This window comes from Olsenella sp. An188, from assembly GCF_002160255.1.
In the GTDB taxonomy this organism is placed as follows: domain Bacteria; phylum Actinomycetota; class Coriobacteriia; order Coriobacteriales; family Atopobiaceae; genus Thermophilibacter; species Thermophilibacter avistercoris.
In genome coordinates this window covers 1-111,565 of sequence record NZ_NFKF01000007.1, presented here as the reverse complement: position 1 = coordinate 111,565, position 111,565 = coordinate 1, and the positions used below count along the sequence as shown (strand labels likewise).

Genomic DNA, 111,565 nt, shown 5'->3' with positions numbered 1-111,565 from the left:
GGCGTCCGGCATGGGCCACGAGCCGAAGGCCGCAGCGACCGCGCCGCGCCATCCGTGACCGGACGCGGCCGCCCCGGACGGGCCGAAGCTCCTGTAGGCGAGCAGGCACTCGGCGAACCTCCCCGACATGCTCGCCGCCTCGCCGCTCTCGTCGTCGGAGTACTTGACCTTCTCTACGAGCCCGACCTCCGGCCGGTCGCCGCGCACCAGCAGGTACCTCCCCGGCCAGGGGACCGGCACGTCCCCGACCAGCTGGACGGAGAAGCTGCCGCACGTGGACAGCTTCCTCGTCCACTGCAGGTTCGAGTACGGCAAGTTGGCAACCATGAGCGAGATCTCGCCCGAGCTTGTCACGCGGTAGATGCTGATGACCGCCATGGCCTCGTCGATCATATTCCCGTGTACCTTTCCCTAATCGACGGCACGACCTGCATGGATGCGTCGCCCGACTCTGCGGACCACTCGACGTCGTACCTGCCCACGCCGATGCTCGCGGCGAGGGTCGAGCCCGGCTTCACGAGGTGGCTCACGTTCTCCCCGTTCAGCGTGATGGACGTCGGCCGGCTCTCGAAGTCGAGGACGAGCTCGTCGCCGTCCTGCATGCTGACGAGCACGGTCACGTCGAGCACGGCCGCCCCGGAACCGTCGAGCACCCTGACGGAGGGGTTCCTGACCTCACCGCTCGCCGATATGGTGAAGCGAGGGTAGGTCGGGACGTGCCCGCCGTTCACGAGCCTCGTGGCGTGGCTGACTATTCCGACGATGAAGCCCGCGACGTGGCTCGGCCCCGCGACGCGCGACTCCGGCTCCGGCGCCACGCGGTCCACGAGCGACACGAACGGGAACCCCCGGCGCCTCTGGGCCTCGGCTAGGTCGTAGCCGTGCTCGTCCTCTGAGAGCCAGAACGGCTGCGTGCACAGGCAGGTCCACGTGACCCTCGTCGGGAGGGCGAGGCTGCCCAGCTCGACCTTGAGCGCGTACTGGCGGCCGGTGAAGTGCCTCGTCCTTCCGAGCAGCGAGCACCGCACGACGTACTCCCTGTGCGGGATGAAGAACGCCATGGCCTCGTCGCGCGCCTCCGCTCGGTCGAAGCGCGCGGCGAGCACCATGGTCCGGTCCTGCTCCGGCGTCCGCTCCCTCATCGGAAGGGAGCCCTCGTACTGTGCGTACGCCTGCGTGGCGACCTCGTACGTGACCCCGCCGAAGTTCTCAAGGCCGCCGACCTCGACGCGCCAGCGCGTGCCGTCGGCGAGCAGCCTCGGGTTCTCCTCCCCGAGCCCGTCGTCGCGCTCGATCTCTATCACGAGTGGTGATTTGCTCATGTCTCAGCCGCCAATCCGTATCTCTCGCTCAAGCGCACGGCGCGGGCGACCTCGTCGGGCGACTTGATGGGCTGGTAGAAGTTGAAGTTCTGCGTGACGCCGCCGCGACCCTCGCGCGACCCTCCAAGCGCGGACACGATGCCCTCGGCCACCGCCTCCGCGAAGGGCCTGACCCTGCTCCCGGATAGCGGGACGACCGCCTCGGGCCCCGCCTCGCCGACGCCGATGACGCTGGGGCCGTTGAACACGCCGCCCTTCGCGTACCACTCGATGCTCAGGCTCGGGATGACGCCGCGCAGCAGGTCGCCGATCTGCCATCCGGACGGGCTGACGCCGAAGTGCGGCATGGGGATGTGCGGCCAGGAGATGCGGAAGTTGAAGAAGCCCTTGATGGCCTCGATGGCGCCGCCCACCACGTCGCGCGCCCCGTTGATTGGCCCCTCTATCGCGCTCTTGATGCCGTTGAAGATGCCCTGCACGACGGACAGCGCGAGGTTGAGCCCGTTCTGGATGGTCGAGGTTATGAAGTTGATGGCGCCCGTCACCACGGCTCCGGCCGCGTCGAGCGCGCCGCCGATGACGGTCTTGATGCCCTGCATAATGGCGTCCACGCCGGCCTGCATCTGCGAGAAGTCGCCCGTCACGAGCCCGACTATGAAGCCGACGACGGTCTGGAAGATGCCCTGGATTATCTGCCACGCGCCATTGATGATCTGCGTGACCCCGTTCATCACGCCCGTGATGGTCTCCAGTATCACCTGGAAGGTGTTGGCGACGTTGGAGATGAGCTGCTGCAGGATCGGCACGGCCACGGCGATGATGAACTGGAACCCCTGGCTCACTATGGGCATGATGACGTTCATGGCCGTGCTCACGGCGTTCTGTATGGCGGCCCACGCCTGCTCCACGTAGGGCCGAAGCTGGTCGATGACTCCCTGGATGGTGCCCCATATGGCGTTCCAGGCCTCCGAGACCGCCACCCGGAACCCGTCGTCGGTGTTCCACAGGTAGACGATCGCCGCCGTGAGGGCCGCGAGGACGCCGAGCACGATTCCGACGGGCCCGGTGAGTGCGGTCAGCGCGCCGCCGAGCGCCCCCGTTGCCCCGCTTGCGGCCCCGGTTGCCGCAGTGGCCCCTCCCAGCGCGGAGGTGATGGCGGGCAGCACGGTCACAACGTTGCCTGCGACCGACAGCACCGGTCCGACGGCGGCGAGTATGCCGGCGAGGGCGAGCACGGCCATCTGACCGCCCTCTCCGATTCCGGAGAACCACTCGCCGAAGGCCTGGATGCATCCGGCCACGTTCGTTGCGATGTTGAGCAGCGGCGTGCCCAGGGGCTCGATGGCCCCCATCAGCTCGCGCATGGCGCTCTGCGCCTTGCTCGCAAAGCTGTCGGACGCGGTGTCCGCCGCCTCCTGCGCCGCCCCGGCCACGTCGCCGTACTTGTTCTCGACGCCCGCGAGGCTCGTGATCATGCCCATGGCGTTGTCCTCGCCCAGGCTCGACCACAGAGTGGAGGCGAGGTTGGCCTTCTCATAGCCGTCGGGCATCTGCGCCAGCTCTCCCATGACGGCCTCGAAGACCTGCTGGCCGGTCGCGCCGCCCTCCTTCCAGCTCTGGAATAGCTTTTGGGTGGAGTCGCTAAACCTCCCGATGTTCTCGTCCATGCGGCCGTCTGACAGGCTCGTCTGGAACTCGTTCAGGAAGTCGTTGACCTTGTCCAGGTTGTACGCGCCGTTCTCGGTGCCGGCCTTGAGGATCGAGAAGTACTCCTCGGCGGAGAAGCCCATCTGCGCGAAGCGCGGGCCGTACTCGGCGAGGTTGTCGCCGAGCTCGTCTGAGTAGTTGAGGCCGTCCTGGGCGCCGGCCACGAACAGGTCCATGGCCTCCTGCGCGGACAGTCCGAAGCCGTCCATGAGGGCGTTGATGCCCCGCACGCTCTCTCCGACGTCCATCCCCAGCGTGTCGGACAGCGTGAGGGCCGCCTGCGTGACGTAGGTGAGGTCCACGTCGTTGAGGTCCCCGATGCTCTGCCGTACCGTGATGAGGGCGTCGTCAACGGCGTCGAGGGACTCCCCGAAGCCGTTCTCGTAGATGGACTCCCCCACGTCGCCCAGGTGCTCGGCCTCCTCGGCCGTGAGCCCGAGGGCGGACTGGATGCGAGCCGTCGCGCTCTCGTAGCTCGACGCCGTCGTCATGGCGGCCGTGCCGGCGGCGACGATGGGCGCCGTGAGGCCGACCGTCGCGGCCGTGCCGGCGCTCTTGAGCGACCCCGACAGCTGCTGCGCCGCCTGGTCGCCCTCCTTGATTCCCTTCCAGCTGACCTTGTTCAGGCTCTTGTTGACGTCGCTGACGCCCTTCTCGACCTTGCTTGAGTCGAGCACCGCCTGAATGACGACGGATCCGTCCATGCTCACCTCGCTGCGCGCTTGAGTGCGGCGAACGCATCGGCCATCGCCGCGTCTGTCCCTTCTGCTGCGCCGCGTGAGCTACGGCTCTTTCCCAGTGCGAACGCCCGATGCAGGCGCTCCCACTCCTCTATCTCCTTGCGGTTGTGCTTCGTGGCCTTCGGCCTCGTCCTAGGGTCCCGGTAGTAGATGGCGCGCCCGAGCGGCGTGTCCGTCCCGCAGCCGCCGACGAGCGCCACGAACTCCGAGAAGCTGATCTCCGCGCGCGCCCTGTCCCAGTCGAGGCCGTAGGCCATGCGGAAGCTGGTGCGGATGAGCGCGGCGTCCTCCTCCGGGTCCCATAGGGGCTCCTCGTGGGCCCGGTCACCCCTGAGGTCGATGCCGCAGACGTCCCACACCGCCGACTCGATGAGCCTGGAGAACTCCACGGGGTCGTAGTCGCAGGCCGTGTAGGCGTCCGCCCAGTCGGCGAAGAGCGAGCGCACGACCGTCTCGCCGCGCTCGTCCTCCGGCATGCCCTCGTCCCGGAGGGCGGCTATCAGGCTCAGCACCGTCATGGCGTCGTCGCGCACGAGCACTTCCGCGCCGCCCCACTCGTAGGGCGTCGCGCTTCCGCCGCCTGGCAGGGCGACCCTCCGGGACGTGAGGTCCGTGGCTATCACTTGCGGTGCTTCTTCTTGCCGCCTTGGAGCACCTTGGACGGCGCCTTGCGCTGCGCCTGGAGGAACGCCTTGGTCTTGGCGCTCTCCTGCGAGTAGTAGAGGCCGCACGCGCGCAGCTGCTCGTTGGTCGCTCTGCGCCCCAGCAGCATGAGGAACTGGGCGAACACCTCCCCGAGGGCGCTGGTGTACTTGGCGGGGTCGATGGCCTCGCCGTCGCCCATCCACTCAAGGAGCCTCTGGTAGCCGTCTGCGCCGATGAAGGCGACGATGACGCGCTTCTGCAGGTGTACCATCATCTGGGTGACCTCGGCGCGGTCCTCGTCCGACCTCGCCGTGGCCGCCTTGGCGTTGAGGCTCTGCGCGCGGTCGATGGCGTTCGCTACCTTGCCGAGCATCGCCTCCATGCTCTCGTCGTCGAACCACACGCGGAAGTGTGGCGTGTCGGGGTTCTCCACCGGGTCCTCGAAGTAGATGTCCTCGTAGGGCCTCGACGCCTTCAGGATCTCCATGCTGCTCCCTTCTCTGCCCGTGAGCTAGGCACAAAAAGAGGGGCGCGGGCCGCTCACTTGCCCGCGCCCCCACATGTCGGAGGCTATGAGAGGTGTCGCCGTTTACTTCTGGGCGAGGGACTGCTGGTTGGCGGCGGTCACGGTGACCTTCACCGTGACCATGACGGACGGCTTTGCCGCGCACCGCGCCGTGACGTCGCAGGAGCCCTGGGCCACGCCCGTGACGTTCCCGTCGCTGTCTACGGTGGCAATGTCGGTGTTTCCCGACGCGAAGAAGCACTTGGGGTTCGCGGTCTCCGGGGTGACGGTCGCCACGATCTTCTGCTTCTCGCCGACCGCCACGGAGACCGCCTCCGCCTCGACCTGCTCGGGCAGCTTGAGCTTGTTCGCCGGGGTGTAGCTCGGGCGCCCGTCGGTCGCGATGGTGCAGCTGAACGCGCCGAGGCCGCTTGCCTCTCCCTGTCCGCTGTTGGGGGTGAGGCCGAGCAGCGTGCAGTCGCCCTCGATGACGTCGCCGTTCGCGGCCGTGTGCCGGAACTGCGTCTTGCGGCCCTCGCCGGTTTCGAGCGCGCAGCTCGTGATGAAGTCCTGGGCGGGGTCGCCGTAGCAGCGGTCGCCCTCGACGGCGTACTGGATCTGCGTGCTCGTCACGTCGGTCGTCGGCACGCCGTAGCCGTCGTAGTAGTCCTTGTCCTCGGTGCTTTCGTTTCCGGAGGGCGTGATGGACGTGATGCCGCGCGACAGGATCGCCCACGTGGGCTCTTCAGCCCCGGGGGTGATGTTCACCTCCAGCGCGTTTGCGTAGTTTCGGGCAAACCCGAGGTCGCTCTTTGCCATGGCCGTTCCTTTCTACTTCCTGATGATCTGAATTACGAGGCGGACCGCCCAGACGTGCCGCCGGTCCGTCCCCACGGCAAGCTCCTCGATGTCCCCGTCTGGCTCGGCGGGGTATGCCGGGTCCGCGAGCTCGTAGGAGCCGTTCGCGCTCGACAGGTCCGACGAGCGCAGTATCTCGGATGCGCGGTCGCACTCTGCCATGGCCTCGGTCGGGTCCAGGCTCTTCGCGATGACCTGTATCGTGCAGTCGATGCGCCGCGTGCCGTCGAAGTACGTGGCGACGGTGCGCGGCGGCATCATGCGCACGACCACGCCGTCCTTCCCCGTGATGCGGTCTATCCGTTGCGCGAGCACGCTGTCCATGCCCGCTGCCCGCAACGCCTCGACGGCGCGCTCGCAGATGTCGATGGTCTCGGTCATTTGTCCTCCAGGAGCTTATGGGCGAATGCGTTCCACGCGCTCATGCGCTCCCTCTTGGCCTCCTCGGGCCAGTGGGAGCGCGCGTTCGGGTTCTTGGTCTTTCGGATGCTCGACTGCGGGAGGTCGTGGACGTGCTGCGCGTACGGGGTCGCCCACTCGATGGAGCCGCTTGCGTAGTCGCTTGCCAGCGTCTCGGAGCCCTTGAGCGTCCCCTGGTCCTCCGGGACGTAGTCTCGCATCTCGAAGGCAACGCGCTCTGCGAACGCCTCCTGCTTCTCCCTGAGACGTTCCGGGCTGAACCTCCGCTGGAGTCCCGACAGGTCGATCCTGATGCTGCAGCTCGCCGCCCTGCTCACTGGGCATCGACCTCCCAGTGGTGCGGCGTGCCGTCCGGGTGGTCGCACCGCTGGACGGACGCTACTGCGTGCCTCTCGCCGTCGAACTCAAGAAGGTCGCCCTCGACGACCTCGCCCACGTACTCCGTCGCGTCTATGAAGACGCGCGCGCGGCACCCGGGCGTCAGCTGGTAGTCGTTCGGCGAGAGCCCCGCGCTACGGTCGATGCGGCATCGATCGATTGTCACGGGGTCAGCGAAGCCGTCTGGTGCCTGCCGGATTATGGCCAGGCTCTCCTGACGCATGAAGGCAGGGATGGGCGGGATCCTCACGGCGCTCACCCCAGCCCCATGAACAGCAGGCCGGTGCCGGCCAGGCGTGCGTCCACGGCGCGCGCCATGTCCGCCTCCCACGAGCCGCCGCCCTGGCCGCCGAAGCTCATGCTCACCGTGCCCGTGGTCACGGACGCGAGCGAGCCGGAGCCGCCGGAGAAGCCGTAGGAGGCGTCCACGTCGCAGGCGGCGCACACCGCCATGCGCCACGCCCTCACGGCGTCCCTCGGCCTGTTCGGCCAGATGCGGTTCCTGACGTAGGCGAGCGCGTGGGGGAGGGCGGCCTTGAAGCCGCCCTCGTCGAGCGTCCCGCCGTACTGGTTGGCGTAGAAGGCGTATGTGACCGTCGGCGCGGACATGGATGCCCCTACGCGGCATTCGCGGCGGCGGTGTGCGCGAAGATCTTGCCCTTCTGCTGCTCGTACACGAGAAGGTCGTGGAAGAGGCGGTACTGCCAGAGGTGCGCGTCGCGCTTCTGGTTGGTGTCCGGCGCGAAGTAGCGGAGCTTCTTGTGGCGCTGGATGGCGGCCGCCGCACTCGGGTGGACGATCATGAAGTTGAGCGCAAGGGCGTCCTCGGCCGCCTTGAAGCCGCCGGCCTCCTGCCCGGAGGTGGTGCCGTCGAGCAGGGTGATCTTGCTCTGGAAGCGCGAGGACGGCACGGTCACGATCTTCATCTCGTCCCACATGGTGAACTTGCCGTTCGGGTTCTCGCCCTGGGACAGGCGGTAGTTCTGCTTCACGTTCTCGCGGAGCAGGCGCTTGATGGTGGAGGTGCAGTAGAGCAGGCAGGTGGAGAGGTCCACGCCCGTGTCCTCAACCGCCTCCTCGGCGGTCGCCACGGCCTTGTACGCGGCGTCCGAGGTGGTGATGTCGGCCGCCTCGGTGTTGCCGGCGTTCCCGGCGAGCGTGGCGAAGCGGATGGCGTCCACCTCGGGGATGACCTTGGTGCGCTCGAACTCCGCCATGACGTTGGCGGAGACGATGCCGGCCCGCTCCTCGTCGTCCATCGCGTCGATGGAGAACGAGCGGCCACGGTCGTAGCGGAGCTTGTAGGTCTCCCAGTCCGTGGTCACCTCTCCGTCAACGAAGCCGGTCGCGCGGTCGTAGTTGGCGAGGCCGTCCATGGCGATGGTGGCCACCTTGATCTCGCCGGTGTCGGAGAACTCACCGAGCAGGTCTCCGTTCATGTTCAGGTCGCTGGTCAGCGTCTCGCGCTCGATGATCTTGTCGAGGCGGTCTGTGTACTTGGTTACGTAGTCGCCGAGTGCCATGCGTTACTCCTTCTTCTTGAGTCCGAAGGCGCGGTCGAGCTTCTCGTCCAGCGCCTTCTCCGCGTCTCCGTCGGGCTTGAGGCCCGTGGAGCCGGTCTGCTTTGCCTTGCCGTCGGAGAAGAGGTACGGGCACGCCTCCCTGAGCTTGGCCACGTCGCCCTCGTAGTCGTCGAGAAGAGCCTTTGCGGCCTTCGCGTTGAGGCATCCGGCCATCTCCAGCTTGTGCGTGATGCGCTCGTCCTTCTGGTCGGCTTCGAGCTTGGCGATGCGCTCTTCGAGCGCCTTGCGCCCCTCCTCGGTCTTGGCGGCCTCGGCCACCTGGGCCTTGAGTTCGGCGATCTCCTTGTCCTTGGCCGCCATGTCGCGCTGGTACTTCTCGCGGTTGATGCCGGGATGTCCGTGCTTGTCTTCGACCTCGCCCTCGCCGCCGCCTTGGCCTTCGGCTGCGGGCTTCGGGTCGCCCTCGCCGCCGCCCTGCGCGGCCTCGCCCTGCTTGGGCTCGGTCTGCGGGTCGGTGGTCGTGGGCTCGGTCTGGGTGTTGCCCTCTGCTGCCATGTCCTTCTCCTTACCTAGCGTTTGTTTGCGCCCTTCACTGGGCGGGACAGGTGGGCCTTTTGCGCATGCCCGGGCGATGTGGAGAAGGTACCGAGGGTGTCGCCTGAAACCGGGGCATGAAAAAAGCCGCCCGAAGGCGGCTCGTTGCGGCGCTACGCTCCGTAGGACGTCCCCGCTGGATAGTCGGGGAAGGACTCCTCCAGGTAGTCGTGCCCCGTCTCGATGCTCTTGCGCATGAGCTCGTGCGCCTCGCTCGGCGTCAGTCCGCAGCCCTCCATCCCCCAGTCTGAGTCCGGGAACGCCTCGCGGTAGCGCCCCCAGGTCTCGAACAGCTGCTCGTCGTTCCACTCCATGGCTAGAATCCTTTCATCATGTCCGTGAACACATCATAGGTTTTCGGCAGGTACCTCTTCAAAGTCTCAAGTGCCTGCGGGTTCGCCGTCGAGCACTCGAAGAAGTGGGCGAACGTCTCCGTCGCGAGCGCCTGCGCCCCCCATTTCCCCTTCCAGTAGGACTTTCGGTGCGCCGGCAGCGCGTAGTCGCAGCACGTTCCGCTCGTGGCCCCGTGGATGATGTCTGACAGGCCGCCTATCAGCTCTGGCGTTGACCGGTACAGGGTGATGACCTCGCGGGTCAGGTGCTCCTTCGCTTCGCGTACGCTCCCGTATCCCTCTCGCTTCTTGATCTCGCGAAGCATCGTCTGCACCTCCTTCTTCGCCGTCACGCCGAGTCCGGCGGCCTCGGATGCGTACCGCGCGCCTTGGCCGTTCCTGTGGTCGATGTAGTGGCCATACTCGTGGAAGAAGGTCTGGTACGGCGCCTTGTCCGGCCTCGCGGCGAAACCCCTTGCGGTGTCGTCCATGTTCAGCGTTATGCCCTGCGTCCTCGGGCTGTAGTACGCCTGGCCGCGCGCCGCCGTCGTGCTGTCCAACCTCAGGTCTGCGAGCGACGAGCTGAACGCGCGTCTCACGTCCGCGTTCTGGCAGCCGTCGGCTATCGAGGCGATGGCCGACGCGCTCTGCCCGCTCACCCCCTTGCCCTCCATGATCTTGGCGGCGGTCGCCGGCGCCTTGGTGGCCGATTTGGCCCCCGCCTTCTTCGTCCCCCTTAGCCCCGCTATCGCTCGCTTGAATATGCCCTGCTGGTTGGCCTTGCTCAGGTTCTGCCAGTTCCTCGGGTCTATTCCCCGTGACCTCAGCTCTGCGGAGAGGGCCTTCTGGGCGGCCGACCTCGATATGCCGCGAGCCTTTAGGGCGCGCTTCACCCCGTCGCCGTTCATGAACTCCTTCATGGTGCGGCGGCTCGAATCCGTCTTCCTGATGCGCGGCATGTCTCCCGCCCACTCGCGGTTCGGGGCGCGCTGCAGGACGTCGGCCTTGCCCAGCTTGTTAGCCTTGTCGATGTGCTCGCGCAGCCCCGCCTGCTGCCTACGCAGCTTGTCTTTCAGACGCTCGACCTCTGCGATGTTGGCGAGGCTCGCGTCCTTGTCTGCGATCAGCTGCGCCCCCGCTAGCTCGCGCTTGGTCTGTCGTATGTCGCGCTCCCTGCGGCGCTGCTCCTGCGTGAGCCTGTAGACCTCGTCGGACGGGAGGCCGCTCGGGTGCTCCGGATCCGGCGAGTACATGCGCGGTGCTCCCGGGACCCATGGGCCGAAGCTGTGGCGGCAGTTGGCGCCTCCAAGCCCGTCCACCTTGCCGTACCCCGTCTCACTGTAGAAGTCCTTGTAGCGCACGCCGTCAACCTCGACCTCGCCGTTGAGCGAGTAGACGCGCCCCTGCCATCTCGCGTGGCTCGGGCGCGCCCCTCCGTGGCTGGAGACCTCTACCAGGCGCACTCCGGCGTCGGCGCACACGTCGAGCGTCCGGCGCATGCCGTCCTGCGCGAGCTGCGTGCGCACGTGCCGCCGCACGGCAACGTCTATGCGGTTCGTCACGGTCTGCCGACCCGTGGTGGGGTCACGGTAGGTCACCGTCGAGACGCCCTCGCGCATCATGCGGCGCACCGCCTGGTGCACGGCCGTGTCCGCAGTCTCGGCCCCCGTGTTCACCTTGGTGACGGCCTCGGCCACGCACCTGTTCCACAGGTCGAGCGCGCCCTGCGCCATGTCCACGTTGTCGCGCTCAAGGATGGCCGCTATCCCGCGAGCCGTTAGCTCCACCTGCCTCGGGAGCGTCCGCGACGCCGCGACGGCCGTCCCTGGCGCCGCGCCCGAGATGGCCGCCGCGTCCGCCGCGTCGCTGCGTGACATGGCGTCCTCAACCGTGCGCCTCACCGCCTCGTTCACCTCGTCGCGGTGGCTCTCGATGAACGCCATGAGCTGCGGCGCCGCTGACTGCGCGAGCAGGTTGACCGCCGTGACGCCGCGCTGCCCCAGCCCTTCGATGTCCTGGTCGAGCAGGAGGCGGCACAGGTACGCGAGCATGTCGGCCTCTATCTCGCCGTACACGCCCGCGACCATGTCGCCTGCCCTGTCGAGGTAGTCGGGGTCGAGCATCCTAGAACCCCACGTCCAAGACCGTCTGCTCCGGCATCGACGCCCGCGCCTCCTCCTCGCTCATGCCGTAGAAGCGCGACAGGTACATCCACTTTGGCACCACGCCCGCCGCGATCTCGGCGAGCATCTGCGTCTTCTCGGCCTGCGTGTCGGTGATGATGCTGTCGTCCCACACGATGGTCACGGGCTCGAACCCCTCGGCCACCTGCGCGCCGCAGTGGACGCGCGCGCACTCCACGAGGGCGGTGAGCAGTTTGCCAAGCTCCTTGCCCAGAGCGTTCTCGTGGTTGCGGATGTTGCGCATGAGCGCGCTGTTGTCCGCGCTCACCTCCGTGGCGGTCTTGAGCCCGCCCGTCTTGTCGGGGCTGAAGTACTGTGAGCCGAAGCCACACTCGTCGCCAAGCGCGGCGCACGCGTCCGCGTACACCTCGTGGATGGCGCTGGTGCGCATGGCGGGGGCGAAGGCGTAGGGCTTGCCGGACTCGGTCACCGTCGAGCCGGTGAGGCGGTACAGCCTCTGCTCGCGGTCGCCGAACGGCACGGGGCGCCGCTTGCCGTCCTCGTCGGTCTCGGTGTCGATCATTGAGTCGGGCAGCATGAGGACGGCGCGCAGCAGGTCGGTCTCGTCATAGAGGGCGGTCCATGCCGTGTCGAGCATTCGCATGGCGTCAACCGCGTCGTTGAACACGCTCACCCCGTACGGGCTCGTGTCCTGCACCGTGTTGTCGATGGCGGGGGAGAGTAGGCAGAAGGTCGGCGTTCTGCACTCGGTGTCGAAGTCCTCGATGATGCCTAGCGCCTCAGCGGGCACCGGCTTCCCGTCGCGCCACACCTTGGTGATGACGTGGTACGTGCTCGTGTCGCCGTTGATGGCGTGGAGCTGCAGCTGGACGGCCTGCTTGCCCTTGATCGTCACGCGGGTGCAGAACGCGCACTCCGTGGTCCCGTCCTCGTCCCACGTGAGCGGGATGACCATCTTCGCGTCGTACCTGCGCACGCGGATGGTGGCACCGTCGTCGCGCACATCGAACCACAGCGCAAGCGCGCCGGTCCCCATGGCGAAGGCACGCTCTATGCCGCGCTGGAACAGCGCGTAGAGGCCGGTGTGCTCGCAGAAGTCCCGTACCCACTCGTTTGCGTCCGCGCTGTCGCTCTGCGCCTGCATCTCGTTGGCGATGAGCGCGGCCCACTCGCGGCACACGCGGCGGGCGGGCCGGAGCGAGAGCTTCTTGCGGTCGTGGCTCCTGCCGTCCACGCCCAGGTACTTCTCGGTGTAGAACGGGTGCTTGGCCGTGTACCACTGGTACCAATCCTCGATGTGGGTGCTCATGTCCGGCGGCATGGCGTACCCACGCCCCGTGATCTCCTCGCGCACGAACGCCGGAACCTCGAACTGGTTCTCTGCCATGGTCTATTCCCTTCCCGCGTGCTTGTACGCCCCGCGCCGCGTCACCACGTCCATGAACGCGTACCTGGTCGCGTCTATCCAGTGATCGTTGCCGTCCGGGTAGTCGCCCGAGTACTCGCCCGTGGCCTCGTCCATCTCGAACTCCGCTTCGCGCACCTCCCGCGCGAGGTTCGGGCAGCGTCCGGGGTCGATGACCCACGTGACCGACTGCAGGAAGCGGTAGCTCATGTCGCGGAGCCCGCCCTTTCCCGCAGACTCGGCGCGCACGCCCTCGTCCCTCTGCGCCTGTATCTGGTCCGGCGAGGCGTCGTCTGACAGCACCCGCAGCCTGTGGTAGGCCGGCGGCCTGTCGCGCCCGTCCGGCCCCTTGCCGTCGCTCCACGTGAGCGCGCTCTTGATGAGCTCGGCCGCCTTGTTGGGCAGCACCTTGTTGCCGCCCAGCTCCGCGAACGTGATGACGCGGTGCTGACCGGGCTGCCACTCGGACAGCGTAAACGCCCACGGGTCCGGGAACCACCCGAAGTCCTGGCCCGCGTGCAGCCGCTCGAAGGTCGCGATCTCCTCGTCCGTCACCTCGCGGAACTCCACGCGGTCGAATATCTGCCCGCCGTAGCCCACGGGCTCGCCCAGGTACTCGTGGGCGTACGCCTGCGGGTCGGTCTCCTTGAGCTCTTCTGCGTCGGCTATGAACTGCGCGCCCAGCCACTCGGGCGGCGCGTCGAGGTAGCAGCTGTCGAACACCTCCTCGCCGGCGTCCCTGCGGCGGTCGGCCTCCTTGTTCGCCCAGTTGTCGCGGGTGCGCGGCGGGTTGTAGGTGTAGACCACGATGGTGCGCGCGCCGCCTCGCGCGGCGGACTGGCGCACTGTGCGGATCTCGGCCATGCCCTTGAACTGGTCGGACTCCTCGAACCATAGGAAGCCGATGAAGCCGAACGGAGGCTTGAGGCCCTTGGACTTGTGCGGGTCGTCGCACCCTGCGAAGAAGATGAGCTGCCCTGTGGACTTCTTCCTGATCTTGAGCGTGGAGACCGGCATCTCGTACTCGTCGTCCAGCCCCATCTCGTGGATGGCCCACACCACCTGGGCGTACACGGCGTCGCGCAGGCTGTTCTTGCGCTTCATCACGGCGGCCGCGTGCTCGCCTGGGTGCGTCTCGATGTGGTTGACGAGCTCTATGGATGCCCACGAGCTCTTGAGCGAGCCGCGCCCTCCCTTGCACCAGAACTCGGTCTGAAGTCCCCGCGCAATGAGCATGTGCGGGCGGAAGAAGTCCCTGCCGATCAGCAGCGCGAAGTCGCGCGTGAACTCGCCGCGCTCCTCGGGCTGCTCCTCCGGCAGCGCGTCGAGCAGCGTCTTGCCCAGCTGCGTCACGGCGTTCACGGCCGTGTAGTCGAGCGGCTTGTCGCCCCCGGCGCTACGGATGCGCGATATTCCGGCGTTGAAGGTCTCGCTCATGCCGGCAAGCACCTCGGCGCGCGTCGTGGTCGCCTTCTCGGCGGCGATGCGCTTGAGTGCGGCCAGCCTAGCCTTGACCTCATCCTCGGCCTCCAGCTTGCACGCCTTGTTGTCCACGGTCTCCGGCTTCCAGCGGGTCCGGTCTGGCCACGCGGCGAGCATGGCCTGCCTCTGCGTCTTGCCGGCCACGCGCTCCTGGCAGTACCTCTCGCGGCGCGGGTTCGCCAGCGGCGTGTCCTTGGCGGCGGCCTCCACGCGCCCCTCCCTTCACTTCCGGCGCCTGCTACCCGAGGCGCCCGACGATTCCCCTCTCGCGCCTGGACAGCTCGAAAGTCACGTGCTCAGCCCAAGGCGTGACACGGCGGCCCGCTCCCTTGCGGAGAGCGGCCATGTCGTGGGTGGTTTCACATCCGCCCCCCCCCCCCTCGCTGCGGCGAGCCTGTCGGCGTCCGCCCTGCGGGCCAGGGCGCCCCCGCCGATGAGGTAGCCGCTCCCGTAGATGCCCTTGCCCATCTCGCGCTGCATGTCCAGCGCGCGGATGAACTCGCACTCGTCCGGGGTCACGGCGAAGTCGATGCCGTACTTGCTGTAGCGCGCGAGCATCGGGGCGGTCACCACCTCGGCGGGGTAGTCGTACTTGGGCATGGCCGGGGCCCCGGCCGCCTGCGCCTCCTCGATGGCACTGCGCAGTGCGGGCGCGCTCCTCATCTCGAAGCGGTCGAGGTTCGTGACGAACGAGGTGTTGACCTTCGCGCCGTTCTCATAGGTGACCTGCGCGCCGGCCACGACCTTGCTGCACCTCTGGATGCCCATGCACGTGAGCGTCGGGGCGAATAGGAGGAAGCCCACGCCCCTGTCCTGGTAGAACGCCACGATCTTGGAGAGGATGGAGAAGGGCGGGTTGTCCACCACGCAGCAGCCGTCCGGGTACTCGGCGCCCTCGTAGTCCCCGCCCGGGTAGAACGGTCTCACGACGTCCGCCGGGTCGATGCCGTACTCCCGGCACGCCCACGACAGAACCGCGTCGAACACCTCGGGCGGCGTGTAGCAGTCGTCGGTCGTCCGCTTCGGCTCGAACTTCGCCGTGAACTCCTCGTATGTCTCACCCTTGGCCATGTGCCCTCCAGCTTCCCGCTTCTCGCGGCCGTCGCCCCGCAGCATGCCGGGAGCCGCCCCGGAGGACGGCTCCCTGTGCCCCGTGCGGCGGAGGATGACCGCACGGCCATGTTCCCGAAGGTGTCGCTAGGCGTACGCGATGAGCGAAACGATCCACGCCAGGCCGCGGGCCAGCTGCCACACCGCCCAGACCACGACGGCGTCGAAAGCGACGCACAAGACCGCGAGCAGCAGGCACCCGGCGGAGCAACCCGTCGGCGGGCTCGCCTCGCTGTAGCCCATCTTCCAGTCCTCCTTGCTCAGCGGCCCCCTGCTCATGGCGCCACCTCGAACTTCCTGCCGTTCCCGCACGGGTTGACCCCATCGACGGGCCTCTTGCTGCTCACGGTGACGCCCGCCATGAGGCAAACGCCGTCATTGTCGCGGTACCTCCCGTGCCTCTTCGCGAAGTGGGCGCACGACCCGCACGTGCGCGACCGCCGCGCGGGCTTCTCGGCGCACCACTCATCGACGGTCTTGTGGGGGATGCCCAGCTGCTCGCAGATGCCGCGCTCGCAGCGCGCGCCCTTCGAGCCGAAGACGCCGGGAAGCTCCGCAACGCCGTCGTAAACCGGCAAGCGCCTGTTATCCATGGACAGCATCTGGGCGATGCTCGCGCGCATGGCCTCCTGCCAGGGCGCACCCGGCTTTATCCAGTCGTGGGGGATCTCCGCTTCGTACCCAGCTGCTCTCAGTCTTTTTCTCGCCTCCTCGAACGCCTCGCGGTTGTCCCCCTCATGCCCCGACACGGGGCCGATGACGTACAGCCTCATGACTGCTCCTTCGGAATGAAATGGGTCGGCTTTCTTGGATGAGAGATGTTGCAGGTCGAGTTGCATGGAGAGATGGGAGCCTCCCATTCCGGGCTGACCGCTCTGGCGGTTCTCAGGCATACGCCCGGTCGAATGGCCCTGTCCATGATCTCTGTGGGCCTCTTCGCGTAATAGCGGCAGTTGCCGCACTTCGTCACAATCATCTCATGGCCTCCTTGAACAGCTCGTGCGCCTCCCTGACGGTGCATTGGGCCGCGCGGGCGATCTCCTCGAACGTGCATCCGCTCTTCACCCGCATGCGCCACACGTGCTTCGCGAGCTGGTAGCGGTTGCGCTTCATCTCTTCTTCCTTCATCTTCCAGTGCCTTTCATGCTGTTCTTGCTCGTGAGGTGGTATCCGCCGCAGTACGGGCATCGGTACCAGTCCATGCCGAACTTCGCGCCCGACCTCATGGCCGCGATCTCGCTCGCGAACCTCGTCTTGTCGGAGCACATGCGATGCTTGCGCGCGGTGTGCCGCCTGTGATGGTGCCTGCCATGGCTCACGAGGCATCGACCTCTAACCTGTCGGCGAACCTTCCGCACGCGATGCTGTCCTCGTAGTGGAGACCGTAGTCGAGCTTGCAGCACAAGCCCCAGTCACCGCCGCCTACGTAATGTACGCAGTCTCCGCACCTGTCGGCGCAGTCCTCGCACACGGGCTCCCGCGTGTAGCTCACGTTGTCTTGGCCGATGGCGTCGATGTCGCGCCCGCATCTTGAGCAGATGACGCTCATCTCTCGTCCGCCTCCTTGACGAACGGCATCACGTCGCCCGCCATGTCGATGCACGCTCCGCAGCGCACCCAGTCCGGCGCGGGGCCGCTAATGGCCTCGATGGCCTCGGTGATGTGCCTGCGCGCCGCGTCGAGCCTGATGCGCGCCTCGCGTGCCTTGTCCTGCTCGGTCATGCTTCCTCCTAGTGGTCCTCGAAGCCCTCGCATGCGGGGGCGTCCGGATCTATCTCCTCAAGGTCGCACTCGTCGCAGGTGCAGACCTTGACCTTCGTCCCGTCGAGCAGCTTGCACTCGCTGCAGTTGCGGCACTCGCCGCACGATCTGCCCTCCCACGGGTCCGGGGCGTTCCACGGGGCCGCCGGGTCCCACTCGAAGCACCCCGGCGGGAGGTTCCAGCCGCTCGCGGGCTCGTAGTCGCTCATCGGCATCGCCGCCTCCTCTCGACGACCTTCCTCGCCGCCTGGACCGTCATGCCCAGCCTCTCGGCTATCTGCCACGCCGCGAGCCCCTCGTCGGCGAGCTCCTTGGCCCGCCGGCTCCTCTGCCTGCGCTCCTCGCGCTCGAACTCCTCGACGGTCACGCACAGCACTCGCGCCACCTCCTCAGCGGCCTCCAGCCGTCCGTCTCGAGCGCCCTCGCGTAGCTCGTCGGCTCCGGCAGGACGATGTACTCCCAGTGGCCGGACCCCTGCGGCCTCGGCCTGTTGAACTCCTCGCGAGGGCGCACCCAGCGGAAGTGCAGCCGGTTGGCGTGCGCGAGACCGTGACAGAAGGGGCGTCCGTCCGCGTCGGAGAGGTTGTTGCCGATGCCGCACAGGACGATCGTCGGCTTCGGCACCTCGACACCGTTGCGGTAGAGCCTGCCGGCGCCCCTCCTCACGATGTGGTGGCGGTTGAGGGGCCACGGCCTGCCACACACGGCGCACCGTGGCGTCTCGACGCTCGTGCCGTCCATGAGCGGCCGCAGGATCTCGGGCAGCGTATCAACCCTGGACATGGAGCCTCCTGTCCGCGCCCCTCATCTCGTGCTTGGCGCACATCTCGGAGAGGCGGCTAACGATGGCGAGGGCGGTGTCGACGTCTCCGTTGCGCGACAGCCTCCCGCCCAGCGCCTTGAGGTCGTACTGCGACGTGACGACCACCGGCCTCATGGTCTCGTACCTGTCGTTGATGACGCGGAACACCTGCGTGAGCGTCCAGTCCGTCGGCGGCTCCTTGCCCAGGTCGTCTATCACGAGGAGTCCGCACCTCGACAGGCCGGCCAGCACGTCCTCCTCGCTCGCCTGCGTGCCGAACGTGCCCTTGAGGCGGGCGATGATGCCCGGCATGTCCGTGACGCGCACCCTCATGCCCTCGTCCACCGCCATGCGGGCGACTGCCGATGCGAGGTGCGACTTGCCTGTGCCGACGGGGCCGAAGATGTAGGCCCCGCGACCCCTGCGGACGCCCTCCATGACGCCCGCCGCCATGGGCGATTCCGCGCCCGCGAACCTCGGCTTGATTCCGGCTCGCTCGTAGGCCCTTCGGCGCCTCTCGGCGTCCTCGCGCGCCCCGCGCTCGGCCTCCTCGCGGTCGGCCTCCTGACGCTCGCGCTCCGCCCCCGGGCACCCGCACGGCTCGTAGCCGACCACGCGCGGCCCTTTCGCCCCGAAGAGGGCTGGGAGGACGATCGGCTTGAGCTCGCACCCGCAGTGCGGGCATCGCCTAGTAGGCTGCGAACGGGTCTCCATGGCGCGCCTCCTTCCTCGGCCTCGGCCTGTTCAGGTAGCTCTCGAACTTGGTGCCGAAAAGCGTCTCGGGGCGCAGGTACGCGCTCATCTTCGGGTCGCTGAGCCACGCCCTCGCCATGGTGTCGATGACGGCCTCGAAGTCGGGGAGGCGGTAGCCCTCGGCCCACCTGGCGCGGATGAGCTGCCGGGTCTTCTTCGATGTCGGGCGGTACGACGTGCCGGCCGCCCCGTTGAGCGCGGCCACGATCTCCGCGTAGGGGATCCCGCCGCCCTCCTCCCCGCACCCCTCCTCCTCGGAAGGGGAGTCGGGAAGAGGGAGAGAGGAAGAGGAACATATATCGCTTGCCTTTTTGCTTGCGGATGTGCTCTGCTCTTCGCTTCTCGGTTCGCTTGACAATTTGCTTTCCTGTTTGCTTTGCCGTTTGCTTTCCTGTTTGCTTGACGGTTTGCTTGCCGACCTGCTTCCGCCCTCGCTCCCGGCCACGATGCGCTTGCGGCTCTTGTCGAGCACCGGTCGTACCATGGCGAGCGCCATCCTCTGGGCGTCGGTGCGGGGCGACGGCTCCTCTCCCGTGCGGAGGTATCGCACGATCATGCCGATGAGCTCGTCGCCCTCGCGCCTGTTGCCCAGCTGCAGGGGGCCGTCGATGAGCGAGTCTAGGACCTGCACGGCCATCACCACGCTATCCCGCGCAGCGTGCCCACGATGCCCGACAGGAGCATCGAGCACAGCAGCGCGACCGTGAGGAGCACGAGCAGGGTCAGCGACGCGACGATGACCGCCGCCACAGCCTTCTGGAACCTCTTCACCGCGCGCCTCCTAGAACGGGATGTCCTCGTCGTACACGTCGATGACGGGCGGTTGCTGTGCGGCTTGGGGCGCCGCCTGCTGCTGGTACTGCTGCGGGGCCGGGGCGGGCGCCTGGGCGACCTGCTGCGAGCCGTAGCGCGGCGCCGGCGCGGCCTGCTGCGGGGCCGACTGCCTGTAGCCCTGCTGGTACTGCTGCGGGGCGTACGCGGGCTGCTGGTACCCCTGCGGCTGCGGTGCCTGCCTGGGTTGCGGCGGCCTGATTACGCCGATCTCGCGCACCTTGAGGTACGCCTTGGAGCGGTTCTGGCCGGTCTGCTTGTCCTGCCAGCTGTCGTACGCGAGGCTGCCCCACAGGAGCAGCAGGGCGCCCTCCACGATGTTTAGGGCCTTGTCGTCCTGCTGGCCGTTGTGCCAGTACTCGCAGTCGAAGAACTGGGGCGTGCTCTGCCGGGTCTCGCGGTTGTAGTTCGGGCTGTTGACGGTGAATCGCGTGACGAGCTGCCCGCTCTGCGTGGAGCGCGTCTCGATGTTCTTGGTCACGTACCCGTCGATGGTGAAGTCCCTCACAGGTATCCTCCTTGTGTGACGTTCCCGCTGTTCCACACGCGGGTGATCTGCGCGTCCACCATGCGGATGCGCAGCTTGTAGACGTTGATTGCCTCCTGGCTTGCCTTGTAGATGGCCTCCGAGCAGTCGCGCAGGCGCTTGAGCTCGGCGATGTCCTCGCGCCCCCTGCACAGGTCGCTCGTGATGGTCGCGGGGGTCCCCTTCTGCCGCTCTTCGAGGATGGCGAGGCGGAGGGCCTTGCGGTACTCCGCCTCGTTCTCCGCGTACTGGCAGCCGGACGTCCGGCATACCTCAAGCTCGGCCATGAGCAGGTCGGTGAGCTCGTCGAGCTGCCCGTACAGGTCCTGCATGGCCTATCCCTCTATCTCCCACGCGGGCGCGGGGCAGCACCCTGGGTTGGCGACGAACTCCTCGTACTGCTCGGGGGTCTCGAACTGGTAGCGCGTCCCGCAGCTGCGGCAGTGCGCGAGGAACGGGCCCTGCGGGGCCTGCCCGCGCCCCTTGGCGGGCGCGAGCTGGTCGGGGTCGCTCTCCCCGTCGATGGCGAAGATCCCGCACAGGGCGTACTTGCGCGCGTAGCTGGACGCCATGCCGGTCACCTGGGCGTCGTCGCTCCCGTTCTTGTGCTCGGCCTCACGGGCGTAGGCGGATGCGCTGAACGTCTCGCCGGCGCCGGGCTCGTCCGTGAGGAAGACGCTCACGGTCGCCTTGACGTAGTAGCGGTCGCCGACGTTCACGATCTCGTCGCTCATGAAGAAGCCGATGCCGGCGTCCTCGCACGGCTTCTTGAGGGCCGCCACGATGTCCTCGAAGCTGCGGTAGTTGAACCTGCCGAACTCGTTGTACTTGTCCTTCGGCACCATCACCGAACGCTGCACCTGGGCGATGGCCCCCAGGATGCCGCGAGGGGCCTCGGCCTCAGCCATTGGCGACCGCCCCCTCTCGCGCGGCCGCAGCCGCGACCACCTGGGCGCACTCCTTCATGTACGCCTCCTCAAGCGTGCCGGTGACGAACTTGCCCGTGACGCGCGGTCTCAGGCTCCCGCAGAACCGGCCGATCTGCTGCATCTGCTCGACGCTCGCCGCCTGGATGACCATGACGCACGGCACGTACCTGCCGCCGGGGACGGCGACCGGGGCCGCCGCCTGCGGGGCGGGCGCCGGATCTGGCGCAGGCATCGGCTCTGGCGCGGGCGCCGGCGAGGGGGCGGGCTCGGGCGCCGGCATGGGCTCGGGCGCCGTCTCCGGCTCGGTGTCGGGCGGCGTCTCGTCGCGCCCGTACTCGGCCATCTCGGCGCGCATGCCGGCGATGCGCTCGTCGGCCTCCTGCGCCTCGCGGGCTGCGTTGAGCGCCGCCCCCAGGTCGAGCGACGCGAAGAACTCGCGCTCCGCGACCTCATATCGGGGCAGGGCTTCCCGCTGCGCCTGCAGCGTCTCCCAGTCGGTGGCAACCTTGGCCACCTTCTCGTCAATGGCGGCCTTCGCCTTCATCTCGCCGAATGTCTTGTTCAGCCACTTCTCATCGTGGATGCGCTCGTAGGGGACGACGGGTGCGAGCATGCCGGCAAGGTCCTCGTAGTACTCCTTGAGGATGGCGTAGGCCCTGTCCTTCCGGCGCTCCTCGTCCTCGTCCAGCTGCTCCTTGATGTTGGCGCTCGCCTTCTTGACCTTCGCGGTGATGGCGTTGGCGCGGGCCTCGAAGTCATCGAGCGGGCGCATGTACTCGCGCTTCACCGCCTTGCGGCGCTCGTCTATCTCCTTGGCGATGCCGTTGAGGTACGTGCGGTCCCGCTTCGCCTGCTTGATCTCGTCGGGGCTCGTGAGGTCGTAGCGCGCCTCCGCGTACCCCTCGATCAGCTCCTCCACGCGCGCGTCGAGCGCGTCGAAGTTGGCGTCGATGGCGGCGGGGGTGAAGCTCACGGTCAGCCCCCTGCCCTCGATGACCTCGGCCTCGACCTCTATGGGCTTGTCAGCCTTACTGCTCATCGCTCTCCTCCTCGATGGTGATGCGGCACGCCGCCGCCGTCTTCTCCTCCGCGTCGTGCAGCCCGTAGCCGTCGGCAGCCATGGCGTCGAGCAGGTCGAGCGTGTCTCGGGCCGCGCTGCCGTACAGGTAGCTGCCGTCGCCGTGGCGGTGCGCGTTCCACACGCCGAACGCGGTGACGCCCTGCAGCGACTGGTATCCCAGCGCGACGGCGAGCGGGCACGGCGCCGACTCGACCTTCGCGCCGGACACCTCCTCGAAGCCGCCCACCTCTCGGCTCGTGAGCGCCTTGCAGGTCAGGAGGCGCGCGGTCTTGCGCATGGACGTCACGTCGCCGATGTGCGAGCCGATCCATGCGGCGCGGGCCCTGCGCGCGTCCTCGAAGGCGGCGTAGAAGTCCGAGCGTTCCTGCTCCTCGCGCTGCCTGCCCTCGTCAACCTCGGCGCCCGCTGCGGCGGGGGAGAGGAAGGTGAGGCCGTAGTCGCTAACGACGGCGATCTCTCCCTCGCACCCGGCCTCCAGGTGCCTGTCGAATGCGGCGCGGTTGTAGGCGCTGAACGTCTGCTTGGCGACGTAGCCCTCCGGCGTCCTCTCCGCGATGGTCACGCCTGCGGCCCTGGCGGCCTCCGTCATCTCGTCCATGGCCCGCCTGCGCTCTCGCTCGGCGCGCAGGCCCTCGTAGACGCGGGCCCACTCCTTCTGCGTGCAGTCGCGCAGCTTGGCCACGGCCTCCTCGTCGCCCTCGAACTCGGCGATGGCGGCGAGACGGTCGAGCGTCATGTCGTACGCCGCGTCGCTCACGACCCTCGCCCCGCGACGGGCGCGGCCCACCTTGCCGGCGTCGATGCGGGCGACGGCGGCCACCTCCTCGTCGGGGAGATCGAGCGCGAGCATCTGCTGCACGCCACGGCTCATCTCCTCGGCGGTGAGGGCGCGCTTGGCGTCCGTCTCCACCATGGCCTTGGCGGCCTCCTGCCGCGCGGTCTCGGCGTCGTCCAGGTCGTCGTACACGTCGGCGTAGAACTTCTTGGTGCCGATGAGCTTCATGGCCTCGTATCGGCACTCACCGTCGATGATCTGGTAGATGCCCCCGTCCCTGTAGAGGATGGGGCGGACGCGCGGCTGCCCGGGGTTGAGGCGGTTGTACCTGAACTGCTCGGCGAGCTGCGCGATGTACTCGCGGCACTCCTTGCTCTCGACGTCGCGCGGGTTCATGCGCACGTCGTTCTCCTCGTAGGGGTAGACGTCCTCGATGTTCACCAGCTCCATGGTCTGCATTAGCCCAGCACCTCCTTGAGGATGTCTACGACCGTGCCCCCCTTGGCGTCGATCGCGTGCATCATGACGGTCAGCTTGGCGATGTCGTCGACCTCGCGGCGCATGACCGCATAGTCCTCGGCGCTGCGCTCCCCGTGGATGATCTCGTCCGCCATGATGCGCGCGCCGGCCTGCACGCACGTGTGCGCCACGGCGATCAGGGCGTCCTTGGCGCCCTCGTCGGGGAACGCGCTATCGACGCGCCCGATGGCCTTCTCGATGTCCTTGACCGTCAGCGCCTTGACGCTGATGGTCAGCCGCTGCTTCTTCTTGCCCTTCCGGTCGAACATGTCTCCTCCTGTCGTTCTCGTTGACCTTCTTCTGGATGCGCTCCTTGCGCTTCTGGGCCGCCTTGACTCGGCGCCTGAGGTAGGTCGTCGCCCACTGCTCCATGGCGGCGTCGTAGTCCTCGGAGGCCTTGGCGCGCTCGTAGCTGTTGAGGCCGTCCGTCGGCCTCGGCTGGGGCATGGGGTCGGCCCTCGACTCCCGCTCGGCCTCCGTCTGCTCGTAGACGGCGCGCTGCTCGGGGGTGAGCCCCCTCATGAGCTCGGAGATGCGCCACTCGATGTCGGCGAGCTGCCTCTTGAGCCGGCACGGCTCGCAGACGCCCTCCTTGCCGAGGGTGGCGCGCCTGCACCCGCACACGGGGCAGGTCTCAAGTCGCGGCTCGTAGTAGCGGGTCGTGACGTTCACGCCCATGCGACGCAGCGTGCGCACCGCGTACGCGAGCTGGTTGCTCGACAGCTTCAGGAGCCTGCGCAGCTCCCGCTCGGGCATCGTCCCCGCGAGCTCCGCGACCCTCTTGAGGTCGCCGGTCGTCCATGTCCTCCCCGCCTTCACGCCCCTCGCACCTCCACCTCGATGCGGGGCCGCTGCCTGTCGTAGGCGAAGCGGTCGGCGAGCCCCGCGATGTACTGGGGCGTGTCGTCGTGGATGACGCCGGCGCGCACGAGGCCGTCGAGGATGAACTTCTTGGCGAACGCCACGTTGTCCATGTCCCGGCGGCGGTTCTCCTCGACCCACGTGAAGACGATCTCCACGCGCCCGCTGAACCTGGGCATGCGTTGCTCCACCGCGGCGATGCCCGCCCGCTCGGTCTGCTCCTTCTTCATCTTCGACGCGGCGAAGCGGTTGGCGCGTTCCGCCCGTACGTAGTCGTTGAGGCCGGGCATCCTGCCCGGTATGACCATGAGCGCCCTCATTCTGCGCCCCGCTGGATGTCGTAGATGCGGCGCGCCTCTTCCAGCGAGCCGGCCACGAACTCGTCCTCGCCCACGATGTCGCGCCAGAACTCCACGAGCGGCACCCGGTCGATGGGCGTCTCGCGGAAGCTGATGGCAGAGAGCAGCATCGGCCGCTCCATGACCATGTAGCGCGTGAGCACGCTCCACAGGTTGTGGTCGCGCCTGAACTCGCTCGCGAGCCTCACGTCCATGCCGTAGCGGCGCGCCAGCTCGTAGACGTTGCCGCGCTGGATCAGGTCGCCCTCCTCCATGAGGTAGCCGCAGAAGTCCTTGAGCTTGCGCCATTTCTCGGGATGCAGGCGCACCCAGTGGCACGCCTTCGCGACCATCTGGCGGGCGCGCTCTACGCCGGCCATGTCGATCCCTCGATGAGGCCGGTGATGACGATACAGGCGGTGATGAGCAGGAGGCCGAGACACCCCTGCAGGTTCTCGCGCTGATCGTCTGTTAACATGGGGATGGTTCTGTAGTGAACCGTGACGGGGCGCGTCTCGCGTTTGCCGACCCGGACGCGTCCCCTCTTTTCCTTGATGACTTCCATTCCAGAAACTTCCTCTCGTTCTCGGGGCACTTGTAGAACTCGGCCATGGCCGTGCGGATCGCGCGGCACATGGCGCGCTGCGCCGGGGTCACTAGTCCTCGGCGGGCTCGACGGAGATGGAGCCGTCCTCCACCTTGTAGGTGACACCCATGACCTCGAAGAGGCAGTGGCGCGAGGGGTCGGTCTCGTCCATCTCGATCGGGTTGACCAGGTACTCGCGGAAGCCGAACTGCTTGTACGCGAGCTTCTTCACGCGCTCGATGTCCTCCGTCGCCGAACGCAGGTCCTTGGTCTTGCTTGCCATCTGTGGCTCCTTTCGACATTTAGAAAAACTAAATCAACTGGGCAAAAAAAGAGAGAGAACGGCATCCGCCAGAATCTTCCGCGAGTTCTCGCCCATGCCTTCGGCAAGGAGCTTGAGTTCTTTAACGCGGAACTCTCCGGGGCGCTTCTCTCGTGTGCGGTATGCGTCAACAGAGATACCGCAGATAGATGCAGCCTTTGCCTGGGTCAGGCCAGACCCGGTTCGGGCTGCAGCGAACAGGTTATCCTCTGCCATCGAATCACCTCCTTCGGCGATTTCGATAATAGCGGAACATTTAGCAAAACTCAATAACTGATTTAGGAAAAAGTGGATTTGATTCGGTATTATTAAAGTCAGCAGCAGATAGGAGCAGTTATGGGACTACCGGAAAATATAGATGCGCTGCTCGTCAAACATGACCTGACACAAGAGGCGCTTGCGCGTATTGCTGGCGTTACGCCCGGTTCTGTTACTGGGTGGCGCAAGGGTGCGCGGCCTCGGCATGATGCGATTAGCAACATCTGCGAGTACTTCAACATTTCTGAGGACGACCTCCTGTCCGACAGATATGGGCTCGCGGCGAAGGAACACGGTCGGTTCGATAGTGTTTCCCTTCCCGCTGGTGCCATTCCCGTCTATTCCTCGGGCGAGGCGACCGTGCCGCTGCTCACCCTGGGCCGCGTCCATGCGGGCGCGCTCACGGACGAGGAGGAGGCGGAGCACCGCGTCGAGGTGCCCGCATCCGTGTGCTCGCGCCACCCGCGCGCCTTCGCGCTCGTGGTCGAGGGCAACTGCATGGACCGCGTGATACCAGAGGGCGCGCACGTGCTCGTCGACCCCGACCGCGAGCCTTCCAACGGCTCCATCGCAGTGGTCGAAACCGAGGCGTACCAGGCGGTCATGCGCAGGTGGTATCGCGGCAGCAGCACACTCATGCTTACGGCGGACAGCCACGAGGAGCAGGAAGACCTCGTGTTCAGCATGGAAGACGGCCCGGTGCGCGTGATCGGCACCGTGGTCTGGTGGCAGGCACCCGAGGAGATGGAGTAGCCATGGGACTACTCGATTTTTTCAAGAAGAAGCCGAAGACGCAGGAACCGAAGGTATCCATCAAGGTGATTTATCGCGATGCCGATGGCAACGAGATAGACACGGACAGCGAGGAGTTCAGGCGTGAGCAGGAGGAGTGGGAGCGCCTTGAACGCGAGCGCAAGCAGAAGCAGGATCAGCAGCAGGCGGAGAATCGCCTGTTCCTCTCCGAGGCAGGGGTAAACATCGAGTCGTTCACCCCCGAACGCGTCATATCCGACGCTATCGCGCTTATCGGTTCAGTTTGTCCGCCTATGCAGGCGTACCACTGCGACCTGCGCAAGTCGGAGCCGAACATCGTGTTCTCTTCGCCAACGAAGACCGGCAAGGTGCCGAAGAACGTGGTCGTGGCCCACATGTCCCACGACGAGGTGATCGAGAGGCCGTCCGGCATCGAAGGTTTCCCACATCTGGAACACGGGGACAGTCTCATTGTGCATCTGCACTACCTGTCGGACGGCAGTATAAACATGGCCGACATCTACGGGTGGCATGCCCACTTCGGCCAGGGCGTCATCATCCGTCGGTTCGGAGACGAGCACAGAATCGTAGAGGTGAAGCGCGCGGCACCGAAGAGCGAGGGAGTCTGGACCTCTCTATACAAGAACCCGAAGCCCGACTCCAACGACATCGGATTGGAGCAGTTGGAGAAAAGCGTGCGGCATATATTCGGAAGTTAGAGAGAAAGCCCCGCGCATAAGGGCGGCAACCCTGCGCGAGGCTCCTGAAAAGTACCAACCCGACGAGCGGGAGGTGGGAACATTATATGGCAAGCGCGGTGATTTACGCGCGATACTCCTCGTCCGGGCAGCGCGAGGAGTCAATAGAGGACCAGGTTCGCGTCTGCACTGAGGAGGCGCGCCGCAACGGCGATCGCATCGTGCGCGTGTACGCCGACAGGGCTACCTCCGGCACCACGACGAATCACCGCGCCGCGTTCGCGGAGATGGTTGCGGACAGCGCGCGCGGGTGGTTCGAGAAGGTCTACGTCTACAAGACCGACCGCTTCGCCCGCAACAGGTACGACAGCGCGATCTACAAGACGAAGCTCAAGCGCAACGGCGTGCGCGTGGTCTCGGCTACGGAGCGCATAGAGGACGGTCCGGACGGCATCCTGTTGGAGGCCGTTCTTGAGGGCATGGCGGAGTACTACTCCGCGAACCTAGCGGAGAATGTGAAGCGCGGGCTGCACGGCAACGCCCTCAAGTGCAAGCACAATGGCGTGGGGGTATACGGCCTCGACCTCGGCGGCGATGGCTTCTACCACGTCAACGAGGAGCAGGCGCGCGTGGTGCGCACCATGTTCGAGATGTACGACGCCGGCAGCGGCTTCCCCGAGATAATGGATGCCTTGAGGCCGTGGCGCACGCTCACGGGCAAGCCGTTCGACATGCGCGCGATCTCGAAGATGCTGCGCAACGAGAAGTACGCGGGCGTCTACGAGTACGGCGGCACGCGGGTCGAGGACGGCGTGCCCGCCATCGTGGACCGCGAGCTGTTCGACCGCGTGCAGCGCAGGCTTGCGCTGCGTACGAGGAAGAGGAGGGGCACCGTGGAGTACCTGCTTTCCGGAAAGCTGTTCGACGTGGACGGAAACCGCTACCAGAGCAGCAGCGGGCACGGCAAGAGCGGCCGGAAGTACACGTACTACCGATGCCCCGCCACGGGACACATCGTGCCGCAGGAGAAGTTGGAGCGCGCGGTCGCCGAGGAGGTGCGCGCGTTCCTCGAATCCGATCACGTGGCGGGCATCATCGCCGATCTCGTGCTGGAGGAGCAGGAGGCCGCGCTGTCCGACGACCTCGACGCCATGGACGCGCTGCGCAAGCGTCTCGCGGACAACGAGCGCGAGCAGGCGCGCATGGTGGATCTCGCCGCGAAGACGGGCGCGACAGACGCGGTTGCCGCGAAGCTGGACGAGCTGGTGGCGGAGCGCGAGGCGGTCGCCGACGAGCTTGCGGAGCTTGAGAAGGGCACGCCTGTGTTCGACCGCGACCACGTTGAGTTCTGGGTCCACGAGGTGGTCGGCAAGAGGGACCCGCTTGAGGTCATCGCGCTGTTCGTGCGGCGCGTGGTGCTCGACCGCGAGGGCGAGCGGTTCCATGTCGAGTTCATAATCGACGGCGGCAGGGGAGATGATGGCGGAGATAGCACGAACCCCCGCCCGGACGCGCCGGATGGGGGTTCGTGTAAGTCGCGACTGGCGGAGGAGGAGGGATTCGAACCCTCGGAACGGGGGTTACCCGCTCGACGGTTTTCAAGACCGCTGCAATCAACCGCTCTGCCACTCCTCCGCGTGCGCAGGCACTAGTATCCTACCCCATGTGGGGACCACGGAGACCCGGGAGGTCAAATGAGCGGGGCCGAGAAGAACGACGAGGCATACATGCGCCTGGCGCTCGAGGAGGCTGCGACGGCCGGCGCCGAGGGCGAGGTGCCCATCGGCGCGGTGGTCGTCTGCGACGGCGAGGTCGTGGCCCGCGCCCACAACAGCCGGGAGACCGACGCGGACCCCTCGGCGCACGCCGAGTTCTCGGCGATGGTCGCCGCGGCGCGCGAGCTGGGGCGCTGGAGGCTCACGGGCTGCACGGTCTACGTGACGCTCGAGCCGTGCCTCATGTGCGCCGGGCTCATGGTGAACGCGCGGGTGGACCGCTGCGTCTACGGTGCGGCCGACCCCAAGGGCGGCGCGCTCGGCACGCTCTTCGACGTGAGCCACGACCCGAGGCTCAACCACGCCTTCGAGGTGACGCCCGGCGTGCTCGCGGACGAGTCTGCCGAGCTGCTGCGCGGCTTCTTCAGGGAGCGCCGCGCGGCGCGCCGTTCTTCTCGCCAGACGTCCTGACGCCGCTACGCCAGGACGAGCGACCCCACGAACACGAGGACCGCCATGGCCGCGGCGAACGCAAACGCGTACTTGGCGATCTTGCCGAGGATCTCGCCGTCCTTGCCGACCAGACCGCACGCGGCGCAGCCGATGGCGATGTTCTGCGGGCTGAGCATCTTGCCCGCGCTCACGCCGAGCGAGTTGGCCGCCACGAGCCAGGTCTCGTTGACGCCGATGGACTGGGCCGCCTGGAGCTGGACGTTGCCAAAGAGCACCTCGCTCGAGGTGCCCGAGCCGGTGACGAAGGTGCCGAGCGCGCCGAGCAGCGGGGCGACGAGCGGGTAGAGGCTGCCGAGGGCCGCCACGAAGAACGCGGCGATGCTCGCGATCATCCCGGAGTAGCCCATGATCTTGGCGCACGCCAGGACGCCGAGCATGGTCACGACGGTCTTGCTCATCTGCTTGCAGGTGGCGCCGAGCACGCCGAGCATCTCGCGCGGCGGGCAGTGCTGGATGAGGCCGCCGACGATGCCGCAGGCAAAGATCAGGACGCCGGGGGTGTTGATCCACGAGAAGGTCAGCGTGGCCGTGGGGTCGCCGGCGTAGATGTTGACCGTGCTCTTGATCGCCGAGAGCGGCCCGTTGATGAAGGGCACGAGCTTGCTGGTGGCGAGAAGAACCACGAAGATGAGGGCGAACGGGGACCACGCGCGGATCTTGTCGGCCACGGACTCGGCCGGGGCGTCGTCACCCTCGGCGACGTCGAGGCGGTACTCCTCCGGGACCTCGGCGCCGTTCTTGTGCATGTGCAGCGCGTAGGCGAAGGTGAGCACGAGCGAGACGACGGAGGCCACCACGTCGGGGAGGTCGCCGCCGATGAAGTGGGCGGCCGCGACGAGGCTGACGGCGAAGGAGACGCCGGAGACGAGCGCGATGGGCAGCGTGCCCTTGAGCGCCTTGCGGCCGTGGCCGACGAGGGCGACCATGAGGATCGGGCAGGCGACCACGAACGGGAAGACCTGGAGGGCCTGGACGGTGGAGAGCTGCACCACGTCGATGCCGGTGATGGAGGCGAGCGTGGTGGTGGGGATGCCGATGGAGCCGAACATCGTGGGGACGCCGTTGGCGATGAGGCAGGCGAGGATCGAGGTCACGGGGCTGATCCCGAGCGCCATGAGCATGCTCGCGGGGATGGCGACGGCGGTGCCGAAGCCGGCCATGCCCTCGAGGAAGCCGCCGAAGCACCAGCCGATGAGCAGCGTGAGGACGCGGCGGTCGGCGGAGACGGAGCAGAGCATGCGCTTGATCGTCTCCATGGCCCCGGTGTGGACGGTGAGGTTGTAGGTGAACACGGCGGCGATGATGACGATGACGATGGGCCAGAGGGCCATGGCAAAGCCCTCGAGCGCCGCGGTCGCCATGTTGACGGGCGACATCTGCCAGCCGAGCGCCGCGCACGCGGCGGCGACGACGAGCGCGCCGAGGCTGGCGACGTAGGCCTCCATGTGCAGGCCGCAGAGCGCGATGACCAGCCAGATGATGGGAAGCAGGGCGAAGACGAACATACCAAAGAGCTCGAGCATAGTGACTCCCGTGGGTCGTGCCAGACAATCAAGCAGCTAATTTAGCACTTGAGCGGGCGTCGGGGAGCGGGGGAGCGCTCGTGGCCGGGGGCTACACCACCTGGAAGATGAAAAAGTCCAGGTAGTGGCTCTCGGGGAAGCCCCACAGGATGGGGTGGTCCGGGGCCTGCTGGCGCTCCTCGACCTGCTTGAGCTGCACGTTGGCCTGGTGCGCGGCCTCGGCGACCGCCTTGGCGAGAAGGTCGCGCGTCATGAAGTGGGAGCAGCTGCACGTGGCGAGGTAGCCGCCGCGCGGCAGCAGGCGCAGGGCCTCGTAGTTGATCTCGCGGTAGCCGCGCGCGGCGTGGGAGACCGTCCCGCGGCTCTTGGTGAAGGCCGGCGGGTCCAGGACAACGAGGTCGAACGGGCCGCCCTCCTCGCGCAGGCGCGCGCGGTCGCGCGCGAGCTCGGGCAGGTAGTCGAGGACGTTTGCGCAGGTGAAGGCCATGCGGTCGTCGAGGCCGTTCAGGCGGGCGTTCTCGCCGGCGAGGTCGATGGCGGTCTGGCTCACGTCCACGCAGCGCACGAGCTCGGCGCCTCCCGCCGCCGCGTTGAGTCCGAAGGGGCCCACGTGGCAGAAGCAGTCGAGCACGCGCCGCCCGGCCGCGAGCTCGCGCACGGCGCGGCGGTTGTACTTCTGGTCGAGGAAGAAGCCGGTCTTCTGGCTGTTCTCGACGTCGAGGTCGAAGGAGAGGCCGTTCTCGCGCACGAGCACGCGCGGGGAGTCCGGCGCGGGCAGGCCGTCCCACCAGCCCTTGGCGAGCGGCAGCCCCTCCTTGGCGCGGGCGGGGGAGTCGTTGCGCTCGAAGACCGCGTCGATCTTCTCGCCGTCCGCGGCCAGGGCGTCCAGGACCGCGCGGTAGACGACCGGGCGCAGCCGGTCCATGCCCACGGTCCCGACTTGCGTGACCAACACGTTCTCGTAGCGGTCGACGACGAGCCCTGGGAAGCCGTCGGCCTCGGAGAAGACCACGCGGCAGGCGTTGGTGTCTGGCGGGCAGCCCGGGAGGGCGCGGGCGCCCATCGTGGCGCGCCGGTGCTGCCAGGCCCACTGCGCGCGACGGCGCCAGAACGCCTCGTCAACGCGGTCGTTGGCGTTGCGGGTGACGATGCGCACGCGAATCTTGCTCTGCTCGGAGAGGAGGCCGGCGCCCTGCCAGGTGCCGTTCTCCTCGAAGACGTCCACCACGTCGCCGTTTGCGGCGGCGCGCCCGTCCTCGGGCGACGGCTCCAGGCGCAGGACCTCGCCCTCGAAGACCCAGGGGTGCCCGGAGGCGAGCGCGCGGGCGGCCTTGCGCGTGACGACTGCGCGCGGATACGGGCGGGTCTGCTTCATGGCTCTCCTCCTGGGAGCGTGACAATTGGGACGGGGTAAATTGTCGCGCTAGTAGTGTCGTCCGTAGCGACCGCCGGCAATGCCACGCCCGCGGCTGCGCGAGCCGGAGAACATGGTGCGCGTGGAGCGCTTGGTGGCGCGCCCGGCCTGCGGGATGATGCGGCCGGCGTCGTAGGAGAAGCCGGGCAGGTCCCACACGGGGACGAGCTTCTTGGTGAAGTACTCGATCTCGCGAAGCGGGCTGATCTCGTCGGGCGCAACGAAGGTGTAGGCGTGGCCGGTTGCCCCGGCGCGGCCGGTGCGGCCGATGCGGTGCACGTAGTCCTCGGGGTCCATGGGGACGTCGAAGTTGACCACCGCGTCGATGCCGGAGACGTCGATGCCGCGGCTCATCACGTCGGTCGCTACGAGAACCTGCACCTTTCCGTCGCGGAAGCGCTCGAGCGCGCGGGCACGCGCCTGCTGCGGGCGGTCGGCGTGCATGACGTCCACCTTCACCCCGGCGTTCTTGAGCGTCTTGGAGACGTCGTCCACGCGGTGCTTGGTGCGGCAGAACACGAGCACGCGCTCGGGCTTCTCGCCGGCAGCGCCGCCGGTGTCGAGGAGGGCGCGCAGAAGCTCGGTCTTCTGGCCCTGGGTGACGGGGCAGAGGTGCTCCTCAACGGTGTCGGCCGTCTCGCCCACGCGCGAGATCTCCACGGTCACGGGGTCCGTGAGCAGGGCGTCGATGGTCGACTTGATCGACGGCGGGATGGTCGCTGAAAAGAGGAGCGTCTGGTGGACCTTGGGCAGCGCGTGCATGATGCGCCGGACGCTCGGCCAGAAGCCCATGTCGAGCATGCGGTCCGCCTCGTCCAGCACGAGCACCTTGACCTGCGCGAGGCTCACGTGCTTGTGCTCCATGAGGTCGATGAGGCGGCCCGGGGTGGCCACGAGCAGGTCGCAGCCACGCTCGAGGTCCTTGATCTGGCGGTCGAACTTGGCGCCGCCCATGACGATGACCGCGCGCTGGCCGGTCTTCTCGCAGACCACGCTCACGACCTTCTCGATCTGCGCCGCGAGCTCGCGGGTGGGGGTGACGACGAGGGCGTGCGGGCCCTTGCCCTTCTCGCCTGCGACGAGCTGCAGCGTGGGCAGCGCGAAGGCGGCCGTCTTGCCCGTGCCCGTCTGCGCGGAGGCCACGATGTCGTGCCCCTCGAGCACGACGGGGATGGCCTGCGCCTGGACGGGGGTCGGCGCGGTGAAGCCGAGGGATTCCACCCCGGCGAGAATCTGCTCGTTAAGCCCGAGCTCGGCAAATGTAGTAGTCATGGTTGCAAGTATGGAGCAAAACCGCGGCGGCTGCACGCGAGAAGGCGTGTGAGGCGCGCGTTTGCGGCGCTCAGGCCGGGCGGGAGGGGGCCGCGAGCCCTCTCCGGCTCCGGGGAGGCCGCCAAGGCCGTATACTAGGCGAGGTAAAGTGCAGAAACGGAGACGTGACATGCCCATCAACATTCCCGACGGCCTGCCCGCCAAGACCATCCTCCAGCAGGAGCGCATCTTCGCCCTCGAGGAGGAGGTGGCCAGCCATCAGGAGATTCGCCCGCTGCGCGTGGCAATCCTGAACCTCATGCCCACCAAGATCGAGACCGAGACGCAGATCCTCCGCCTCATCTCCAAGTCTCCGCTGCAGGTGAGCTGCGACTTCATGCGCGTCTCCACGCACGAGTCCACGCACGTCTCCAAGGACCACCTCGTCAAGTTCTACGACACCTTCGACGCCTTCCGCGACAAGAACTACGACGGCCTCATCATCACGGGCGCGCCCGTCGAGCACCTCGAGTACGAGGACGTCGACTACTGGGACGAGTTCTGCGAGATCGTGGACTGGAGCCAGGAGCACGTCTTCTCCACGATGTACCTGTGCTGGGGCGCGCTCGGCGCGCTTTGGCACCTCTACGGCATCCCCAAGCGTCAGCTTGGCGCCAAGCTCTTCGGCGTGTTCAAGCAGCGCCTCTGCGACGAGTACAGCTTCCTCACCAACGGCTTCGACGAGGTCCACTACATGCCGCACAGCCGCCATGCCGCGATCGACACCGGCGAGCTGGCCAACCACCCGGAGCTCTGCGTGCTGTCGGAGGGCTTCACGAGCGGGCCCTCGCTGCTTGCCACGCGCGACTTCCACGAGGTCTACGTGACCGGGCACTTTGAGTACGGTCGCGACACCTTGGCCGACGAGTTCTGGCGCGACTTCCACAAGGGCCTGCCCATCCGCGTGCCCGAGAACTACTTCCCGGACGACGACCCCGAGCAGCAGCCGCTCTTCACCTGGCGTGCCCACGCCAACCTGCTCTACCGCAACTGGCTCAACTGGGTCTATCAGATGACGCCCTACGACGTGGAAGAGATCCCCGCCGCGGTGGCCGAGCTGCGCGCCCGCGCGACCGCCGCCACCGGTCACGTGGACAAGTTCTAGGCGAGAAGGACGTGGCAGAGGAGCATCTGACAGAAGAGCTGCTTGAGCGCCTGCGCGTGTCCGCTCGTCCGGAGGCCTACCTCGACGAGGGCCTCACGATCGACCGCAAACTGTCCGACTACCTGTACGAGCTTCTCGCCGAGAGGGGCCTCAAGCGCTCGGACGTAATCAGGGCGTCTGGGCTCAACGGCACCTTTGTCTACGACGCCTTCAAGGGCAAGACGCGGCTCGGGCGCGATAAGGCCATCATGCTCGCGTTGGGCATCGGGTGTAACCTGCGCGAGACCCAGCGCCTGCTGCGCCTGGACGGCGTCTCCGAGCTCTGGCCCAAGGTGCGTCGCGACGCCATTATCATCTGGTGCATTGAGCATGGCTATTCTCGTGCCGAGACGGATGACGAGCTGTACAGCCTCGGCGTGAAGACCCTGCTCGGAACGGGTCCGCTGGAGTAGATCGCACAGCTCGCGGCGGTTCGTCGGGCCGCTTCCGACAATCCAGCGCCCCGCGCCCGCCGCAATTCAGTTGCCAACTGAGGAGTCAGTACACAACTGAATATAACCTCTACTATTGTTAGAGAGGGACCCGCGAACGTGAGCGAGGTGAGGGGTTGAACGACCAGCAGGTCATACACGCCATGGGTATCGACGACGCCTATCACATCGAACGCGTTCTCGCCTCCGGCGCGGGCGGCAGGACCGAGCTCGTGACCCTTGACGGCTCGGGCCCGTTTGTGCGCAAGCGCATCCCTTCCAAGCTGGCTCGCCGCGTCGTATGGGCCATGCTCGTCGACTGTGACTGCCCCCGCCTTCCGCGCGTCGAAGCAACCTACGAGTTGCCCGACGAGTTCGTCGTGGTCTGCGACTACGTGCCCGGCGAGACCGTGGAGCAGTTCGTCTCGTCGCGCGGGCGCCTTGCCGAGAAGGACGCGCGTCAGCTCACGCTCCAGCTGTGTGAGGCCGCGGCTGCCCTCCACGCGCGCGGCGTCGTGCACCGCGACATCTCGCCGACGAACGTGATAGTTGCCGCTGACGGCGCGCACCTCATCGACTTGGGCATCGCTCGCTTCAGGGCTGAGGGCGCCACGCACGACACCACGCAGCTCGGCACGCCCGGCTTTGCCGCGCCCGAGCAGCACGGCTTTGCTCAGACCGACGCGCGCTCGGATGTGTATTCCATCGGCCGCGTGTTGGGGTACCTGCTCACGGGCGTGCTTCCCGGGGTGCCCGACGTAGACGAGTACGAGCGCGCCCTCTCTGACGAGAAGGTCGTGGCCCCGGACGCCTGCGCCATAGTTCGCCGGGCGACCGCCATGGAGCCGAGCGCGCGCTACCAGAGCGCGGAGGAGCTCGCGCGGGCGCTCGAGGGCGAGGACGTGCCGGATGCGGCTCCGGCGGCGGCCGCGAGTGTCGAAACTCCTCCCGTTCCGAGCGCGCCCGGGAACCCACTGGCGTCGCCGGCTACGTCGGCCAAGAGGCGAGGGCCATCGTTTGCCCAGGTGATCGTCGGCCTTATGGCCGTGATTTCGCTTCTTGCCGCGATTACGCTGACTCTGTACAACTCTGGATTGTTGCAGCTGGGCACGGACTCCAACGGTGCCGACAACAGCTCCTCGCAGACCGCCGAGCCGACGCAGCAAGACCAGCGGACTGAGCCAGACTCGTCCTCGGGGACTCCCGTTTTCGCGCCAACCTCAACCGACGAGAACCCACTTGAGATTGTGGAGTCGGGCTGGTCGGTGGGATCCGGCGGATACATCAACTACGCGATTGCCCTGAGAAACAACAGCCCAGACCAGCTCATTACGTTTCCAACGGTGGCGATTGTCGGACGACTTGCCGATGGCACCGTCGCCTTCACTCAGGATCAGATTTTCTCGGAAATCCGCCCTGGGGAGACGATTTGGTTTGGCATGAGCGCCGGCAACGGGACCGCCCCGGACGATGTCGAGTTCTCCATTTCAGCTCCGGAGGACTACAACATAACGAGAAGTACGGAGACCGCCGCACAATACGAGGTCTCAAACGTCTCGGTTATTAGCGGGGGTTATTTCGATGCGATTACTGGAGTCGTGAGCTTGGCGTCTCCTGGAGCCAGCTCCGGGGGAGACATCGCGGTTACGGCGGTACTGCGTGACTCGGACGGGGCCATTGTGTATGGATTCCTGTCCCTTGTCGACCGACCCGATGAAGGGGAGTCAATTCCTTTTGAGGTCTCGCTCATTGGCACGCCTGAATACGCGTCTTATGAGGTGTACGCCACGGAGTGCTGACGCCCGGCGGTGGGTGGCCCTTCCCGAGCTGTCTCGGCTCGCCCTGCTTCAGCTCGCTCCGATGCAAAACGCGGCATAAAGCGGTAGGCTGCGCAGCTCGGTGCCACCCTCCCCCTCAGATTTGCCAAACTGTTGCTCCGAGAGGCGGATTGCGTAGGGGGAGTGACCCTCGCGCATAAGCTTACGAAGGCTCTTGGCGCTGACGTTGCGCGCGGACTTCACCTCAATCGGTATGACCTCGGCGCTTCTCGTCTGGAAGACAAAGTCAACCTCTCCTCGACCGGAGTTCTCATCAGGCATCCAGTAGAACGTCTTGAGGCCGTTCGCTTTGAGTGACTGCATGACATAGTTCTCGGCAAGGGCCCCGCGAAAATCCGAGGAGAGCAGGGGGCTCAGCGTACGGTCGAGCACAAGGCTCGGTTCGACACCAAACTTGCCGAACATGAGCCCGGTGTCGGAGACGTATACCTTGAAGAAGCTGCCTGACTCGTCGTTATAGGGTGCCAGGGGTGCCTGGGTGTCACGCGTGAGGTCATGAATCGTGACTATGCCGGCGGCGCTGAGCCACTCAAGAGGCTCAAGTAGGCGCCCGCGCCTGCCCCCCCGCACTACGTCGCTGTACTTGAACTTCTTGGTCGAGGCGCGAAGAAGCTGCCGGGGGATGCTGTCCCAGATTCGTTTTGCAGACACGCCGCTTATCCCGTTGCCCGGGTCGGTCATGTCCGCCGTGTACGTCTCATCGATCTCGCGCTGGAGCAGTGCCACCTCGGCTTCATCATGCGTCTCAAACCACTGCCGAACGGGGAGGGGCATGCCCCCCGTGGTGAGGTATCGGCGGTAGAGGGACAGCGCGTCCTCGTGGAGCACATAGGGCTCGAGGGTCCGGCTGTGCTCGCGGATGGACTCCGCCATGAAGGACTCGCCGGCCGCCCAAAGGAACTCCTCGAAATCAAGCGGGTGAAGCTCTTCCTGAATCACGCCCGACGGGAAGGGGAGGTGCCTTTGCCTCGTCGTGACGCCAAGGAGGCTTCCGCTGGCTATGACGCGCCACTTGGAGTCTGCAAAAAAACGCAGCGAGTTGAGCGCGCGCTCATCAAGCTGCACCTCGTCTAAGAAGATGAGTGCGGTTTCCGGGTTGAGCCTGGTTCGCTTGTACTCGCCGATGCGGGACACGATGCCGTCGACGTCATCGGTCGGTCCGTCAAACAAAGAGCTTATGGCGTTCAGATTGGTCTGGAAGTCCAGCTTCACGAAGTTGGTTCCTGCCAGCCGTGCGCCGACATGCTCGATGAGGAAGGTCTTGCCGGTGCGTCGGGCTCCCCGGATGAGCAGCGGGCGGCGATCCGTCGAGGCATACCACACTTCGATGCGCTTCTCCATCTTGCGCCTGAGCTCAATCATGGTTGTTGCACCCCTTTCTACGCCGCTTTGACAAATACTGTACACCTTGTACTGATAATTCCGCAAAAAAGTGTACATGCAGTACACGAGCAGATAGAAAATAGTGTACAGGGCTGAGAAGAGCAGGCACTGGCGTGGTAGGCGTCGAGTCGGCCGGGACCGAGCTTGTGGCCGGCCGCCGCCGCTCCGTTCGCAAAATTCAGTAGCCAACTGAGGAAGTCCCTTCGCTCCCTTTTCAGAATGTGATGCAACCCTCTGAAAGGAGCTTCAAGTGGACGAGAAGAGCGAGATGGCTGGCACCGCTCGAGCCAATACCATTGTTGCCGCCCTGACCATAGTCATGGCTGCCTTGTTGGTGGCCGCCTTCTTCCTCCCGTGCGCATCCGCCGCCGCAGACTATCGCGCGGCGTTGGGAGAGCTGTCCGAGAACCCCTTTGGGCTGGCAAACGAGGAGCTTGCGGACATCTCCCTCTTTGAGTACGTACGCATCTACCTCAACGCAGCGCCGGAGTCGTTTGCGGCGCTGTACGTGCCCGCCACGGTTGCGCCCGCGGTTCTGGGCGTGCTGACGCTTCTGTTCTCCGCGCTTAGAAAACCGGTGCCCGTCATCGTGTTCTCCGTACTTGCGATTGCGATGAGCATGCTCCTCACCTGGGATTTCGAGGATTGCGGAGTCATCCCGAGCAGCTCCTACGACTGGGGCGAGGCCCGCTGGGTCTACCTGGTGGCGGGCATCGCCGCAATCGCATTTGCTGCCTGGGCAATCGCGCTGCGCCGTCAGGTGAGAAAGGCGTAGCGACCAGGCGAGCCCGTCCGCTCGCGAAAATAACAAGCCCTCTTTCGGACGGCCCCGGAATCGCCGGAGCCAGCAGTCGAAGGGGGGGACCGAATGATTGACGGAACACACGGCGCGCACTCATGCGGTGGCATGAATCGTGTCGCGGTACGGGCGAATCCTCTTCTTGCCGCCCGGCTTCCGGGCGGTACAGCATCTGTAGGGAGGGAGGTGCCTATGTGGAAAAGGTCGGAGGTCGAGCGTCTGACTGGGCTTGAGCGTCACGTCATTCAGAACCTGTGCAACAAGAACACCAGCCAGGACGGCCTTGGCTTCTGGGAGCCAGCTGTGATGAAGCCAGGATACTCGCGCTTCGACGAGGGTGATCTTCTCGCGTTTTATCTGGTCCGCCAACTCGTTGGCGCGGGGTTCACGCAGGTGGAAGTTGCCGGGATGGTGGGCGACATGCTTGAGGAGGGCGATGCCTTTGCGAAGGCGCTCCAGAAGAAGGCCCTGAGCTTATGTGAGCGGCGCAGGCGGCTGGATGCTCAGCTGGAGTCAATCAGGCGACTTGGCGCAGCGACTGCGTGTCTGCCTGAGAACCGTCTGTACGGCGTGATGGAACGCGGGCTTTTGGCAAGTGCCGACCGCGCGCTTGACGTGTCTGGATGTGCGCGAGGCTTCTCGGCTGAGAAGCGTGAACGCGTGAAAGCGGCACTCAGGCGCTTTGTGCATGAGATATGGCGCGCGGTTTGCGGCGAGAAGAACGATGGGCAGGTGAGCGTGCTTGCTGAGGGCGTGAGGAGCTTGGTGAGCTCGGGTGTGGCTCCGTCCGACCCGGAGGCCCAAAGGACGATACGGGGGCTTGTGGCGTCGATGGCCGACGGCTTTGCGGGAGACGACGACATGATCGCGCTTCTCGTCCAGTCCCTTGCGCGCTTTCTGCATGAGGAGGAGAACGGCGTGCCCGTTGAGCTTGCGTTTGGCAGGAGTTCGTTTGCCTATCTGGGAGATGCGGTGTCGGCGCTTGTCGTGGCCGACGCCAATGGAAACGGCCTTGGGTAAAGGAGGAAAGGCATGAGAAAGATTTGGCAGATTGCGTTGGCTGCGGTGCTGGGCCTCACGTTGGTGGCTTGCTCCGGAGGCGAGGCGAACTCGCAGTCGGGCGACGCGACCCGGGGCGCTCAGTCTCAGAGCGAGACGGTTCCCACTGCCCAGGGGGAAGAGGGTAGCTTCGAGGAGACTCCAGCTCCGGCTGAGGGAAGTCCTGAGGCGATTATCGAGCAGATCGAAAAGGATTTTGCCGATACTCAGCAGGGTCTCCTCGATGCGCAGACTACGCTTTTTGCTGAGGTGGGAGATACTTATGACGGATATGTTGCAAACGTCCAGGCCGTACAGGACTGGTATAGCCTCGCTGTGAGCGAAACGGAGGGGCTGAGTGCGCGCACTCTTGAGAACGCGCGCCAGTATTACCGCTCCGTGGTGTCGACAGTCGACCATGGCGATAGAGATGCCCTCGAAGATGCGATGGATGACCTCTACGACCTCATCTATGACGATGCGTTTGAGGGGTACTACGACGCAATTTACGATGAGGGCTTTGAGGTCATGTACGATCAGTATTATGACGGCGTTCTTGCTGATGCCTACGATACGGTCCCGTACGATGAGTGGTATGACACAAAGAGCGATGAGTACGACGTCTGGTATGACGGCCGGTCTGACGTTTACGATGCGTGGTACGACGGCAGATCTGATATATACGACGAGTGGTTTGACGTCAACAGTGCCTTCTATAGCGGAGATTTCGACATCAATGAAATCCTGCGCATTGAGGAATAGCTGACCGTCGCCTAGAACTCAATCAGGTCCCGCACGCGCACGTCGAGCGCACGGGCGATGCGGATAAGCACGTCGATGCCAACGTCGGCCGCTCCTGTCTCGATTTTCCAGAGATAGGAGCGGCTCGTGCCCGTCATGAGCGCGAGCTCGCGCTGAGATATGCCGCCCCGGGTGCGCTCGGCCCGTATTCGGGAGCCGATGGCCCGTTTCTCCTCTACGTTGTCCATGCGGGTAAGGATATGAGCGCTATAGTCGAGACATGCTCTCTATAGAGAGCCAAAACGAAGCAAGCGAACGAGGGGTATCGCAATGGGAATCAAAGTGGACAAAAGTACGGCCAAGTCGTTCAAGGTCGGCGGCATCTGCGCGGTGGTTGGTCTGGTGCTCGGCATCGTGGGGACGCTGTTCATCTCAAATTACAACCCGTCGGACAATATCGGCGCGAGCGCTTCCGCCGTGTTCGGACGCATTGTTGAGCAAAACGAGCTCGTCTCGGTCTCTCAGGACTACAGCATCGTGGACAAGCAGGGTGACTCGGCATCGTTCTTCGGACTGTTTGACATTCCGTTTACGGATAACAGCTTCTGGTATCGCTACGAGGGAACCCTCAAGGCAGGCGTTAACCTTGAGACTGCGGGGATTGAGGCTCGGGACAATAACCTGACAATCACGCTTGACCCCGCCTACATCATCTCCAATACCCCGGACATGGAGTCATCTGGCGTGCTGGAGGAGAGAAACAATGTCCTTAACCCTATCGAGGTGGGGGACGTCGACGCCTTCCAGCGCTGGTGCGTTGAGCAGAGCGAGGCGCAGGCTGTTGAGGGAGGACTTCTTGATGAGGCTCAAGCCGAGGCGGAAAACCAGATCAGGCAGCTCTTCTATGCAGCGCTCGGCGAGGATGTGACCGTTAGCTTCGTGTGGCGTGAGGCTCCGGTGGAGGGCGAGGCTGCCTAGGTTTCGGCCGTCTCGGTGCTGCGTGAAAGGGTGGAATCATGAGCGAGAAAAGCGACGAGCTGTCCGTAGAGACTGCCGTGGAGCGCGCTGTCCTTCCGTCAGACTCGGATGCGGAGGAGTTTGCCGAGAAGATCATGGCTCGTGCCGCCAGCCTTACAGGGGTCAGGATAGACAGGGGCTCCTTCCTCAGGGCAGAGCTCAAAAAGCGATGCCCCGAGGTCGATGCTGACTATGCTGTCGAGACCACCCCGCTCGAAGCGGGAGTTTCGCCCTCGGACATAGACGCCATCGCTCTGGCCGTTGTTGACTTTGAAACGCAGAAGTGCGCGGCAATCTCGTTTCTTGCGGGAATCCCTGGCGGAGTTGCCATGGCGGGGACTATTCCAGCCGATCTCGCGCAATACTTTGCCCACGTCATGAGGGTCGAGCAAAAACTCGCCTATCTATATGGCTGGCAGTCGTTCCTGAACGAAGACGACGAGGTTGACGACGAGACCGTGGCCCAGCTCGTTGCGCTCATGGGGATCATGCTTGGGGTCGGCGAGGTTGCGAACAGCATTACCAAGTTTGCTGCGAGCGCCGCGCAGCAGGGGGTCGCCAAACATATCGAGCGACAGGCGCTCACCAAGACTTTCTTCTACACCCCAATGAAGAAGGTTCTCCATTTTCTGGGCGTGAACATGACCAAGCAGACATTTGCCAAGGGCGTGGGCAAGGTGGTGCCGGTGATAGGAGGCGCCATCTCAGGCGGGGTTACCTACGCCTCCTTCAAACCGAGCGCGGAGCGGCTGCGTCGCTATCTGCGGTCTCTCCCGCTTTCGGGAATTGACGAGGAAGTCTACCCAGACGTTGCCGCCCTACGTGCCGACCTGCGCGAAAAGGAGCGTGCCGAAGCGCTCGAGAAGGCGAGGGAGACGGGCCTGTCCGCGGCGAAAGCTGCTGGTGGGGCGATTGCCTCCGGCGCATCTGCCGCTGGATCGGCGGTTGCGGACGTAGCTGCTGGCGCTGGAGCGGCTGCGGCCGAGACCGCTCAGAGCGTGGGCAAAGCGGCCGGGGAGGCGTTTGGGACCTTCTTCGGGTCGCTAAAGAAGGGAAAGAGGGATGCTCCATCTAACCGCCAATCCTCTAACTAGCGTAGGCCCCATCAAGCTCGGTGCCACCCGCGAGGCCGTTCGCAAGGCCGCGGGCCCCGAGTTCGAGGAGTTCAGGAAGTCCCTCTCCAGCGAGAACACGACCGACGACTACGGCTCGTTTCACGTCTACTATGACGAGGACGACACCTGCGTCGCGGTGGAGGTGTTCCCGGAAATCGAGGTCGTGGTCGACGGGGAGGTCATCTTCCCGACCACGCTAGAAAAGGCGGCGGCCGCAATCCCGTCGCTTGAGCGCGACGACGACGGGCTGCTCTCAGCGGAGAAGTCAATCGGAATCTACGCGCCCTACGGCGAGATGGAGAGCATCCTGTTCGGCGTGCGAGGCTACTACGACTAGTCGTCCCTCTCGCCAGCAAAATCGAGCCACGTGCAACCGAGGCTGCGGCCCCCGTCAGCGGACGGGACCGCGGTCGCTTTATGCGGGCTGGTGCCGCCGAGCCGCATCGTGTACACCCCGCGGGAGGGCCAAGCCGAGGTTCTTCTCGCAAAAGCCCAGCTAGACGGCTTGTCAAGAAGAACCTCGGCCCGGCGGCGGTGTACACGATGCGGGTGTGGGGCCGCGCCCCACGGGAGGCCGCCCGCGCACGGCAGCGCTATAGCCTGCCCCGCATAGCCCGCCTCGCCCTTGCCACCCGCCGAAAAGACGCCCGCCCTCCTGCGTCGATGCCGCACGCTTGCCTCACCCACCCCGACCAAGGAGGTCCGCCATGCGCATCTACAACTTCCTCGACAACGACGACGCCCAGGTCATCGCCGAGAAGGGCCCCTTCAGGGTCGCCGAGTGGCAGCGCGACCTCTCGGTGCCCTACGGCGGCGCCATCGCCGCGTACTTTGCCGCCGAGATGGGCGTGCGCCGGCGTCAGCTCGTCTGCGAGCTCGACGGCCGCGTGGGCGTGACGCTGCAGGCCGGCGCCATGCAGTGGACCGCAGGCAGCGTCCAGGCAACGACGGGCGTCAAGGGCGTGGGAGACTTCTTCGGCAAGGCCATCCGCGGCTCGGTTACCGGCGAGTCGGCAATCAAGCCGGAGTACGTGGGCACCGGCACCATCGTCTGCGAGCCCACCTACCGCCACATCCTTCTCATGAGCCCGCAGGCAGACATGGGCGGGACCATGGTGGTCAACGACGGCCTGTTCATGGCCTGCACGTCCGATATCCGTCACCGCGCGATCATGGTCAAGCGTCCGAGCGCCATGGCCGCGGGCAATGAGGGACTGTTCAACCTCGGCCTCGAGGGCTCGGGCGTGGTTGCGCTCGAGTCGCCGGTTCCCGCGAGCGAGCTCGTCACCGTGGACCTCGACGGGGACGAGCTCAAGGTGGACGGCAACTTCGCCATCGCCTGGTCGGAGAACCTCAGCTTCTCCGTCGAGCGCAGCGGCAAGTCGCTCATCGGCTCCGCGGTCTCGGGCGAGGGCCTGGTCAACGTCTACCGCGGCCACGGCCGCGTGCTCCTCTCGCCGGTCGCGTCCCTTACGCCCAACTCCGACGCCGGCTCTGGGGAGGTCTAGGATTCGGCGCACGCCCGGGCGAGAAGGGCGGCGAGAAAGGCGGTGCGTCCTTCTCGCCGTCTGGCCGCCTTGGACGGCGGCCCGGAAACCGCTCTCAGGAACTTGCCAGAATCCACGCGGCGGCCCCATGCCCATGACGCACCCCTCTGGTCGATGGCTCCAAGGGCGGGCGCCCCTCCCGTCGGGGGCGTCCGCCCATCGTGTCCTAGCAGGTGGCGCCGCCGGTGACGTTCTTGGCCAGGATGGCCTCCTTGTCGATCGGCGCCGTCAGCAGCTTGTCCTGCACGTAGTCAAACCCGAGGCGCGCCACGGTGTCGGCAAAGCGCTCGCCGCTTTGGCCCTCGTCGCGGAAGAAGAGGATGGCGCGCTCCACGACGTCCATGACCTCGTCCTCGCTCGTGAAGATCTTGTCCAGCGCGCGGCCGTGCGCGGTCTTCTTGCCCCAGCGGCCGCCAATGTAGACCTTGTAGCCGCAAAGCCCCTCGGTCACGGCGCCGAACGGGCAGCTTCCCACGCAGCGCCCGCAGTGGTTGCACGCGGACCCGTCGATGGTGACCTTGCCGTCCGGCTCCACCTGCGCGTCTCCCATCGGGCAGGCCTTCACGACCTGGCAGACCTTGCACGCGCGGCACTTCTCCAGGTCGATCTCTGGCACGCGCTGCCCAACGATGCCCAGGTCGTTGAGGTCGGGCTTGACGCACATGTTGGGGCACCCGCCCACGGCGATCTTGAACTTGTGCGGCAGCTCGACGCCGTGGTAGCCCACGTAGAAGCGCTCGTGGAGCTTCTCGGAGAGCTCAAAGGTGTCGATGAGGCCGTATTGGCACGTGGTCCCCTTGCAGCTCACCACCGGGCGGACCTTGGAGCCGGTGCCGCCGGCGTCGAGGCCGTGGTCCTGGAGGAAGGAAATGCACGGCTCGATGCTGTCGTAGGGCACCCCCTGGATCTCGAGCGTGAGGCGCGTGGTCATGGTGACCTCGCCCGAGCCGAAGCGCTCGGCCGCCTCGGCCACGGCGCGCTGCTCGGCCACGGTGATCTTGCCGTTGCGCGTGATCACGCGGATGTTGAAGACGTCGTCGTAGCGCTTGTCCTGCAGGCAGCCCATGCCCTTGAGGCGCTTGACCTCCGCCGCGGGCAACTTGCCGGCACGCCGCGGCACGCGCACCTCGTTGAACGTGACGCCGCCCTCGAGCACGCGCGTGGCGGTGTAGCCGGCCGCCTTGAGGCGGTTCTGCAGGAAGTAGCCCCGCTTGCCCTTGGCGCAGACGAGCAGCAGCCGGGCGTCCTTCTCGACCCCGGGGATGCCCTCCGGCCCCACCTTGGTGAGGTCAACCCAGCGTGCGCCGGCGATCGTGGGCGCGGGCAGCGCGTCGATGACCTCGTAGTCCGCCGCGGCGCCCGCCGCGTACTCGGCGGGGGTGAAGCTCTCCAGCTCGCCCGCGAGCTTGTTCTCGAGGATGTAGGCGGTCGTGACCAGCGGGTGGATGGCCGTCGAGAAGGGCGGTGCGTACGCGAAGTCCATCATGTCGAGGTCCTCGACGCGCATCTTCTGGTAGAGCGCCGTGACCATGACGTCTACGACCTTGTCGACCGCGCCGGCGCCGAGCACCTGCACGCCGAGCAGCCGGTGGGTCTTGCGGCACGCCACGAGCTTGATGAAGAAGCTCGAGGAGCCGGGGTAGTAGTGCGCCTTGTCGTCCACGACCGAGACCACGCTCACCGCCTCGAGCCCCGCCTCGCGCGCGGCCGCCTCGGTGAGTCCGGTGCGCCCGGCGTTGAGCGTGGGGAGCAGGCGCACGACGCCGGTCCCGAGCACGCCGGGATAGGGCGTCGGCGTGCCCGTGAGGGTGCGGGCGATGGCGCGCGCGGCGATGTTCGCGGTGGACCCCATGGCACTCCACTGCGGGGCGCCGGTGATGGCGTTTCTGACCTCGGCGCAGTCGCCGGCGGCGTAGACGTCCTCCAGGTTGGTGGCGCCGTACTCGTCCACCACCACGGTGCCCTTGTGCAGCTCGACGCCCGACCCCTCGAGCCACGCGGTCGCCGGGCGGATGCCGATGGCCAGGACCACCACGTCGGCCGGGAACGTGCCCGCGCTCGTCTCCACTGCCTCGACGTGCCCGGAGCCCGTCACGCCCGTGAGCGACGCCCCGTTGACCACGCGGACCCCGGCGGCCTTGAGCTGGCGCTTTGCGAAGCCGGCAATCTCGGGGTCAAAGACGTTGGGGAGGATCTGCGGCATCGCGTCCACCACGGTGACGGAGATGCCGCGGGCGAGAAGTCCCTCGGCGCACTCGAGTCCGATGAACCCGGCGCCCACCACCACGGCGCGCCGCGCGCCGCGCTCGTCCGCGTAGTCGCGCAGGCCGCACGCGTCGTCGGGCGTGCGCATGCAGAAGACGCCCGGGAGGTCGGTTCCGGGCACGGGAGGGACGAAGGGCTCCGCCCCCGTGGCCATGACCAGGCGGTCGTACTTCTCGACGCCCGTCGAGCCGTCCGAGCGGCGGACGCTCACCTCGTGCGCCGCCGCGTCGAGCGCGGTCGCCTCGACGCCCGTCTCCACCTCGACGCCGGTGAGGGCGGCGTAGGCGTCCGGCGTGTTGACGATGAGCCCGTCTCGCGTTGGGATGTCTCCGCTCACGTAGTAGGGCAGCCCGCACCCCGCGTAGCTGATGTCCCGGCCCTTGGTGACGACTTTGACCTCTGCCGAGCGGTCGCAGCGCTTGATCTTCGCCGCCGCCTTGGTCCCCGCGGCAACGCCGCCGACGATCAGGTACTTCATGGCGTTCCTCTCCCCAGGCGCCGCCCCTCGCGGCGCGCGTTACCCCATGGTAGGCCCGCGCGGGTGCGGGAGGGGCCGGTTTTGCGCCAGCGGGCCCAACAAGCTGGGGCGGCGGACGCGGGCGTCCCGGCACGGCCGGCGCACGTCCGGCCTCCGCGGCCCGTCGGCGCCGCCGCCAGATTCGGTTGTCAGTGGATTTTGGAGGGACCCTCGGGTAGCCCGCCGCCCTTCGCCCCCAAAGCCGCAGGTACCGGGCGTGCGAAAAAACGCGATACTTGGAGCACCGCCAAAAAACCGCTTACAATCGTCGAAAAGACCGTTTTCATGACGGGTGCGGCACCCGCCGCGCGCCGCGAAGGGAGAGTCCCATGAAGGTTGCCATCCCCACCCTCGGCAGGGGCGGCCTCGACTGCGAGCGCTCCGGCCACTTTGGCCACTGCGACTGCTTCACCGTGGTCGAGGTGGAGGACGGAGAGCTCGGCGCCGTGAGCGTCATCGACAACCCGCCCCACGAGGAGGGCGGCTGCATGCGCCCGGTGGCGCTTCTCGCCGAGAACGGCATCGACGCGATCGTGGCCGCGGGCATGGGCATGCGCCCGATGATGGGCTTTGCCCAGGCGGGCATTCGCGTGCTCTTTGAGAACCAGACGCCGGGCGTGGGTGACGTCGCGCGCATGGCCGCCGCCGGCGAGCTGCCCGAGATGACGGCGGACAACGCCTGCCACCACTAGACGGGCGCCTCACGCGCCTGTGCGCCGAGGCGGTGCGCGACGCGGCCCCCGGCTTCGAGTCGCTTCGCCTCGCGCCCGCGCTGCTCGCCGGGGCGGGGGACCGGCTCGTCGTGGCGTCCGCCCTTGACCGGGCCCTGCCGGCGCGCCCCGGGCGCGTCGTCGCCCTCGCGGGGCACCGCGGCAGGGAGTGCGCCGCCGCCTTCGACCAGCTTGGCCGGGCGCTCGCCGGGCTCGGCCGGAAGGACGTCGTCGTGGGGACCCCGGAGTCCCTCCCCGGCCTGCTCGAGGCAAGGGCGGAGGGCGAGGTCCTTCTCGCCCCGCTGCTCATGGCGCTCGGGACGCACGCCCGCCGTGACGTGCTCGCCGGCCTGGCGGGACGCCTGCGCGCCTCGGGGACGTTCGTCACCCCCTGGCCGCACTCGCTCTCCGAGCTGTCCGCCGTCCGGGAGCTCGTCGTCGCGCACGCCCTCTCGACGCTAGAATGACCCCAGCTGACGGCGCGACGAAAGGAGCCCCCATGAAGCTCGTCATCGCATCGGACATCCACGGCGCTGCCGACGCGTGCGCGCGCCTCATGTTCGCCATCGAGTCCGAGAGCCCCGACCGAGTGGTCCTTCTCGGCGACCTGCTCTACCACGGGCCGAGAAACGACCTCCCGGCCGACTACGCCCCCAAGCGCGTCATCGAGATGCTCAACTCCATCGCGCCGCAGATCATCGCCGTGCGCGGCAACTGCGAGGCCGAGGTCGACCAGATGGTGCTCGGCTTCCCCTGCATGGCCGACCACAACGTGCTTCTCGACGAGGCCGCGGGCATGACGCTCTTCCTCACGCACGGGCACGTCTACGGGCCCGGCTACCACAACAGCGTGGACGCGTGGCCCGCGCTGCCGGAGCGCTCCGCGATCGTCTACGGCCACACGCACATCAAGGTGAGCGAGCCTGCGGCGGGACGCCCGGGCACGTGGGCCTTCAACCCCGGCTCCGTGGGCATCCCCAAGGACGGCTCCGCGAGCTTCGGCGTGTACGAGGGTGGCCGCTTCGAGCACCGGGCGCTGTAGCGCGATGTGCCGGGGCCGCTTGCCCCGCACTAGATGGCCGCACCTGATAAGTGCCCGCTTGGGATGGCCCCGAGCGGGCACTTGCGTACGTACGTCGAGAAGGACGCCGCATTCGATGCCGTGGTAGCCGCCGGATGCCCGCACTCCTCAAGTGCGGGCGAGAAGTGCGGGCGAGAAGTGCGGGCAAAAGCCGCGCTGCCGCCCAGCCCTGCCCTTCTCGCCGCCGCGTGACCCCCTCAAATCCACACTTCAAAAAATCTAATGTGTGGAGACTTAGATTATGTATAGAATCGAAGCGCATGGGGGATAAACTCCACCGTACAGCAACGTGGAATCACGCGAAGGGCCGGGCGACGCCCGTCCCACGCACAACGAAGGAGAGCAGCCATGGGCAAGATTCTTGGTATCGACCTGGGCACCACCAACTCCGCGATGGCGGTCCTCGAGGGCGGCGAGCCCACGATCATCGTCAACGCCGAGGGCGACCGCACCACCCCGTCCGTCGTGGGCTTCCGCTCCGACGGCGACCGCATCGTGGGCAAGGCGGCCAAGAACCAGGCCGTCACCAACCCCACCAACACCGTCTTCTCGATCAAGCGCTTCATGGGCCGTCGCTACGACGAGGTCGGTTCTGAGCTCAAGACCGTCCCGTACAAGGTCAAGAGCGGCACCGGCAACCGCGCCGTCGTGGAGATCGACGGCGAGGACTTCACCCCGGAGCAGATCAGCGCCATGATCCTCTCCAAGATGAAGGCTGACGCCGAGAAGTACCTCGGCGAGCCCGTCACCGACGCGGTCATCACCGTCCCGGCCTACTTCAACGACGCGCAGCGTCAGGCCACCAAGGACGCCGGCAAGATCGCCGGCCTCAACGTCCAGCGCATCGTCAACGAGCCCACGGCCGCGGCCCTGGCCTACGGCCTCGACAAGAAGGGCATCGACCAGAAGGTCCTCGTCTTCGACCTGGGCGGCGGCACCTTCGACGTGTCCCTGCTCGACCTCGCCGACGGCGTCGTGGAGGTCCTCGCCACCAACGGCGACAACCACCTCGGCGGCGACGACTGGGATCAGCGCGTCATCGACTGGATGGCCGACAAGTTCCAGTCCGACAACGGCATCGACCTGCGCCGTGACCCGATGGCCCTGCAGCGTCTCAAGGAGGCCGCGGAGAACGCCAAGAAGGAGCTCTCCTCCGCTCAGCAGGCCCAGATCAACCTGCCGTTCATCACCGCTGACGCCACCGGCCCCAAGCACCTCGACTACACGCTGACCCGTGCCGAGTTCGAGCGCATCACGCGTGACCTGCTCGACCGCTGCAAGGAGCCCGTCACCAAGGCCCTGCGTGACGCCAACCTCCAGATCTCCGAGGTCAACGAGGTCATCCTCGTCGGCGGCTCGTCCCGCATGCCCGCCGTGCAGGAGCTCGTCAAGCAGATGACCGGCAAGCAGCCCAACATGTCTGTGAACCCGGACGAGGTCGTCGCCGACGGCGCGGCCGTCCAGGGCGGCGTCCTCACCGGCGACGTCTCGGGCATCCTGCTGCTCGACGTCACGCCGCTCTCCCTGGGCGTCGAGACCATGGGCGGCGTCATGACCAAGATGATCGACCGCAACACCACGATCCCGACCTCCAAGACCGAGATCTACTCCACGGCCGCCGACAACCAGACGTCCGTCGAGATCAACGTCCTGCAGGGCGAGCGCGAGATGGCCGCGGACAACAAGTCCCTCGGCAAGTTCACGCTCTCCGGCATCCCGGCCGCCCGCCGCGGCGTGCCGCAGATCGAGGTCACCTTCGACATCGACGCCAACGGCATCGTGAAGGTCACCGCCAAGGACAAGGCCACCGGCAAGAGCCAGCAGATCACCATCTCCGGCTCCACCGCCCTCTCCGACGACGAGGTCGACCGCATGGTCAAGGACGCCGAGGCCCACGCCGAGGAGGACAAGAAGCACAAGGACGAGATCGAGGTCCGCAACCAGGTCGACAGCCTCGCCTACTCCACCGAGCAGACCCTGAAGGACCTGGGCGACAAGGTCCCGGCCGACCAGAAGAAGGACGCCGAGGATGCCGTGGCCGCCGCCAAGAAGGCCCTCGAGGGCAACGACGTGGACGCCATCCGCGCCGCGGGCGACAAGCTCCAGGAGGTCGGCCACAAGCTCGCCGAGGTCGTCTACGCGGCCACGCAGGACCAGACCGCAAACGGCTCCGCCGCCGGCTCCGATCCCGCCAGCGACGTCGTGGACGCCGACTACGAGGTCGTCGACGACGACAAGAACAACTAGTCGCGCGGGGTTTCTCGCGCAGGGAAGTCTGACCGGAGGCGGCTCTGCGGGGCCGCCTCCCCGGTAACGTCGAGGAGGGTGACGTGAAGGTGCCCATCGAGGTCGAGGACGAGAGGGACGACGAGAGACACGAGGCCGCGGAGGCCAGCGAGGCGGAGGCCGGCGAGCAGGCTCCCGAGGGCGCTGACGGCGCCGAGGCGGCCGAGCTTGACCCGGAGGAGGAGCGCGCCCGCGTGGAGGCCGCGATCCGCGCCGGGGAGGAGGCCGCGGAGCGCGAGCTGGCGGCCGACGCCGGCAAGCTGCGCGCCGAGCGCGACGAGCTCCAGAAGAAGCTCGCCTCCGTGGAGGACGACATCGAGGCGGCCAAGAAGGAGGCCGCCGACGCCCGGGAGCGCATGCTGCGCCTGCAGGCGGACTGGGACAACTACCGCCGCCGCACCGCGGCCGAGCGCCTGGCCGAGAAGGAGCGCGCTGCCGAGCAGCTCGTGTGCAGCCTGCTGCCCGTGATCGATGACATGGAGCGCGCCATCGAGCACGCCGGGGCCACCGAGGGCGACACGCAGATGCAGCAGTTCGTCGAGGGCGTCGAGGCCGTGCATGCCAAGATGCTCGCCGTCCTCTCCAAGGAGGGCGTCGAGCCCATCGACCCGGCCGGCGAGCCCTTCGAGCCGCTGTCCCACCAGGCGGTGGGTCGCGTGGAGGACAAGGAGGCGTTCGACGAGACGGTGGCCCAGGTCTACCAGAAGGGCTACCGGATGGGCGACAAGGTCATCCGCACCGCGATGGTGACGGTGACCTACGGCGGGCCCAAGCGTCCCGTCGAGCCCGAGGGGGCGCCCGCGGGCGACGGCGATAAGGACGGGCACGACGCGCCCGACGCCGAGGCCAAGGAGCAGTAACGACCGCGCCCGGACCCGGTGGCCCGGGCGCGACCTTTGGATGGGGGAGAGTCCCGTGAGGGGGTTCTTCTCGACGAGATGAGCGAAAGGGGGCTCGTGCAGAGGCCATGGCAACCAAGAGGAGCTACTACGACGTCCTGGGCGTGAAGCGCGACGCTTCCGACGACGAGATCAAGCGCGCGTTCAGGAAGCTCGCCGCCAAGTACCACCCGGACGCAGGCGGGGACGAGCAGAAGTTCAAGGAGGTCAGCGAGGCGTACACCACGCTTTCCGACCCCCAGAAGCGCCGCGAGTACGATCAGCTGCTCATGTTTGGCGGCATCCCCGGGGCTGACTTCGGGGGTTCCGGCGGACGCGGGCGCTACGCCTACACGACCAACGTGGGCGGAGACTGGTCCGACATCTTCAACAACATGCGCAGCGGCGACGGCGCCTTCGGCGGGTTTGACTTCTCGTCGATCTTCGGCGGGGCCGCGGGGGCGCGCGGGGCGGGGAACCGTCCCACCAAGGGCGGCGACCTTACCATGTCCGTGGACGTCTCGGCCGAGGAGGCCTTCCGCGGGGCAACGCGCAAGGCGACCTACCGCGTCCCCTCGACGGGCGAGGAGCAGACGCTCACGATCAAGATCCCGGCCGGCGCGGTCAACGGGGGCAAGCTCCGCTACCGCGGGCGCGGGGAGTACGGGACCAACGGCGGCGACCGCGGCGACCTCGTCATCACCACGAACGTGGCCGAGCACCCGCTGTTCAAGCGCGACGGAGCGGACGTGCGCATGGAGCTGCCGCTCAGCATCTTCGAGGCCACGCTCGGCGCGACCGTGGACGTCCCCACGCCCGACGGCACCGAGGTTCGTCTCAAGGTGCCGGCCGGGACGCAGGACGGGAAGACGTTCCGCTTCCGCGACCTGGGCGCCCCCAACGTCAAGCGCAAGGGGACGCGCGGTGCGCTCTACGTGACGGTGCGCGTGAAGGTCCCGACGATGCTCACCAAGAAGGAGCGCGACGCCCTCACGGCGCTGCGCGACGCCGATACGCGCGACTATCGCGAGGAGGTCAACCGCTATGGCACTGGGCGCTAGCGAGGGCAGGGGGCGCGAGCGGGACGGTCGCGAGGAGCGCGGCGGACGAGACCGGAACAAGCCCCTCTACATGATCAGCGTTGCCGCCGAGCTCACAGGCATGCACCCGCAGACGCTGCGCGTCTACGAGCAGAAGGGCCTCGTGACGCCCGGGCGCTCGCGCGGCAACACGCGCCTGTACTCGCAGTCCGACATCGAGCGGCTCAACCTCATCTCAAAGCTCACGGACGAGGGCATCAACCTCGCCGGCGTGGTGCGCATCCTCGACATGCGCGAGCGGATGCTCGAGCGCGAGGACGAGCTCGAGGAGCTGCGCCGCCGCGTGCGCGAGCTCGAGGACGAGGTGCACGAGTTCCGCATGCAGGAGAAGATCACCGCGCTCGCCCGCTACGACTCCGAGGGCAGCCCCGAGCAGGTCATGCGCCGCCTGCTGCTCGGGGGCTCCGCGTCCGAGGAGGGCGCCGGCGAGTCCGAGTAGCGGGCGCGGGATGTGCCAAGCGGGCGGCGAGGAGAACGTTCTTCTCGCCGCCTGCCTCTGCCCGCTGCGGCCAAAACGGCCCGCGATTGGGTGGCACGTTTGATATGCGAGCGCGTCCGGGGCGGCATGGGGCGCCCAGCCGTCCCCGTTTCCTGGCAAAATGCTGCCGAGAGAGGCCGCGGGTATCAAACGTGCCGCCCAATCGCACGGGTTTTCTGGCGAGAAGGACCTCTTGCCGAGCGCGGGGAGGGGCAAACACCCAACCGCCTGCGTTTTGTGGCAGCGCCCGCCTTGCGGCAGTGCCGGCCTCGGGCGTCCGCGTTTTGCGGCAACCTCGGCGTCGTCGCGCCCGGCTTGCGGTGGGCTACTCGCGTTCCGCGAGACCCTGCTGGAAGGCACGGTCAAGTGAGTAGCGGTCGATGAGCGAGCTGGCCACCCCGAAGCGTGTGATGCTGTACGCCGCGGCGTAGTTTGCCTTTCGTGCCGCGGTAACCAGGTCGTCGTTTCCAAGCAGGCATGAGGCCAGGGCGCTGATGAAGGCGTCTCCGGCGCCAGTGGTGTCGACGGGGTTCATGGACGGGGCGGAAAGGTGGCGCTCCAGGCCCTCCGAGCACAGGTAGCAACCACGCTCCCCGAGCGTGACGATGACCGTGCCGGCGCCGCGCCCCCTGAGAGTCCGCGCCCTGCCCTCGACGTCCTCTCCCTCGGGACAGATGGTTGCGAGCTCCAGCTCGTTGGGGACGAGTATGTCCACCAGGGGCAGGAGCTCGGACGGAAGGCGGTCGCACGCGGATGGCTTGACGATGGTGAGCGCCCCGTGTCGCCTTGCCAGCTGACAGGCGGCAACGACGGCGTCCATGGGAACCTCGGACGGGACGAGGCAGCACTTCGCTCCCTCGAAGAAGGCCTCTCGTGAGACGATGTCGTCTGCGTGGAGGCTCGCGTTGGCTCCGGACAGAATGGTGATCATTGATTCGCCCGCTGGGCTCACGAAGATGAAGGCCCTTCCCGTCTCCTTCCCAGTGCTGCGGTAGACGCCCTCCGCGTTTACGTTCCAGCGCTCGAGGTCGCGGTAGACGAGGTCAGAGAAGGGGTCGGAGCCCACGTTGCCAACGAGCGTCACCGGGTTGCCCAGTCTCGAGACTCCGATGGCCTGGTTTGCGCCCTTGCCCCCCAAGTACTCCAGGGACGTGTGGGCGCTCACCGTGGCCCCGCTCACGGGCAGGCTTGCTACTTCGAGGCGCGTGTCTATGTTGATGCTCCCCACTACGATGACGCGCTTCGAGCCGCTCGACGGGGGAGCCCCAAGGGAGCTCTCGTTATCGAGCGCGAGCATCTGGGCAAAGCTCAGCGCCTCCTCGCGGTTCTCAATCTTTTGAACGAGGCTCCTGCAGGCGATGCGCCCGAACTCCGCGTTTCTGATTGTGTAGGTGGAGATGGCCTCGTCGGTGTCCTCGCTCCAGGAACTGCCCGCGTCGTTTCGCAGCGAGACGAGCGAGTAGTCCTCGGGGGTGTGGTAGTGAAGGGCGGCGAGGCGCGAGAAGAGCGAACGGGCCAGGTGGTAGTGCGAGCAGACAACGCCCGTGATGTCACGTCTTCCGATCTTGTCGAGTAGGGTTTCGCATGACTCGTGGTACACGAGGGACTCGTCGAAGGCCATCCCGCTCTCAAAGAGCGCCTTGCGAAACCCCCTGATGAAGTCCGTCGTTCGACGCCCCTCCCGAACGAGGCACGCAATTCGCTCGTGCCCGCGGCCCACAAGCTCGGTCGTGATGTCATAGGCCGCGGACTCGTAGGGGAGCAGAAACGACCGGTCGCCGCCGTAGGGCCCCATGGTGACGAGCTTGACACCCTGCGCAACGAGCTCGTCACGCAGGGTGAGGCTCTCCATGCTCACAGGCTCCCAGATGATGCCCGTCACCCCCGCGCTCCTGAGCGCGGCGAGGTTCTTACGCTCTTGGTCGGAGTCGTTGTCGCTGCTGAAGACGATGGTGGCGTAACCGTGCGCCTGCGCTGTGGCGAGAATGCCGTCAAGCGTCGAGTCGATTGAAATGGTCGAGCGGAAGAGGACTCCTATCAGCCACTCCTTGGGGGCGCGGGAGCGCGAGTAGGGGACGTAATGGTATTCGCGCACGATTCTTCTGACGCGCTCGCGCGTCTGGTCACTGATTCCCTCGTCTTTGTGGTTGATTACCTTTGAGACGGTAGAGGGCGAGACTCCCGCGAGCTTCGCGATGTCGCTTATGTCCACGTCGTGCCCTCCCACGGTCAGTTTAAGCCGCTCACTCTACTACACGATAAACCATGGCTGCCAGCGCCCGAACGGGAAAACTCCGTTGAGGGGCTTGTTTGCGCCGCTTGCCGAGACAAGGGGAAAACTTCGTGCTATCTTCTAACATGCTTTTAGGAAAAAGCATTCGGAAAATGTTTTCCTTAATAAATAAAGAGAAATAGGTTTTGGAATAGGACCGGAGAAAGGAGCTTCAATGTCGGGAGAAAAGCGTGGGGGCGGAGGGCTTAAGTCCCAGTTCACGACAAAGTCGCTCGTCCTCATCCCCATTGCGGTGGGCATCAACTTGGTGGGCGGGACTCTCTGCTCGATGCTCAAGCTGCCGCTGTTCCTCGACACCATCGGCACGCTCATCGTGGCGACTCTGTCGGGCCCGTGGGTCGCTGCGCTCACCGGCCTCATCACCAACGTGTTTCTCGCCATCGTCGCCAACCCCGTGAACCTTCCCTATGCCGTCGTGAGCGTTCTCGTTGGCCTGACTGCCGGCTACCTCGCCAAGGCAGGTCTCTTCAACAAGATCTGGGGTGTCGTCGTGATCTGGCTTGCCGTCACCCTGGTCAACTCCGTCTCCGCCTCGCTGATCACCACTTTTGTCTTCGGAGGTGCGACGGGTATCAATGGGACCTCCGTCCTCACGGCCGCGCTCATCGTGGCGATGCAGGACGTACTCGTCTCAGTGCTCTCGTCGTCGTTCATCGAGAGCCTCATCGACAAGGGCATCTCGGTTCTTATCGCCTACCTGATCTGGCGCAAGATTCCGCGGCGCTTCATCAGCCAGTATGCCTCCGACGGCGCCGATGACGATGACGACGACGTGGACGACGTCGATGACGAGGCGTAGGACGCGCTGTCGCGACTCCGGGGAGGTGTGCTGTGGGTAACGAAATTGACGAAAGGGAGGCTCCGCGGCTCGATCGCTGGTTGCGCTCGCTGAACCCGGGTGCAAAGCTGCTCGTGGCGCTGCTGCTGGGCGTGGCCGCCCTCGTGTTTCCCGGACCCGCCCTCGCCGGCGTGCTCGTGCTCGTGCTGTTTGCGGTTGCGGCCGGGGCGGGCGCGCTTGGGAGCTTCGCCAAGGTCATGTTTGGCTTTGGCGTCCCCGCCTCGGTGATCCTCGTGTTCATCCAGGGATTCTATGGCTCGTCCAACGCGACCTTCATCGCGGACTTCGGGTTCGCGCGCCTTGGGCTCGAGGGGGTGCTTGCCGCCCTCAAGACCGTGGGTACGGTGCTCGTGTTCCTGGGAGGGTTCTTCCTGATGAACCGCACGGCCACCCCGAGCGAGCTCGTTGCCGACCTCACCGAGCGCGGTCTCTCCCCGGAAGCGGGCTACCTCGTTCTCGCGAGCCTCAACGTGGTTCCTCAGATGCGTCGCCGCATGGCGACCATCCAGGAGGCGCAGACCGCGCGTGGGCTTGAGCTCAGCGGTGGCGTGGTCTCGCGACTTCGCGCGGCCCTGCCCCTGCTCGGGCCGGTGGTCATGTCCTCGCTCACTGATGCCCAGGAGCGCTCGATGACGCTCGAGACCCACGGCTTCCACCTCAAGGGGGCGCGCCATACGACCTATCGTGCCGTCCGGCGCTCCCGTGCGGACGCGCCTCTCGTCATGGCCGCCGTGACCCTTGTCGTCCTGTCTGTAGTGGCCTGTGTCGTCACCGCGCTCGGCCTTGTGTCGCTCTAGGGAGGGAAGGTCATGGCACAGACCGCAATCAGCGTGAGCGACTTCTCCTTCCGATATCGCGAGGCGAAGGGCTACGCGGTGCGCCACCTCAGCTTCGAGGTCGAGGAGGGCGGCTTCCTTTGCGTGGTCGGCTCGAACGCCTCGGGCAAGTCGACCCTGTGCAACGCCCTTGTCGGACTGATTCCGCACCACTTCCGCGGAAAGTCGCGCGGGAGCGTGCGCGTCTTCGGAGAGAGCGTGGCGGAGCGCTCGGTCGCCGAGACCTCGAGCGAGGTTGGCTTCGTGTTCCAGAATCCGTTCAACCAGCTCTCGTATACCACGGACACCGTGGCCGAGGAGCTTGCCTATGGACTCTGCAACCGTGGCGTTCCCCGCGATGAGATGGAGCGCCGCGTGATCGAAGTGGCGCGCGCCATTCACCTCGAGGGGCTGCTCGACAGAAATCCCCTCGAGCTCTCCGGCGGGCAGGTGCAGCGCGTCGCGCTCGGATCGACCCTCATTCTCAACCCCCGGATTCTTGTTCTCGACGAGTGCACCACCCAGCTCGACCCGCTCGGCAGCGAGGAGATCTTCGACATCGTAAAGCGGCTCAACTCTGACGGCATGACCATCGTCATGGTTGACCACGACATGGAGCGTGTCGCGCGCTGCGCGGACACGGTTCTCGCCCTCGAGCGGGGCAACCAGGTTGCGCTCGGAACGCCACGGGAGGTCTTCGGTGACGAGCACATCACCGATCACGGCGTCGACGTGCCGGACTACGTGCGCATCACTCGAGCGCTCGACAGGGCGGGGCTTGCGCCGGGAGAGGTGGAGCTGACCGAGGAGCCCACCGTCGATCGCGTGAGGGAGGCGCTTGGACGATGAGGATAGAGACGATTGACCTAGTTCACGAGTATCAGCCTGGCCAGCGCGCCCTCGATGGGGTGAGCCTCGCGATTGAGGGCAACGAGCCGCTCGCCATTGTTGGGCAGAACGGCGCTGGCAAGACTACGCTCGTCAAGCACTTCAACGGCATCCTGCGCCCCGCCTCAGGACGTGTTGTCGTGAACGGCATTGACATCGGGGAGCGTACGACCGCCCAGTGGTCTGCGAGCGTGGGGTACGTGTTCCAGAATCCCGACAACCAGCTCTTCCTCGAGAGCGTTCGCAACGAGCTCGAGTTTGGGCCCCGTCAGCTCGGAATGAGCGATCGAGAGATTTCCGAGCGCATGGGTTGGGTCGCAGAGCTGATGGGTCTCGAGAAGAAGCTTGACGTCAACCCCGCCGACCTCTCGTCGGTTGAGAAGAAGTTCTGCGCCATGGGAACCGTCGTCATGATGAACCCCGGGGCGGTGATTCTCGACGAGCCCACCTGCGGCCAGGACATGGAGGGCGAGCGTCGGCTCTCGCATGCGATCAAGGTCCTGCGCGACCAGGGGGTGCTGTGCATCACGATTTCGCACGACACCAAGTTCGTGACTAGGAACTTTCCCAGGACCATGGTGCTCTGCCAGGGCAAGGTCATCGACCAGGGTCCCACCGAGGAGGTCTTCACGCACGTGGACGTCCTCAAGCAGTCCTACGTTATCCCGCCTCCCGTGGCGCGCGTGTCCCGGGCGGCAGGCATGAGGCGAGTTGCGTTTGACGTCGACGGGCTCGTTAGCTCTATCAACGAACAGAGAAGGGGATGAACAGCATGATCGTTCAGATTTACGGAATTCGCACCGTCGAGGACGCCCGCATGGTCGTGGGAATGGGCGCCGAGCACATCGGCGTGTCCTACGGCCACGTCAAGCACACCCCGGGCCAGCTTACCTGCGAGCAGGCCAAGGAGATCTTCGAGGGCGTTCAGCCCGAGGCGGTCCGCATCGGGCTTACCTGCGCCACTGACATCGACGAGATCTCCGAGGACCTCCGCGCTGCCCTGCCGGACGTACTGCACCTCTCCGGCGACATCGACGGCATCAGTCCCGAGCAGGTGGCCGAGCTCAAGGGCCGCTTCCCGGGCCTCAAGATCATGCAGGCGCTTCCCGTGCTCGCTGGCGTCCCGATCGAGGAGCAGAAGGTCCTTGACTACGTCCGCTCCTACGAGGGGGTCTCTGACTTCTTCCTAATCGACACCAAGGCGGTCGACGCCGAGGACATCGGCGCCACGGGCCTCACGCACGACCGCTCCATCGACCGCGTCATTGTCGAGTCCACCGACGTTCCCTGCATCATCGCCGGCGGTCTTGACGAGAAGAACGTAGCCGACGCCATCCACGAGACGCACCCCTACGGCGTGGACTCCTTCACCTGCACCAACTACGCCGACGAGCGCGCCAACACGCTGCGCTGCAAGGACCCCGAGAAGGTCGAGGCCTTCGTGAAGGCGGCCAAGAATGCGTGAGGTCATCGTCGTTGGCGACGCCAACGTTGACATCGTCGTCCAGTACCCGCGCTTCCTTGACGAGCAGCGCACGCGCGTCGTCTGGCCCAACCCCGAGGTTCTGGGGGGCGGCACCTCGTCCAACACGGCGGCAGCGCTTGCGCGCCTGGGCGTAGGCTGTGCCTTTGTTGGCACCGTCGGCGACGACGCCAACGGTCGCTTTGCGCGCGACGAGCTTGCCAGCCTTGGCGTGGACGTCTCCGGGCTCGTGGTCGACCCCGAGCTCAACACCGTGGGAGTCTTCGCGTTTGTTGACGAGAGGGGCGAGCGCTACCTATGGGGCTGGCCGCGCGAAAAGAGGTCGTTCACCGTCCTTGACGAGAAGCGCGTGGACTTTGACCGCGTGCGCTCCGCCTCATGGGTGCATTCCTCGGGCATGTCCCTGGTTTATGACACCTCGGCCCGTTCCACCATCACTCGCATCTTCCACGAGGCACACGAGGCGGGCGTGCCCACGTCGTTTGACCTTAACCTGCGCGTCGACGAGGGCGTCCTAGATCCCGATTTTGCCGAGGCGCTCGACGCCATCATGGGCGACGTTACCTACCTGCTGGGCTCCGGACCCGAGGAGTTCGCCTACCTCGGTAGCGGGACCTGGGAGGAGAACGCCCTCTCGCTTGCCACGGGCGGTCGCACGGTGGTCGCCCGCGACGGTGCCAACGGCTCGATTGGCATGCGCGACGGCGAGGTTGTCCGAGCCGGTGCCTATCGCGTTGAGGTCGAGGACACCATCGGCGCCGGCGACGTCTACAACGCGGGCTTCATCTTCGCGCTTCTCGATGGCGGGGACCTCCGGGATGCGCTGAGGCTCGGAAATGCGGTCTCCGGCTACTCGGTCGCTCGCAAGGGCGCGCGCAACACCCCCAGCTCCGACGAGCTTGTCTCGTTCATGAAAGACCACCAGATCTAGGAAAGGAACACGATGAGCACCAAGAAGAAGGTCATTCTCGACTGCGATCCCGGCCACGACGACGCGTTCGGCATCATGCTTGCTGTCCAGCACCTGGACGTGCTGGGCATCACCACAATCGGCGGCAACTGCACGCTCGAGAACGTCACGCGCAACGCGATCAAGACGCTCGAGGTTCTGGGCAAGGCAGATGAGATTGGCGTCTACGCCGGCCACAGCTGCCCCATGGCGGTGCCCCTGGTGACCGCCCCCAACTTCCACGGCGAGACGGGCCTGGACGGCCCGGTGCTTCCCGAGCCGACTCACACGGCTCGCGAGCAGCACGCCGTTGACTTCATCGTTGACACCGTGATGGCCAACGACGACGTGACTATCATCGCCACGGGTCCGCTTACCAACGTCGCGGCCGCCCTCAACCGCGAGCCGAGAATCGCCGAGCGCGTCTCCGAGATCTGCGTCATGGGAGGTTCGGTCACGTTTGGCAACTGGACCCCGGCGGCCGAGTTCAACATCTTCGTCGATCCCGAGGCTGCCTATCGCGTCTTCAACTGCGGGGCGCACGTCAAGATGACGGGCATCAACCTGACGCGACAGTGCTGCATTGGCATCGAGCACATGGAGGAGTTCCGCAAGATCGGGACCAAGGCGGCCAACTTTGCCGCCGACCTCACCGACTTCTTCATCCAGCAGGACATCAAGGAAGGCGAGCCCCCCATTGCCTGCATGCATGACGCGTGCGCCGTCGCCTGGATTATCGACCCGTCGCTCATCGTCGCCGCCCCGATGCACATCGACGTGGAGCTGAACGGGGCCCTCACCCGCGGCATGACCGTGTGTGACTACCGTCACCTGCGCGGCGTTGACCCCAAGGTGGACATCGAGCGCGACGCTCAGATGAGCTACCGCGGCGAGGAGCCTAACGCCGAGGGCGCCCTCGAGCTCGACTTCCCCGGCTTCATGGAGCTGCTGTACTCGACGCTCAAGAACTACGACTAGGGCCGCTAGTGAAGGGCGGGGAGATGACGGGACTTCAGGAGGGCGCGCGCTGGCGCGTGGTGCTGTGGGACTTTGACGGTACCCTTGCCAACACGAGCGGGGATGTATGGGGTTCGCTGCGCTATGCGGCGGGCCGCAGGGGAGGATCGTTCGTCGGGGGTTTTGACGAGCGTGACGAAAACCTCGCCCTTCCGATGGACGTGATATACGCGAGCCTGTGTCCCTCGCCCGACCCCGCGGCGCTCCCCTCCTTCGAGGAGGACGTGCGCGTGCACTATCGCTCGATAAGCGCGCATCCCGAGACCGACCTCTACCCCGGGATGCGGGAGCTCCTCGAGGAGCTCCGCACCCGGGGAGTGCGCAGCCGGATCGTCACGAACAAGCCCCAGGGAGCCCTTCTCCGGATACTTGACCTCAAGGGATGGAGGGGACTCTTTGACGGATGGGTCTGTGCCGATTCGGACGATGGGGTCGAGCTCAGCAAGGCGCAGATGGCTGCCCGTGCCATGAATGCCGAGTCGGCGTCGCCTGACGAGTGTGTCATGGTGGGCGACTCCTGGGGTGACGTCGTGGGCGCGCGTGCGACGGGCGTGCACAGCGTCGCCGTGACCTACGGGGACGGCGACGTGGACAGGCTCCTCTGCGAGGAGCCCGACCAGGTGGCCGAGAACGTCGAACAGCTACGAGAAATACTGTTGGGAAGTTCAAGAGATGCTTAATGACTTTGAGATACAGATAGCCACGAAGTTCATCTTCGGCCACGGCGCGGAGGAGCGCGTCGGGCAGGCGCTCCGAGGCCTTGGGGCCACGACGGTCCTCGTCCACTACGATGGGGGCGACTACCTCGAGAAGAGCGGTCTTCTCGACAGGGTCGTCGGAAGTCTTGAGGGGGCTGGGCTCAGGCACCTCGAGCTGGGAGGGGTTCAGCCAAACCCTCGTCTCGAGCTCGTGAGGGAGGGCATCTCCCTGTGCCGTCGCGAGGGCGTTGACGCGGTTGTCGCCATCGGAGGGGGCAGCGCGATCGACTCGTCCAAGGCGATCGGCCTTGGCGCCGCCACGCAGCGAGATGTCTGGGACTTCTTCACGGGCGTAGCCGAGCCCGAGCGTACGCTTCCCGTCGCTGCGGTTCTCACCTGCCCGGCGTCCGGGAGCGAGTCGAGCCAGGTGGCCGTAGTCAACAACGAGGCCGAGCACGCCAAGCTGCTCGTGAGCCATCCGGTCGTTCGTCCCGCGATTGCCGTCATGAACCCGGAGCTCTCCCTGACGCTGCCCGCACGTCCGACTGCGTGCGGCCTTGCCGACATGTTCTGCCACGTGTGCGAGCGCTACTTCACCGATGACGCGGACTTCGGCATCCTCGACGCCATGAGCGAGGGCGTTCTGCGCACCATCGTGAACGTGGGCCCGCGCCTCATGGAGAACCTTGACAGCTACGAGCTGCGCTCAGAGATCATGTGGGCGGCGACGGTGGCGCAGAACAACTCGATCGGAATGGGTCGCAACCAGGACTGGGCTACCCACGCCCTCTCCAACGAGCTCTCCGCCCAGTACGACATCGCCCATGGCGCCACCATCACGGCGGTCATGGGTTCGTGGATGCGCTACGTCTACCGCTCCAACCCGCGACGCTTTGCCCGCTTTGCCCGGGAGGTCTTTGGCCTGCGCAACGAGGAGATGAGCGTCGAGGGCCTTGCCCTCTCGGGAATCGAGGCGACCGAGGACTTCTTCAGGAGTCTTGGGATGCCAGTCTCCCTCGCCGAGCTCGGTGTGGACGGGGAGCGCGTCGACGCCATGCTCGACGCCATCGAGTACTTTGGCGAGGATCACGCCATCGGCTCGGTCAGGCGCCTGACCCGCGAGGACTGTCGCGCCATCTTCGAGATGGCCATCGAGGCCGAACGATAGGAGCGAACTCATGAGAATCGTTAACATCGGCTCGCTCAACGTGGACTTCGTCTACGACGTGGATCACTTCGTCCAAAAAGGCGAGACTATCTCATCCAAGGGGCGGAGCGCCTTTGCGGGAGGCAAGGGCCTGAACCAGTCGATTGCGCTCGGGCGAGCCGGCGTCGAGGTCTTCCACGCGGGTCTCGTCGGGCGCGAGGGGGCATTTCTCCGCGACCTGCTGAGGGATTCCGGCGTCAACGTTGAGTGGGTGCGCGAGGTCGAAGACTGCCCCTCAGGCCACGCCATCATCCAGCGCGACGCAGAGGGTGACAACTGCATCATCCTGTACGGGGGCGCCAACCGGATGGTCGACGAGGCCTTTGTCGACGAGGTCCTCTCGTCCTTCTCGCCCGATGACTGGGTGCTCCTCCAGAACGAGACCGGAAGCCTTTCCTACGCCATCCACGCCGCCAAGGACCGCGGAATGCGCGTCGTGCTCAACCCGTCCCCTGTGGACGACGTGCTGCTCGGGTGCCCACTCGAGCTCGTTGACTGCTTCATCCTCAACGAGGGGGAGGCGGCGCGCATCGTGGGGCTCGATGTTGCGCGGAGCACGCCCGAGAGGCTGCTTGCGGCCATGGGGGAGCGCTTTCCGCGCGCTGATACGGTGCTCACGATCGGGTCCGAGGGCTCGATGTGCCGCTGCTCCGGCGAGGTCTTCCTGCAGTCCGCCCTTAGGGTCAACGCCGTTGATACCACGGCGGCGGGGGACACCTTCACTGGTTACTACCTGGCAGAGCGCGCCAAGGGGCACGATGCCCCCGGGGCCCTGCGAGTGGCCTCGGCCGCCTCGGCGATCGCGGTCTCCCGTGAGGGTGCCGCTCCGTCCATCCCTGTCAGGTCGGAGGTCGAGGAGCTGCTCGGGAGCACCGAGCGGGCTGACTCTGGCTCGCTGCTAAGGGCCATGGCCTAGCGCCCCGACCGCGCGGGTGCTGTCCCGCGCAACACGTTGCGTGCACCGGACCCGCCGGGGAGGCGGCGGGTCCCATGCATATTCTGTCTGTCTCGAACAAGATCGGAAGGAGTTTTCAATGGCAGAAGAGTTGGAGAAGCAGAACGGCATCCCCGTTCCCGAAGAGGGATCGGAGGAGTGGCTGAAGCTCAACAAGATGGCGCGCGTCTCCGTGCCGCTGGTGCTTGTCATCTTCACGCTGGGCGTCTTCATGCAGCAGGCGTTCAACATGATCTACGTCAACATCGGCGACCAGCTCGGCCAGCCTGGCCTTGCGCCGCTCATCACGTCGATCCCCGGCATCGTGCTGGGCATTGTCTGCGTCATCTACGGCTCACTCGGTGACTTCCTCTCTCTCAAGAAGATGATCGTCGTCGGAACCGTCGTGTTCATCATCGGTTCCGCGCTGGGCCTTCTCGGCAACCTCAGCATCTGGATCGTCATCGCCGCGCGCGTGATTCAGTCTGCGGGCTGGCAGGTCTCTGGCTCCATCTTCCTCGTGCTCGTGTCCAAGTACATCGAGAAGAAGAACCGTGTCGTGTGGTACGGCCTGTTCGTTGCCGTGTTCCGCATCGCCGCCGCCCTTGGCGTGTTTCTCGCTGGCTATGTGACGCTCATCGACTGGCGCATCATCTTCGGAGTCGGCCTCATCGCCATTCCCATGCTGCCGTTCCTGTCCAAGAACCTCCCGGACAACCACGCCGTGGGCGCCACCATCGACGGGGTCGGCTTTACGCTCATCGGCCTGTTTGCGTGCTCCATCACCATGTACTTCACTGACATGAGCACGTTCTGGCTCGTGGCCATCTTCGTGACCCTCATTGCCTTCATCGTCTACATCAACAAGGCCAAGAACCCCTTCATCACCCCGAAGATGCTCACCAACCCCGCCTTCGCGATGACCATGATCGTCATCTTCGTTGGCTACTTCTTCAGCTACACCATCAGCTCCGGCGCCAACAACATCGGTATGAACGTCTACGGCCTCGACTCCTCGCAGGTCTCCAACCTGCTCGTCTGGTCGAGCATCGTTGCCGCGATTGTCGGCATCGGCGCTGGCCCCATCATCAAGCGTATGGGTCGCAAGGCGTCGGTCATTCTCGCCCTTACCTGCATGGGTGGCGGCCTCATCCTTACCGCTGCGACCGTCCAGGCGGGTGCCATCTGGTCCATCTGCATCGCCCCGTGCGTCTACTACTTCGGCACCTCGTTCTTCTATCAGCCGATCGTTGATACCGCAACGCTGACGGTCTCCGCCGAGGAGTCTGGTCGCGCGCTCGGCTTCAACGACCTCATCCAGGCGCTTACCGGCTCCATCGGCGTTGCTCTGTTCGGTCAGATGATGGCCAACGGCTTCATGCCCGAGAGCAGCATCTTCGGCACCGCTGCCGGCGCCGCCTCCACCTACGCCAACGTCTTCTTCATCGGCGGCCTGGTTATCCTTGGCGGCCTAGTGATCTTCATCCTCTCCATGAAGATGATCTACAGCCGTTCTCGCGCTGCCGAGGACGAGGCGTAAACCTCCCGCGAGTCGCCATGCCTCGTGGGGGCTCTCCCCTGGCCCGTCGTCCAGCCTTGCGCTGGGCGGCGGGCTCTGTTTTCCGACGACGCGGTTCCTCCCGCTCGCGGCCCGCTCGCTCTTCTCGCCCGCCGCGGGCCCGCTCGCCGCCCGCCTCTGCCCGCCGCGGCCAAAACGGCCAGCGATTGGGTGACATGTTTGATATGCGAGCGCGCAACCCATCAAGGATGCCACCCAATATCAGCAAAAGCGCGGAAATCTGGCGAGAAGAACGCCCACTCGCGGCCTCCCATATCAAACGTGCCACCCAATCGCACGGGGTTTCTGGCGAGAAGGACCTCGCGCCGAGCGCGGGGAGGGTCAAACACCCAACCGCCCGCGTTTTGTGGCAGCGCCGGCCTCGGGAAGCTCCCGTTTTGCCGGTGCGCCGGCCTCGGGAAGCTCCCGTTTTGCCGGTGCGCCGGCCTCGGGTGGGCCCGGCTTGCGGCGCCTCCGGCCTCGGGCCGCGCCACCGCCGCGCCGCGCGTCCTTCTCGCCAGGCCTTCGGTTGTCACGCAGAGAAAATCTATCATGTGGAGACTTAGATTTGTGTTTCAGCGCGCCCTCAACCGGGAACAATATCCGTTGACAAACAGCGGACCCAGAAGGGGGCAACCATGAGACTCGACAAGTGGGCCGTCACGGCGCAGGAGGCGCTGCAGGCGGCCGTCGGCATCGCGACCGACGCCAGCGCGGGCCAGCTCATGCCCGTGCACGTTCTAAAGGCGCTCCTCAGCTCCGGCGAGCACAACCTGCGCGCCATCATCGAGCGCGTCGGCGCAGACCCCGCCTCCATCGAGGCGCAGGTCGACGACGCCATCGCGCGCCAGCCGCGCGTCTCCGGGGACACCGCGCAGATGGGCATGGCCGACGCCACCGTCCGCGTGGGCAACGCCGCGGAGAAGCTCGCGACCAAGATGGGGGACTCCTACGTCACCTCGGAGCACCTGCTCTGCGCACTCGCCGACGACAAGACCGACGCGGGCTCCATCCTCAAGGCCGCCGGCGTCACCGGCAAGCGCGTGGAGGAGGCCTACACCTCCCTGCGCGGCGACGAGCGCGTGACCAGCCAGGACTCCAAGCCGGAGTTCGAGGCGCTCGAGAAGTACGGCCGCAACGTCACCGACCTCGCGCGCCAGGGCAAGCTCGACCCGGTCATCGGCCGCGTCGAGGAGATCCGCCGCACCATCCAGGTGCTCAGCCGCCGCACCAAGAACAACCCCGTGCTCATCGGCGAGCCGGGCGTGGGCAAGACCGCCATCGTCGAGGGCCTCGCCCAGCGCATCGTCTCGGGCGACGTGCCGTCCACCCTGCGCGACAAGGACATCGTCGAGCTCGACATGTCCGCCCTCGTGGCGGGCGCCAAGTACCGCGGCGAGTTCGAGGACCGCCTGAAGTCGGTGCTCAAGGAGGTCGGCAAGTCGGACGGTCGCATCATCCTGTTCATCGACGAGCTGCACACCATCGTGGGAGCGGGCGCCACCGAGGGCTCCATGGACGCCGGCAACATCTTGAAGCCGGCCCTGGCCCGCGGCGAGCTCCACGCCATCGGCGCAACCACGCTTGACGAGTACCGCAAGTACATCGAGAAGGACGCGGCGCTCGCCCGTCGCTTCCAGACCGTGCTCGTGTCCGAGCCCACCGTGGAGGACACGATCTCCATCCTGCGCGGCCTCAAGGAGCGCTACGAGCAGCACCACCGCGTGCGCATCACGGACTCCGCGCTCGTCAGCGCCGCCGACCTCTCCAACCGCTACATCTCCGACCGCTTCCTGCCGGACAAGGCCATCGACCTCGTCGACGAGGCGGCGAGCCGCCTGCGCATGGAGCTCGACTCCATGCCGGCCGACATCGACGCGGTGGACCGTCAGCTCACGCAGATGCAGATCGAGGAGCAGGCCCTCATGAAGGAGGAGGACGCCGCCAGCAAGGAGCGCCTCGAGGCCCTGCGCGGCGAGATCGCCACCACGCGCGAGAAGCTCGACGGAATGAAGGCCAGCTGGGAGAACGAGAAGGGTGCCATCGACCGCGTCCAGGACCTCAAGTCCCGCATCGAGGACGCGAAGGTCGAGATGGAGCGCGTGACCCGCGAGGGCGACCTCGCGCGCGCCTCCGAGCTGCGTTACTCCACGATTCCGGGGCTGCAGCGCGAGTACGAGGAGGCCGAGGCAGCGCTCACCGCCAAGCAGGAGGCTGGCGGCCTGCTCAAGGAGGAGGTCACCACCGAGGAGATCGCCGAGGTGGTCTCCGCCTGGACGGGCGTGCCCGTGTCCAAGATGATGCAGGGCGAGATGGACAAGCTCAAGAGCCTCGAGGCCGAGCTGCACAAGCGCGTGGTCGGCCAGGACGAGGCCGTCTCGGCCGTGGCCGCCGCCGTGCGCCGCAGCCGCGCGGGCCTCTCCGACCCGGACCGCCCGATCGGCAGCTTCTTCTTCCTCGGGCCCACCGGCGTGGGCAAGACCGAGCTCGCCAAGGCGCTCGCGGAGTGCCTCTTCGACGACGAGCGCGCGCTCGTGCGCATCGACATGTCCGAGTACATGGAGAAGTTCAGCGTCCAGCGCCTCATCGGCGCGCCTCCTGGATACGTGGGCTACGACGAGGGCGGCCAGCTCACCGAGGCCGTCCGGCGCCACCCCTACTCCGTCATCCTGCTCGACGAGATGGAGAAGGCGCACCCCGACGTCTTCAACATCCTGCTGCAGGTGCTCGACGACGGCCGCCTCACCGACGGCCAGGGCCGCGTGGTGAGCTTCAAGAACACGATCATCATCATGACGTCCAACGTGGGCTCCCAGTTCATCGCCGGGGTCAACGCCTCGAGCGACCCCGAGGAGGTCCAGCGCCAGGTCAACGACGCCCTGCGTCAGACCTTCAAGCCGGAGTTCCTCAACCGCATCGACGACGTGGTGGTCTTCCACGCCCTCGGCCTGTCCGACATCGAGAAGATCGTGGACATCCAGCTGCGCGACGTGCGCGAGCGGCTCGACCGCGACCGCATCCAGCTCGAGCTCACGCCCTCGGCCAAGCAGTCGCTCGCGCTCGACGGGCTCGACCCGGTCTACGGCGCCCGCCCGCTCAAGCGCCTCATCCAGCGCCAGGTCGTGGACGCCGTGGCGAACCTCATCATCGACGGGCGCCTCGGCGAGGGCGACGTGGTGCGCGTGGACGTCGGAGACGACGAGCGCCTCTTCGCCGCGCGCGACGACGCCGCGTCGGAGCGCCGCCGCGCCGGGGCCCACGGCACCCCGTCGGAGGACGAGCCGATCGAGCCCGACGCGATGGAGTAGCGCCGCCGCCCGGCGCGCCGGGACCTCCGGCGTGCCGGGCGCGTCATGACCGCGCGCCGACGAGGTTCTTCTCGCCGGCGCGCCGCGCTACAATACGGTGCGTTTGAGCCGAGAGGAGGAGCATCGTGAGCGCACCGCAGGCCGTGATATTTGACATGGACGGGACCCTCGTCGACACCGAGCGCGTGAGCCAGACCGCGTGGCGCCGCGCGGCGGCCGACCTGGGCCTCGACGTCCCCGAGCGCATCTGGCACGCCTTCGTGGGCTGCAGCATGCCCAACGCGCGCGCCATGATCGACGCCGAATTCGGCGACCCCGCGCTCACCGAGCGCCTCTTTGCCCGCCACTTCGAGATCTTCCGCGCCCTGCGCGACGAGGGCCTCGAGCCGTGCGACGGTGCGCTCGAGGCCATCCGCGCCGTCGTCGACGCGGGGGTGACGGCCGCGCTGGCGACCACCACGGTGCGCGAGCACGCGCTTCCGCTCATGGAGCGCTTTGGCATGGCGCCCTACTTTGCCACCATGACCTTCGGCGACGAGATCGAGCACGCCAAGCCCGCGCCCGACATCTACCTCGAGGCCGCCCGCCGCCTGGGCGTGGACCCCGCGTCGTGCGTTGCCGTCGAGGACTCGGTGAATGGGGTCCGCGCGGCGCACGCGGCGGGGATGCGCACCTACATGGTGCCGGAGTGGGCGGAGGCGACGCCCGAGGTCACCGCTCTGTGCGAGGGGGTGCTCGGAAGCCTGCACGAGCTTGCGGGCGCCGTCCTGGGCGAGGCGCGCCGACCCTCCGCCTCCGTCGCGAGCGCGGCCCCCGCGGCCCCGCGCGACGAGTTCATCCGCGCGGAGAACGAGGACGACGACGGGTACGACCCGTACTCGGACCGCCGTCCGGACCCGGAGCCGCTCTTCGAGCGCGACCCCTGGGCCTAGGCTCGCCTGCCGCGGCGAGGTTCTTCTCGCCGGGCGGGCCTAGCGGGCCGTGGAGCCCCAGTTGGTCTGCATGTACTCCCAGACGAAGAAGACGACGACGGCCAGGACCGCCAGCACCACGATGAGGGCGATGGCGGTCTTGATGCGCGTCTTGCGCTCGCGCGAGGCGAAGATGTCGCGGCGGCCCTTGGGAATCTCGAGGTACTGACCGTAGTGGAGGTCCCGGCGGAGCTGGGCGCCCTCGGAGCGCGACCTGCGGTAGGCGCGGCCGGAGAAGGCGCTCCCGCGCGTGGTGAAGTCGGAGTCGTGCGCCACGTACTCGGGCTCGCCCTCCTCGAGGGCGAAGTCGTCGATGGGCTCGACGCTGCGGTGCGCCGGGCGCTGGCGGATGTAGGGAGCGGGGGAGCCCTGCGCGGCCGTCCCCTCATCGGGCGCGGCGGGTGCCTCGCGGTCGAGCTCGTGGTCAGTGCTCATGCATGCCTCCGATGGCGGTCGTGCCCGGCAGTGCATCTCATGATAGGGCAGCTCACGGGCGTTAGGGAGCCCCCCGCCAAAGACTATACAAAACGTAAGGAGAACGTCACCTCGCTTCAACAAACTTAAGTCATAGGCACTTATATATGATGAGTATGTGACGCTAAGAAAATCTTGCGACACGGGCATAAAAGCGGCGTGCGAGGGAATAACTAACCATGAGCGACAGGGTGCCCGGGGAGGCGCCCACCACAGAAAGAGGAGTGATAACCATGGCAAGCATGATTCCGTATGACCGTTACTCGAGGGCTCTTCGCAACTGGCCGTTCGACGAGATCGACCGCTTCTTCGACGCGCCGTTCGCCGCGCTCTCCACGGGCAACGCCGGCTTCAAGATGAACGTCGAGGACGCCGGCGACCGCTACGTCGTCACCGCCGAGCTCCCGGGCGTCACGCGCGAGCAGATCGACGTCGAGCTCAACGAGGGGCGCCTGTCCGTCTCCGTTGACAAGAAGGAGTCCGACGAGGAGAAGGGCAAGAACTACCTCTACAAGGAGTCCGGCGAGTGGAGCGCCACGCGCGGCGTCTTCCTCAAGGACGCGGCGGTCTCCGGCCTCACGGCCCGGCTCGAGGGCGGCATCCTCACGGTGAACGTCCCCAAGCAGCAGGAGAAGGCCAACGTCACCAAGGTCTCCATCGACTAGCGTACGGCTACGTCACCTTCCAGCGGGGCTGGTCCTTCGGGGCCGGCCCCTTTTTGCGGGCCAGTGCGGGGCTTCCGCACGCAAACTCTGAGTTATGTACGAGCAAACGGTTCTTCTCGCCCGGCGAGAAGAACCCCGCGCCCCGCTACCAGACGCTGAGCGGCCAGTCCTGCGCGGCGCAGCAGATCGTGAGGCGCCCGTCGGGCGTGCGCGCCTCGGGACGGCCGTCCTCGCCGCTCGCGGGCTCGGCGCCGACGGCGGCCGCGAGCTCCCGGACGGCCACGCTCGGCCGGTTGTTCTCCTGCGAGAGGTGCATGGCTACCACCGTCTCGGTGTCCGGCCCCACGAGCTCCCGCAGCGCCGCTGCCGCCTGCGCGTTTGAGAGGTGGCCCCGCGCGCCGGCAACGCGGGCCTTGAGGTGGGCGGGATAGGGGCCACCCGCCAGCATCCGCTCGTCGTGGTTTGACTCGAGCGCGAGGATGCGCGCTCCCGCGAGCGCGTCAAGCGCCTCGGGGCCGAGCTCGCCGGTGTCCGTGCAGTAGCCGAGGGCGTCGTCTGCCGTCTCAAAGCGCAGGCCCATCGGCTCGGCCACGTCGTGAGAGGTGGGGAAGGTCCGCACGCGCATCCCCGCGAGCTCGAACTCGTCGGAGCTCCCCACCAGCGTGAACGGGAGCTCGGCCAGGTAGGGCCGCGCGCCGGCGGTCCCCGCCGTGGCAAAGAGCGGGCCGTCGAAGCGGTTGCAGAAGACCGTGAGCCCACCCACGTGGTCGGAGTGCTCGTGCGTGAGAATCACGCCGGAGACGCGCCCCATGTCCAGCCCGAGCTCATCTGCCCGGGCGAGCAGGGCGCGCCGCGAGATGCCGCAGTCCACGAGCACGAGCCCCTCGGGCCCCTCCACCACGGCGGCGTTGCCCTTCGAGCCGCTGGCAAGCACGTGCAGGTGAATCTCGGGGGTCATGGGGCTCCTCTCGATGGCGTACACTTGTTCATGGGCGCCGAAGCTCTCGAGCCCAAGCATCTAGGATAACCCGTCGAGGGGGTCAGCCCATGCCCAGCGTTTCTCGCCGATACGCCACGCCGCGCAGCCGCTTCGACCGTCCGAGCGGCCAGGCGGACGAGGGGCTGCTCGCCCCCGTCGTGCTCATGGTGTCGGGCGGGGCGGACTCCACGGCGCTTCTCGTCCTGGCGGCGACCTCCGCCCTCGACATCGACGACGGCCGCGGCACGGCGCGCATCGCCCGCGAGCGGCTGCACGTGCTCCACGTCAACCACCAGCTCCGCGGCATCGACGCCGAGGAGGACGAGGAGTTCGTGCGCGACCTCTCCTCCCGCTACGGCATCCCCTGCACGATCCGGCGCGTCGACGTCTCGGCGCTTGCCGCGGGCACGGACGGCAACGTCGAGAACGCCGGCCGCACCGTGCGCTACGCCGAGGCCGCGCGCCTCGCAAACGAGCTCTCGCGCGAGCTCGGGACGCCGCGCTCGGCCGCGCGCATCGTCACGGCCCACACCGCCGACGACCGCGCGGAGACCTTCTTCATGAACGCCATCCGCGGCGCCGGCGCCTCCGGGCTCTCCTCCATCCCGCGCCGCCGCAACCGCATCGTCCGCCCGCTGCTCGACCGCACCCACGAGGAGCTCTGCGAGGTCCTGCGGATGCGCGGCATCGTCTGGCGCGAGGACGACACCAACGCGGACACCCGCTACCTGCGCGCCTACGTCCGCCACGAGCTCATGCCCGTGATCGAGCGTCGCAACCCGCGCGTCACGGCGAGCCTCGCCTCGACCTGCGACATCCTCTCGGACGAGGATGCCTACCTCACCTCCGTAGCCTCCCGTGCCCTGCGCGACCTCACGCGCGGCGAGAAGGACGGTCTCGTCGTGCTCGACGCGGGCCGCCTGGCGGCGCTCGAGGTCGCCATCGCGCGGCGCGTGGTGCGCCAGGCGCTGCTGTCCGTCTGCCCCGACGCCCGGCTCGAGGCGCGCCACGTGGCCGCCACCCTCTCGATCGTGGCGGCGGGGGAGGGGTCGGTCACCGTCTCGCTCGGCGTCGACGTGCGCGTCCAGCACGGGCTTCTCGTCATGAGGGCGCGCCGGGCCGCCCCGGCGCCGTCGGCCGCCTGGCTCGAGGTCCCGGGGCGCCTCGCGCTCTCGGGGTCGCGCGAGCTCGTGGCGCGGCTGCTGCCGGTCGAGCCCGGGTCCGACCCGGTCGGTCGCGCACGCGCGCACGCGCGCGAGTGGGACGGCGAGTCGGTCCTTCTCGACGCGCAGGCCGCGGGCGTGGACCCGGCCCGCGGGGGGCGCCTGTGGGTCGACGCCCCGCACCCCGGGGAGGTGCTCTGCCCGCTCGGCATGCACGGCCAGTCCAAGAAGCTCTCGGACTTGCTCGGGGAGGCCCGCGTCCCGCTGGCCGAGCGCGCCGCCACGCCCGTCGTGCACGTCTCGCCCACCGGCTCGGTCGTGTGGGTCGCGCCCCTGCGCGCGGACGAGCGGGTCCGCTGCACCTCGGCCACGAGGTGGCTGCTAGAATTGACGCTCGTACAGAGGTGAGTGGGGCGGGCGCCGCCCGCCACGGACGAGGAGGAGAAGCGATGGAGCAGCTGCACCCGGACGTCAAGGAGGTCCTGCTTTCCGAGGAGGACATCCGTGGAATCGTGAAGCGCATGGGCGAGCAGATCTCTGCCGACTACGCCGGCAGGAACCCCCTGATCGTGGCGGTGCTGCGTGGGGCGGTGGTCTTCACCGCCGACCTCATGCGCGCCATCTCCTGCCCGCTCTCCGTGGACTTCATGGCCGTCTCGAGCTACGGCGAGGGGGCCAAGAGCTCGGGCGTGGTGCGCATCGTCAAGGACCTCGACACCAAGATCGAGGGCCGCGACGTGCTCATCGTCGAGGACATCCTCGACTCGGGCCTCACGCTCTCCTACCTCATCAGGATGCTCCAGAACAGGAACCCCGCCTCCGTCGAGGTGGCGGCGTTCCTGGTGAAGGACGTCCCCGGCAACCGTCCCGCCATCGACCCGCGCTACGTTGGCACGCACGTGCCCGACGAGTTCATCGTGGGCTACGGCCTCGACTTCGCCGAGCGCTACCGCAACCTGCCCTACATCGGCGTCCTCAAGCCGGAGGTCTACGAGAAGTAGGCCCCGGGCACGCCGTTCTTCTCGCCCGACAAGACGCTAGGAGCCCGAGTGTCAGAGAACAACACCCCAGACAGAGAGCCGTCCGGACCGCACGGGCCGGGATTTCCCGGGGGCCAGCGCCCTCGCGCCAGCGCCATCTCCACGCTCATCCTCGTGGTCGTGGCGGCGTACGTCGCCTACACGCTGGGCTCGAGCTTCTTCGGGCCCCGTCAGGGGACCGACGCGCTCGCAACCAACGAGTTCGTCTCCGCGGTCGAGGGCGGCCGCGTCTCCGAGGTCACCTACCGGACCTCGGACGGGTCGGTCTCGGGCACGTACTGGGCGGAGGGCGCCGAGAAGGGCAACGAGGACCAGCTCACCAACTACACGAGCGTCTACGTGGGGTCCGACTCGCTCGCCGAGCTCATGGCCGCGCATCCTGACGTCACCTACAACATCGACACCTCGGACTCCAGCCTGCTCGAGACCGTGCTCGTCTCCGTCGTGCCCACGCTGCTTCTGGTGGGCGTCTTCGTGTACTACATGAGCCGCATGTCCGGGCAGCAGGACAAGACGATGCAGTTCTCCAAGACCCGCGCTCTCACCACGGAGGCCGAGCGGCCCAAGGTCACCTTTGACGACGTGGCGGGAATCGACGAGGCCGTCGAGGAGCTCCAGGAGGTGCGCGACTTCCTCTCCGACCCGGAGCGCTACCACAAGATGGGCGCGCGCATCCCGCACGGCGTGCTGCTCGTGGGCCCGCCGGGCACGGGCAAGACGCTGCTCGCCAAGGCGGTCGCCGGCGAGGCGGGCGTGCCGTTCTTCTCGATAAGCGGCTCGGACTTCGTGGAGATGTTCGTGGGCGTGGGCGCCTCGCGCGTGCGCGACCTCTTCAAGCAGGCCAAGGAGGCGGCCCCCTGCATCGTGTTCATCGACGAGATCGACGCGGTGGGCCGCCAGCGCGGCGCGGGCCTCGGCGGCGGCCACGACGAGCGCGAGCAGACCCTGAACCAGCTGCTCGTCGAGATGGACGGCTTCGAGGACAGCTCGTCGGTCATCCTCGTCGCGGCAACCAACCGCCCCGACATCCTCGACCCCGCCCTACTGCGGCCGGGGCGCTTCGACCGACGCGTCACCGTCGACCGGCCCGACGTGGGCGGCCGCGAGAAGATCCTCGCCGTGCACGCCGAGGGCAAGCCCCTCGCGGACGACGTCGACTTCGGGCGCCTCGCCAAGGTGACGCCGGGCTTCACGGGGGCCGACCTCGCCAACCTCATGAACGAGGCCGCGCTTCTCGCCGCCCGCCGCCACCTCTCGCTGATCGGGACCGCCGAGGTCGAGGAGGCCATGGAGCGCGTCGTTGCCGGCCCCGAGCGCAAGAGCCGCGTGATCACGGAGGGGGAGCGCCGCGTCATCGCCTACCACGAGTCCGGCCACGCCCTCGTGGGCCACGTGCTCGAGAACTCCGACCCGATCCACAAGATCAGTATCGTGAGTCGCGGCCAGGCGCTCGGCTACACGCTGCAGGTTCCGGAGGAGGACCACTTCCTGGAGACGCGCGACGGCATGCTCGACCAGATCGCGGTGCTGCTCGCCGGCCGCACCGCCGAGGAGCTCTTCTGCGACGACGTCACGACCGGCGCCAGCAACGACCTCGAGCGCGCCACCAAGCTCGCGCGCACGATGGTCACGCGCTACGGCATGAGCGAGGAGCTCGGCGCGCAGGTCTTCGGCGAGGCGCAGCACGAGGTCTTTCTCGGCCGGGACTACGCCAACCACCAGGACTACTCCGCCGAGACGGCAAAGCGCATCGACGACGAGGTGGAGCGCATCATGCGCGCCGGGCACGAGCGGGCCCGCGAGGTGCTCGGCGCCCGCCGCGACCAGATGGATACGATGGCGCGCGTCCTGCTTGAGCGCGAGACCGTCGAGGGCGACGCGGTGGACGCGCTTCTCGACGGGCGCTGGGACGAGTACGTCGCGAGCGAGCAAGACGATTAGGGCAGGGCAGGCCGTCTCATCCGGGCCGGGCGCCTGCACCTCTCGCCCCGTGCGCCCCTAGACGCCCGGCGTGCGCAGGCCCGCCGCCGACATCGCGGCGAGAAACGCCTCCGCCGAGCGCGTGGCGATGAGCTCCTGCGGAAAGCCGATCTCCTCGAGCATACCGAGCGCGTGCGGCGTGCGGCCCACGGCGCAGCAGACGTGTGCGTCGGTGTTCACGACGACCTGGCAGCCGAGCTCCGCGCAGGTCTCCGCGATCGCGCGGCAGCTCGCCCACGTGCGCCCGCCGGGGCCGCGCGTCTCGAGGCTGTGCTCGTTGATCTCTATGAGCTTCCCCTGGCGCGCGGCCTCGCCCACGACCTCGCGCACGTCGAAGGGCACGCCCGCGCGGCCCGTGTGCCCGAGGACGAGCACCTTGGGCTGGGAGAGCGCGCGGAGGTACATCTCGGTCGTCTGCGCGACCGGGGCGCCCGCGGCGAACTCCTTGTAGTGGACGCTCGCGATCACGTAGTCGCAGCCGGCGGCCACGCGGTCGTACAGCGAGCAGGCCTCGCGCAGGGGGCGGCCCGTGATGTCGGTCGTGACCTCGACGTCCTGGCCAAAGAGCCGGCCGTCGAGCGTGCGGACGTCCGCCTCGGCGCCGTGCAGCAGCCGCACGCCCTCCCAGGAGCGCGGCCAGACGCCCATGTTGATGAAGTGCTGGTAGTCGCGCAGGTCGGCGTGCTCGAGGTCCGTGCGCGGGAAGAGCATGTCGGAGAAGTGGTCCGTCACGCCCAGCAGCTCGAGCCCCGCCTCGCGCGCGGCGAGGACGTTCTCGCGCAGCGTCGAGTAGGCGTGACGCGAGTAGAGCGTGTGCGTGTGGACGTCGCAGCGGTTCTGGAGCATGGCTTCCCTCCTGCGGTGACCGGGGCGGGCCCCGGCCGGCTCTGGCCTAGCGGTAGCTCGCGGCGAGCTTCTCCCAGGCGGGCATGGAGTTCACGATGGTCTCGTGGCTCACGCAGTAGCCCACGCGCACCCAGCCCGGGCAGCCGAAGGAGTCGGACGGCACGGGCAGCAGCTCGAGGGCGCGGGCGCGCTCGAAGAAGGCGTTGGCGTCCGGCTCGAGCGCCTTGACCCACAGGTAGAACGCGCCCTCGGGCTCGATGAACTCGTAGCCCAGGCGGCTGAGGCCCTCGGTGAGCGCGCGGCGGTTCTCGGCGTAGGCCTCCACGTCGCTCGGGCAGTCCACGCAGTCCACAAGGACGCGCTGGAAGAGCGCCGGGGCGCATACGAAGCCCAGCTTGCGGCCGGCACCGGCCACCGCGAGCACCAGGTCGTCGTGCTCGGGGTTGGTGGGCGGCACGAACACCCAGCCGATGCGCTCGCCCGGCAGCGAGAGGCTCTTGGAGTAGCTGTAGCACACGATCGTGCGGTCGTAGACTCCCGGCACCCAGGGGACCTCCGCGCCGTAGGTGATCTCGCGGTAGGGCTCGTCGGCAACCAGGTAGATGATGGTGCCGAGGCGCTTCTCGGCGTCGTGCAGGGCCGCTGCGAGCGCCTCGAGGTTCCCGCGCGAGTAGACGGAGCCCACGGGGTTGTTGGGCGAGTTGATGACCACGGCCTTGGTGCGCTCGGTGACGGCGGCGGCCACGGCGGCAACGTCTACCTGGAACGTGGCCGGGTCCGCGAGCACCTCCACGCAGGTGGCACCCGACGTCTCGATCCACACGCGGTACTCCGGGAAGTACGGCGCGATCACGATGACCTCGTCGCCGGGGTTCACGACGGCGTGGAACGTGATGGAGAGCGAGGCCGCGGCCCCGCAGGTGAGGTAGAGGTCGTCCGCCGACGCCGTGCCCTCGCCAAAGCGGCGCGAGAGGCTCGCGGCGACGGCCTCGCGCGCGGCGGGAAGGCCGTTTGCCGGCGTGTAGCCGTGCAGCTGCGTGGCCGGCAGCGCCAGGGCGCGCTCGATCGAGGTGCGCACCGCGTCCGGCGCCGGGACGGAGGGGTTGCCGAGCGAGAAGTCAAAGACGTTCTCGGCGCCGATCTGGGCCTTGCGCGCACCGGCGTAGGCGGAGATCTCGCGGATGGACGACTTCTGCGCGCCGTAGGCGCGGCTTGCCTCGTTGATGCTCATGGCGGCCCCTTTCCGTGGTGTCAGCTGCACGTATTGTACCCGCGCGGTCGCCCGCCCGCCGCCCTTTTCCGGTTGTCAGCGGTTTTCGCGCGGCGCGTGAAGTATCACCTATTTTGTAGCATTTCTGTACCTGCGGCTTTTCCGGGCGAGAAGTGCCCGGCGCTCAAGGCGTTGACCAAAAACCGCTTACAATCAAGTTTCGGCGCCCCCGGCCTCCTGCAGGCCCCCGCGCCGTGGCCCAAAGACCGTGCCGCCCGCAAGATCCTCCGGAGGGAAGCCCATGTCAGACGCCCGCGAGCTGCGCCTCGTCTCCTGGAACGTCAACGGCCTGCGCGCCGTCATGAAGAAGGACCCGAGCTTCGTCGACGTCGTCGCCGCGTGCGACGCCGACGTCTTTGCCGTGCAGGAGACCAAGCTCCAGGCAGGCCAGATCGAGCTCGAGCTGCCCGGCTACCACCAGACTTGGAGCTACGCCGAGCGCAAGGGCTACTCCGGCACCGCCGTGTTCTCCCGCGAGGAGCCGCTCCAGGTGATCAACCACATCGGCGCGCCGGAGGCCGACGACGAGGGCCGCGTCTGCGCGCTCGAGTTCCCCGGCTACTGGTTCGTGGACGTCTACACGCCCAACGCCCAGAACGAGCTCGCGCGCATCGAGACGCGCCTGGCCTGGGACGCGTGCTACCGCGAGTTCCTCTGCGGCCTGGCCGAGCGCAAGCCGGTGGTGACCTGCGGTGACTTCAACGTGGCCCACAACGAGATCGACCTCAAGAACCCCGGCCCCAACCGCGGCAACGCGGGCTTCTCCGACGAGGAGCGCGAGAGCTTCACCCGCCTGCTCGACGCCGGCTTCACCGACACCTTCCGCGCGCGCCACCCCGACCTCGCCGGCGCCTACAGCTGGTGGAGCTACCGCTTCAACGCGCGCAAGAACAACGCGGGCTGGCGCATCGACTACTTCCTCGTCTCCAACGACATCGCGGACCGCGTGACCGGCGCCTCGATCCTCTCAGAGGTCTACGGCTCCGACCACTGCCCCGTGGAGCTCACGATCGAGCTGTAGCGGCCCCGGCGCGCCCGCACGCGCCTAGCCGAGCGTGATGTAGCCCGTCCCCTCGTCGGGGTCGTCCGGCCGGGGGCCGGCGTCTGCGGCGCCGAAGAGGAACTCGCGCAGGCGGGGCAGCTCGCGCAGGTACTGGGCTCGTCCCATCTCGTGCGCGGCGGCGAGGCGCCGCGGGTTGACCGTGTTGTTCTCCACCGGCATCTCGTCGGGGTAGAGCACGAGCGCCTTGCCCGCCCGCTCGAGCTCCTCCACGTGCTCGGCCGCGGCGTTGTAGCGCTCCCAGCGCGTGAGCAGGGCGTTTCTCAGGTAGGGGTAGTCCTTGGCGAGGTGCTTGTAGACCTGGCGGTCGCGCGCGGAGGGCTCCTTCTTGCGATAGCCGCGCGGCCGCGTCGCCACGAAGACAAAGCGCTCGAAGCCGTCGTCCTCGGCCATGCAGGCGGGGATGCCCGCTCCCGTGCCCAGGCCGCCGTCGTAGAGGGTCTTGCCGTCGACGGGCAGCGGCTCCATCATGCCCGGGAGCGTAGAGCTGGCGCGGACGAGGTTGACCATGCGCGTCGGGTCGGTCATGTCCTCGCGCCCAAAGCGCACGGTGCGGCCCGTGTCCCGCTCGAACGCCTGGATGCGCACGCGCGCGGGGTTTGCCTGGAAGGTCTCCCAGTCAAACGGGAGCGTCCCGTCCTGGATCGCGCCGCCGTAGAGCGCGTCGGCGTCAAAGTAGCCGTGGCCGCGCACGAGCGAGCGCAGGCCCACGTGCTCGCGCATGGGGCCGTCGGTCATGAAGGAGCGGCGCACGCGCTCGCGGTCGCGCGAGAGGTAGTTGATCGAGGTGCTCGCGCCGGCCGAGAGGCCGCACACGTACTCGAAGTAGATGCCCTGCTCGAGAAGCACGTTGGCAAGGGCGCTGGTGTAGCTCACGCGGTAGCCGCCGCCCTCAAAGACGAGGGCACAGTCAAACACGTTGTTCTCTAGGGTCTCCACGGCGGCCTCCTCTGCGCTCGGTATGGTGCGACGAAAACGCACGGATAGAGGACTTTGTTCCCCAAATATCGCGTCTCAAACCAAACCAGACGGATTCTCCATCTCGTTCGGGCCGTCGCGGCACTACCATGAGAGCGTGTCGACGATGGGAGGGCGCATGTCACGCACGGTCACGGACGCGGCCCAGGCCGCCTCGGAGCTCTCGGAGCGCTTCTCGCGGGCGAGAAGGGCCGTCTTCTTCGGCGGCGCCGGCGTCTCCACGGCGAGCGGCATCCCCGACTTCCGCAGCGCCGACGGCCTCTACCACCAGCACTTCAGATACCCGCCCGAGACCATGCTCGGGCACGACTTCTTCGTCTCCCACACCGCGGAGTTCTACGACTTCTACCGCGAGCGCATGATCTGCCTCGCGGCGCGCCCCAACCAGGCGCACCTCAAGCTCGCGGAGCTCGAGCGCGAGGGGCACCTCGCCGCGGTCGTGACGCAAAACATCGACGGCCTGCACCAGATGGCGGGCTCGCGCGAGGTCCACGAGCTGCACGGGTCGGTCCACCGCAACGTCTGCCGGGGCTGCGGCGCCGTCTACCCGGCCGAGTGGGTGCTCGCGCACGGGGGCGTCCCGCGCTGCGAGAAGTGCGGCGGCCTTGTGAAGCCCGACGTCGTGCTCTACGGCGAGCAGCTCGACGAGCGGGTTCTTCTCGCCAGCGTGCGCGCCATCCGGGAGGCGGACCTGCTCGTCATCGGGGGAACCTCGCTCGTGGTGTATCCCGCCGCGGGGCTCGTGAGCTACTTCGGCGGCGACGAGGTGGTGGTCGTCAACCGCGATCCCACGCCGGCGGACGCCACCGCCGACCTCGTCTGCGCCTGCGACATCGCCGCCGCCTTCGACTTCTAGGCGCCCGCCCCGCCACGTGCCGCCCGCCGAGCCCGGCCACGCGCCCTTCTCGGCCGCGCTGGGTACAATGGACGAGATACAGACGCCTCGAGGAGGAACCATGCTACGAGACAACTTCGGCACCTGGCACTGCGGCTCGCACGAGATCTCCCTCGCGCGCCCGCGCATCATGGGCATCCTCAACGTGACCCCGGACTCCTTCTCGGACGGCGGGGAGAACCTCGACCACGAGGCCGCCATCGCGCGTGGCCTTGCCATGCTCGATGAGGGGGCCGACATCATCGACGTGGGCGGCGAGTCCACGCGTCCCGGCCACACGCCGGTCGACTCCAAGGTGGAGGCCGAGCGCATCGTCCCGGTGGTCCGCGCGCTCGTGGAGGCGGGCGCCGTGGTCTCCGTGGACACCCGTCACGCCGACGTGGCTCGCATGTGCGTGCGCCTGGGCGCGGCCATCGTCAACGACGTCTCGGGCTTCACCGACCCCGAGATGGTGCGCGTGGCGGCCGACACCTCCTGCGGCTGCATCGTCATGCACTGGAAGCACGACGGCCTCGGCACCCACGCGGGCGCCCCGGCGCGCCGCCAGGTCGTGCTCGACGAGTCCCGCCCCACCGGCAGCGCGGTCCCGCGCCCCGTGACCTCGCAGCGCCGCTTCACCCTGCCCGAGGAGGCGCCGATCATGCGCCAGGTCATGGGCTTTCTTGGCGACCAGGCGCGCACCCTCATGCGCGCGGGCGTCTCGCACGACCGCATCTGCATGGACCCGGGCGCGGGCTTCGACAAGTTCGCCGACGAGGACGTGGTCATCCAGCGCGCCACGCGCTCCATGGCCTCGATGGGCTACCCGCTCGCCTGCGCGGTCTCGCGCAAGCGCTTCGTGGGCGCGGTCTCCGGCGTGGCCGAGGCGCCGATGCGCGACGCGGCGACGGCGGGCGTCTGCATCTCCGCCATCGAGAACGGCGCCCGCATCCTGCGCGTCCACGACGTCGCCGCCGTCTCGCAGGCCGTGAACGCCTACTGGGCCGTCTCGCACAAGGACGCGCGCCAGGGGTTCGTGAGCCTGGGCTCCAACGTGGGCAACCGCGTGGCCAACCTCGCCCGCGCGACCCAGCTCATCGACGAGATCCCGCTCACCTGCGTGGTCAACGTGAGCCACGCCTACGAGACCGAGCCCGCCTACGGCATCGCCACGCCGGTGGCCAACGCCGTGGCCGAGATCCGCACCGAGCTCCACCCGCTCGTGCTCATGGGCAAGCTGCTCGAGGTGGAGGACGAGCTCGGTCGCATCCGCCCCAAGGACGACGCGCGCGGGGCCGGCGAGAAGAGCGCCGCCAAGGCCGCTCGCGGTCCCAAGGAGCCCGGGAGCGGCCCGCGCACCATCGACTGCGACCTCATGTGGGTCGAGGGCGAGCGCCACGCCGGCGCGCGCCTCACCCTGCCGCACCCCCGCCTCGGCGAGCGCGACTACGTGCTCGTCCCGATGGAGGACCTCATGCACGACCCGGAGCGCTTCCTCGCGCACGCCGGCGTGCCGGTCGTGGCGCGCGACGAGCGCGTGGGACACGTGACCGCCGACCTCGGGGAGATCGCATGGGAGTAGGGACCTCGCTCACGCTGCGCCCCGACGTGCCCATGGGCTTTGTGGGCGGCGTGCCGTACGTGGCGGCGCTCGCCGTCGCCCGCGAGCTGGGAGAGCGCGTCGCCTGGCCGCACTCCGTGGTGACGGGCTCGGGAGAGCCGCTCGTCTCGGTCGACGCCCGCGCCGGATACGAGGGCGGCCTCCTCGTCCGCTGCGACCTCGCGTGGGACGCCGAGAAGAACCTCGACGCCGCGGCCCTCGAGCGCGCGGTCGAGGACGCGGTGGGCGCCTGGGCCGCCGACGTGGCCGCGGGCCGCGCGTGCGCCGGCCCGCTCGCGCCCGCGCTCGGCGACTACTTTGACGCCCTTCTCGGCATGGGGGAGAAGGTCGAGGTCGTGCGCGGCGGGCGCGCGATCGCGCGCGGCGAGCTCGCCGGGGTGGACGTGTGGGGCCGCGCCACGGTGCGCCTGGAGGGCGGCGCCCAGGAGCTCGAGCTCGCGCCCGAGCAGGCCACGCTGCGACCGGCGCGCTGAAGTCCTTCTCGCCGGAGCGCCGCGCTTAGGAAATCGGGGTTATGGCAGCCAGCGCCCAGGGCATGCTTAACAATCCGGGGTCGTCCCGCCGCTCACGGGGCGAGAAGGACCTCGGGGCGACGTCAGGTCCTGCCATAACCCGGAATTGTTAAGCAGCGACGCGGTTCTTCTCGCCATAACCCCGTTTTCCTAAGCGTCGCAATCCGCCTTGTCCGGGACAACCCCGGATTGTTAAGCAGCCAAAAGATTCCGGCTGCCATAACCCCGATTTCTTAAGCGCGCGGCGGGCGGGTGCGCGCGGCGGGCGGGCGCGCGCGTCAGGTGCGTGCGGCGGTTCCGCCCAGCCGGCCGGCCGTCTACGCCCGCGCCTGCTCCCAGAGCCAGATCTCGCGTATGCCGCGCAGCGTGAGCGTGGGGTCCACGGCGTCGAAGAGGTCGGTCGCCGCCGCCACGGTGCGCGCGAGCCCGCCGGTGCCCACCACGGTCGCCTCGGGTGCGCCGAGCTCGGCGCGGATGCGCGCGACGAGCCCCTCGGCCTGGGCTGCCGCCCCTACGACCAGCCCGGACTGCAGCGCGTGCTCCGTCGAGTCCCCGAGCGCGCGCTCGGGCGCGACGATGGGCACACTCGCGAGCCGCGCCGCGCGCTCGAAGAGCGCCCCCGCGGAGAGCATGAGCCCCGGCGAGATGGCGCCCCCGCGATAGGCCCCGCGCTGGTCGACCACGTCGATGTTGGTCGCCGTGCCAAAGTCCACCACGATGACCGGCGTCCCGTAGTCCTGCCGTGCGGCGATGGCGTTGGCGATGCGGTCAGCGCCCACCTGGCGGGGGTCGGGCATGTCGATCGGCATGCCGTAGTCGACCCCTCCGCGCACCAGCAGCGGCGCGTGGTCGAGGTGGGCGGAGAGGCACTTTTGCCAGGCCCGCTCGAGGGCGGGGACCACGCTGGCCACGCCCGCCTCGGTCACGCGGGAGAGCTCCAGGCCGTCCTTCATGAAGAACGAGTAGAGCCGCGCGTGCAGCATGTCTGAGGTGTCGCTGACGTCCGTGGACATGCGCCAGCCCCGGACGAGCGCCCCGCGCTCGTCGAAGAGCCCGAGGGTGGACTGCGTGTTGCCGACGTCGATGGCAAGGAACATGGGGCCTCCCGTGTACGGTTGCATGCGACCTATCTTACTTCTCGATTCTTCACAGATGCGCCACGAGCTTTCTGATATACTCCAACGGCTATTGTGTCTTGGTCGGAACCAAGACGAACCCCTGCCCTGGTCGGAAACCAGGGCCGAAGAAGAGGAGTCCTGCCATGAAGCAAGGTATCCACCCCGACTACGTGGAGTGCACCGTCCGCTGCACCTGCGGCAACACCTGGAAGACCCGCTCCACCAAGAAGGAGATCGTGGTCGACCTCTGCGACAAGTGCCACCCGTTCTACACCGGCCAGCAGAAGCTCGTCGACACCGGCGGTCGCGTCCAGCGCTTCGCCGACAAGTTCGGTGGCGCCGCTGCCGCCCAGCTCAAGAAGGCCGAGGAGGCCAAGGCTGCCCGTGCCGCCAAGGCTGCTGAGGAGGCCGCTGCCAAGAAGGCCGCCAAGGAGGCCAAGGCCGCCGAGAAGGCCAAGCGCGCTGCCGAGTACGCCAAGAAGGCCGAGGCCGAGGCTGCCGCCGCTCCCGCCGAGGAGGCCGCTGCCGAGCCCGAGACCACTGAGGCTGCCGAGTAGCAACCTGATTCCGCCCAAGGCAAGGCGAGAAGAACGAGCGTCCCGCGGAGGTTTCGCGGGGCGCTCTTTTCGTGGCCCGAGAGGCGTGCCCGGCGTGCGGGCACCGGGCGCTACTGGGCCCGGGAGAGCGTGAGGCGGTCCGTGTACGTGAGGGTCTCGTCCACGGGGAAGAACAGGAACGAGCCGGTGTGGGGGTAGGAGGTCTCCACGAGCGCCACCGCCTGCGCGGGGTCCTCGGAGGTGCCGAAGCCCAGCCTGAGGCTCACCGTTCCGCCCACGTCCTCGGGCAGCGTGGCCGCGAACGTGAGGTCGCTTCCCGTCTGCTCGTCGGGCTCGTCCACGAGGCGGGCCTCGAAGGGCACGTCCTCGAAGACGAGGTCGCCCGGGCAGGACTGCGCGTCGTCGGAGGGGTGCCCGTGGTAGTGCGCCACGCCGGAGACCGTCCCGGAGATCGCGTTGCCCTCGGCGGAGGTGACGGTGACGCTCAGGCCGGCGTCGCGCGCGGCCAGGCACTTGGTGCCGTCGGTCTCCTGGCTCACGAAGGTGCCCTGCCAGGTGCCCAGGACGCCCTCGAGGCTGCGCTCGTAGGAGCCCTCGCCGACCTCGACGCCCGAGAGCGCCCACTGGCCGGACTGCGCGTCGAAGGAGAAGTCCGCCGTGAGGTTGCACGTGTAGGACTCGAACGCCCCGGCGCGGACGTAGCGCACGTCGACCGTGCAGGCCTGCGCCTCGGCGTCGAAGGACGAGGACGTCACCTCGACGTCGGCCTGCTCGTAGAGCGAGGCGAGGCTCGCGGTGGCGTCGTCCGAGGCGGCCTGCTCGTCCGCGCGCTCGAGCAGCAGGTGGGCGTTGCGCAGGACCTTCTGCTCGTCCACGCCCGCGTCCGCCTGCCAGGCAACGCGCGCGCCCTCGGCCCCGCCGATGAGCTCCCAGGCGCCGTCGACGCTGGCGTACTGGAGCGTCGCCGCCTGGTCGGCGCTCACCGAGGAGCCCGAGTAGCTCAGGACGACCTCGGCCACGGCGTAGCCCGAGGCCCCGAAGCGTCCCTGCGCGCCCTCGGGGGCGCTCGCCGAGCGCGTGGTCGAGCGCACGTCCACCGAGCGCAGGACCACGATGTCGTCGGGCCCGTAGGTGCCCCCGGAGTAGCGGGGGGCCGAGAGCGCGCCGCGCGCGTCCTGCTCGACCTGCTGGGCGGAGGGGAGCGAGCCTGCCCTCGCGAAGGCCATGGCCATCAGCGCCACGGCCGCCACGGCAAGGATTGCGAGCGCCGCGCTCGCGACGCGGTGGGAGCGCACGAAGCCGCCCGCCTCGGAGAGCCGGGCGCGCACGTAGTCGCCCAGGGTCCCGGTGACGTCGCGCAGCCTGGGGGCGTCCGCACCCGCGCCCTCGGGGAGGCGCTCGGTCTCGTCGGCGGTCACGAAGGGCCGCTCGACCGTGGCGTCGGGCTCGGGGGAGGGCGCGTCCGCGTCCGCGGTCCCGAGCTCCTCGCCCGCGCGCCCCTCGAGCGCGGCCGTCTCTCCCGCGATGGTCTCGTCGGCTCCGGGCTCCGCCGGCGTCTCGTCTGTCGCGCCTTCCGGCACCGCCGCGAGCGCCTCGTTCTTCTCGTCCGCCGTGTCCCTGGGCTCTGCCATGCTCGCTCCTTCTGTGGCCTTTTCACAGTTTCGCACATCACGGGGCCCGCGCGTGCCGTCGCGGCCGTTCGGCGCCGCCGCATTCGGGGTATTATGAAAAGGTTCGATCGGAAGACGGGTGGGGGACTCATGTACCTGAGGTTCGACATGCTCTAGCTGCGCACGCAGCGCCGCGCGGATGCGCAGGCGCCCGCCAGCCGTGCCCACCCCCACCGCGAGGAGACAACATGCGAGACAAGCTCACCAAGATCATCCAGGCCTACGAGGAGCTCGAGAAGAAGCTCATGGACCCGGCCGTCGTGTCCGACCCCAAGGAGTACGCGCGCCTGGCCAAGGAGCACGCCGGCCAGGCCGAGCTCGTTGCCAAGGCCCGCGAGTACCTCGGCGCGCTCGACGACATCGACGCCGCCAAGGAGATGCTGCACGAGGCCGACGCCGACGAGAAGGCCATGCTCCAGGAGGACATCTCCGCCAACGAGGCCAAGCTCCCGGCCCTCGAGGAGGATATCAAGTTCCTGCTCATCCCGGCCGACCCCAATGACGAGAAGGACACCATCGTGGAGATCCGCGCCGGCGTGGGCGGCGACGAGGCTGCCATCTTCGCCGGGGACCTCTACAAGATGTACCAGCGCTTCTGCGAGAGCCGCGGGTGGAAGATCCAGGTCCTCTCGTCGAGCCCCAGCGAGGCGGGCGGCTTCAAGACCATCGAGTTCAAGGTCGCGGGCGACAAGGTCTACTCCGTCCTCAAGTACGAGTCCGGCGTGCACCGCGTCCAGCGCGTCCCCAAGACCGAGAGCCAGGGCCGCATCCAGACCTCCACGGCCACCGTGGCGGTCCTGCCCGAGGCCGACGAGATCGACATCCAGATCGACCAGTCCGACCTGCGCATCGACACCTACTGCGCCTCCGGCCCCGGCGGCCAGTGCGTCAACACCACGTACTCGGCCGTGCGCATCACGCACCTGCCCACCAACACCGTGGTGCAGTCCCAGGACCAGCGCTCCCAGATCCAGAACCGCGAGGTCTGCATGCAGATGCTGCGCGCCCGCCTCTACGAGATGGAGCTCGAGAAGCAGCAGGCCGAGCAGGGCGCCGCGCGCCTCTCCCAGATCGGCCACGGCAACCGCTCCGAGAAGATCCGCACCTACAACCAGCCGCAGGATCGCGTGACCGACCACCGCATCGGCTTCAACGGCACCTACAACGGCGTGCTGCTCGGAGACGCCCTGCCCTCCGTGATCGAGGCACTGGCCGCCGCCGAGCGCGCCGAGAAGCTCGCGCAGGCCGTGTAGGGCGCTCGCCCCGCCGGTTCTTCTCGCCAGCCCCTCTCGCCGTCTGCCCCGTCGGACGGCCCTTCTCGCCCCTGCCGCGCAAATCGCGCACGATTGGGTGGCAAGTTTGATGTGCCCTCGCGGCGCGCATCAAACTTGCCACCCACTCTCATGCAAAACGTGGCCAAATCCACGTCCGCTCCACAAACGGACGCGCCGTGCAGCGCAACCGCATCAAACATCGCGCCCAACCGAGGGGACTTCTTGGCAGAAGGGGGCCTTCCGGGAGCGCGCTGAGGCCCAGACGCACAATCGCGGCGGTTTTTCGCCAGCCTCGCAACGCAGCGGCGAGAAGAGCGTCGGCACGCCCCGCGGCTTGCGCTATGATGCGGGGACCGACGAACGAGGGAGGAAGACGTGGCGGCAGCCGAGCCCTGGACCATCAAGCGCATCCTGGACTGGACGAGCGGCTACCTGGGCCGCAAGGGGGACGAGCACCCGCGCCTCTCGGCCGAGTGGCTGCTCGCCAACGTCTGCGGCCTCTCCCGCGTGGAGCTCTACGTCAACTTTGACAAGCCGCTCGAGGCCGACGAGCTCGCCGCCATGCACGCCGCGATCGAGCGCCGCGCGGCCGGCGAGCCGCTCCAGTACGTGACCGGCGAGATGCCCTTCCGCCACATCGTCCTGCGCTGCGAGGAGGGCGTGCTCATCCCGCGCCCCGAGACCGAGGTTCTGGTGGACGCCGCCCTGGAGGGCGTGGACGCCGCGGTCGGCAGGAGGTCCGCCGGCGAGAAGGACCCGGACGCCGCGCTCGCCCCCGTCCGCGTGCTCGAGGTGGGCACCGGGACCGGCTGCATTGCGCTCTCCATTGCCTCGGAGCGCCCCGGCACGCACGTCACGGCTACCGACCTCTCGCCGCGCGCCGTCGCGCTCGCCACGCGCAACCGCGAGGCGCTCGGCCTCGAGGAGCGCGTCGAGCTCGTCGAGTGCGACCTTGCGTCTGGCGTCTCCCCGGAGCTCATGGGCACCTTCTCGGTGCTCGTCTCCAACCCGCCCTACATACCAACCGCGGTCCTCGCGAACGAGGTCCCCGCCGAGGTGCGCGACCACGAGCCCGCGCTCGCGCTCGACGGCGGCCCCGACGGGCTTGACATGTTCCGCCGGCTGCTCGAGCTCGCGCCGGCCGCGCTCGAGCCGGGCGGCACGCTCGCCGTCGAGCTCTTCGAGGGGGCGCTCGACCAGGCCGCGGAGCTCGCCCGCGCGCAGGGCGGCTGGTCGCTCGTCGAGGTGCGCGAGGACCTCACGCATCGCCCGCGCGTCCTCGTCGCCGTGAGGGAGGGGTAGCGTGGGAGCCGTCGTCTCCGTCAATCAGATGAGCCCCGAGTCCGGGGTGGTGGCGCGCGCCGCGGAGGTTGCGCGCGCGGGGGGCGTGCTCGTGCTCCCCACCGACTCCGTCTACGGCCTCGCCTGCGCCGCAACGCCGGAGAACCCCGCCCACGCGCGCATCTTTGCCATCAAGCGCCGTGACCGCTCCCAGACGCTGCCCTGGTTCATAGCGGACGAGAAGGACCTCGACGTCTTCGGCGAGGGCGTTCCCGCCTGGGCCCACCGCCTCGCCGCCGCCCACTGGCCGGGCGCGCTGACCCTTGTGGTGCGCGCCTCGGCCGTCGTGCCGCCCGAGTACGCGCAGGATGGCCCGGACGGCCCAACGATCGCCCTGCGCGTGCCCGGGTCCGCGCTCTGCCGCGCCCTCGTGCGCGCCGTCGGCCACCCGCTCGCGCAGACGAGCGCCAACACGCACGGCGCCCCCGCGGCGACCTCCGGCCACGGCGTCGAGCCGGGGATCGTGGAGGCCGTCGACCTCGTCCTCGACTCCGGGCCCGCGCCCGTGGGCGTGGCATCCACGATCGTGGACGCCACGGGGGACGTCCCGCGCGTCCTGCGCGCCGGGGCCCTCCCCGAGTCCGAGGTCCTTCTCGCCGCGCGGTGAGCCCCTCACGGCGAGAAGGGCCACGTGGTACCCTAGAGCGAGCTAGCGTCAGGACCGCACACGAGAGGGGAGACCTCATGCGCATTGCCATCGCCTCAGACCACGCCGGATTCCTCCAGAAGGCCCCGCTTGCCGAGTACCTGAGCTCCCAGGGCCACGAGGTCGTGGACTGCGGCCCCGCCACCGACGCGCGCTGCGACTACCCCGACTTCGGCGACAAGGTCGCGCGCCTCGTCGCCTCCGGCGAGGTGGAGCGCGGCGTGCTCATTTGCGGCACGGGCCTCGGCATCGCCATGACGGCCGACAAGGTCCCCGGCGTGCGCGCCGTGCCGATCCAGACCGTGGAGTTCGCGCGCCTGTGCCGCGAGCACAACAACGCCAACGTGATCGGCCTCTCCGGCCGCTTCGTCTCCCTCATGGACAACCAGGCGATTCTCGACACGTTCCTCACCACCGAGTTCGCCGGCGGTCGCCACACGGACCGCGTGGCCAAGATGATGCGCGAGGACGACCCGGGATTTGCCGGCGTGCCCGCCGACTTTGGGATGTAGCGTCCCTGGAGCAACGTCTCAGCAGCGCCCGCCTCGTGCGGGCGCGCGCGTAAGAAGGGGGTTCCCATGACCTACGAGCACCTGAGCGCGTCCGACCCCGAGGTCTTCTCCGCCGTGGAGGACGAGCTGCGCCGCCAGCGCTCCTCGATCGAGCTCATCGCCTCGGAGAACTTCGTCTCCCCGGCCGTGATGGAGGCGGTGGGCTCGCCCCTCACCAACAAGTACGCCGAGGGCCTGCCCGGGAAGCGCTACTACGGCGGGTGCTGGGCGGTCGACGAGGTCGAGAACCTCGCCCGCGACCGAGCCTGCCGCCTGTTCGGATCGGCGCACGCCAACGTGCAGCCCCACTCGGGAGCCCAGGCCAACTACGCCGCCCTCTCGGCGCTCGCGAACCCCGGCGACAAGATCTTGGGCATGGCGCTCGACAACGGCGGGCACCTCACGCACGGCTCGCCCGCCAACTTCTCCGGCAGGCTCTACGAGGTCGTCTCCTACGGCGTGGACCCGCAGACCGAGCGCATAGACTACGACGCCGTGGCCGCGCTCGCCGAGGCAGAGCGCCCGCGCGTCGTGATCGCGGGGGCCTCGGCCTACCCGCGCGTCATCGACTTCGAGCGCTTCGCCCGGATCGCGCGCTCCGTGGGGGCGGCGCTCATGGTCGACATGGCCCACATCGCCGGGCTCGTGGCCACCGGGCGCCACCCCAGCCCGGTCCCGCACGCCGACGTGGTGACCTCGACCACGCACAAGACCCTGCGCGGGCCGCGCGGCGGCCTCATCCTCTCGAACGACGACGAGCTCGCCCGCCGGCTCGACTCCGCGGTCTTCCCCGGCAGCCAGGGCGGCCCGCTCGAGCACGTCATCGCGGGCAAGGCCGTGGCCTTCGGCGAGGCGCTGCGCCCCGACTTCGCCGCCTACGCGGACGCGGTTCTCGCCAACGCGCGGGCGCTCGGGCGCGGCATGGAGTCGCGCGGGCTGCGCCTGGTCTCCGGCGGAACCGACAACCACCTGCTGCTCGTCGACCTCACGCCCGCGGGTGACGTCACCGGGCGCGACGCCGAGCGCGCGCTCGACGAGGTGGGCATCACCGTCAACAAGAACACCATCCCCGGCGAGAAGCGCTCCCCGTTCGTCACGAGCGGCATCCGCGTGGGGTCGGCCGCCGTCACCACGCGTGGCTTCTCCGAGCAGGAGTGCGAGCGGGTGGGGCAGCTCATCGGCGAGGTCGTGGCCGGAATGGGCGACGCCGCGCTCATGGACCGGGCGAGCATGGAGGTCCGCGAGCTTCTCGCCGAGCACCCGCTCTACCCCGAGATGTAGAAGGCGCGCGCCGCCCGCGCGGCGCGCCGAGGCCCTGAGAAGGAGCAACCATGGAGAACCAGTTCGACCCCAGCCGCTTCGTCGTCATCGACCACCCGCTCGTCCAGCACAAGCTCCACATCCTGCGTGACAAGGCGACGGGCACCAAGCAGTTCCGCGAGCTCGTGACCGAGCTCGCGATCTTCGAGGGCTACGAGGCCATGCGTGACTTCCCGCTCGAGGACGTCGAGGTCGAGACCCCGCTCGAGACGACCACCTGCAAGCGCCTCGCGGGCAAGAAGGTCGCCATCATCCCGATCTTGCGTGCCGGCCTCGGGATGGTCGACGGCATCCTCCAGCTCGTGCCCTCCGCGCGCGTGGGGCACGTCGGCATGTACCGCGACCCCGTGACCCACGAGCCGCACCAGTACTACTGCAAGTTCCCCGACGACATCGAGAACCGCACCTGCCTGATCGTGGACCCGATGCTCGCCACGGGCGGCTCGCTCACCGCCGCCATCCAGTTCCTGCGCGAGGCCGGCGTGCGCGACATCCGCGCGCTCACGCTCGTCTCCGCGCCCGAGGGCGTGCGCACCGTGCTCGACTTCGACGCCGACGTGCGCCTCTACACCTGCGCGCTCGACCGCCAGCTCAACGACCACGCCTACATCCTGCCCGGCCTCGGCGACGCGGGCGACCGCATCTACGGCACCAAGTAGGCCAGACGCCCCCTTCGCGCCCGGCGGCCCCGGGGGTCGCGCGCGGCCCCCGGAGGGCCAGCCGGGCGCTTCGCGTTTGTGAAGAAACGGGGGCGCGCCTTCGCGCGCGGCCCTTGACCGCGTTTCGAATTGGACTAGACTACTCCGTACTTTTGCAAATCGCCCGAAGGGGAGCGCCCATGGATGTCACGTCAGCGGTGCTTGCCGGAGCGCTTGCGGGGCTCGCGGGATGCGTACCGCTGGCCGTGCCGTTCGAGGGGGCCCTTCGCGCGGGAGCAAAGGTGAGCATCGCCGCGGGCATGGCCGGAGTCATGGCGTCGTTTCTCATGATGACGGTGGCGTTGGCCGTGGCGTACGCGGTCGCGGGCGCAGGGAGGCCCTTCCTCGCGTTCGCGTGTTCTATGGTTGCCCTCTTCCTGCTCTTCTGGGCGGTTGAGGCGATAAGGGCCTGGCGCGCCGCCAACGGCAGGCGTCGGGCTTGAGAGGGGGACAAGCGTGGGCAATCCTCTGGACAGCCTGGGCAGCGAGGTCAACGAGCTCGTCTCGAGCTTCACGTCCCAGCCCATCTTCGGCACCCTGGACGGCGTGGGCTTCACTCAGTACATGTTCTGGTTCGCCGTTGCCGTGGCGCTGATGCTCGTGGCACTCTTCGTCTTCAAGAGCAAGCAGGCAAAGAGCCTCGTTCCGCAGGGCTTTTTCGTCAACGGCATGGAGTACCTCGTCGAGTTCGTGCGTGATGACATGTGCAAGGGCCTGCTCGGCGAGTCCTGGAGGCGTCACTTCCCCTTCATCGCCTCGATTTTCCTAGTGGTGCTCGCCAACAACATCGTGGGCATCATCCCGGGATGCAAGCCCGGCACGGGCACCATCTCCACCACGGCGGCCCTCGCCGTCTGCTCGTTTGTCTACTTCATCGCCTGCGGCATCAAGAAGCACGGCGCCCTCGGCTACGCCAAGAGCCTCGCTCCCGCCGGCGTTGCCTTCCCGCTCAATGCCCTCGTGTGGCTGATCGAGGTCTTCTCCACCATCCTGCGCCTCATCACGCTGGCCGTGCGACTCTTCTGCAACCTCTTCGCCGGCCACGTGGTCATGGGCACCTTCGCAATCCTGGCCTCGCTCTTCTTCGAGCCGATGGTCCAGGCCTTCTCGCTCGCCACGGCCGCGCAGGCCGGGGCCTCGGTTCTGTGGGTGGGCATCCTGCTGGTCATCTACGTCGTGGAGATCATGGTCGCGGCCATCCAGGCGTACGTCTTCGCGCTGCTCACCGCCGTCTACATCCAGATCGCCGAGTCCGACGAGGAGTAGTCGGCCGCTGCTATCAGGCAACTCGCGGGCGTCTGCCCGCCGTGCATAAACGTTGGTTTGAAACTCGCCGCCGGCAAACAAGGAGCCCGGGGCGAATGTCAAAGGAGGAACAGTGGGAGCTCTCGGTGTCGTTGGTTATGGTCTCGGTGTCATTGGCGCTGGCATCGGCATTGGCCTTGCCGCCAGTGGCGTCGCGCAGGGCATGGCTCGTCAGCCTGAGGTCCAGGGCCGTCTGTTCACGGTCTTCATCCTGGGCTCGGCCTTCGTCGAGGCCCTCGCCCTCATCGGCTTCGTCGTCAGCCTGATCGTCAAGTAGGGCTGTCGCACGAGCGAGTTGGAGGCAAGCATGAAGAACACTTCGAGAAGGCTTCTGGCCGGGGTGGGAGTCGTCGGCGCTTCGGCGCTTCTCGCCTGCTCGCTGCCTACGGTGGCGCTGGCCGAGGAGTCTGCGGTGGGTGCGGACATCCTGATCCCCAAGCCCGCCGAGTTCATCCCCGCGCTTATCGCCTTCCTCATCATCTGGGCGGTGCTGGCCAAGCTCGTCTGGCCGCAGGTCCTCTCGATGATGGAGAAGCGCCAGGAGAAGATCCAGTCCGACCTCGACGAGGCGGAGCGCTCCAAGGTCGAGGCGGCCAGCCAGGCCCGCGCGTACGACGAGAAGATCGTCGAGGCGCGCCACGAGGCCGAGGCCATCGTCGCCCGCGCCAAGAAGGAGGCAGAGGAGGAGCGCGCCCGCATCCTCGCCAAGGCACAGCACGAGGCGGCCGACGTCATCGCCAAGGCCCACGGCGCGCTCGAGTCCGAGCGTCACAAGGCCATGATCGAGCTCTCCAGCTCCGTGGTCGACCTCTCCGTCGAGATCGCCACCAAGATCATCGGCGACAGCCTGAGCGAGGAGGACCAGCGTCGCCTCGCCGAGAAGTACCTGGCGGAAGTGGGCAGCTCAGATGGCAACTAAGCGCGCAGACGCCGAGAAGGTTGAGGCGTACACGCGGGCCCTCATGGAGGCCGCCCGCTCGGAGGGGCGTGCCAACGCCGACCTCGTCCAGTGGCAGCACGCCCGGAAGTTCTCCCCCGAGGTGCTGGAGACCCTCGCCGCCATGCAGCGCGAGGACGACCTCGACCTCGTCGCCGAGGTGGCCAAGCACTACAAGGAGCTTCTCGACGCGCATGACACCACCGTCTCCGTGACGGTGACCACCGCCGTCCCCATGGACGACGACCTGCGCGCCAAGGTGCGCGCCAAGGCCGAGAAGGACCTCGGCGCCCCCGTCTACCTCGTCGAGCGCGTTGACCCCAAGATCATCGGCGGCATCATGCTCGAGGTGCGCGGCAAGCGCTACGACGCCTCCGTGCGCGCCCAGCTCGCCAACATCAGAAAGACGCTTTCCTCTTCGTTCATCGGAGGTGAGGAGAAGTGACGGACGTCATCAGCTCCGAGAAGATCATGGAGACCCTCCGCGCGAACCTCGCGGCCATCAACGCGACGGTCGACCGCCAGGAGGCCTCGGTCGTGACCGAGGTGGGCGACGGCATCGCCCACGTCAGCGGGCTCAAGACCGCCATGGCCGGCGAGCTCCTCAAGTTCACGAGCTCCGCCACGGGCCGAGACGTCTACGGCCTCGCGCAGAACCTCGACGTCGACGAGGTCGGCGCCGTCCTCTTCGGCAACGTCGAGGACATCAAGGAGGGCGACGAGTGCCGCACCACCGGTCGCGTCATGGACATCCCGACCGGTCACGCCATGCTCGGGCGCGTGGTCAACCCGCTCGGCCAGCCGATCGACGGCCTCGGCCCCATCAACGCCACGCACCGCCGCCCCATCGAGTTCAAGGCCCCCGGCATCATGGACCGCCAGCCGGTGTGCGAGCCCGTGCAGACGGGTCTTCTCGCCATCGACGCCATGGTCCCCATCGGTCGCGGCCAGCGCGAGCTCATCATTGGCGACCGCAAGACGGGCAAGACGGCCATCGCCATCGACGCCATCGTCAACCAGCGCTCGACCGACATGGTCTGCATCTACGTGGCCATCGGCCAGAAGGCCTCGACGGTCGCGGCCATCCGCGAGTCCCTCTCGCGCCACGGCGTCCTCGACAAGACGGTCATCGTGGCCGCCACCGCCGCCGACTCCGCGCCGATGCAGTACATCGCTCCGATGGCGGGCGCCGCCATCGGCGAGTACTTCATGTACAACGACGCCAACGGCAACCCCGCCGACGAGACCCACCCCGGCGGCCACGTGCTCGTGGTCTACGACGACCTCTCCAAGCAGGCCGTGGCCTATCGCCAGATGTCGCTGACGCTGCACCGTCCGCCCGGACGCGAGGCCTACCCCGGCGACATCTTCTACCTGCACTCGCGCCTGCTCGAGCGCGCCTGCAAGCTCTCCGACGCCAACGGCGGCGGGTCGCTCACGGCGCTGCCGATCATCGAGACGCAGGAGGGCGACGTCTCCGCCTACATCCCGACGAACGTGATCTCGATCACCGACGGCCAGATCTACCTGCAGTCCAACCTGTTCTTCCAGGGACAGCGCCCCGCCGTCGACGTGGGCATCTCGGTCTCGCGCGTGGGCGGCGACGCCCAGGTCAAGGCCATGAAGCAGGTTGCCGGCACGCTCAGGCTCGACCTCGCGAGCTTCCGCGAGAAGCAGGCCTTCTCGCAGTTCGGCTCCGACCTCGACGCCACGACGCAGTACCAGCTCAACCACGGCGCCCACATGATGGAGATGCTCAAGCAGCAGCGCTACTCGGCCCTTGACGTCCGCGACCAGATCATCGCGATCTTCGCGGCCAAGGAGGACTTCCTCGACGACATCGACCTCTCGAACGTGAACCTGTTCCGCGACGGGCTCGTGCGCCACATCGCCGAGCGTCACCCCGCGCTGCGCAACTCCCTCGCCGAGGGCAAGCTGGACGAGGAGAAGCAGCGTCGCCTGAGGCTCCACATCGGCCACTACAAGGAGCTCTTCCTCAAGGAGCACCCCAACCGCACGCGAGCCGACGTCGAGGCGGCGGCCGAGCCCACCGTGGACGCGCACTCCGCCCAGCCCACGCTCGCCAGCCAGGAGTAGCGCGAGATGGCGAACCTTCGCGAGATACAGCGGCGCAGGAGCTCCATCAAGAGCACCATGCAGATCACGCGCACGATGGAGATGATCTCAACGGCGCGCATCCGCAGGGCGCTCGACCGTGCGGAGCAGGCGGAGCCCTACAAGGACGCCATCACGCGCATGCTCGCCAACGTGGCGGCAGCGGGCTTCGACTCCTCGCAGCCCCTGCTGGCCCGCCACGCCGAGGAGCGTCACGTCCTGTTCATCCTGATCGCGTCCGACCGCGGGCTGGCGGGCGGCTTCAACATCGTCCAGCAGCGTGCGGTCGAGCACGAGATGGAGCGCCTGCGCGCGCAGGGGATCTCCTCGTCGGTCATCACCTGCGGGCGCAAGCCCACCGAGTACTTCACCTACCGCAAGGTCAAGCCGGCCATGTCGTTCGTCGGCATCTCGTCCGAGCCCAACATGGACGAGGCCGACCGCATAGCCTCCTACGTCATGGAGGGCTACGCCACCGGCGCCATCGACCGCGTGGTGCTGCACTACTGGCACGCCAAGAACCGCATCGAGCAGGTCCAGGTGACCGAGCAGCTCCTGCCCATCAGCAAGGAGCAGCTCATCATGCCCAACAAGCCCCGCACGCCCGAGGCACTCTCCTCCGTCGGGGCGCACGAGTACACGGACTTCGCCTTCGACCCGTCGCCCGAGGAGGTCCTCGGCTACCTCATGCCCGCCTACTTCAGGACGGTCATCTACCACGCGCTGCTCGACTCGGCCGCGGCGGAGCACGGTGCGCGTCGTCGCGCCATGCAGTCCGCGACCGAAAACGCCAAGGAGGTCCTGGCCTCCCTCGCCCGCACCTACAACCGCGAGCGCCAGGGGGCCATCACCACCGAGCTCAACGAGATCATCGGCGGCGCGTCCGCATTGGAGGACTACTAATGGCAGAGAAGAACCAGGAGCAGCGCAGCGCCCTCGAGGAGGCTGCGTACCACAAGCTCAACAGGAGCGTCGGCGTCGGCACGATCGTGCGCATCGTCGGCCCCGTCGTCGACGTCAAGTTCGACGACCAGGTCCCGAGCGTCTACACCGCGCTCACCGTGGAGGGCGAGACGCCCGTCGGTCACGTCAGCACTGTGCTCGAGGTCGAGTCCCAGCTCCCGGGCGGCGTGGTGCGCACCGTGGCCATGTCCTCGACCGACGGCCTCACGCGCGGCCTGCGCGTGCACGACACCGGCCGCCCCATGATGATGCCGGTCGGGCCCTCCACCCTCGGTCGCGTCTGGAACGTCATGGGCCAGCCCGTCGACGGGTGCCCCGTTCCCGACGACGTCCTCTACTACCCGATCCACCACCCCGCGCCGTCCTTCGACGAGCTCACCACCACCACGGAGATCTTCGAGACGGGCATCAAGGCCATCGACCTTCTCGAGCCCTACGTCCGCGGCGGCAAGACGGGACTCTTCGGCGGCGCCGGCGTCGGCAAGACGGTGCTCATCCAGGAGCTCATCAACAACCTCGCGCAGCAGCACGGCGGCACGTCGGTCTTCACCGGCGTCGGCGAGCGTACCCGCGAGGGCACCGACCTGTACCTCGAGATGACCGAGTCCGGCGTCATCGACAAGACCTGCCTGGTCTACGGCCAGATGAACGAGCCGCCCGGAGCCCGCATGCGCGTCGCGCTCGCCGGCCTCACCACCGCCGAGTACTTCCGCGACCAGGGCCAGGACGTGCTGCTGTTCATCGACAACATCTTCCGCTTCTCCCAGGCGGGCTCCGAGGTCTCGGCCCTTCTCGGCCGCATGCCGTCCGCCGTCGGCTACCAGCCCACGCTGGCCACCGAGATGGGCGAGCTCCAGGAGCGCATCACCTCCACCAAGGAGGGCTCCATCACCTCGGTCCAGGCCGTCTACGTCCCCGCGGACGACCTCACCGACCCCGCCCCGGCGACCACGTTCACGCACCTCGACGCGACGACGGTCCTGTCCCGCTCGATCACCGAGCTCGGCATCTACCCCGCCGTGGACCCGCTCGCCAGCTCGAGCTCCGCGCTCGACCCCACGGTCGTGGGCGAGGAGCACTACCGCGTGGCCATGGCCGTCCAGGAGACCCTCCAGGAGTACTCCGACCTCCAGGACATCATCGCCATCCTCGGCATGGACGAGCTCTCCGAGGAGCAGCAGCAGGTCGTCGCCCGCGCCCGCAAGATCCAGCAGTTCCTCTCGCAGCAGTTCCACGTTGCCGAGAAGTTCACGGGCAACCCGGGCGTCTACGTCAGCGTCGCGGACACCGTCCGCTCCTTCGCCGAGATCGTCGACGGCAAGTGCGACGACCTCCCCGAGCAGGCCTTCCGCTTCGCTGGCAACATCGAGGACGTGCGCCGTCGTGCCGCCGAGATGGCGGACGGCGCCAAGGCGTAGGGAGCGTCATGGCTGAGCTCACCTGCCAGTTCGTGCGGCCCGACCGCCAGCTCTTCCGGGGGCCGGCGGCGAGCCTCGTCCTTGTCACCTACGCCGGCGAGCTGGGCGTGTGGCCCGGCCACGCCGCGGAGATCGTGGCGCTCGGCGACGGCGTCGTCCGCATCACGCGCACGGCGGCCGACGGGGGCGGGGAGTACGACGTCGTCGTCTCCGGCGGCTACGCCGAGATCGAGAACGACGAGGTCATCATCCTCGCCGACCACGCCCGCCTCGTCGACGACATCGACGAGGACGTCGTCCGCGAGACGCGCGACGAGGCGATCGAGCACCTCGAGGAGATTGACGAGGGCGACCACCGGCGCGCATATTATGAGAGCAAGATAAGGTGGTGCAACCTCCTGCTCAAGCAGGTGAGGGGAAGTGCCGCCTCGGCCCCCCGCTAGCACGGAGGTTTCATGGACGTCATTCAGGTAGAGGGCGGACACCGCGTCACGGGCGAGGTGCGCGTCGAGGGAGCCAAGAACTCGGCGCTCAAGCTCATGGCGGCGACCATCATGGCGCCCGGGGTCACCACGCTCACCAACGTCCCCAACATCGCTGACGTCCACGTCATGGGCAAGGTCCTGAAGAACATCGGGGCGCGCATCGAGGTCGTCAACGAGCACGAGCTCAAGATCGACACCTCGACGGTCGACTCATGGGAGACCCCCTACCACCTCGTCGCGCAGATGCGCGCCTCCACCGCGGTTCTCGGCCCCCTGCTCTCGCGCTTCGGGCGCGCCGTCGTGGCCATGCCGGGCGGCTGCAACATCGGTGCCCGCAAGATCGACATGCACATCCTCGGCCTCGAGGCCCTCGGGGTCGAGTTCAGGGTCGACCACGGCAACATCCACGCGAGTGCCCCGAACGGCCTGGTCGGCGACACGGTGACGCTCTCCTTCGCGAGCGTCGGCGCCACCGAGAACCTCATGATGGCCTCGGTCTTCGCCAAGGGCACCACCACGATCGACAACGCCGCGCGCGAGCCCGAGATCGTCGACCTCGCCCTCATGCTCAACGAGATGGGCGCCAAGATCTCCGGCGCCGGTTCGCCCGTGATCGAGATCGAGGGCGTCTCTGAGCTCCACCCCGTCACGCACAAGGTGGTGGGGGACCGCATCGAGGCCGGGACCTTCCTCGCCATCGGCGCGCTCGCCGGCGACCCGGTCACGGTCCGCGGCTTCGACCCCAAGCACCTCGGCCTCGTCCTCAAGAAGTACGAGCAGATGGGGGCCTCGGTCGAGCGCGGGGAGCGGTGCTGCACCGTGTGGCGTGACCGCCCGCTCGCACCCACTGACATCCAGACCCTGCCGTTCCCCGGCTTTCCGACCGACATGCAGGCCCAGACCATGTGCCTGCTCGCGCTTGCCAAGGGGAGCTGCGTCATCACCGAGAACGTCTTCGAGAACCGCTTCATGTTCGCGAGCGAGCTCTCCCGCATGGGCGCCGACATCGTGATCGAGGGGCACCACGCCATCGTGCACGGCGTCGACGGCTTCTCGGGCACGCAGGTCAAGTCGCCCGACCTGCGCGGGGGCGCCGCGCTCGTGATGGCGGGCCTCGTGGCCGACGGCATCACCACGGTGTCCGACATCCACCACATCGACCGCGGCTACGAGGGCTTCGTCGAGAAGCTCTCCGCGCTCGGCGCCCGCATCAGGCGCGCGGAGCTGCCCGACGAGGAGGACGTCCTGTAGCGGCGTCGCCGACCACCGCAGAGGGGGAGAAGACCATGACCAACGCGTGCGCACAGGACAGCCACGCCCTGAGCCGGGCCGGCGAGGACTACCTCGAGGCCATCTACCGCATCTCCCTGGAGGGCGCTGACGGCGACGGCTCGGTGCGCTCCGTCGACGTTGCCGAGCAGCTCGGGGTCTCCAAGGCGAGCGTGAACAAGGCACTCTCCACGCTCAAGGAGTCGGGCATGGTCTCGCAGAGCCGCTACGGCCGCGTGACGCTCACCGAGGAGGGGAGGAGCTACGCCGCGCTCGTCTGGCGCGCGCACCGCGCGCTGCGGACCTTCCTCGAGTCCGACCTCGGCGTCGATCCCGAGGTCGCGGACGGCGAGGCCTGCCTCATGGAGCACGTCCTGTCCGAGGACACCATGCAGCGGCTCATCGGCTACCTGGAGCGCCAGGGAATCGTCGTCCCCGACTAGTTTTTCAGCCCCCTCCCCCACATGTGAACGACCTGTGATGGCGCGCCCTCCCCATGACGGAGGGCGCGCTTCTTCGTCCGCTTGTCGGCGCGTGCGAAACGACGCCCGCCCGTTGGGGTATGTTCTGAGTGCCGCCGCGCATGCGTGGCGAACCAGAGCGAACCTACCGAAAGGGAAACGATCATGAAGGCAATCATCCCCGCCGCCGGCCTCGGCACGCGCTTCCTCCCCGCAACCAAGTGCACCCCCAAGGAGCTCCTTCCGGTCCTCGACAAGCCCGTCATCCAGTACGTGGTCGAGGAGGCGCTCGAGCCCGAGGGGGTCGACGGCGTCGTGATCGTCAACTCTCACGAGAAGCCCCAGATCGAGCAGTACTTCTCGGTCGACCACACCTTCGAGTCCATGCTGCGCAAGCGCGGCAAGACCGCCGAGGCGGCCCGTGTGCACGAGGCCTCCACGCTGCCGGTCTCCTTCGTCTACCAGGACGAGGCGCGCGGCCTCGGTCACGCGGTCCTGCAGGCCGCCGACGAGATCGACCGCGAGCCCTTCTTCGTCCTTCTCGGCGACTACTTCGTGCCCGACCGCAAGATGTGCGTGCGCATGGCGGAGGTCTCGCGCGAGCACAACGGCGCGTCCGTGATCGCGGTGGCCCCGGTGCCTGCCGACCAGGTGAGCCGCTACGGCATCATCGCGGGCGAGTGCGTCGGGTGCCTGCCGGGCACCGACGCCTCCGGCGAGCAGGAGGGCGCAGTCTGGAAGGTCACGGGCCTCGTCGAGAAGCCCCGCCCCGAGTACGCCCCGTCGCACCTGTTCATCGTGGGCCGCTACCTGCTCTCGCCGCGCATCATGGAGCTCCTTGCCACGCAGGGTCCCGGCGCCGGCAACGAGATCCAGCTGACCGACGCCATGGAGCGCCTGCTCGCCGAGGAGGAGATGTACGCGCTCGTCGTCGACCCCGCCGAGGGCTGCGACACCGGGACCCCGGCTGCCTGGGCGGCCACCAACGCCCGCATGGCCCTCGAGGACCCCTCCCAGGTCGGCGCGTTCAGGGAGGCGCTCGGCGAGAAGGACGCGGAGCTCCTTGGATAGGCGCGGCGACATCATCCGCTTTGGCAACGACGGCTGGCGAGCGCGCTTCGACGACGGCTTCGACGCCGACTCGGTGGCACGCGTCGCCGACGCGCTCGGGCTCCTGTGGGCGGATGACGCCCCGGGGGCGACGGTCTACGTGGGGTATGACACGCGTCACGACTCCGTCGAGCTCGCGCGTCTCGCCGCCGGCGTCATCGCCTCGTACGGCCTCGTGGTGAGGGTCTCCGACGCTCCCTGCCCGACCCCCGTGGTCGCGTGGGCCTGCGCTAACGACCCCGCGGCGGTGGGCTCCGTTGTCATCACGGCAAGCGAGCTGTCCTGCGAGTACGGCGGGCTGCTCGTGCGTGGCGCCGACGGCGGTCCGGCGACGCGCGACTTCATCGACGCCCTCGAGCGAGCGATCTCGCTCACCCCGCCGAGCGGGCGCGGGGCCTTCGAGGAGAGCGACCTGGTGAGCCCCTACCTCGAGGCACTTCTCGCCCGCGTCGACCGAGGCGCGATCTCTTCCGCCCGCCCCAGGGTCGTGGTCGACGCCATGTACGGGGCTGCCTCGGGGCACCTTGCGCGTCTGCTCACGGAGGCGGGCTGCGACGCGGTCGAGATACATGTCGAGCAGCGCGAGGACTTCGGCGGCATCCACCCCGACCCGCGGGACCCCTGGGCGGACGCGTGCGAGCAGGCCGTGGTCGCCCACGGCGCGCAGCTGGGTGTGCTCCTCGACGGGGACGGCGACCGCGCCGGCGTCGTGGACGAGCGCGGCGTCCTGCTGCCGGCGCGCGTGCTCGTGCCGATGGTCCTGGGCGACCTCGTGATGGCGCACGGGTCCCGCGGGCGCGTCGTGACGACGCTCACCTGCTCGGCCTGCATCGACCGCGAGGCCGAGCGCCTCGGCTGCGAGGTGACGCGCGTACCCGTCGGATTCTCGCGGATCTACCGCGAGACGCTCGAGTCGGACGTGGTCATGGGCGTCGAGGAGTACGGCGGAGTCTGCGTTCCGGATCACCTGCGCGAGCGCGACGGACTTCTGGTGTGCCTGCTTGCCGTCGAGATGCTTGCCCGCTCGGGAAAGACGCTCTCGAGCATGGTCAGCGAGCTCGAGGGGGCGATTGGGTCGATGTCCTACGCAAGGCGTGACCTTCGCCTCGAGTCGGCGACGAGCCAGGCCTTCAGAAACGTGCTGCCCGGTCTCAACCCCGGCGCCCTCGCGGGGCGCGAGCCGGTCGAGGTCTCGCACGCTGACGGTCTCAAGGTGCAGTTTGAGGACGACTCCTGGGTGCTCGTGCGCCCCTCGCGAACCAGCTCGGTCGTGAGGGTCTACGCGGAGGCGGCGACGGCGCGTGACAGAGACGAGCTGCTTTCCGCCGCCTGCGGCCTCGTCCGATCCGGCTTCTAGCCTCATCGGGCACCGAATGTGAAGACTCTGTGGAGGGCAGGATTCCCGCCCCCGCCGGCCCCTCGGGTGCGTATAGTTAATCCCCGCGCAGCGACGCAGGCGAGTCCCGCGACCTGCGCGGGAGCACCTTGAGAACCGGATACTGCGATCGAAAGATCGACGAAGACAGACTTTAGCGAAATCGAAATCTGACTCACATGTCAGAACGTCAATTTCACTGAATCCGAGATCAGCGGGATCTATGGACGGGACGGACCGACCACACGAAGCGAAGACGGCTCACGCCGTCTCTCATCTGAACGGAGAGTTCGATCCTGGCTCAGGATGAACGCTGGCGGCGCGCCTAACACATGCAAGTCGAACGGTTAAAGCACCTCCGGGTGTGCATAAAGTGGCGAACGGCTGAGTAACACGTGGGCAACCTGCCCCTCGCTCCGGGACAGCCTCGGGAAACCGTGGGTAATACCGGATACTCCGCGACCCCCGCATGGGGGGCGCGGGAAAGCCCAGACGGCGAGGGATGGGCCCGCGGCCTGTTAGCTAGTTGGTGGGGCAACGGCCCACCAAGGCGATTATGGGTAGCTGGGTTGAGAGACCGACCAGCCAGATTGGGACTGAGACACGGCCCAGACTCCTACGGGAGGCAGCAGTGGGGAATCTTGCGCAATGGGCGAAAGCCTGACGCAGCGACGCCGCGTGCGGGACGAAGGCCTTCGGGTCGTAAACCGCTTTCAGCAGGGACGAGGCCGCGAGGTGACGGTACCTGCAGAAGAAGCCCCGGCTAACTACGTGCCAGCAGCCGCGGTAATACGTAGGGGGCGAGCGTTATCCGGATTCATTGGGCGTAAAGCGCTCGTAGGCGGTCCGTTAGGTCGGGAGTCAAATCCGGGGGCTCAACCCCCGCCCGCTCCCGATACCGGCGGACTTGAGTTTGGTAGGGGAAGGCGGAATTCCAAGTGTAGCGGTGGAATGCGCAGATATTTGGAAGAACACCGGTGGCGAAGGCGGCCTTCTGGGCCACAACTGACGCTGAGGAGCGAAAGCTAGGGGAGCGAACAGGATTAGATACCCTGGTAGTCCTAGCCGTAAACGATGGACACTAGGTGTGGGGGGAGAGTCCCTCCGTGCCGCAGCTAACGCATTAAGTGTCCCGCCTGGGGAGTACGGCCGCAAGGCTAAAACTCAAAGGAATTGACGGGGGCCCGCACAAGCAGCGGAGCATGTGGCTTAATTCGAAGCAACGCGAAGAACCTTACCAGGGCTTGACATCTAGGTGAAGCGGCGGAAACGCCGTGGCCGAGAGGAGCCTAGACAGGTGGTGCATGGCTGTCGTCAGCTCGTGTCGTGAGATGTTGGGTTAAGTCCCGCAACGAGCGCAACCCTCGTCGCATGTTGCCAGCGGTTCGGCCGGGCACCCATGCGAGACCGCCGGCGTCAAGCCGGAGGAAGGTGGGGATGACGTCAAGTCATCATGCCCCTTATGTCCTGGGCTGCACACGTGCTACAATGGCCGGCACAATGGGCTGCCACCGCGCGAGCGGGAGCGAATCCCCAAAGCCGGCCCCAGTTCGGATTGGAGGCTGCAACCCGCCTCCATGAAGTCGGAGTTGCTAGTAATCGCGGATCAGCACGCCGCGGTGAATATGTTCCCGGGCCTTGTACACACCGCCCGTCACACCACCCGAGTCGACTGCACCCGAAGTCGTCGGCCCAACCCCCCCTGGGGAGGGAGGCGCCGAAGGTGTGGTTGGTAAGGGGGGTGAAGTCGTAACAAGGTAGCCGTACCGGAAGGTGCGGCTGGATCACCTCCTTTCTAGGGAGAATCACCTCTTCTAGAGAAGACAGACCAATCGGACGGCCCGTCAGTCCCGCTGAGCTCTTCGTCGCGCCCTCGGGCGCGCAGTGTCCGGTCCCCGGGGGGCTCCCCCGCCGTACCTTGAGAGCTGCATAGCGTGACGAAGATTCTTCTTCAAAGATCGCATCTATAGACAAGTATGTTCGAGCCATCGAAGAGAAGATGGTAAGGGCAGACGGTGGATGCCTTGGCACAGGAAGCCGACGAAGGACGCGACAAGCTGCGATAAGCCGCGGTTAGGGGCACTTGCCCGCTCGACCCGCGGATCTCCGAATGGGAAAACCCGGCGGGAGTCATTTCCCGTCACCCCCAGCTGAACACATAGGCTGGGTGGAGGCAACCGGGGGAACTGAAACATCTAAGTACCCCGAGGAAGAGAAATCAAACGAGATTCCCCTAGTAGTGGCGAGCGAACGGGGACCTAGGACAAACCGGCGGCCGCGCAAGCGCCGCCGGGGTTGTAGGGCCACACACTGCGCAGTTACAAAACCGCGCGGAAGCGGAACGGCATGGGAAGGCCGGCGGGACAGGGTTAGAGCCCCGTACGCGAATCCGCGAGGACTGCCGTGTGGTTCCTGAGTACCGCCGGACACGTGAAACCCGGTGGGAAGCTGGGGGGTCCACCCTCCAATCCTAAATACTCTCCTGTGACCGATAGTGGACCAGTACCGTGAGGGAAAGGTGAAAAGCACCCCGGGAGGGGAGTGAAATAGTACCTGAAACCGTCTGCCTACAAGCAGTCGGAGCAGCCTTCGGGCTGTGACGGCGTGCCTTTTGTAGAATGAGCCAGCGAGTTACGGCGCGTGGCGAGGTTAAGCCAGCAAGCGAGCCGCAGCGAAAGCGAGTCCGAAACGGGCGAGCAGTCGCGCGCCGTAGACGCGAAGCCGGGTGAGCTATCCATGGGCAGGCTGAAGCGGGGGTAAGACCCCGTGGAGGGCCGAACCCACCTAGGTTGAAAACTGGGGGGATGACCTGTGGATAGGAGTGAAAGGCCTATCAAACCCGGAGATATCTCGTTCTCCCCGAAATAGCTTTAGGGCTAGCCTCGGACGTTTACCTGCGGGGGTAGAGCACTGAATGGACGCGGGGGCCTCACCGCCTACCAACTCCAATCAAACTCCGAATACCGCCGGTCCAGAGTCCGGGAGTCAGAACATGTGGGCTAAGCTGTGTGTTCGAAAGGGAAACAGCCCAGACCGCCCGCTAAGGTCCCGAAATCCATGCTAAGTGGCAAAGGATGTGCGTTTGCTCAGACAACCAGGATGTTGGCTTAGAAGCAGCCATTCATTTAAAGAGTGCGTAATAGCTCACTGGTCGAGTGGACATGCGCCGACAATATACGGGGCTAAGCATGGTACCGAAGCGGCGGGCCAGGTTCGCCTGGCGGTAGGGGAGCTTTCCGTCTGGGGCGAAGCGCCGGGACGACCCGGCGTGGACCGGCCGGAAGTGAGAATGCTGGCATGAGTAACGAGAGCGGCGTGAAAAACGCCGCCGCCGTAAACCCAAGGTTTCCTGGGCAAGGCTAATCCTCCCAGGGTCAGTCGGGAGCTAAGGCGAGGCCGGAAGGCGTAGCCGATGCACAGCAGGTGGACATTCCTGCACCCCCGAACGGGCGCTATCACCGATGGGGCGACGGAGAAGGGTAGCTGGACGGGGTTCTGGACGTCCCCGCGATGGCACGTAGGCTGGGGGGTTGTGAAACGCGCCCCCCGCGACGGCTGAGGTGCCGGACGAAGCGACTGAGCGAAGCCAGTGAGCCCATGCTCCCGAGAAAACCCCCTAGGGAGCCCGCAGGGGCCCGTACCGCAAACCGACACAGGTGGGTGGGTAGAGCATACCAAGGCGATCGGGAGAACCATGGTTAAGGAACTCGGCAAAATTGCCCCGTAACTTCGGGAGAAGGGGTGCCGCCTCGGGTGGAGGGACTTGCTCCCCGAGCCCAGGGCGGTCACAGTAAATAGGCCCAAGCGACTGTTTATCAAAAACACAGGACTCTGCTGAAGTCGTAAGACGACGTATAGGGTCTGACGCCTGCCCGGTGCCGGAAGGTCACGAGGAGCCGTCAGCTTGCGCGAAGCGGCGAATCCAAGCCCCGGTAAACGGCGGCCGTAACTATAACGGTCCTAAGGTAGCGAAATTCCTTGTCGGGTAAGTTCCGACCTGCACGAAAGGCGTAACGATTTGGGCGCTGTCTCAACCATGGACCCGGTGAAATTGCACTAGTCGTGAAGATGCGACTTACCCGCGGAAGGACGGAAAGACCCCGTGAACCTTTACTGCAGCTTGACATTGGCTGCCGGTTCGTCGTGTAGAGGATAGGTGGGAGACGCTGAACCAGGGACGCCAGTCTCTGGGGAGTCGCCCTTGGAATACCACCCTCGACGTTCTGGCATCCTAACCCGCGACCGTTATCCGGCGCGGGGACCGTGTCAGGTGGGTAGTTTGACTGGGGCGGTCGCCTCCTAAAACGTAACGGAGGCGCACGTAAGGTCTGCTCAGGACGGTCGGCAACCGTCCCTTTGAGTGCAAGAGCATAAGCAGGCTTGACTGCGAGACAAACAAGTCGAGCAGATGGGAAACCAGGTTCTAGTGATCCGGCGGCTCAGCGTGGTATGGCCGTCGCTCAACGGATAAAAGGTACTCCGGGGATAACAGGCTGATCTTCCCCAAGAGTCCACATCGACGGGAAGGTTTGGCACCTCGATGTCGGCTCATCGCATCCTGGGGCTGGAGCAGGTCCCAAGGGTATGGCTGTTCGCCATTTAAAGCGGTACGCGAGCTGGGTTCAGAACGTCGTGAGACAGTTCGGTCCCTATCCTCCGTGGGCGTAGGAGAACTGAGGGAGGCTGCCCCTAGTACGAGAGGACCGGGGTGGACGGACCTCCGGTGTACGGGTTGTCGACCAACGGCACTGCCCGGTAGCTGAGTCCGGTTCGGATAACCGCTGAAAGCATCTAAGCGGGAAGCCAGTCCCGAGATGAGTTCTCCCTTCGGTAAGGCCACTCGTAGACTACGAGTTCGATAGGCCGCAGATGTAAGCGCTGCGAGGCGTTGAGTCGAGCGGTACTAATCGGCCGAGCTCTTCTCTTCATCGGCATCACTTGCCCGAGCGATCGGGGGGATCGACGTCACGCTGTGCGGCCCTGAGGGCACGGCGACGCGCCCCCTTCAGCAGAATGCCCCTTGTTGGTCAGCGACCATGGCAGGGGAGGCACACCCGGTCCCATTCCGAACCCGGAAGTTAAGCCCCCGAGCGCCGATGGTACTGCGGAGTCAGTCCGTGGGAGAGCAGGACGTCGCTGACCAACAAGGGGCATTTTCGCGCGCGGAGGCCCCCTCCCCGGCAGCGGCCGGGGAGGGGGCCTCCGGCGTACGGGGCGAGGGGCCGTCGGCTTTGCGCCATGCTCCCTTTGTCCAGCATTCTTCCCGCCTTATTAGCGGGTGATTATTTCTCATGCCATGCGGTGGAAAGGTCTTGGGTTGGCTATGCCCCGGATCGCTTCTTTAGAGGGGGAGGCGGGCGTAAATCGCCCGGGAGGCCGACCCTTGCCTCGCGTAGGGCGTTCCTACAGCCGCTCCGCGCGTTCTCGCCAAAGCATGCCCGAAGGGCGCATGCGACGTACGATTTGAAGAGGTTTGAAGCGGGAGAGGGGTACTTGATGCCGGCTGCCTTCCCGCGCTCGAGACCATCGCCCGTCGCTTTGAGGGGCGCCTGAGGTGGGGTGCCGCTGGTTCGACCGGCTGTCAGGGCTGGGCGGTGCGTTGGGTCGAGCGACAAGTTAGGCGTGTGTCCCCAGTTTGCCCCCTGGGTCTTAGGGGTGCGGCGTGTGAGCGGAGCGCCCGGCGTGCTGTCTGTCACGGTCCCGTGACTTGGCGCACTGTTTTCTGAATGCGATACGGTATTCGCTTCGGGTTGTGCGAGCCGTTTCGAAGATGCTGGGGGGCGACCTGCAATGCACTGCGCCTGACGTTGGCTTACCGTTAACGCATGCGAAGCTCTACTGCGTTCGGCTTCATCAACTTTGATGCGTCTTGCTTGATGTGCCTTGCGCTTAGTTGCCTCGGGGCCCCGTGGGATGCTAGGGGGCGAGCTGGAGGTCCCGGCTTCACCGCTGGCTTGTTGTTTGTCTTTGTTCACGCTAGGGTCCTGTGCGCCTTTGGGCGAATCGTTCATCATGCGATGAGCTCACGCGGTCGCTGAAACGAGGTTGTGCATCGGAGCGTATTTCGTCCCGCTATTCCCTATCAAAGTGTTTCCGAGAAAGTAGCGCATTACGTATGTCTTGACAGCGTCTTGCGTTTTGCTCGGATTCAGTTGCGGCGAGGTGATTGGGCGTCGAGGCACCCGAATCTCTTGCCTTGCAGGCAGGCCCCGCCTTCGAGGGCGCATTGTCCAGTCGCTTCGCGAGGTTCAGATGCGGTCCGGCCCTGTATTCGTGTGCGCCGATCAACGGCATTGGTCTTTCGGGTGGGCTAACGTTTTGATCGCGGAAAACAGCGCCTCGAAGCCGGTCCCGATGAGTGGTGTCCGACGCCGCTTCGCACCCTATGTGTCGTTAGGGTAATTGAGACTGACGATTGCGACAGGAGCGTCGCGGTTAGCCTGCACTTTAGTTTTGGGTTGCCTGGGAGCGGTCGTGGCATATGCGTCCCATGAGAGGCGCTGCGGACTAGGCTCGCCTCATGGAGTCCAAAGGCAGATGTTGCCCGACAGCTTCCGTCCCCGGCGCGGCCCCGTCGGCCCCCCCGCCCCGACCCAGTTGTGGAGGAAGCGTGAACATGCGGATTCCCGCCCCCGCCGGCCCCTCGGGTGCGTATAGTTAATCCCCGCGCAGCGACGCAGGCGAGTCCCGCGACCTGCGCGGGAGCACCTTGAGAACCGGATACTGCGA

Annotated in this window: 115 protein-coding genes, 1 tRNA gene, 3 rRNA genes and 2 pseudogenes (1 of these 121 cut by a window edge); 66 read left to right on the top strand and 55 right to left on the bottom strand. The window is 67.3% G+C overall.

Going from position 1 to position 111,565, the window contains the following annotated elements:
* From B5F23_RS08400 to B5F23_RS09615, 40 genes are all read right to left on the bottom strand, one after another.
* A protein-coding gene (locus B5F23_RS08400) for a Gp37-like protein (RefSeq protein WP_087353677.1) crosses the window boundary here: on the bottom strand, positions 1-393 show its start. The gene continues 699 nt to the left of window position 1, outside the view; 393 of the gene's 1,092 nt are visible here — the first part of the coding sequence; the start codon lies at positions 391-393; its stop codon lies beyond the left edge, outside the window.
* A complete protein-coding gene (locus tag B5F23_RS08395) occupies positions 390-1,322 on the bottom strand; it encodes a phage distal tail protein (RefSeq protein WP_087353674.1) in 933 nt (310 codons plus the stop codon). Before B5F23_RS08395 ends, B5F23_RS08400 begins: the two co-directional genes overlap by 4 nt.
* Positions 1,319-3,733: a phage tail tape measure protein gene (locus B5F23_RS08390; RefSeq protein ID WP_087353671.1), complete on the bottom strand. Its 2,415-nt coding sequence runs from the start codon at positions 3,731-3,733 to the stop codon at positions 1,319-1,321. The genes B5F23_RS08395 and B5F23_RS08390 overlap by 4 nt, the downstream gene beginning before the upstream one ends.
* Positions 3,734-3,735: 2 nt before the next feature.
* Entirely contained in the window at positions 3,736-4,392 is a 657-nt protein-coding gene (locus tag B5F23_RS08385; RefSeq protein WP_087353667.1) for a Gp15 family bacteriophage protein, read from the bottom strand.
* Positions 4,389-4,901, bottom strand: coding sequence for a hypothetical protein (locus tag B5F23_RS08380; RefSeq protein ID WP_087353665.1), 513 nt, complete (start codon positions 4,899-4,901; stop codon positions 4,389-4,391). The genes B5F23_RS08385 and B5F23_RS08380 overlap by 4 nt, the downstream gene beginning before the upstream one ends.
* Before the next feature lie 102 nt (positions 4,902-5,003).
* On the bottom strand, positions 5,004-5,738 hold the full coding sequence (locus tag B5F23_RS08375; protein ID WP_087353662.1) for a phage tail tube protein: 735 nt from the start codon (positions 5,736-5,738) through the stop codon (positions 5,004-5,006).
* Positions 5,739-5,750: 12 nt separating this feature from the next.
* Positions 5,751-6,158, bottom strand: a complete 408-nt coding sequence (locus B5F23_RS08370; RefSeq protein ID WP_087353659.1) for a hypothetical protein — start codon at positions 6,156-6,158, stop codon at positions 5,751-5,753.
* Complete coding sequence (locus tag B5F23_RS08365) at positions 6,155-6,514, bottom strand: minor capsid protein (RefSeq protein ID WP_158096155.1); 360 nt, start codon at positions 6,512-6,514, stop codon at positions 6,155-6,157. The genes B5F23_RS08370 and B5F23_RS08365 overlap by 4 nt, the downstream gene beginning before the upstream one ends.
* Complete coding sequence (locus B5F23_RS09785) at positions 6,511-6,741, bottom strand: putative minor capsid protein (RefSeq protein WP_158096154.1); 231 nt, start codon at positions 6,739-6,741, stop codon at positions 6,511-6,513. Before B5F23_RS09785 ends, B5F23_RS08365 begins: the two co-directional genes overlap by 4 nt.
* A gap of 89 nt (positions 6,742-6,830) precedes the next feature.
* Positions 6,831-7,184 carry a hypothetical protein gene (locus B5F23_RS09780; RefSeq protein WP_158096153.1) on the bottom strand — a complete coding sequence of 118 codons (354 nt, stop codon included), beginning with the start codon at positions 7,182-7,184 and terminating at the stop codon, positions 6,831-6,833.
* 8 nt (positions 7,185-7,192) lie between these two features.
* Positions 7,193-8,098: a hypothetical protein gene (locus B5F23_RS08355; RefSeq protein WP_087353648.1), complete on the bottom strand. Its 906-nt coding sequence runs from the start codon at positions 8,096-8,098 to the stop codon at positions 7,193-7,195.
* Between the two features lie 3 nt (positions 8,099-8,101).
* Positions 8,102-8,653: a hypothetical protein gene (locus B5F23_RS08350; RefSeq protein WP_087353645.1), complete on the bottom strand. Its 552-nt coding sequence runs from the start codon at positions 8,651-8,653 to the stop codon at positions 8,102-8,104.
* A gap of 152 nt (positions 8,654-8,805) precedes the next feature.
* Complete coding sequence (locus B5F23_RS08345) at positions 8,806-9,006, bottom strand: hypothetical protein (protein WP_087353642.1); 201 nt, start codon at positions 9,004-9,006, stop codon at positions 8,806-8,808.
* A gap of 2 nt (positions 9,007-9,008) precedes the next feature.
* Positions 9,009-11,147: a phage minor capsid protein gene (locus tag B5F23_RS08340; protein WP_087353639.1), complete on the bottom strand. Its 2,139-nt coding sequence runs from the start codon at positions 11,145-11,147 to the stop codon at positions 9,009-9,011.
* Position 11,148: 1 nt separating this feature from the next.
* Positions 11,149-12,555 carry a hypothetical protein gene (locus B5F23_RS08335; RefSeq protein ID WP_087353637.1) on the bottom strand — a complete coding sequence of 469 codons (1,407 nt, stop codon included), beginning with the start codon at positions 12,553-12,555 and terminating at the stop codon, positions 11,149-11,151.
* A 3-nt stretch (positions 12,556-12,558) separates the two neighbouring features.
* Complete coding sequence (locus B5F23_RS08330) at positions 12,559-14,265, bottom strand: PBSX family phage terminase large subunit (protein WP_087353634.1); 1,707 nt, start codon at positions 14,263-14,265, stop codon at positions 12,559-12,561.
* Positions 14,266-14,343: 78 nt separating this feature from the next.
* Entirely contained in the window at positions 14,344-15,126 is a 783-nt protein-coding gene (locus B5F23_RS08325; RefSeq protein WP_087353631.1) for a hypothetical protein, read from the bottom strand.
* A 126-nt stretch (positions 15,127-15,252) separates the two neighbouring features.
* Positions 15,253-15,444: a hypothetical protein gene (locus B5F23_RS08320; RefSeq protein ID WP_087353628.1), complete on the bottom strand. Its 192-nt coding sequence runs from the start codon at positions 15,442-15,444 to the stop codon at positions 15,253-15,255.
* Entirely contained in the window at positions 15,441-15,938 is a 498-nt protein-coding gene (locus B5F23_RS08315; RefSeq protein ID WP_087353626.1) for a DUF4406 domain-containing protein, read from the bottom strand. The genes B5F23_RS08320 and B5F23_RS08315 overlap by 4 nt, the downstream gene beginning before the upstream one ends.
* A gap of 199 nt (positions 15,939-16,137) precedes the next feature.
* Entirely contained in the window at positions 16,138-16,278 is a 141-nt protein-coding gene (locus tag B5F23_RS09775) for a hypothetical protein (RefSeq protein WP_158096152.1), read from the bottom strand.
* Positions 16,279-16,480: 202 nt separating this feature from the next.
* Positions 16,481-16,714, bottom strand: a complete 234-nt coding sequence (locus B5F23_RS08310) for a hypothetical protein (RefSeq protein ID WP_087353621.1) — start codon at positions 16,712-16,714, stop codon at positions 16,481-16,483.
* The gene (locus B5F23_RS09770; protein ID WP_158096151.1) at positions 16,711-16,887 is read right to left on the bottom strand and encodes a hypothetical protein; all 177 of its coding nucleotides are present in this window, start codon (positions 16,885-16,887) and stop codon (positions 16,711-16,713) included. The genes B5F23_RS08310 and B5F23_RS09770 overlap by 4 nt, the downstream gene beginning before the upstream one ends.
* An 8-nt stretch (positions 16,888-16,895) precedes the next feature.
* On the bottom strand, positions 16,896-17,141 hold the full coding sequence (locus tag B5F23_RS08305; protein ID WP_087353619.1) for a hypothetical protein: 246 nt from the start codon (positions 17,139-17,141) through the stop codon (positions 16,896-16,898).
* Positions 17,132-17,302 (bottom strand): hypothetical protein, encoded by a 171-nt coding sequence (locus tag B5F23_RS09765; protein ID WP_158096150.1) that lies wholly within the window; start codon positions 17,300-17,302, stop codon positions 17,132-17,134. Before B5F23_RS09765 ends, B5F23_RS08305 begins: the two co-directional genes overlap by 10 nt.
* The gene (locus tag B5F23_RS08300) at positions 17,290-17,709 is read right to left on the bottom strand and encodes a hypothetical protein (protein WP_087353615.1); all 420 of its coding nucleotides are present in this window, start codon (positions 17,707-17,709) and stop codon (positions 17,290-17,292) included. Before B5F23_RS08300 ends, B5F23_RS09765 begins: the two co-directional genes overlap by 13 nt.
* Positions 17,696-18,343, bottom strand: a complete 648-nt coding sequence (locus tag B5F23_RS08295; protein ID WP_158096149.1) for an ATP-binding protein — start codon at positions 18,341-18,343, stop codon at positions 17,696-17,698. The genes B5F23_RS08300 and B5F23_RS08295 overlap by 14 nt, the downstream gene beginning before the upstream one ends.
* A 73-nt stretch (positions 18,344-18,416) precedes the next feature.
* Positions 18,417-19,118, bottom strand: a complete 702-nt coding sequence (locus tag B5F23_RS08290; protein WP_087353609.1) for a conserved phage C-terminal domain-containing protein — start codon at positions 19,116-19,118, stop codon at positions 18,417-18,419.
* Positions 19,118-19,252: a hypothetical protein gene (locus B5F23_RS10050; RefSeq protein ID WP_275083210.1), complete on the bottom strand. Its 135-nt coding sequence runs from the start codon at positions 19,250-19,252 to the stop codon at positions 19,118-19,120. The genes B5F23_RS08290 and B5F23_RS10050 overlap by 1 nt, the downstream gene beginning before the upstream one ends.
* A 10-nt stretch (positions 19,253-19,262) precedes the next feature.
* A complete protein-coding gene (gene ssb / locus B5F23_RS08285) occupies positions 19,263-19,820 on the bottom strand; it encodes a single-stranded DNA-binding protein (protein WP_158096148.1) in 558 nt (185 codons plus the stop codon).
* On the bottom strand, positions 19,817-20,170 hold the full coding sequence (locus B5F23_RS09760; protein ID WP_158096147.1) for a hypothetical protein: 354 nt from the start codon (positions 20,168-20,170) through the stop codon (positions 19,817-19,819). Before B5F23_RS09760 ends, ssb begins: the two co-directional genes overlap by 4 nt.
* A 3-nt stretch (positions 20,171-20,173) precedes the next feature.
* Complete coding sequence (locus B5F23_RS08280) at positions 20,174-20,746, bottom strand: ERF family protein (RefSeq protein ID WP_087353601.1); 573 nt, start codon at positions 20,744-20,746, stop codon at positions 20,174-20,176.
* Positions 20,739-21,806 carry a DUF1351 domain-containing protein gene (locus B5F23_RS08275; RefSeq protein WP_087353597.1) on the bottom strand — a complete coding sequence of 356 codons (1,068 nt, stop codon included), beginning with the start codon at positions 21,804-21,806 and terminating at the stop codon, positions 20,739-20,741. The genes B5F23_RS08280 and B5F23_RS08275 overlap by 8 nt, the downstream gene beginning before the upstream one ends.
* Entirely contained in the window at positions 21,796-23,082 is a 1,287-nt protein-coding gene (locus B5F23_RS08270) for a ParB N-terminal domain-containing protein (protein WP_087353595.1), read from the bottom strand. The genes B5F23_RS08275 and B5F23_RS08270 overlap by 11 nt, the downstream gene beginning before the upstream one ends.
* Positions 23,082-23,411, bottom strand: coding sequence for a hypothetical protein (locus tag B5F23_RS09620; RefSeq protein WP_143786393.1), 330 nt, complete (start codon positions 23,409-23,411; stop codon positions 23,082-23,084). The genes B5F23_RS08270 and B5F23_RS09620 overlap by 1 nt, the downstream gene beginning before the upstream one ends.
* A complete protein-coding gene (locus tag B5F23_RS08260) occupies positions 23,314-23,961 on the bottom strand; it encodes a hypothetical protein (protein WP_087353591.1) in 648 nt (215 codons plus the stop codon). Before B5F23_RS08260 ends, B5F23_RS09620 begins: the two co-directional genes overlap by 98 nt.
* The gene (locus tag B5F23_RS09755) at positions 23,958-24,311 is read right to left on the bottom strand and encodes a RusA family crossover junction endodeoxyribonuclease (RefSeq protein ID WP_158096146.1); all 354 of its coding nucleotides are present in this window, start codon (positions 24,309-24,311) and stop codon (positions 23,958-23,960) included. The genes B5F23_RS08260 and B5F23_RS09755 overlap by 4 nt, the downstream gene beginning before the upstream one ends.
* Before the next feature lie 8 nt (positions 24,312-24,319).
* Entirely contained in the window at positions 24,320-24,721 is a 402-nt protein-coding gene (locus B5F23_RS09750; RefSeq protein WP_158096145.1) for a hypothetical protein, read from the bottom strand.
* Positions 24,709-24,906 carry a hypothetical protein gene (locus tag B5F23_RS08250; protein WP_087353587.1) on the bottom strand — a complete coding sequence of 66 codons (198 nt, stop codon included), beginning with the start codon at positions 24,904-24,906 and terminating at the stop codon, positions 24,709-24,711. Before B5F23_RS08250 ends, B5F23_RS09750 begins: the two co-directional genes overlap by 13 nt.
* A 91-nt stretch (positions 24,907-24,997) precedes the next feature.
* On the bottom strand, positions 24,998-25,210 hold the full coding sequence (locus B5F23_RS08245) for a hypothetical protein (RefSeq protein WP_087353585.1): 213 nt from the start codon (positions 25,208-25,210) through the stop codon (positions 24,998-25,000).
* 33 nt (positions 25,211-25,243) lie between these two features.
* The gene (locus B5F23_RS09615) at positions 25,244-25,465 is read right to left on the bottom strand and encodes a hypothetical protein (RefSeq protein WP_143786391.1); all 222 of its coding nucleotides are present in this window, start codon (positions 25,463-25,465) and stop codon (positions 25,244-25,246) included.
* A gap of 120 nt (positions 25,466-25,585) precedes the next feature.
* Between B5F23_RS09615 and B5F23_RS10100 the strand changes: the two are divergent.
* From B5F23_RS10100 to B5F23_RS10095, 4 genes and pseudogenes are all read left to right on the top strand, one after another.
* Positions 25,586-25,759, top strand: a pseudogene (locus B5F23_RS10100) (helix-turn-helix domain-containing protein); the annotation flags it as partial.
* Positions 25,760-25,867: 108 nt separating this feature from the next.
* Complete coding sequence (locus B5F23_RS10000; protein WP_241145837.1) at positions 25,868-26,260, top strand: LexA family protein; 393 nt, start codon at positions 25,868-25,870, stop codon at positions 26,258-26,260.
* Positions 26,261-26,262: 2 nt separating this feature from the next.
* Positions 26,263-26,979, top strand: coding sequence for a hypothetical protein (locus tag B5F23_RS08235; protein WP_087353581.1), 717 nt, complete (start codon positions 26,263-26,265; stop codon positions 26,977-26,979).
* An 86-nt stretch (positions 26,980-27,065) separates the two neighbouring features.
* Positions 27,066-27,764 (top strand): annotated as a pseudogene (locus B5F23_RS10095) (recombinase family protein); the annotation flags it as partial.
* A gap of 736 nt (positions 27,765-28,500) precedes the next feature.
* Here B5F23_RS10095 and B5F23_RS08220 read toward each other — a convergent pair.
* Positions 28,501-28,593 (bottom strand) — tRNA-Ser (locus B5F23_RS08220).
* Positions 28,594-28,652: 59 nt separating this feature from the next.
* Here B5F23_RS08220 and tadA point away from each other — a divergent pair.
* Positions 28,653-29,144, top strand: coding sequence for a tRNA adenosine(34) deaminase TadA (tadA, locus tag B5F23_RS08215; RefSeq protein WP_087353576.1), 492 nt, complete (start codon positions 28,653-28,655; stop codon positions 29,142-29,144).
* A gap of 5 nt (positions 29,145-29,149) precedes the next feature.
* Here the strand turns inward: tadA and B5F23_RS08210 are convergent, their stop codons facing one another.
* The 3 genes from B5F23_RS08210 to B5F23_RS08200 form a co-directional block, all read right to left on the bottom strand.
* The gene (locus B5F23_RS08210; RefSeq protein ID WP_087353574.1) at positions 29,150-30,709 is read right to left on the bottom strand and encodes an L-lactate permease; all 1,560 of its coding nucleotides are present in this window, start codon (positions 30,707-30,709) and stop codon (positions 29,150-29,152) included.
* A gap of 91 nt (positions 30,710-30,800) precedes the next feature.
* Entirely contained in the window at positions 30,801-32,084 is a 1,284-nt protein-coding gene (locus B5F23_RS08205; protein ID WP_087353572.1) for a class I SAM-dependent rRNA methyltransferase, read from the bottom strand.
* Between the two features lie 48 nt (positions 32,085-32,132).
* A complete protein-coding gene (locus tag B5F23_RS08200; protein WP_087353570.1) occupies positions 32,133-33,395 on the bottom strand; it encodes a DEAD/DEAH box helicase in 1,263 nt (420 codons plus the stop codon).
* Positions 33,396-33,564: 169 nt separating this feature from the next.
* On the opposite strand from B5F23_RS08200, the gene B5F23_RS08195 reads away from it, so the two are divergent.
* The 3 genes from B5F23_RS08195 (at position 33,565) to B5F23_RS08185 (ending at position 36,808) form a co-directional block, all read left to right on the top strand.
* Complete coding sequence (locus B5F23_RS08195) at positions 33,565-34,539, top strand: homoserine O-succinyltransferase (protein ID WP_087353568.1); 975 nt, start codon at positions 33,565-33,567, stop codon at positions 34,537-34,539.
* 11 nt (positions 34,540-34,550) lie between these two features.
* Positions 34,551-34,991 carry a hypothetical protein gene (locus tag B5F23_RS08190; RefSeq protein WP_087353566.1) on the top strand — a complete coding sequence of 147 codons (441 nt, stop codon included), beginning with the start codon at positions 34,551-34,553 and terminating at the stop codon, positions 34,989-34,991.
* A gap of 155 nt (positions 34,992-35,146) precedes the next feature.
* Positions 35,147-36,808: a serine/threonine protein kinase gene (locus B5F23_RS08185; RefSeq protein WP_087353564.1), complete on the top strand. Its 1,662-nt coding sequence runs from the start codon at positions 35,147-35,149 to the stop codon at positions 36,806-36,808.
* Between the two features lie 48 nt (positions 36,809-36,856).
* Here B5F23_RS08185 and B5F23_RS08180 read toward each other — a convergent pair whose 3' ends face one another.
* Positions 36,857-38,209 (bottom strand): ATP-binding protein, encoded by a 1,353-nt coding sequence (locus B5F23_RS08180; RefSeq protein WP_087353562.1) that lies wholly within the window; start codon positions 38,207-38,209, stop codon positions 36,857-36,859.
* A gap of 271 nt (positions 38,210-38,480) precedes the next feature.
* On the opposite strand from B5F23_RS08180, the gene B5F23_RS08175 reads away from it, so the two are divergent.
* The 3 genes from B5F23_RS08175 (at position 38,481) to B5F23_RS08165 (ending at position 40,829) form a co-directional block, all read left to right on the top strand.
* Positions 38,481-39,005, top strand: a complete 525-nt coding sequence (locus tag B5F23_RS08175) for a hypothetical protein (protein WP_087353560.1) — start codon at positions 38,481-38,483, stop codon at positions 39,003-39,005.
* 216 nt (positions 39,006-39,221) lie between these two features.
* Positions 39,222-40,049 carry a helix-turn-helix domain-containing protein gene (locus tag B5F23_RS08170; protein WP_087353559.1) on the top strand — a complete coding sequence of 276 codons (828 nt, stop codon included), beginning with the start codon at positions 39,222-39,224 and terminating at the stop codon, positions 40,047-40,049.
* A 12-nt stretch (positions 40,050-40,061) separates the two neighbouring features.
* Positions 40,062-40,829, top strand: a complete 768-nt coding sequence (locus tag B5F23_RS08165; protein WP_087353557.1) for a hypothetical protein — start codon at positions 40,062-40,064, stop codon at positions 40,827-40,829.
* A gap of 11 nt (positions 40,830-40,840) precedes the next feature.
* Here the strand turns inward: B5F23_RS08165 and B5F23_RS08160 are convergent, their stop codons facing one another.
* A complete protein-coding gene (locus tag B5F23_RS08160; RefSeq protein ID WP_087353555.1) occupies positions 40,841-41,056 on the bottom strand; it encodes a helix-turn-helix domain-containing protein in 216 nt (71 codons plus the stop codon).
* Between the two features lie 82 nt (positions 41,057-41,138).
* Between B5F23_RS08160 and B5F23_RS08155 the strand changes: the two genes are divergently transcribed.
* The 4 genes from B5F23_RS08155 to B5F23_RS08140 all read left to right on the top strand — a co-directional run bounded on the left by B5F23_RS08155 (position 41,139) and on the right by B5F23_RS08140 (position 44,448).
* Entirely contained in the window at positions 41,139-41,786 is a 648-nt protein-coding gene (locus B5F23_RS08155; protein ID WP_087353553.1) for a DUF4230 domain-containing protein, read from the top strand.
* Positions 41,787-41,824: 38 nt separating this feature from the next.
* Positions 41,825-42,919: a hypothetical protein gene (locus tag B5F23_RS08150; RefSeq protein ID WP_087353551.1), complete on the top strand. Its 1,095-nt coding sequence runs from the start codon at positions 41,825-41,827 to the stop codon at positions 42,917-42,919.
* The gene (locus B5F23_RS08145; protein WP_087353549.1) at positions 42,888-43,277 is read left to right on the top strand and encodes a hypothetical protein; all 390 of its coding nucleotides are present in this window, start codon (positions 42,888-42,890) and stop codon (positions 43,275-43,277) included. The genes B5F23_RS08150 and B5F23_RS08145 overlap by 32 nt, the downstream gene beginning before the upstream one ends.
* A 370-nt stretch (positions 43,278-43,647) precedes the next feature.
* On the top strand, positions 43,648-44,448 hold the full coding sequence (locus B5F23_RS08140) for an AIM24 family protein (RefSeq protein WP_087353547.1): 801 nt from the start codon (positions 43,648-43,650) through the stop codon (positions 44,446-44,448).
* A 205-nt stretch (positions 44,449-44,653) separates the two neighbouring features.
* On the opposite strand, the gene B5F23_RS08135 is transcribed toward B5F23_RS08140, so the two are convergent.
* Entirely contained in the window at positions 44,654-47,230 is a 2,577-nt protein-coding gene (locus B5F23_RS08135; RefSeq protein ID WP_087353545.1) for an FAD-dependent oxidoreductase, read from the bottom strand.
* Between the two features lie 368 nt (positions 47,231-47,598).
* Between B5F23_RS08135 and B5F23_RS08130 the strand changes: the two genes are divergently transcribed.
* From B5F23_RS08130 to B5F23_RS08100, 7 genes are all read left to right on the top strand, one after another.
* Positions 47,599-47,961, top strand: a complete 363-nt coding sequence (locus B5F23_RS08130; RefSeq protein ID WP_087353543.1) for a NifB/NifX family molybdenum-iron cluster-binding protein — start codon at positions 47,599-47,601, stop codon at positions 47,959-47,961.
* Between the two features lie 32 nt (positions 47,962-47,993).
* Entirely contained in the window at positions 47,994-48,446 is a 453-nt protein-coding gene (locus B5F23_RS08125) for a hypothetical protein (protein WP_087353541.1), read from the top strand.
* Positions 48,447-48,478: 32 nt separating this feature from the next.
* Positions 48,479-49,021, top strand: coding sequence for a phosphodiesterase (gene yfcE / locus B5F23_RS08120; RefSeq protein ID WP_087353539.1), 543 nt, complete (start codon positions 48,479-48,481; stop codon positions 49,019-49,021).
* Between the two features lie 387 nt (positions 49,022-49,408).
* On the top strand, positions 49,409-51,307 hold the full coding sequence (gene dnaK, locus B5F23_RS08115) for a molecular chaperone DnaK (RefSeq protein WP_087353538.1): 1,899 nt from the start codon (positions 49,409-49,411) through the stop codon (positions 51,305-51,307).
* An 83-nt stretch (positions 51,308-51,390) separates the two neighbouring features.
* Positions 51,391-52,206 carry a nucleotide exchange factor GrpE gene (locus B5F23_RS08110; RefSeq protein WP_206392342.1) on the top strand — a complete coding sequence of 272 codons (816 nt, stop codon included), beginning with the start codon at positions 51,391-51,393 and terminating at the stop codon, positions 52,204-52,206.
* Between the two features lie 107 nt (positions 52,207-52,313).
* Positions 52,314-53,285 carry a DnaJ C-terminal domain-containing protein gene (locus B5F23_RS08105; protein WP_087353536.1) on the top strand — a complete coding sequence of 324 codons (972 nt, stop codon included), beginning with the start codon at positions 52,314-52,316 and terminating at the stop codon, positions 53,283-53,285.
* 70 nt (positions 53,286-53,355) lie between these two features.
* Entirely contained in the window at positions 53,356-53,763 is a 408-nt protein-coding gene (locus tag B5F23_RS08100) for a heat shock protein transcriptional repressor HspR (protein WP_241145840.1), read from the top strand.
* A gap of 364 nt (positions 53,764-54,127) precedes the next feature.
* On the opposite strand, the gene B5F23_RS08095 is transcribed toward B5F23_RS08100, so the two are convergent.
* Entirely contained in the window at positions 54,128-56,014 is a 1,887-nt protein-coding gene (locus B5F23_RS08095; RefSeq protein ID WP_087353533.1) for a PfkB family carbohydrate kinase, read from the bottom strand.
* Positions 56,015-56,249: 235 nt separating this feature from the next.
* Between B5F23_RS08095 and B5F23_RS08090 the strand changes: the two genes are divergently transcribed.
* From B5F23_RS08090 to B5F23_RS08030, 13 genes are all read left to right on the top strand, one after another.
* Positions 56,250-56,894 carry an ECF transporter S component gene (locus B5F23_RS08090; protein ID WP_087353531.1) on the top strand — a complete coding sequence of 215 codons (645 nt, stop codon included), beginning with the start codon at positions 56,250-56,252 and terminating at the stop codon, positions 56,892-56,894.
* A 32-nt stretch (positions 56,895-56,926) separates the two neighbouring features.
* Positions 56,927-57,730, top strand: a complete 804-nt coding sequence (locus tag B5F23_RS08085) for an energy-coupling factor transporter transmembrane component T (protein ID WP_206392339.1) — start codon at positions 56,927-56,929, stop codon at positions 57,728-57,730.
* Between the two features lie 12 nt (positions 57,731-57,742).
* Positions 57,743-58,597, top strand: a complete 855-nt coding sequence (locus tag B5F23_RS08080; RefSeq protein WP_087353529.1) for an energy-coupling factor ABC transporter ATP-binding protein — start codon at positions 57,743-57,745, stop codon at positions 58,595-58,597.
* Positions 58,594-59,403 (top strand): energy-coupling factor ABC transporter ATP-binding protein, encoded by an 810-nt coding sequence (locus tag B5F23_RS08075; protein WP_087353527.1) that lies wholly within the window; start codon positions 58,594-58,596, stop codon positions 59,401-59,403. The genes B5F23_RS08080 and B5F23_RS08075 overlap by 4 nt, the downstream gene beginning before the upstream one ends.
* A gap of 5 nt (positions 59,404-59,408) precedes the next feature.
* Positions 59,409-60,101 (top strand): phosphoribosylanthranilate isomerase, encoded by a 693-nt coding sequence (locus B5F23_RS08070; RefSeq protein ID WP_206392338.1) that lies wholly within the window; start codon positions 59,409-59,411, stop codon positions 60,099-60,101.
* Positions 60,094-61,050 (top strand): carbohydrate kinase family protein, encoded by a 957-nt coding sequence (locus tag B5F23_RS08065; RefSeq protein ID WP_087353523.1) that lies wholly within the window; start codon positions 60,094-60,096, stop codon positions 61,048-61,050. The genes B5F23_RS08070 and B5F23_RS08065 overlap by 8 nt, the downstream gene beginning before the upstream one ends.
* Positions 61,051-61,062: 12 nt before the next feature.
* Positions 61,063-62,046: a nucleoside hydrolase gene (locus B5F23_RS08060; protein WP_087353521.1), complete on the top strand. Its 984-nt coding sequence runs from the start codon at positions 61,063-61,065 to the stop codon at positions 62,044-62,046.
* A 23-nt stretch (positions 62,047-62,069) separates the two neighbouring features.
* Complete coding sequence (locus tag B5F23_RS08055) at positions 62,070-62,765, top strand: HAD family hydrolase (RefSeq protein ID WP_087353519.1); 696 nt, start codon at positions 62,070-62,072, stop codon at positions 62,763-62,765.
* Entirely contained in the window at positions 62,758-63,951 is a 1,194-nt protein-coding gene (locus B5F23_RS08050) for an iron-containing alcohol dehydrogenase (protein WP_087353517.1), read from the top strand. Before B5F23_RS08055 ends, B5F23_RS08050 begins: the two co-directional genes overlap by 8 nt.
* Before the next feature lie 10 nt (positions 63,952-63,961).
* Positions 63,962-64,906 (top strand): ribokinase, encoded by a 945-nt coding sequence (locus B5F23_RS08045; protein ID WP_087353515.1) that lies wholly within the window; start codon positions 63,962-63,964, stop codon positions 64,904-64,906.
* Between the two features lie 118 nt (positions 64,907-65,024).
* The gene (locus B5F23_RS08040; protein WP_087353513.1) at positions 65,025-66,464 is read left to right on the top strand and encodes an MFS transporter; all 1,440 of its coding nucleotides are present in this window, start codon (positions 65,025-65,027) and stop codon (positions 66,462-66,464) included.
* 656 nt (positions 66,465-67,120) lie between these two features.
* Complete coding sequence (gene clpB, locus B5F23_RS08035; protein WP_087353511.1) at positions 67,121-69,790, top strand: ATP-dependent chaperone ClpB; 2,670 nt, start codon at positions 67,121-67,123, stop codon at positions 69,788-69,790.
* A gap of 125 nt (positions 69,791-69,915) precedes the next feature.
* Complete coding sequence (locus tag B5F23_RS08030; RefSeq protein ID WP_241145836.1) at positions 69,916-70,722, top strand: HAD family hydrolase; 807 nt, start codon at positions 69,916-69,918, stop codon at positions 70,720-70,722.
* A gap of 39 nt (positions 70,723-70,761) precedes the next feature.
* Here the strand turns inward: B5F23_RS08030 and B5F23_RS08025 are convergent, their stop codons facing one another.
* Positions 70,762-71,196 carry a hypothetical protein gene (locus B5F23_RS08025; RefSeq protein ID WP_087353510.1) on the bottom strand — a complete coding sequence of 145 codons (435 nt, stop codon included), beginning with the start codon at positions 71,194-71,196 and terminating at the stop codon, positions 70,762-70,764.
* Positions 71,197-71,468: 272 nt separating this feature from the next.
* On the opposite strand from B5F23_RS08025, the gene B5F23_RS08020 reads away from it, so the two are divergent.
* Positions 71,469-71,900: an Hsp20/alpha crystallin family protein gene (locus B5F23_RS08020; RefSeq protein ID WP_087353508.1), complete on the top strand. Its 432-nt coding sequence runs from the start codon at positions 71,469-71,471 to the stop codon at positions 71,898-71,900.
* A gap of 145 nt (positions 71,901-72,045) precedes the next feature.
* On the opposite strand, the gene B5F23_RS08015 is transcribed toward B5F23_RS08020, so the two are convergent.
* Positions 72,046-72,858, bottom strand: coding sequence for an MBL fold metallo-hydrolase (locus tag B5F23_RS08015; protein WP_087353506.1), 813 nt, complete (start codon positions 72,856-72,858; stop codon positions 72,046-72,048).
* An 89-nt stretch (positions 72,859-72,947) separates the two neighbouring features.
* On the opposite strand from B5F23_RS08015, the gene tilS reads away from it, so the two are divergent.
* Genes tilS through ftsH form a run of 3 tightly spaced genes read left to right on the top strand, consistent with a single transcriptional unit; the run spans position 72,948 to position 77,023 of the window.
* On the top strand, positions 72,948-74,450 hold the full coding sequence (gene tilS, locus B5F23_RS08010; protein WP_087353504.1) for a tRNA lysidine(34) synthetase TilS: 1,503 nt from the start codon (positions 72,948-72,950) through the stop codon (positions 74,448-74,450).
* 41 nt (positions 74,451-74,491) lie between these two features.
* A complete protein-coding gene (hpt, locus tag B5F23_RS08005) occupies positions 74,492-75,043 on the top strand; it encodes a hypoxanthine phosphoribosyltransferase (RefSeq protein WP_087353502.1) in 552 nt (183 codons plus the stop codon).
* Between the two features lie 48 nt (positions 75,044-75,091).
* A complete protein-coding gene (ftsH, locus tag B5F23_RS08000; RefSeq protein ID WP_087353500.1) occupies positions 75,092-77,023 on the top strand; it encodes an ATP-dependent zinc metalloprotease FtsH in 1,932 nt (643 codons plus the stop codon).
* Between the two features lie 57 nt (positions 77,024-77,080).
* On the opposite strand, the gene B5F23_RS07995 is transcribed toward ftsH, so the two are convergent.
* Together B5F23_RS07995 and B5F23_RS07990 are read right to left on the bottom strand one after the other, a co-directional pair.
* Positions 77,081-77,908: a phosphatase gene (locus B5F23_RS07995; protein ID WP_087353498.1), complete on the bottom strand. Its 828-nt coding sequence runs from the start codon at positions 77,906-77,908 to the stop codon at positions 77,081-77,083.
* A gap of 46 nt (positions 77,909-77,954) precedes the next feature.
* Positions 77,955-79,139 carry a pyridoxal phosphate-dependent aminotransferase gene (locus B5F23_RS07990; protein WP_087353496.1) on the bottom strand — a complete coding sequence of 395 codons (1,185 nt, stop codon included), beginning with the start codon at positions 79,137-79,139 and terminating at the stop codon, positions 77,955-77,957.
* Between the two features lie 280 nt (positions 79,140-79,419).
* Between B5F23_RS07990 and B5F23_RS07985 the strand changes: the two genes are divergently transcribed.
* A complete protein-coding gene (locus B5F23_RS07985) occupies positions 79,420-80,199 on the top strand; it encodes an exodeoxyribonuclease III (protein WP_087353494.1) in 780 nt (259 codons plus the stop codon).
* A gap of 24 nt (positions 80,200-80,223) precedes the next feature.
* Here B5F23_RS07985 and B5F23_RS07980 read toward each other — a convergent pair whose 3' ends face one another.
* Positions 80,224-81,177 (bottom strand): patatin-like phospholipase family protein, encoded by a 954-nt coding sequence (locus B5F23_RS07980; RefSeq protein WP_087353492.1) that lies wholly within the window; start codon positions 81,175-81,177, stop codon positions 80,224-80,226.
* Between the two features lie 157 nt (positions 81,178-81,334).
* On the opposite strand from B5F23_RS07980, the gene B5F23_RS07975 reads away from it, so the two are divergent.
* From B5F23_RS07975 to B5F23_RS07965, 3 genes are all read left to right on the top strand, one after another.
* Positions 81,335-82,072 carry an NAD-dependent protein deacylase gene (locus B5F23_RS07975; protein WP_087353490.1) on the top strand — a complete coding sequence of 246 codons (738 nt, stop codon included), beginning with the start codon at positions 81,335-81,337 and terminating at the stop codon, positions 82,070-82,072.
* Positions 82,073-82,172: 100 nt separating this feature from the next.
* On the top strand, positions 82,173-83,672 hold the full coding sequence (folP, locus tag B5F23_RS07970; protein WP_087353488.1) for a dihydropteroate synthase: 1,500 nt from the start codon (positions 82,173-82,175) through the stop codon (positions 83,670-83,672).
* The gene (locus tag B5F23_RS07965; protein WP_087353486.1) at positions 83,663-84,184 is read left to right on the top strand and encodes a hypothetical protein; all 522 of its coding nucleotides are present in this window, start codon (positions 83,663-83,665) and stop codon (positions 84,182-84,184) included. The genes folP and B5F23_RS07965 overlap by 10 nt, the downstream gene beginning before the upstream one ends.
* A 356-nt stretch (positions 84,185-84,540) precedes the next feature.
* Here the strand turns inward: B5F23_RS07965 and B5F23_RS07960 are convergent, their stop codons facing one another.
* A complete protein-coding gene (locus tag B5F23_RS07960) occupies positions 84,541-85,320 on the bottom strand; it encodes a type III pantothenate kinase (protein ID WP_087353484.1) in 780 nt (259 codons plus the stop codon).
* A gap of 164 nt (positions 85,321-85,484) precedes the next feature.
* On the opposite strand from B5F23_RS07960, the gene rpmE reads away from it, so the two are divergent.
* A complete protein-coding gene (gene rpmE / locus B5F23_RS07955; protein WP_087353482.1) occupies positions 85,485-85,898 on the top strand; it encodes a 50S ribosomal protein L31 in 414 nt (137 codons plus the stop codon).
* A 110-nt stretch (positions 85,899-86,008) separates the two neighbouring features.
* On the opposite strand, the gene B5F23_RS07950 is transcribed toward rpmE, so the two are convergent.
* Positions 86,009-87,529, bottom strand: coding sequence for a hypothetical protein (locus tag B5F23_RS07950; RefSeq protein ID WP_087353480.1), 1,521 nt, complete (start codon positions 87,527-87,529; stop codon positions 86,009-86,011).
* 227 nt (positions 87,530-87,756) lie between these two features.
* On the opposite strand from B5F23_RS07950, the gene prfA reads away from it, so the two are divergent.
* The 22 genes from prfA to rrf all read left to right on the top strand — a co-directional run bounded on the left by prfA (position 87,757) and on the right by rrf (position 109,978).
* The gene (prfA, locus tag B5F23_RS07945; protein WP_087353478.1) at positions 87,757-88,821 is read left to right on the top strand and encodes a peptide chain release factor 1; all 1,065 of its coding nucleotides are present in this window, start codon (positions 87,757-87,759) and stop codon (positions 88,819-88,821) included.
* 396 nt (positions 88,822-89,217) lie between these two features.
* The gene (gene prmC / locus B5F23_RS09820; protein WP_164484260.1) at positions 89,218-90,144 is read left to right on the top strand and encodes a peptide chain release factor N(5)-glutamine methyltransferase; all 927 of its coding nucleotides are present in this window, start codon (positions 89,218-89,220) and stop codon (positions 90,142-90,144) included.
* Between the two features lies 1 nt (position 90,145).
* Positions 90,146-90,790 (top strand): L-threonylcarbamoyladenylate synthase, encoded by a 645-nt coding sequence (locus B5F23_RS09815; RefSeq protein ID WP_164484259.1) that lies wholly within the window; start codon positions 90,146-90,148, stop codon positions 90,788-90,790.
* Between the two features lie 77 nt (positions 90,791-90,867).
* On the top strand, positions 90,868-91,341 hold the full coding sequence (locus tag B5F23_RS07935; RefSeq protein ID WP_087353476.1) for an RpiB/LacA/LacB family sugar-phosphate isomerase: 474 nt from the start codon (positions 90,868-90,870) through the stop codon (positions 91,339-91,341).
* A gap of 66 nt (positions 91,342-91,407) precedes the next feature.
* On the top strand, positions 91,408-92,661 hold the full coding sequence (glyA, locus tag B5F23_RS07930; protein WP_087353474.1) for a serine hydroxymethyltransferase: 1,254 nt from the start codon (positions 91,408-91,410) through the stop codon (positions 92,659-92,661).
* Between the two features lie 50 nt (positions 92,662-92,711).
* Positions 92,712-93,359 (top strand): uracil phosphoribosyltransferase, encoded by a 648-nt coding sequence (upp, locus tag B5F23_RS07925; RefSeq protein ID WP_087353473.1) that lies wholly within the window; start codon positions 92,712-92,714, stop codon positions 93,357-93,359.
* A gap of 179 nt (positions 93,360-93,538) precedes the next feature.
* Positions 93,539-93,841: a hypothetical protein gene (locus B5F23_RS07920; RefSeq protein WP_087353470.1), complete on the top strand. Its 303-nt coding sequence runs from the start codon at positions 93,539-93,541 to the stop codon at positions 93,839-93,841.
* Between the two features lie 13 nt (positions 93,842-93,854).
* Positions 93,855-94,664, top strand: a complete 810-nt coding sequence (gene atpB, locus B5F23_RS07915; RefSeq protein ID WP_206392337.1) for a F0F1 ATP synthase subunit A — start codon at positions 93,855-93,857, stop codon at positions 94,662-94,664.
* A 112-nt stretch (positions 94,665-94,776) separates the two neighbouring features.
* The gene (gene atpE / locus B5F23_RS07910) at positions 94,777-94,980 is read left to right on the top strand and encodes an ATP synthase F0 subunit C (RefSeq protein WP_075278954.1); all 204 of its coding nucleotides are present in this window, start codon (positions 94,777-94,779) and stop codon (positions 94,978-94,980) included.
* A 30-nt stretch (positions 94,981-95,010) separates the two neighbouring features.
* Positions 95,011-95,622 (top strand): F0F1 ATP synthase subunit B, encoded by a 612-nt coding sequence (gene atpF / locus B5F23_RS07905; RefSeq protein ID WP_087353468.1) that lies wholly within the window; start codon positions 95,011-95,013, stop codon positions 95,620-95,622.
* Complete coding sequence (locus B5F23_RS07900; RefSeq protein WP_087353466.1) at positions 95,612-96,085, top strand: F0F1 ATP synthase subunit delta; 474 nt, start codon at positions 95,612-95,614, stop codon at positions 96,083-96,085. Before atpF ends, B5F23_RS07900 begins: the two co-directional genes overlap by 11 nt.
* Positions 96,082-97,737 (top strand): F0F1 ATP synthase subunit alpha, encoded by a 1,656-nt coding sequence (atpA, locus tag B5F23_RS07895; protein ID WP_087353464.1) that lies wholly within the window; start codon positions 96,082-96,084, stop codon positions 97,735-97,737. The genes B5F23_RS07900 and atpA overlap by 4 nt, the downstream gene beginning before the upstream one ends.
* A gap of 6 nt (positions 97,738-97,743) precedes the next feature.
* A complete protein-coding gene (gene atpG / locus B5F23_RS07890; RefSeq protein ID WP_087353462.1) occupies positions 97,744-98,658 on the top strand; it encodes an ATP synthase F1 subunit gamma in 915 nt (304 codons plus the stop codon).
* The gene (atpD, locus tag B5F23_RS07885; protein ID WP_087353460.1) at positions 98,658-100,136 is read left to right on the top strand and encodes a F0F1 ATP synthase subunit beta; all 1,479 of its coding nucleotides are present in this window, start codon (positions 98,658-98,660) and stop codon (positions 100,134-100,136) included. The genes atpG and atpD overlap by 1 nt, the downstream gene beginning before the upstream one ends.
* A gap of 8 nt (positions 100,137-100,144) precedes the next feature.
* A complete protein-coding gene (gene atpC, locus B5F23_RS07880; RefSeq protein WP_087353458.1) occupies positions 100,145-100,579 on the top strand; it encodes an ATP synthase F1 subunit epsilon in 435 nt (144 codons plus the stop codon).
* A 12-nt stretch (positions 100,580-100,591) separates the two neighbouring features.
* Positions 100,592-101,872 (top strand): UDP-N-acetylglucosamine 1-carboxyvinyltransferase, encoded by a 1,281-nt coding sequence (murA, locus tag B5F23_RS07875; protein ID WP_087353456.1) that lies wholly within the window; start codon positions 100,592-100,594, stop codon positions 101,870-101,872.
* Between the two features lie 35 nt (positions 101,873-101,907).
* Positions 101,908-102,333, top strand: a complete 426-nt coding sequence (locus B5F23_RS07870; RefSeq protein ID WP_087353454.1) for a metal-dependent transcriptional regulator — start codon at positions 101,908-101,910, stop codon at positions 102,331-102,333.
* Between the two features lie 183 nt (positions 102,334-102,516).
* Positions 102,517-103,422, top strand: a complete 906-nt coding sequence (locus B5F23_RS07865) for a UTP--glucose-1-phosphate uridylyltransferase (RefSeq protein ID WP_087353452.1) — start codon at positions 102,517-102,519, stop codon at positions 103,420-103,422.
* Complete coding sequence (locus B5F23_RS07860) at positions 103,415-104,818, top strand: phosphoglucomutase (protein ID WP_087353449.1); 1,404 nt, start codon at positions 103,415-103,417, stop codon at positions 104,816-104,818. Before B5F23_RS07865 ends, B5F23_RS07860 begins: the two co-directional genes overlap by 8 nt.
* 296 nt (positions 104,819-105,114) lie before the next feature.
* A 16S ribosomal RNA gene (locus tag B5F23_RS07855) occupies positions 105,115-106,631 on the top strand.
* A gap of 197 nt (positions 106,632-106,828) precedes the next feature.
* Positions 106,829-109,763: ribosomal RNA gene (locus B5F23_RS07850) — 23S ribosomal RNA — on the top strand.
* A 99-nt stretch (positions 109,764-109,862) separates the two neighbouring features.
* A 5S ribosomal RNA gene (gene rrf / locus B5F23_RS07845) occupies positions 109,863-109,978 on the top strand.
* The 16S, 23S and 5S rRNA genes sit together here, the layout of an rRNA operon.
* Positions 109,979-111,565: the final 1,587 nt, after the last annotated feature.

Bases quoted from the DNA above. Each gene is read 5' to 3' on its own strand.
- B5F23_RS07865 (WP_087353452.1), top strand. From the start codon at position 102,517: ATGAAGGCAATCATCCCCGCCGCCGGCCTCGGCACGCGCTTCCTCCCC.
- B5F23_RS07960 (WP_087353484.1), bottom strand. From the start codon at position 85,320: ATGTTCCTTGCCATCGACGTCGGCAACACGCAGTCCACCCTCGGGCTC.
- rpmE (WP_087353482.1), top strand. From the start codon at position 85,485: ATGAAGCAAGGTATCCACCCCGACTACGTGGAGTGCACCGTCCGCTGC.
- B5F23_RS09620 (WP_143786393.1), bottom strand. From the start codon at position 23,411: ATGTTCGACCGGAAGGGCAAGAAGAAGCAGCGGCTGACCATCAGCGTC.
- B5F23_RS08060 (WP_087353521.1), top strand. From the start codon at position 61,063: ATGAGCACCAAGAAGAAGGTCATTCTCGACTGCGATCCCGGCCACGAC.
- B5F23_RS08195 (WP_087353568.1), top strand. From the start codon at position 33,565: ATGCCCATCAACATTCCCGACGGCCTGCCCGCCAAGACCATCCTCCAG.
- atpG (WP_087353462.1), top strand. From the start codon at position 97,744: ATGGCGAACCTTCGCGAGATACAGCGGCGCAGGAGCTCCATCAAGAGC.
- dnaK (WP_087353538.1), top strand. From the start codon at position 49,409: ATGGGCAAGATTCTTGGTATCGACCTGGGCACCACCAACTCCGCGATG.
- B5F23_RS07950 (WP_087353480.1), bottom strand. From the start codon at position 87,529: ATGGCAGAGCCCAGGGACACGGCGGACGAGAAGAACGAGGCGCTCGCG.
- B5F23_RS08045 (WP_087353515.1), top strand. From the start codon at position 63,962: ATGAGAATCGTTAACATCGGCTCGCTCAACGTGGACTTCGTCTACGAC.
- B5F23_RS08040 (WP_087353513.1), top strand. From the start codon at position 65,025: ATGGCAGAAGAGTTGGAGAAGCAGAACGGCATCCCCGTTCCCGAAGAG.
- B5F23_RS08320 (WP_087353628.1), bottom strand. From the start codon at position 15,444: ATGAGCAGGGGGCCGCTGAGCAAGGAGGACTGGAAGATGGGCTACAGC.
- prfA (WP_087353478.1), top strand. From the start codon at position 87,757: ATGCGAGACAAGCTCACCAAGATCATCCAGGCCTACGAGGAGCTCGAG.
- B5F23_RS08105 (WP_087353536.1), top strand. From the start codon at position 52,314: ATGGCAACCAAGAGGAGCTACTACGACGTCCTGGGCGTGAAGCGCGAC.
- B5F23_RS08205 (WP_087353572.1), bottom strand. From the start codon at position 32,084: ATGAAGCAGACCCGCCCGTATCCGCGCGCAGTCGTCACGCGCAAGGCC.
- murA (WP_087353456.1), top strand. From the start codon at position 100,592: ATGGACGTCATTCAGGTAGAGGGCGGACACCGCGTCACGGGCGAGGTG.
- B5F23_RS07920 (WP_087353470.1), top strand. From the start codon at position 93,539: ATGGATGTCACGTCAGCGGTGCTTGCCGGAGCGCTTGCGGGGCTCGCG.
- clpB (WP_087353511.1), top strand. From the start codon at position 67,121: ATGAGACTCGACAAGTGGGCCGTCACGGCGCAGGAGGCGCTGCAGGCG.
- B5F23_RS08305 (WP_087353619.1), bottom strand. From the start codon at position 17,141: ATGCCGATGAGCGACTACGAGCCCGCGAGCGGCTGGAACCTCCCGCCG.
- B5F23_RS08070 (WP_206392338.1), top strand. From the start codon at position 59,409: ATGATCGTTCAGATTTACGGAATTCGCACCGTCGAGGACGCCCGCATG.
- B5F23_RS08370 (WP_087353659.1), bottom strand. From the start codon at position 6,158: ATGACCGAGACCATCGACATCTGCGAGCGCGCCGTCGAGGCGTTGCGG.
- upp (WP_087353473.1), top strand. From the start codon at position 92,712: ATGGAGAACCAGTTCGACCCCAGCCGCTTCGTCGTCATCGACCACCCG.
- B5F23_RS07985 (WP_087353494.1), top strand. From the start codon at position 79,420: ATGTCAGACGCCCGCGAGCTGCGCCTCGTCTCCTGGAACGTCAACGGC.
- B5F23_RS08170 (WP_087353559.1), top strand. From the start codon at position 39,222: ATGTGGAAAAGGTCGGAGGTCGAGCGTCTGACTGGGCTTGAGCGTCAC.
- B5F23_RS08150 (WP_087353551.1), top strand. From the start codon at position 41,825: ATGAGCGAGAAAAGCGACGAGCTGTCCGTAGAGACTGCCGTGGAGCGC.
- B5F23_RS08375 (WP_087353662.1), bottom strand. From the start codon at position 5,738: ATGGCAAAGAGCGACCTCGGGTTTGCCCGAAACTACGCAAACGCGCTG.
- B5F23_RS08165 (WP_087353557.1), top strand. From the start codon at position 40,062: ATGAGAAAGATTTGGCAGATTGCGTTGGCTGCGGTGCTGGGCCTCACG.
- B5F23_RS08300 (WP_087353615.1), bottom strand. From the start codon at position 17,709: ATGTCCAGGGTTGATACGCTGCCCGAGATCCTGCGGCCGCTCATGGAC.
- B5F23_RS08250 (WP_087353587.1), bottom strand. From the start codon at position 24,906: ATGGAAGTCATCAAGGAAAAGAGGGGACGCGTCCGGGTCGGCAAACGC.
- B5F23_RS08055 (WP_087353519.1), top strand. From the start codon at position 62,070: ATGACGGGACTTCAGGAGGGCGCGCGCTGGCGCGTGGTGCTGTGGGAC.
- B5F23_RS08325 (WP_087353631.1), bottom strand. From the start codon at position 15,126: ATGGCCAAGGGTGAGACATACGAGGAGTTCACGGCGAAGTTCGAGCCG.
- B5F23_RS08315 (WP_087353626.1), bottom strand. From the start codon at position 15,938: ATGAGGCTGTACGTCATCGGCCCCGTGTCGGGGCATGAGGGGGACAAC.
- B5F23_RS08090 (WP_087353531.1), top strand. From the start codon at position 56,250: ATGTCGGGAGAAAAGCGTGGGGGCGGAGGGCTTAAGTCCCAGTTCACG.
- B5F23_RS08140 (WP_087353547.1), top strand. From the start codon at position 43,648: ATGCGCATCTACAACTTCCTCGACAACGACGACGCCCAGGTCATCGCC.
- B5F23_RS08280 (WP_087353601.1), bottom strand. From the start codon at position 20,746: ATGGCTGAGGCCGAGGCCCCTCGCGGCATCCTGGGGGCCATCGCCCAG.
- B5F23_RS08050 (WP_087353517.1), top strand. From the start codon at position 62,758: ATGCTTAATGACTTTGAGATACAGATAGCCACGAAGTTCATCTTCGGC.
- B5F23_RS08145 (WP_087353549.1), top strand. From the start codon at position 42,888: ATGCTCCATCTAACCGCCAATCCTCTAACTAGCGTAGGCCCCATCAAG.
- B5F23_RS08075 (WP_087353527.1), top strand. From the start codon at position 58,594: ATGAGGATAGAGACGATTGACCTAGTTCACGAGTATCAGCCTGGCCAG.
- B5F23_RS07990 (WP_087353496.1), bottom strand. From the start codon at position 79,139: ATGAGCATCAACGAGGCAAGCCGCGCCTACGGCGCGCAGAAGTCGTCC.
- B5F23_RS08345 (WP_087353642.1), bottom strand. From the start codon at position 9,006: ATGGAGTGGAACGACGAGCAGCTGTTCGAGACCTGGGGGCGCTACCGC.
- tadA (WP_087353576.1), top strand. From the start codon at position 28,653: ATGAGCGGGGCCGAGAAGAACGACGAGGCATACATGCGCCTGGCGCTC.
- B5F23_RS08275 (WP_087353597.1), bottom strand. From the start codon at position 21,806: ATGAGCAGTAAGGCTGACAAGCCCATAGAGGTCGAGGCCGAGGTCATC.
- B5F23_RS09775 (WP_158096152.1), bottom strand. From the start codon at position 16,278: ATGAAGCGCAACCGCTACCAGCTCGCGAAGCACGTGTGGCGCATGCGG.
- B5F23_RS08065 (WP_087353523.1), top strand. From the start codon at position 60,094: ATGCGTGAGGTCATCGTCGTTGGCGACGCCAACGTTGACATCGTCGTC.
- B5F23_RS08310 (WP_087353621.1), bottom strand. From the start codon at position 16,714: ATGAGCGTCATCTGCTCAAGATGCGGGCGCGACATCGACGCCATCGGC.
- hpt (WP_087353502.1), top strand. From the start codon at position 74,492: ATGGAGCAGCTGCACCCGGACGTCAAGGAGGTCCTGCTTTCCGAGGAG.
- B5F23_RS08395 (WP_087353674.1), bottom strand. From the start codon at position 1,322: ATGAGCAAATCACCACTCGTGATAGAGATCGAGCGCGACGACGGGCTC.
- B5F23_RS09755 (WP_158096146.1), bottom strand. From the start codon at position 24,311: ATGGTCATACCGGGCAGGATGCCCGGCCTCAACGACTACGTACGGGCG.
- B5F23_RS07935 (WP_087353476.1), top strand. From the start codon at position 90,868: ATGCGCATTGCCATCGCCTCAGACCACGCCGGATTCCTCCAGAAGGCC.
- B5F23_RS08130 (WP_087353543.1), top strand. From the start codon at position 47,599: ATGAAGGTTGCCATCCCCACCCTCGGCAGGGGCGGCCTCGACTGCGAG.
- folP (WP_087353488.1), top strand. From the start codon at position 82,173: ATGCTACGAGACAACTTCGGCACCTGGCACTGCGGCTCGCACGAGATC.
- B5F23_RS07965 (WP_087353486.1), top strand. From the start codon at position 83,663: ATGGGAGTAGGGACCTCGCTCACGCTGCGCCCCGACGTGCCCATGGGC.
- B5F23_RS07995 (WP_087353498.1), bottom strand. From the start codon at position 77,908: ATGCTCCAGAACCGCTGCGACGTCCACACGCACACGCTCTACTCGCGT.
- B5F23_RS08390 (WP_087353671.1), bottom strand. From the start codon at position 3,733: ATGGACGGATCCGTCGTCATTCAGGCGGTGCTCGACTCAAGCAAGGTC.
- glyA (WP_087353474.1), top strand. From the start codon at position 91,408: ATGACCTACGAGCACCTGAGCGCGTCCGACCCCGAGGTCTTCTCCGCC.
- yfcE (WP_087353539.1), top strand. From the start codon at position 48,479: ATGAAGCTCGTCATCGCATCGGACATCCACGGCGCTGCCGACGCGTGC.
- atpD (WP_087353460.1), top strand. From the start codon at position 98,658: ATGGCAGAGAAGAACCAGGAGCAGCGCAGCGCCCTCGAGGAGGCTGCG.
- B5F23_RS08245 (WP_087353585.1), bottom strand. From the start codon at position 25,210: ATGGCAAGCAAGACCAAGGACCTGCGTTCGGCGACGGAGGACATCGAG.
- B5F23_RS08235 (WP_087353581.1), top strand. From the start codon at position 26,263: ATGGGACTACTCGATTTTTTCAAGAAGAAGCCGAAGACGCAGGAACCG.
- B5F23_RS08135 (WP_087353545.1), bottom strand. From the start codon at position 47,230: ATGAAGTACCTGATCGTCGGCGGCGTTGCCGCGGGGACCAAGGCGGCG.
- B5F23_RS08020 (WP_087353508.1), top strand. From the start codon at position 71,469: ATGGCAAGCATGATTCCGTATGACCGTTACTCGAGGGCTCTTCGCAAC.
- B5F23_RS08335 (WP_087353637.1), bottom strand. From the start codon at position 12,555: ATGGCAGAGAACCAGTTCGAGGTTCCGGCGTTCGTGCGCGAGGAGATC.
- B5F23_RS08340 (WP_087353639.1), bottom strand. From the start codon at position 11,147: ATGCTCGACCCCGACTACCTCGACAGGGCAGGCGACATGGTCGCGGGC.
- B5F23_RS09615 (WP_143786391.1), bottom strand. From the start codon at position 25,465: ATGGCAGAGGATAACCTGTTCGCTGCAGCCCGAACCGGGTCTGGCCTG.
- B5F23_RS08350 (WP_087353645.1), bottom strand. From the start codon at position 8,653: ATGGCAGCAGAGGGCAACACCCAGACCGAGCCCACGACCACCGACCCG.
- B5F23_RS08210 (WP_087353574.1), bottom strand. From the start codon at position 30,709: ATGCTCGAGCTCTTTGGTATGTTCGTCTTCGCCCTGCTTCCCATCATC.
- B5F23_RS09770 (WP_158096151.1), bottom strand. From the start codon at position 16,887: ATGACCGAGCAGGACAAGGCACGCGAGGCGCGCATCAGGCTCGACGCG.
- B5F23_RS09760 (WP_158096147.1), bottom strand. From the start codon at position 20,170: ATGCAGGACCTGTACGGGCAGCTCGACGAGCTCACCGACCTGCTCATG.
- atpC (WP_087353458.1), top strand. From the start codon at position 100,145: ATGGCTGAGCTCACCTGCCAGTTCGTGCGGCCCGACCGCCAGCTCTTC.
- B5F23_RS08270 (WP_087353595.1), bottom strand. From the start codon at position 23,082: ATGCAGACCATGGAGCTGGTGAACATCGAGGACGTCTACCCCTACGAG.
- B5F23_RS09780 (WP_158096153.1), bottom strand. From the start codon at position 7,184: ATGTCCGCGCCGACGGTCACATACGCCTTCTACGCCAACCAGTACGGC.
- B5F23_RS09750 (WP_158096145.1), bottom strand. From the start codon at position 24,721: ATGGCCGGCGTAGAGCGCGCCCGCCAGATGGTCGCGAAGGCGTGCCAC.
- B5F23_RS08100 (WP_241145840.1), top strand. From the start codon at position 53,356: ATGATCAGCGTTGCCGCCGAGCTCACAGGCATGCACCCGCAGACGCTG.
- B5F23_RS08355 (WP_087353648.1), bottom strand. From the start codon at position 8,098: ATGGCACTCGGCGACTACGTAACCAAGTACACAGACCGCCTCGACAAG.
- B5F23_RS08160 (WP_087353555.1), bottom strand. From the start codon at position 41,056: ATGGACAACGTAGAGGAGAAACGGGCCATCGGCTCCCGAATACGGGCC.
- B5F23_RS08380 (WP_087353665.1), bottom strand. From the start codon at position 4,901: ATGGAGATCCTGAAGGCGTCGAGGCCCTACGAGGACATCTACTTCGAG.
- B5F23_RS08180 (WP_087353562.1), bottom strand. From the start codon at position 38,209: ATGATTGAGCTCAGGCGCAAGATGGAGAAGCGCATCGAAGTGTGGTAT.
- tilS (WP_087353504.1), top strand. From the start codon at position 72,948: ATGCCCAGCGTTTCTCGCCGATACGCCACGCCGCGCAGCCGCTTCGAC.
- B5F23_RS07870 (WP_087353454.1), top strand. From the start codon at position 101,908: ATGACCAACGCGTGCGCACAGGACAGCCACGCCCTGAGCCGGGCCGGC.
- B5F23_RS08290 (WP_087353609.1), bottom strand. From the start codon at position 19,118: ATGGCCGTGCAGGTCCTAGACTCGCTCATCGACGGCCCCCTGCAGCTG.
- B5F23_RS08025 (WP_087353510.1), bottom strand. From the start codon at position 71,196: ATGAGCACTGACCACGAGCTCGACCGCGAGGCACCCGCCGCGCCCGAT.
- atpF (WP_087353468.1), top strand. From the start codon at position 95,011: ATGAAGAACACTTCGAGAAGGCTTCTGGCCGGGGTGGGAGTCGTCGGC.
- B5F23_RS08080 (WP_087353529.1), top strand. From the start codon at position 57,743: ATGGCACAGACCGCAATCAGCGTGAGCGACTTCTCCTTCCGATATCGC.
- B5F23_RS08155 (WP_087353553.1), top strand. From the start codon at position 41,139: ATGGGAATCAAAGTGGACAAAAGTACGGCCAAGTCGTTCAAGGTCGGC.
- B5F23_RS07975 (WP_087353490.1), top strand. From the start codon at position 81,335: ATGTCACGCACGGTCACGGACGCGGCCCAGGCCGCCTCGGAGCTCTCG.
- B5F23_RS08200 (WP_087353570.1), bottom strand. From the start codon at position 33,395: ATGACTACTACATTTGCCGAGCTCGGGCTTAACGAGCAGATTCTCGCC.
- B5F23_RS07900 (WP_087353466.1), top strand. From the start codon at position 95,612: ATGGCAACTAAGCGCGCAGACGCCGAGAAGGTTGAGGCGTACACGCGG.
- B5F23_RS08015 (WP_087353506.1), bottom strand. From the start codon at position 72,858: ATGACCCCCGAGATTCACCTGCACGTGCTTGCCAGCGGCTCGAAGGGC.